This window comes from Pseudoalteromonas sp. APC 3250 (assembly GCF_030407915.1).
GTDB lineage: Bacteria > Pseudomonadota > Gammaproteobacteria > Enterobacterales > Alteromonadaceae > Pseudoalteromonas > Pseudoalteromonas tetraodonis.
In genome coordinates this window covers 1-102,693 of sequence record NZ_JASDCM010000014.1, presented here as the reverse complement: position 1 = coordinate 102,693, position 102,693 = coordinate 1, and the positions used below count along the sequence as shown (strand labels likewise).

Below are 102,693 nucleotides of genomic sequence, written 5' to 3'. Positions count from 1 at the left end.
GGTGTTGTAGCAACTATCGTAGAGTAATAATTAACGTTTAAGTTAATTGTTAGAAAAAGGTCACTTAGGTGGCCTTTTTTAATGGCTGCGATTTACATCATGTGAAGGTGGCGCAGTTACCTTAGGCGTAGGTGCTTTGTAGCAACGTTCAACGAGTAATAATTAGCCTAGCTAATTAATACTAAAAAAACCCGAGCTTAGCCTCGGGTTTTTTAATGTCTGCAATTTACTTCATGTGAAGGTGGCGCTCTTACCTTAGGGGTAGGTGCTTTGTAGCAACGTTCAACGAGTAATAATTAGCCTAGCTAATTAATACGAAAAAAAACGAGCTTAGCGTCGGGCTTTTTAATGTCTCAAGAAAAATACAGGTTTCAGGTATTAGGTGCGAGGCTTCAGGCAGAGCAAAGCGGTATTAATTTGATCATCGTAGTATGGGTTGAGTTTTATCGAACTCAGAGGATAAAGCATGAAGGTGGCGCACTTACTTAGGCATCGGTGCTTTGTAGCAACTATCGTAGAGTAATCATTAGTTGTAATGCATTAAGCATTAATAAAACCCGAGCTCAGTCTCGGTTTTTTTATGCCTGAGGTAAAATGTAATTATTAATGTTATCGCTGTAACAAAGTAGGAGTATGGACTTAATTAGTTAGTAACCAGCACTCTTACGTAATTCATCAAGCATATCTTGGTTACCCATCATTTCGTCAAGCGTTGCCCTGACTGCATTGTCAGAGGTATTGTCATAAACTGAAAGTAGATGTTGCGCCATTTGCTTCGTATAACCACCTTGTTTATTTTGAGCTTGGTAGTATTGCGCCATCAACCCTTGTGCAGCTAAGCGACGGATATAATCATTCGAGTCTTGCTCTAACAAGTTTGTAAACTGCTCTGCAAGGCGGTAATCAAGTACCGGTGTTTGAGTTGATAACTCAACAGCTTGAATTTTAAATTTTTCGTCACTACTGTTGTTCGCTAAATTTAAAATGTTACCCACTACTTCATAGTCATACTCAGGCATAGTAGATTTATTTAGAATATACATATTCATTTGCAGTTGGCTCAGTGCAGCTAACCTATTTAAATCAGAGATGCTTGGATCTAAAGTTTGCTCTCTTAATTGAGAGTTTATTTGTTTAGCATAATCAGGTTCTGATTTGATCCTTAAATCATAGTCTTCTGGTAAATCTGCATAAAAGCTATAAAGAGGATTTTGCTCACGTCGTTTTTCATCTTCTTGCTGCTGTTTTTCCTCTAGTACGTCAAGAACAAGCTCCTTAAATTCGTCGGTATCTTGTTCTTGATAAGAGTCATTAGCGTGCAGTTTTAAGTTTGCTATTTTGCGTTGTAGCGAACTTACTTTCTTGCTTAGTTCGTCAATTAGGGCTTCATTTGATTGCTGGTATTCTGCAGGAGTACTAATAGAAACTGTGGAGCTTAGCTGTTGCTGGTTGGGTTTATTAAGCGAACTGGCCTGATCTTTAAAAAATGTTCCGTAGCATGAAATTACCAAGGCAAGTGTTGCTATAGCAATAGTTCCTTTGTTTATAGTCATAAAATAATCAGCCTCTAAAATGGGTAATTTATCTGTTTTCGAAATATAAGTCTGTTAAAAAGTGTGTTAAATGAGGGTTAAATATACGGGTTAATTAAGAATGCGGGGCGTGAGTGGCGAAATACGGTGTTTAAAGTGGCTATAAGCGCTAGACCTAAGCCTAGCGCGTAAAGCTTAATGAGATTTTGCGTATTGCTCAGCTTGCTTCCACACTCTTAGCGTATTGCCGCTTAAAATCTTTTTAATATCGCTATCGCTGTAGCCTCTATCCATTAAGCCTTGTACAAGGTTTGGGTAGCTAGACACATCTTTTAAACCGATAGGCAGTGAGTCACCTACGCCGTCGTAATCAGAGCCAATACCAACATGCTCTATACCAATTAACTTCACAACGTGATCAATATGATCAAGCACTTGCTCTAAGCTTGCAAATGGGTAAGGGTTTTTAGCGCGGTACATCGCATCAAAATCTTTACTTAACTTAGTACCATCTTTTTTTACCGCTTCTTTTTTACTTTTTAACTGTTTGCCCCACGTACCTGCTTTAGCAGTAACAAAGCTTGAACCAAAGTTAATTTGAATAACACCACCGTTCTTTTTAAGAGCTAATAACATGTCGTCATTCATATTACGCTCAAAACCTGGTGTGTATTTACGTAGTGATGAGTGTGATGCAATCACAGGGGTGTTAGACAGTTCCATCACTTGATAAAACGCATCGTCCGAGATATGAGACACATCAATCAGCATGCCGATATTATTCATCTCTTTTACTAGTTCTTTACCAAATGGGCTTAGGCCTTTCCACTTGCGACGAATATCGTATGATGAGTCAGAAATATGGTTGCTTTGCGAGTGAGCAAGGGTGATATAGCGCACACCACGGTCAAAAAAATGCTGTAGGTTGTTTAAATCGCCTTCAATGGGTGAGCCGTTTTCCATGCCCATAGCAATCGACATTTTACCTTGCTTAAATTGTGCTTCGATATCGCTTGTTGAGCTGGCAATGGCAAACTTGTCAGGTGCACGTTGTGCAATTGCTTCCATACCATCAATCAATTGATTCGCTAATTGAAAGCTTTTGCCTTTGCCTTCAAACTCTAAATGAGCAGGAATATAAATCGACATAAATGGCGCGTTTAAACCGCCTTTTACTGCACGAGGGTAATCAAAATCGCCGCCATCAGTAGCTTTAGTTACATCAGCCCATTTTGCGTGAATACGGTAAGGTACATCAATGTGGGTATCGATTAAAATGGTATCGTGTGCAAGCTTAATTGCTTTATCCGAGGGATTAATTTCTGCGTGTACTGCACCTGTTAATGCAATCGACATTGCAATAACTATTGAGCTTAGTTTTATCATTTATAATGGCTCTTTAAGTTAAAAAAGCCATTGTCTATTTTTACGCCGTGTCTGACAAGTTTACTCGTCGAATTGCGCTTCACTTTGTAGTGCTTTGAATTCACTTTTAGAAATTATGGTGACCGACTCATGTAGCTCAGAGAAAAATACCATAGCTTCGCCGCTTTTTAATTGCTGATTTACTTGCGCTACTTTACTTTCAATACTGAACTCTTGTTCGCCATAGTCAGTGCCTTCGCGCAAAACGTAGCTTTCAATTAGGTTGTACAGTGTGTCTTTATCAAGTTGTTCAAAAGGAATAATCATAGCCACTCTTTATCGGTGTTATTAAATACACATTGCTTAAAATAATCAGGCACCACTTGCTCTAACCAAAACACGGGTTTAAATGGGTTGTTACCGCTAATAAAACCTACGTGGCCGCCCTTCTCTGAGATACGCAGCGTAACATGCTCACTCACATTCTGACTACTTGGAACTGCTTTAATCGACAGCATAGGGTCGTCTTTGGCATGAATAATTAGTGTGGGTGTCGCAATATCTTTTAAATACGGCATGGCACTGGCTTTTTTGTAGTAGTCGTGCGCATTTTCAAAGCCATGTAGCGGTGCTGTAAGCTGGTTATCGAACTCTAATAAATCGTCAATTTCCATTAACTGATCGGTGGTGATCGGTATTTGCTGTTTAATTTGTGGTAGTTTGCGTTGCATCGACTTTTTCATCCGATCGAGCAAATATTTTTGGTAAATTTTACCTAAGCTTTTACGAATAACATCACTAGATGATGACAAATCATAGGGCGCAGATATCACGGCGGCTGCACTAAGCGGGCAGTGAATGTGTTCTTCCCCTAAGTATTTAGCCAGCACATTACCACCCAATGAAAAGCCAACCGCCACAATCGGGCGCTTTGGAAATTGCTGTTTTAAATGGTTTATAAAAAAAGCTAAATCGGCAGTGTCGCCACTATGGTAGGCTCTTGGCAGGCGATTGACTTCGGTTGAGCAGTTTCTAAAGTGCATTAGCACCACTGCAAACCCTTGCTTTTTTAATGCTTTCATCATGCCTTTGGCATAAAAACTATTTATGTTGCCTTCAAGTCCATGAAGTACCACTGCGAGCGGCGCCGTTTCGTTATGCGGGAGTGACCAAGCAAGCTCAATAAAGTCACCATCGGGTGTATCAAGTTGCGCAAGTTCGTAGCGAGTATGGTGAAAAGGGCGAAAAAAACGCGGCATTATGGTTTGAACGTGTCGGTTGGTCATCCACCATGCGGGTTTGAACTTAGGGATCATGTCTGTACTACGCACTTTGCAATAAACGAAGCGCTAGTGTAGCAAATTTTTTATATTTAAAAATAAAAAGCGCCTAATCAGTAAACTAATAAGGCGCTTTGTGCGTCGTGCTTAATGCTGTTCTTTAATATCTGCATCGTGTACTTTTTTCATGAAAAAATACACAAAGAAGAGGCATAAACTAATAACGACGCCTAAAAATCCAAATGATAAAAATAGTACTGGGTCGCTAAAAAAATCTCTAAAGAATACGTCCATAATGGCCTCCTGATGTCTATGGGTTAATCATAGGCTGGCTTGGCAGGGCTTGATATGATCCAGATCAAGCTATTTAAAAGATTATAAAATGGGCAATGCAGATGTTGATTTTGATCAATAAAGTTAAGTCGATTTTGCACTTTTTAGTAAATTATCTGCGATTTTTTAATCACTTTTATAATAAAGATGGTCAGCAAAGTTCAGCTTTGAATAACCGTTGCTTTGTTTTAGGTTAAATAAAATAAACCTAGTGTTAAATATATTTGACATGGCTAAAGAGTGAACTTATAGTTTTAAAGTCAAAAATATTTTACTTGGGGTTAGCTTTATATGACTCGTTCAGAGCACTTTAAAGAATTTTTACAAAGCATAAGTTTTAGAGAACTGACGCTGAGTATCGATTTACTAGTAAGCGTGTACATATCTTACTTTTATGTAAACAGCCTAATGAATGCGAGTACGCAGCAGCTTAGTTCTGTTTCTTGGTTATCTGGTTTATTGCTACAGGTGTTAATTTATTCTGTGATACTTATAGTATTGAGCTATTTATTACTTTCATTTATCAGTGATAATGAATTAAATCAGCCACCTGATGTGAGAGAAAAGCAAATAAATTTAGTGGGTTATAAATATAAGGCCATAATATTACAGACGGGAATTTGTGTTGCTATTGTTCAGTATCAAATTGAAGCTAATAACTGGGGCCCAGCCATTGAATATAATATTCCATACTTACCAATGCACGTCATGGTAGGTGCTTTTTTGATTGCCGAAATAGTCAACTATATAGCGCAGCTTTATAAAGGTAGAACGGGTAATATTTATGAGTGAGTATGTAATAACTAACTCTATTCGAACATTACGCTTTTTACGCGATGAAATGACGCAAAAGCAATTAGCAGATGCTATTGGTGTAACTCGGCAAACGGTAATGGCAATTGAGGCAAATAAATATTCACCCTCTCTAGAAGTGGCTTTTAAAATTTCTATAGTTTTTAACTTGCCATTAGAAGAGGTGTTTCAATACAAAGCCAAAGATATGCAGCTTGGTTTATAAAACAAACCAAAGTAACCACGTATATTACGAGCTAATATTCATAATATAAGTGATATGATGAAAATAATGGTGAAAAATCATGCCAAATATTTATCGCTGTTATTGGGCGTTGAACAGGCTGTTAAATCCATACTATTAACTACATCAATCAATATTATTTGTTGCTGCTTTTCTAACTTCAACTCGGCGCCGAGAAGTGCTTTTCGAATTGCGGCGTAATCGGTAATCTCGTTTTGAATTGTTTTTAAATAGGCGCGGGTAGTACGTAGAGGCTTTAATACCTGCTGCTCAAATTCACTAATAGATTGTTCAAGCTTGCTCAGCTGTGTTTGGTTAATAGCTAGATTGAGAGAATCTAAGTAATACAGCAACAAGCATAGGTTGACGTTTTTACCTTGCAGGTTTTGGTAATCTAACAGGCGCGCTTGCATGCCATCTTCGCTATAAAGCTGACATGCAAACTGCCAAAAATCGTTGCTGTTAAGCAAGTTCATCGGCGAATGCCTGTTCTTTTTGTTCCATCTCTTCAAGGGCCATTAATAACTCTTCTTCAACATTATTAAGCTTAGGCGTAAGTGTGGCTTGCTTGGTAATTAGCTCTTTGAGCTTAGCTTTATTTTCATCGTTATAAAGTGTGTTATCGCCGAGCGCCTCTTCAACGTCAGCTAATTCTGCAGCAAATTTATCCAATTGTTTTTCAAGCTTTTCAATTTGCTTTTTAAGCGGTTGAATCGCTTTTCTAAACTCGGCCTCTAAGCGCTTTTGCTCTTTTCGGTTTACTTGTGAGTGGGCTTTTGGCTCGTCATCGGTGTCGCTTTTAGCGGCTTCTTTATTAGCATTAAGCAGCCACTGATAATACGCGTCTAGGTCGTAACCAAACTGAGTAACTTCGCCGTTATCAACTAAGTAAAATTCATCAGCGGTGTTTTTAAGCATGTGGCGATCATGCGATACCGTGACCATAGCGCCTTCAAAGCCTTGTAATGCCATAACCAATGCGTGGCGCATTTCTAAATCAAGGTGGTTGGTTGGCTCATCGAGTAACAGTAAGTTTGGCTTTTGATAGACTAACATAGCTAGCACTAAGCGCGCTTTTTCGCCGCCTGAAAAAGGGGCAACAGGGTCGAGTGCTTTATCGCCTACAAAGGCAAAGCCGCCTAAAAAGTCACGCAGTGATTGTTCGCTGGCTTTAGGGTTTAAACGTTGCAGATGAGTGACGGCACTGGCTTTTAAATCAAGTGATTCCAATTGATGCTGCGCAAAGTAGCCAATGTTTAACCCCTGATGCTGAAACACTTCACCTGCTTGAGGTTGTAAGTCACCAGAGAGCAGCTTAATAAGTGTTGATTTACCTGCGCCATTTCTACCAAGCAGCGCGATACGGCTACCTGGCACTAAGTTCAGCTTAATACTGTTTAAAATGGTCACATCACCATAACCGGCTTTAGCTTTGTCGAGTGTCATTAGCGGGTTAGGCAGAGCGGTTGGCTCGGCAAATTCAAAATCAAATGGCGAGTCAGCATGTGCAGGGGCAAGTTTTTCCATGCGTTCTAGCGCTTTAACGCGGCTTTGTGCCTGTTTGGCTTTACTGGCTTTAGCTTTAAAACGAGTAATAAATTGCTCTAAGTGGGCAATTTGATCTTGTTGTTTTTCAAACATGGCTTGTTGCTGTAATAAACGCTCAGCTTTTTGGCGTTCAAACTGCGAGTAATTGCCTTTATATACATTGATAAGTTGTTTATCTATATGCCAAATTTGATCAACCACCGCATCTAAAAACTCTCGGTCATGAGATATCAGTACCAATGTACCAGTGTAGGCACGTAAAAAACGCTCAAGCCAATACACAGCATCTAAATCAAGGTGGTTTGTAGGCTCATCCAGTAACAGCAAGTCGGCATCGCGAATAAGCGCTTGGGCTAAGTTTAAACGCATACGCCAACCACCCGAAAATGCACTTACTGGGTTTTCTATTTGGTTATTAGCAAACCCTAAGCCATGTAATAGCTCTCCTGCCTTGGCTTCTATGCTATAGCCTTTAATATTTTCAAGCTGAATATGCACTTTAGCTTGAGTGTCGCCATCATTGGTTTGCTCAGCTTCACGCAAAGCAATTCGTAGCGCATAATATTCAGGGTGGCCTTGCAGTACGTAATCTATAGCGCTTATTTCAAGGGCGGGGGTTTCTTGTTTTACTGAGGCCAGTGACCAATCTTTAGGAATACTGCAATTACCGCCATCCAACGAAAGCTCAGACTTTAATAAACTAAATAGCGTTGACTTACCACAGCCATTAGCACCAACAAGGCCTACTTTGTGCTCTGGAAATAATGTAGCCGATGCATTTTTTAATAAAGCTTTGCCACCGCGAAGCAGTTCTATTTCTGAGATTTGGATCATAAATACGTTACTTTACTGTGCCTTGATTGAATTGCAGCCATTATAACACGGATCTTATTAGCTATATCAATCGTATCAAGTAGGCAAATATTGCGATAAAATAACGTCAGTTAAAATGGTAGGAAAAACGAAGTGAAACATAAAAAACGATTTATTGCTGGAGCAACGTGTCCTGAGTGTAAAACCATGGATATGTTAATGCTCTACAAAGAGCATGACGTAGAAAAAGTTGAATGTATGCAGTGTGGTCATAAAATGGCTCAACCAGAGCAGGCTGTGCAGGCATCAACACGCCAATTTGAACAGATCATTGGCGTGTTTAATCCAGGCGACTAAACCTAAACAGTTTAGTAATGCGGTGGCGGAGGCTCCGGCATATTCGACATCATAGGTTGCGATGCTTGCGACTCTTTAAGCTTTTCAGCCAGCAACTCGGTTTGGCGCTTTATTTTTGCCAACTGTTGCTGGTGAACTTTTATTTCATCATTCAAAATTTCAATTGTTTCGTCTTGAAAAGCCACTTTAGCCTCAAGTTCCATTAGCCGATGTTCAATTGTGTTCATTTGGTTCTCGTATAATAAAGCGCTCAGCGATTCCGCTCGAGCTTTCAGTTAACAATGATTTACCGTTATCTGTAAATGCCACATCAAGTACCACTGCCGATTTGGGCTTACTGCCTTCTCGCGGAGTGACTTGCCATGTTTGAATTTTTTCACCGCTGGTTAGCTGCCATAAATCAACCCGTTTATTGGGTGAACCGGTTGCTAATAAAGTGCCTTGATCGTTAAAGCGCACTGCGGTAAAAATTTTCTGACGCGCAATATACTTTAGTTTACTAACAAGGTCACCTGTAGTCAGCTTCCATACATTTGCTTGTGCCATACTGTCGGCGGTAAAAGCATAGCGCCCTTGAGGATCTAAAGCGACCTGCGTTACTCGGGTTGGGTGATTAAAGCGATGAACTACTTGCCCACTTTGAGTATCCCATAAGTAGGCAACATAATCGTTAGAGCCGCTTAGTGCATAGCGCCCGTTGGGTGATAGGTCAACGGTATTTACTTTTTCTTGATGGCCTAAAAATTCAATGCGCCTACCTGTGTTAAGGTTTATAAATACCACAACGCCATCGCTGCGCCCGTAAACAACACTTTGGCCTTGGTTGCTAATGGCAATATCGCGAATGCTGGCTTTTTGTATTTTATAAAAGCCTTTATTTTTGCCGGTGGCAATATCCCAGACCGCAAAGGTGGTTTTTTCGGCGGTAACAGCCACGCTATTATCAAAAGCAATGGCTACGGCATAAACTAAGCTATCTTCAGCCTGCTGTTGAAACCATTGGTATTTAAGCGCTTGCTGTTGATTATCCCAAAGGGCGACCCCATGATGGATAGAAGACACTAAGCTGTATTGACCATCGTGCGATAACGCAGATGAAAAGGCGCCCTGTGCAGTGTGCTCAAAACTGGCCACTGCTTGTTGTTTTTCATCACTACATGCAATTGTTAATAAACAGCAAGTGGCGACTAAAAAAGTACGAAATAACGACATATTACAGGTATTTCCTCTTAACTCTTAGTGACTGAGAGGTTAGACTAGGTCTCGTTAAACGCCTAGGTTGTTTGTCTAATCACTGGATATGTTTTTAGTTTAGCTATTAAACAAGCAGCCTACCATGTAGGCCGTTAATCTTTAACTAGTAATATTACAATAAATGGCAACTGCAAAGTGTGTCGGAGATTTAAAATGAGAAAGACGATTAAATTGTCATTGATTGCAGCGTCAGTTTTAGCGCTTACAGCTTGTAATCAAGAAGCAAAAAAAGAGCAAGCAGACGTTAAGCTAGATACTGTAGCACAGCAACAAGCGTACGGTATTGGTGCATCAGTAGGTAACTTTTTAAATAAAGATCTAGCGGATAAAAAAGAAATTGGTATTGAATTAGACCAAGCTTTATTAATGCGAGGCTTTGAAGATGCACTTGCGGGTAATGCAAAAATTGACGAAGATAAAATTCGTGAAGTACTAACAGCATTAGACGAATCAGTGCGTACTAAACAAGAAGAAAAAGCAAAAGTAGAGTCTGAAAAAAGCAAAGCTGAAGGTGAAAAATACCTAGCTGATAACGCTAAAAAAGAAGGCGTGATGGTTACTGAGTCTGGTTTACAGTACGAAGTAATGAGCGAAGGCGAAGGCGCAAAACCAGTAGCAACTGATGTGGTTAAAGTACATTATAAAGGCACATTGTTAGACGGTACTGAGTTCGATAGCTCTTACTCACGTAACGAGCCGACAACGTTCCCACTAAACCGTGTAATTCCAGGTTGGACTGAAGGTTTACAACTTATGCCTGTAGGGTCTAAGTACAAATTTACTATTCCTTCAGACCTTGCTTACGGCGATCGTGATTTAGGTAAAATTCCTGCTAATTCAACACTTATTTTTGAAGTTGAATTATTAGAAATTCAAAATGATGCAGAAGCTGCCGCTGCAGAATAAGCGTTATAGATAATAAAAAAGGGACCTTAGGTCCCTTTTTTATTACGTTGAATAACTAATTAGTCAGTGTGATTAGAAAATAAGTTATCAATCAGCTCATCTTCAAGTGCAAAGCGCGCTTCGAGTGCTTCACCCATTACTGAAAGATCGTTATCAAAGCCTTCTAGTAAATCTTCAGCGTCTACCTCAGCGTACTTATCGTTGAAATCCAGAGCGATGTCAGTGGTATCTGAAATACGTGGGTATATCGTATTAGCGAGTTGCTGGCTTTCTAGGCCTTTCTTTTCGCAGGCTTTAGCAATATCGTCGTACACTTCAAAGTGGCCGGCAGATAAATAATCCATTAAAATTTGGCAAAATGCCTGAATTTGTGATGGTTCAGGCAAAGACTGATCTTTTTTCTCATAAGGTGAAAAGCCTGCAATTTTACAGTAAAGCACAATCAACTCTTGGCGTTCGTTTAACCAATTATCGATGACCGTATGGCTACCCCCCCACTTTTGTTGAGCTTTTTCTACACGCTTCAGCATAATTCTTCTCCTAAGCTGGGTTGGATTTTTTAAATTAAAAATAAAACTTATGTTATCCAAGATATATTTAATTGGCGTGTATATCAACAAGTAAAATAGATGTAATACCAGAGGGAATTTTGTTTAAGGGTATAAGTTGTAAGTAATTTATTCCAGGCAAGAAAAAACCACCTATTACGGTGGTTTAATTTCTTTATTAGACTTGTTTAAACAAGCATTCTTATTTTTATTAGAGATTTTTATTATTTTTATATTAACAATTTTTGTTATTGTTTTGTTAACGCGGGAGATACAATATCAAGCTTTTTTAGATGTTGCAAATAGTTTAATGAAAAGTTTTTATTATTAACGTTTGTTTGGTTGTTTTATGTACAAAGCAACATGAAAATTAAAAATTACTTGATCTAGCGCTACTCTGTAGCGATTTAATCGCTTAGCGATAGAGGGGGCGTGAATATGGTGGTACAATCTTGCACAATTTCTAAAAGCCCTAGGACTCTATACGCTATGAGCGAATTAAAAAACGACCGTTATTTACGTGCCCTTGCCAAGCAACCTGTTGATGTCACGCCGGTATGGATGATGCGTCAAGCAGGACGTTATTTACCTGAATACCGTGCTACACGTGCACAAGCGGGCGATTTTATGAGCCTGTGTAGAAATGCTGAGTTAGCCTGTGAAGTAACATTACAGCCTTTGCGCCGTTACCCATTAGATGCAGCTATTTTGTTTAGTGATATTTTAACTATTCCCGATGCAATGGGATTAGGCTTGTACTTCGAAACAGGCGAAGGCCCTAAGTTTGAACGCCCAATTTCGTCACTAGCTGATGTTAAAAAAATTCCTAAACTCGATCCTACCGATGAGCTTGGCTATGTAATGAACGCAGTGAGCACTATTCGTCGTGAACTTAAAGGCGAAGTGCCATTAATTGGTTTTTCTGGTTCGCCTTGGACACTTGCAACTTACATGGTTGAAGGTGGTAGCAGTAAAGTATTTGGTAAAATCAAAAAAATGGCGTTTGCTGAGCCGCAAACACTGCATTTATTACTCGATAAACTAGCTGATTCGGTGATAGATTACTTAAACGCGCAAGTTAAAGCGGGTGCGCAATCGCTAATGGTATTTGACTCATGGGGCGGTGTACTAAGCCCGCGTGATTACAACGAGTTTTCATTGCAATACATGCATAAAATTGTTGATGGCTTAATTCGTGAATACGATGGCCGTAAAGTACCGGTTACTTTATTTACCAAAAATGGTGGTCAGTGGATTGAAGCGATTGCCGCAACGGGCTGTGACGCAGTAGGTTTAGATTGGACTATTAACATTGGTGATGCTAAACGTCGTGTTGGCGATAAAGTAGCACTGCAAGGTAATATGGACCCATCAATGCTTCATGGTACGCCTGATCGTATTCGCCAAGAGGTTGGTACTATTTTAGAAGACTTTGGTACTGGCAATGGCCATGTATTTAATTTAGGCCACGGTATTACACCAGATGTTGACCCAGAAAATGCCGGTGTATTCATTAACGCCGTGCATGAATTAAGTGCGCAATATCATAAATAGTTTCTAAATAACGATGAGTTATTAAAAAAGCCCGCTTGATTCAAGCGGGCTTTTTGTTACCTAGTGCTTGATATTACTTAAACAAGCGATTTAAACCATTTAACGCCGCAACTCGGTAGGCTTCTGCCATCGTTGGGTAGTTAAACGTGGTATTTACAAAGTAGTCGATGGTGTTGCCACCATTTTTTTGTTCCATAATAGCTTGGCCAATATGCACAATTTCAGAGGCACGCTCACCAAAGCAGTGCACGCCGAGTACTTCTTTGGTTTCAGTGTGAAATAATATTTTTAAACTGCCCACATCGGTGCCTGCAATTTGCGCGCGGGCTAAATGTTTAAATTGCGCACGTCCCACTTCATACGGTACTTTTGCAGCAGTTAATTGTTGCTCTGTTTTACCGACAGAACTCATTTCAGGGATAGTATAAATACCGGCTGGAATATCAATAATCAGCTTTTCATCACAATTACCACACGCGATGGCATCTGCGGCAATTCGACCTTGATCAAAGGCAGCACTAGCAAGGCTTGGATAGCCAATAACATCACCTACCGCGTATACATTGTCTACTTCTGTTTGGTAGGTTTCGTTTACTTTTATCTGTCCGCGGCTATCTGCTTTTAAGCCAATGGCTTCTAAATTAAGGGTGTCAGTGTTACCGGTTCGGCCATTGGCAAATAAAATACAGTCAGCTTTAACACGTTTGCCCGATTTTAAATGCATAACAACGCAGTCATCACGGGTTTCAATGCGATCAAACTCTTCGTTATGACGAATTACAATACCGCTATTCCAAAAGTGATAGCTTAATGCATCAGATATTTCAGCATCCATGAACGCCAATAAGCGATCGCGAGTATTCACTAAGTCGACTTTGGCACCTAGCCCTTTAAAGATAGACGCATATTCACAACCAATTACACCCGCGCCGTATATAAGTACGCGATGAGGGTCGTGTTCAAGGCCTAAAATAGTGTCACTTTCGTAAATTCGTGAGTGGGTGAAATCAACCCCTGGTGGGCGATAAGGTCGTGAGCCGGTAGCAATAACAATCGTTTGTGCAGTAAGGCGCTCAGTAGAACCGTCATTACGTCTAATTTCAATAGTGTGCTTATCAACAAAGCTAGCGTCGCCTTGAAACATATGAATGCGGTTACGATCGTAAAAACTGCTGCGTAAGTTTGACTGCTTTGAAATTACCGAACTGGCATGGCGTAAAATATCAGGAAAGGTAAGTCTTACCGGACGCTCGCCTACGTTAAATAAAGGATTTGCTTTGTATTCAATGTAGCGACTAACAGAATGACGAAGTGCCTTTGAAGGAATGGTACCCCAATGTACACAGCCACCACCCACGGCTGTTTGGCGTTCAATAACCGCTACTTTTTTGTTACTTTTAGAGAGGTTCATAGCGGTCCCTTCACCGCCAGGACCCGTGCCAATAATGATTGCATCATATTGGTATGTCACGGGTACTTTTTTCTTTTCTGGTTGTTTGGCCACAGCCACTCCTATTTTAACTAAAAGAGGCTTTTAATAACCTCGCATTAAGTGCTAGCCATGCCTGTTTTTGTGTTTCCCAGGCGGCCTCAAGCTCGTGATATTGTGCCATTAATGCCGACTTTTCACACTGCTTTGCCATATTATTTTTTTTAGCTTCCAACACTTGTTTTTGTAATGAGCAATAATTTTGCAGTTTTTTAAGCAACAAATCGTACTCTTGTTGTAATAATGTAAGCTTATCTTGCGCTAAAGGCAATTTTGCGAGGCGACCTTGTGTTTTGCTCATCAAGGTTTCTGCTTTAGCTTTTTCTATGCGCTCAACCGGTGTGCGCTTTAATTTACTCGCTAAACCAAGTGCAGCTAACGAGCGGATCATCCATTTAGTTGGGTCGTAATGAAACCACTTAATGCCGTTGCGGTAATCGCTAGCAAAAATATGATGAAAGTTATGATAACCCTCCCCATAAGTAAATAAGGCTAAAAAGCCGTTATCGCGTGCGGTATTTTTTTCTGTGTAAGGGCGAGAACCCCAAATGTGCGCAACAGAGTTAATAAAAAAGGTAAAATGCTGGCTCAGTACTAAACGAAGTAGTCCCGCTAGTAATAACATGCCCCACACATCACCTAACATTAAACCTAATACCAGTGGTAAACCAACATTCATGGCAACTACCAGCTTTAAGTAATGTTTATGTTGCCACATCACTATTTTATTGCGTTGTAGGTCGCGGCAATTGCTGTAATCACCGTAGCTATCGCCTTGGTAGTCGCGCAGCATCCAGCCTATGTGACTATACCAAAAGCCGTTGGTAGCGGCATAAGGGTCTTTTACAGGGTCATCAACTTGACCGTGGTGAATACGATGATCGCTGCTCCAATGCAGCGCACTGTTTTGCAAAGCAAACGCGCCGCCTAAGGCAAAAATAAATTCAACGACCGGGTGTGCGTTGTAGGTTTTGTGCGCCCATAAACGATGGTAACCCGCAGTGATCGATAATCCTGCAAAAAACATGCAAGCTACAAAAGCAGCCCATTGTGTGCCTGTAAAGCCATAGTTAAACCCATACCAAGGTACAAGTGTAACAGCAGCCAAAAACGTCAGGCTAAAGAACAGGACGTTGGTCCATATAAGTGGTGGTTTTTTCATCTTTCTCATTTCTCAGCGTACAACTGTACGCTAAAATAATATTTCAATCTGCTGCCGTCAAGTATTAGACTGTACTATTAGCTATTTTTTTAATTAAAAATTTATTACAAATTCATTCAGGGAGCTGTTGATGTCGGGCGTTAGAGCACAACAGAAACAAAAAACACGACAAGCATTAATAGAAGCTGCTTTTAATCAGCTTAGTGCTGATCATAGCTTTTCAAATTTGAGCTTGCGTGAAGTAGCGCGCGAAGCGGGTATTGCGCCCACCTCTTTTTACCGTCACTTTAAAGATATGAACGAGCTAGGTTTAACCATGGTTGATGAAGCGGGTTTAACGCTGCGTCAGCTGATGCGTCAAGCTCGTAGGCGAATAGCCAGTGGCGGCAGTGTAATAAATACGTCAGTGGTTACTTTTATGGAGTTTATTGATAACTCTAGTAATCAATTTAGGTTATTGCTGCGTGAGCGCTCGGGTACCTCAAAAGCATTTAGAGCGGCTGTAGCACGTGAAGTGAAACACTTTATTTTAGAGCTTGCTCATTATTTAGAAAGTGAAACGCCCTGTGATGCGATTCATGCGTATATTCAGGCAGAGGCTATGGTTACGTTGGTATTTAATGCTGGCGCCGAAGCGCTAGATATTGAAGGTCAGCAACGCGATGAATTAATTGAGCGAGTTATTTGGCAGTTACGCTATATTACTCGTGGTGCGTCAAATTACGTACGCGCAGAAAAGAAAGAGTAAATATTAAAAAAAGTTAAAATAAGCACTGTACTTTACGGTGCTTGTTAATTTAAACGCCACGCCCTCTGAGGTTGGATTTTTTATCTCTTTTTTATCTATTTGTTGAATTTTAAATCCCTTAAAAGTCTTGTGCAATTATTTTTATGGCATTTTTATGCTTGCACCTATTGCGCTGCAATGATAAAAATAAGCCTCATTGGACACACACACAAGAAAACAAATGCAAACTAATCGTTTAATTACACTAAAACTAAACCTCTTACTGCTGTGGCAAGTGAGCGGGGATTAGTGTGTTTGCATTGAGCTAAACAACAAAACCCCGCAATTGCGGGGTTTTTTTTATCTCGCTGCAGGGATAAATCGAAATTTGGGTAACACAGGAATGAGGGGCAGTTATGCAAGAGCAAGATAAAGTATGGATTTTTGATACCACCTTACGCGATGGCGAACAGGCACTTAAAGCAAGCCTGACTGAAGATGATAAAATTCAACTAGCGCATACCATTAGCCGCTTAAATGTGGATGTCATGGAAGTGGGCTTTCCGGTTTCGAGCCCCGCTGACTTTCGCTCAGTGCAGCGAATTGCCACTGAAGTAAAAGGCCCTATTATTTGTGGCTTAGCACGCTCGGTTGCCAAAGATATTGAAGCCTGTGGCGAGGCACTTCGCAGTGCACAGCAAAGCCGTATTCACACTTTTATTGCAACCAGCCCTTTACACCTTGAGCATAAACTACGTATGAGCTTAGATGATGCAACCGCGATGGCGGTTAAATCAATCAAGCTTGCCCGTAATTACACTGATGATGTGGAATTTTCATGTGAAGACGCAGGACGTACACCACATTGGGATTTATGCAAAATTGTTGAGCAAGCTATTAATGCCGGTGCATCCACGATTAACTTGCCAGATACCGTCGGTTTTGTAACGCCAGATGAATACGCAGCAATGATCCGTCATTTAATGAACAACGTGCCAAATATTGATAAAGCCCGTTTAAGTGTGCATTGCCATAACGACTTAGGCTTAGCCGTTGCTAACTCTGTTGCTGCCGTTCAAGCCGGTGCGCGCCAAATCGAATGCACCATTAATGGTATAGGGGAGCGCGCGGGTAATTGTTCACTTGAAGAAGTGGCGATGATCATGAAAATGCGCAAAGACCATTTAAACGTATATACCGATATAAAAAGCGAAGAAATTTACCGCGCCTCTCGCCAAGTAGCCAAAATTTGTAATATGCCGGTACAGCCAAATAAAGCGATTGTTGGCGAAAATGCGTTTGCCCACAGTTCAGGTATTCACCAAGATGGTGTATTAAAAGCGCAAAATACCTATGAAATTATGTCACCTGAAAGTGTGGGTGTGCCAAGTAATCAATTAAATATGACCTCGCGTTCAGGGCGTCATGTTATAGAGCATCGCTTAGAAGAATTAGGTTATCAAAAATCTGATTACGACATGGATAGCTTATACCAAAGTTTCGTTGCGTTAGCTGACCAAAAAGGCACAGTATATGACTACGACCTAGAAGCAATGATTTACTTTAATCAAATCAGCGACAAAGATGAAAAATATCAATTAGAGTTTGTTCACTCTACGTCGAACTCTCAATCGGTAGCCAGCTCAACGATAGGTTTGTTGATTGATGGCGAAGCAAAACAAGAAGCGGCCACAGGTAACGGCCCGGTAGAAGCCTCATTTGCAGCCATTGAGCGCTTAACTGGTATGAGCGTTGAAATGATTGAATACAATTTAGAGGCCACCGGCCAAGGTGCTAGCTCATTAGGACAAGTGAATATTATTGCTAAATATGATGGCCGTCCTTATCACGGTGCCGGTATTGCGGCCGATGTGGTCGAAGCCTCAGTACGCGCTATGGTTCGGGTTTATAACTTAATTTATCGAGCACAAAAAGTGTCTGATTTAAAACAACAAAGGAAAGCAGGATGAGTAAAACACATTACAGCGTTGCCGTATTAGCGGGCGACGGTATTGGCCCAGAAGTTATGGCAGCTGCAGAGCAAGTGCTTGATGCAGTCAGTGATAAGTTTGGCTTTACTCTGAACCGTGAACACCATGCTATTGGTGGTGCTGCCATTGATGAATTTGGCAAAGCACTTCCTGATACGACCTTAAAAGCGTGTGAAAACGCCGATGCTATTTTATTTGGTTCCGTGGGTGGCCCTAAGTGGGAACATTTACCACCTAATGACCAACCGGAGCGCGCGTCACTGTTACCACTGCGCAAGCACTTTGGTTTGTTTTGTAACTTACGCCCTGCTCAGTTGTTACCCGCATTAAGCGCTGCATCACCACTACGTGCTGATATTAGCGAAAAAGGCTTTGATATTTTATGTGTGCGCGAGCTAACGGGTGGTATTTATTTTGGTGAGAAAGGTCGCAGTGGCGAAGGGGCAGAAGAAACTGCATTTGATACGCAAACTTATTCACGTAAAGAGATAGAGCGTATTGCACGTTTTGCTTTTGAGGCCGCTAAGTTGCGCAGCAATCATGTGACCTCGGTTGATAAAGCCAATGTTTTAGCATCAAGCGTTTTATGGCGCGAAGTGGTAACCGAAGTGAGTAAAGACTTTCCAGAAGTGAGCTTAGATTACATTTATGTAGATAACGCAGCGATGCAGCTGGTTAAACAACCTAGCCAGTTTGATGTATTACTTTGCGATAATTTATTTGGTGATATTTTATCGGACGAGTGCGCGATGATCACCGGTTCAATGGGTCTATTACCGTCGGCAAGTTTGAACCAATCAGGCTTTGGCTTGTATGAACCCGCGGGTGGTTCAGCGCCTGATATCGCCGGAAAAGGGGTGGCAAACCCAATCGCACAAATTTTAAGTGCCGCCTTAATGCTACGTTACTCATTAGGCCAAGACGAAGCGGCTCGTACGATTGAAAAAGCAGTCGCAGAGGCGGTTGAAGCTGGTGTGGGAACGCCGGATATTTATCCGCAGGGCGGCTATACCACCACCGATGTAGCAGCGGCCATCGTTTCACGCATTTAATTATTAAAGCCACAACACCGTCAGGCTGTGGCTCAATCAGATCAGGGAGTTAGCAAGTGGCCCAAACCTTATACAATAAAATTTGGCAAGCACATACCGTTGCCAGCATTAATGAGCAAACCGATTTACTTTATATTGACCGTCATTTAGTACACGAAGTGACGTCACCACAAGCATTTGCAGGCTTACGTGAAAAAAATCGTAAAGTGCGTTGTCCAGAAAAAACCATTGCCACCATGGATCATAATGTTTCAACTAAAAGTCGTTCACTGGATGCAGCCAGCGAAGTCTCTAAAAATCAATTAATGGCACTGGATGCAAACTGTAAAGAATTTGGCATTTTGCTGTACGACTTAAATTCAGTAAACCAAGGCATAGTGCATGTTATTGGCCCTGAGCAGGGGATTACTTTACCAGGTACCACTATAGTCTGCGGCGATAGTCATACTTCAACGCATGGTGCGTTTGGTGCCTTGGCACATGGTATTGGTACCTCAGAGGTTGAGCATGTATTAGCTACGCAAACACTACAGCAAAAAAAGGCGAAGTCGTTAAAAATTCAAATTAACGGTGTATTACGCCCTACAGTAACAGCTAAAGATTTAATTATGGCGGTTATTGGTAAGCTAGGCACTGCTGGTGGCACTGGCTATGTGGCTGAATTTTGTGGTGAAGGCATAGAAGCTCTATCAATGGAAGCCCGTATGACATTGTGTAACATGAGCATTGAAATGGGTGCCAAGGCAGGTTTAATTGCCCCAGATAAAATCACTTACGAGTACTTAAAAGGGCGCCCGTTTGCACCCAAAGGTGCTGATTTTGATGCCGCTGTTGCCTACTGGGAAACTTTAAAAACGGATGATGGTGCTCATTTTGATTTAGAAGTAGAGTTAGATGCAGGCAGTATTCAACCGCAAGTTACTTGGGGGACTAATCCAGAGCAAGTGATTGGCGTTGATGAATGTATTCCAGATCCAGATAAAGAAACCGATTTAATTAAAGCCGATGCAATTCGCAGTGCGCTTAAATACATGGGCTTAAAAGCGGGCGATAAACTATCAAGCGCCAAAGTAGACACGGTATTTATTGGCTCATGCACCAACAGCCGCATTGAAGATTTACGCGCTGCAGCAAAAATTGTTGAAGGTAAACAGGTTTTAGCTGGTATTGAAGCGCTGATTGTTCCAGGCTCAGGCTTAGTTAAGCAGCAAGCTGAAGATGAAGGCTTAGCCGATATTTTTAAAGCTGCAGGGTTTGAGTGGCGCGAGCCGGGTTGTTCGATGTGTTTAGCTATGAACGATGACCGTTTAGGAGCTGGTAAACGCTGTGCTTCCACCTCGAATCGTAATTTTGAAGGTCGCCAAGGGCGCGGCGGACGTACACACTTAGTGAGCCCTGCAATGGCGGCAGCAGCTGCAATACATGGTCACTTTGTTGATATTAGAGGAGAAGCTTAATGAGCATCTATTTTAGCGGCTTAATGGCCCCACTTGATAAAAACAACGTCGATACCGACCAAATTATTCCTAAGCAGTTTTTAACCTCAACAAGCCGTGATGGTTTTGATGCAGCACTGTTTTACGATTGGCGTTATTTAGATAATGGCGAGCCAAATCCTGAATTTATTTTAAATCGTCCTTGTTACCAAGGTGCGCAAATATTATTAACCCGCGATAATTTTGGCTGTGGCTCATCACGCGAGCACGCACCATGGGCATTAAAGCAATATGGGTTTGAAGTGATTTTAGCTGAAAGCTTTGCTGATATTTTCTTTAATAACTGTGGTAACAATCAAATGCTTGCCATTGCATTGCCAGCGCAAACGCTGGAAGAGTTATTTGTGTTAAGTGAGCAGCACGACGATATTCACATTGATGTGGATCTTGAAAACCAAGTGCTTACCAGCAATAAGTTTGCGCCAATTCGCTTTGATATTCGCAAAGACGTAAAAGAGCGTTTATTAAGTGGCTTAGATTTTATTGGTGTAACCGAAACCCTCAATCCGCAAATTGATGCGTTTGAAAAGCAGTTAGCCGCAGAAAGACCGTGGCAGTAACCTTTTACATATGAAACTGGAGCGCAACTTAGGTTGCGCTTTTTTAATCGCTTATATTAAAAAACCACGCAATAAGCTTGCTAATGTAATCATTGCCATTAGTAATAAATTGAGAGTTTTAAATTTCTGGTAGCGGACTACCTTTGGGTCGTTGATAGTCGAAAAAAAACCATCTTTAAATGACTCAGCAAGATTGGCATAGGGTGTCCCATCTAATGAATTTTGTGATAATTTTTTCCATTGTTCTGGGTGCTGCTCAGCAAGGTGTTGATATATGTGCAGAGTGTAGCGATTTTGAATAATTAATAGTAATACGATGATTATTAAGCCGATATATTTTTCCATTTAAATATGTGCTCCACGCTAAAACTGGCTTTACGTTTATACCAATCCGCAATAATACTCAATCATTTTGCGGGGCTAAACGTGTCGCTATCTGTGTTAAAAAATTCTCATTTAGAACAACTAAATAGCGAATTTCTTGCCTAGCTATCAACCCGTTTTTCCTGCCTCAAAATAGACCGCTTAATTAAGCGAGTTGGTATTAGTTATTTCTCCTTTATCAAACAACGATATTTAATTTCTCATTTTCTTTCAAGCGATATTTTTTTACCAATTAATTAAAGCAAAGCTCCATTGTTCTGTTAATTTTTATTGCTGTTCATCGTGATTATTTTCTTTGTGTTTGCTTAAACGCTAAGCTGATTTTTTACATGTTTAGGGACACATTATGAAATTATTAATAGCTGCAGCGTTTATGCTGGCATCAACCGCTGCATTAGCTCGCCCAGCACCTTTAGTATCAATTCCAAGTCATGATAGCTTTTTCAATAGTATTGCTGCACATTGCGGTAAAGCTTTTGAGGGTAAAGTAACGGTTGATAATGCCACAGGGCCGAGTTCATTTGCCGGTAAAAAATTAGTTATGCATGTGCGTAAGTGTAATGAACGTGAGCTACAAGTGCCGTTTCATGTCGGTGATGATGCTTCACGTACGTGGATTATTACTAAAACAGGTAGTGGTTTGAGCCTAAAGCACGATCATCGCCATAAAGATGGCAGCGATGATGTGTCTACTATGTATGGCGGTCATACTGTGGATGCGGGTTTTGCTAATATGCAGTCATTCCCTGCAGATCAGTATTCAAAAGAGTTATTTGTTAGCCAAGGCATACCGCAATCGGTAGGCAATAAATGGCAAATGTATATTTACCCTGAACAGTTCACTTATCGACTTATTCGCCAAGGTCGCGAATTCCGTGTTGATTTTGATTTAACTAAACCTATCACACCACCGGCTGCGCCGTGGGGATATGGCGTTAACTAACTTAGTTCAGGTTAACTACAGTAAAACCACAGGCTATTTTAATACTCAGTGGTTTTACTGAAAATAACGAGGTGTTATTTTTTTGAGGTTTTTTCTGCAGGCATTTCACACTGCACAAATACACTGAGCGGTGGCTGATAAGCACGCGGTTTAGTTGGAAAGCGTTGGTACTCCTGCACGCCCTCAGTCACTTTTAACATAAAAGGATTATCGTGACATAAACGATTTGCGTGGCGCAACAAAAACACACTTTGGTTTCTAAAATGTGGGTAGTCGTCAGACTGTATTTCTAAGTGGTAATTGTTAGTGTCTATTTGAGTTTGCTTATAATGCACCTTTTCATCAAAATCATAAAGTCGCTGCATTTCACTTTGCTCTGCCGACACACTCAAACACCCTGTTAATAAACACCAGCTAATAATTCCATGTATGTAATGATTGGCTTTTATACTCATAAACCTTTAACTCCATCTTGATTTTGGGTAGTGTGATCAGCATATCTATTAAACCCGTTATGATATAAGTCTAACACCCAAAAAGGGGAAATGTGATGTTCAAGCAAATTAAACAGCTTTTTTCGAGTATTGATCAGCAAGATTATGATATTGAACAACATGATTTAAAAACAGCGGTTGCCGCATTATTAATTGAGGTAATGCGAGCGGATAACGATTTACAGGCTGATGAGCAACATACGCTAAGTCTAACATTAAAAAAATATTTTGATTTAACGGATGAAGCAGTAGATGAGTTAACCGAGCAAGCAAGTGCAAGCTTAGATGACGCCATTGATTATTTTCAATTTTCTAAGCAAATTAACAATCAATGTAGTGCACAGCAACGCATTGATATAGTTGAATTACTTTGGCGTTTAGCGTACTCCGATGGAGAACTTGATCCACAAGAAGAATACGTTATTCGTCGTGTTGCTAATTTATTGTATGTTACCCATGAAGACTTTATTGCTGCAAAGCTTGCAGCAACAAAGTTATAGTGGCTGCTTATTTAAGCTTACTTGCTACGCTAACTAACTGCTGTGCAAGACCAGCCACTTTTTCAGCGGTAGCGGGGTCGCTAATTCGACCGTTGTCATCTAATAAAGTATGAATAGCCGGTACTGCCAGTTGGTTCGCTAATACTAAGCTGCCAATGCCTGATAATATATCACGCACATGATTTAAGCCCCGTAAACCGCCCAACCCACCTGGTGAGGCTGCATATAACGCGGTTACTTTATTTGCAAATGCAGGCTCTGCGCCTTGTTCGGTGCGCGATGCCCAATCAATAGCATTTTTTAACACGGCGGTAATAGAGCCATTATATTCTGGGCTGGCCAGCAAAATGCCATCGGCTGCGCGAAGTTTGTCTTTAAGTTGTTGTACACCGGCTGGTGTGCCTTGTGCCTCGAGATCTTCATCAAACATAGGAATGGCTAAGTCTGCGAGTTTAATCACTTCTACTTCAGCGCCACTTTCTAAAGCAAAGCGTGCCGCTTCGTTAATGAGTTTTTGATGAAAGCTATCTTTACGTAAGCTACCTGCTAGGGCAATAATTTTTGGTGTTGTCATGAGCTGCTCCTGATAATGAGTTTGTATAATGTGACTTTAACAAATAATCACTTGCAGAAAAGCCAAATAAACGCAAAACTTGTGTGCGTATATGCACAGATTAAAGAGTAGTTATCATGGCAATTCAATTTAATGATTGGCAAGACCTGAAGGTTGCTTACGAGGTAGCGCGCTTAGGTACTTTAACTGCCGCTGCCGAAGTGTTAGATGTTCACCATAGTACGGTGCTCAGGCGAATAAATAACTTAGAAAAAAGCTTAAATGCGCGACTATTTCATCGCCATGCTCGCGGCTACAAAGTCACAGAAATTGGCGCTAAGTTATTTACCACAGCACAAGCGATTAATGGTGAACTAGAGCGCCTACATAATGACATTATTGCTGCAGATAGCACCTTGCAAGGTAGCTTGTTACTCACCACAGTTAGTGGCTTTATTGATGTATTAAGTGAGGTGTGTGAGCAGTTTCAAACCTTGCATCCGCAAGTGCAATTACAAGTGATTATGGATCAAAAACGCTTACGTTTAGATCATGGCCAAGCACATATCGCAGTAAGAGCTGGACCCAGACCGGATGAGGGTGATTATATTGCTCAGCATTTAGCGGCGCTCTCGTCAGGATTTTATGCATCAAAGCATTACATTAGCCGTTATGGGTTGCCACAAACATTAGCGCAACTATCGCTGCATAGCTTTGTGTCAGGTGTAGCAGGGTATAATGCCAAAGTGCCTTACTTTGCATGGGTTGATGAAAATATTCCCCCGTCGCAAGTTAAGCTAAGAGTGTCAGAAACCTCAGAAGCGACCCGCGCCATAGTAAAAGGACTCGGTATTGGCGGATTACAGCATGATGTTGCAGCGCAATACTCTGATTTAGTCCCTGTACTGCCTAATGAACTGAGTTGGCCAACCGATTTGTGGCTGGTTACGCATCATTTAGTGCATCGAACGGCAAAAGTTCAAGCGTTTAGTCAGCTATTAAAAAATTATTTTAGGCAGCGAAAGTTAAGTTAAAAAGGCTACAACGATTTTTTTATTGAAACACCTAAGCGCTTGGCTAGCCGCGTTAAGTTAGCGCGGTCGACCTGTAAACTACGCGCTGTGCTTGCCCAGTTATAATTATGTTGTTTAAGTTGCTGTATTATAAGTTGCTGAGTATAGGTATCTGTGGCTTGCTTTAACGAAATGTTGTTTGCTAAAGGTGGGATTACAAGCTGGTTTGAGTGTTCAAGAGCTAAGGTGTTAACAGCGCTTAAATTTAGCTCACAATGCGCAGGTTCAATAGTAATAATTGGTTGCTGCCACTGATGTTGTTTAGCCTTTAATGCAGCCCGATTAATCACATGCTCAAGCTCCCTCACATTGCCTGGCCAGTCATATTTTTTAAGCAGCAGTTGCGTTTCAATACTGAGTTTTAGCTGTTTAATAGCGAGCTTGCGGGCTGTTTTTTCTGCAAAATAACCAGCTAATAAAATAACATCTTCATCACGGGCTTTCAATGGAGCGACTGTGAGTGGATAAACACTTAATCGATGGTACAAATCGGCGCGAAACCGTCCTTGTGTTACTTCGTGTTTTAGGTCGCGATTGGTTGCTGCAATCACTCTAACATCGACATATTTAAGTTCATCTTCGCCAACGGTTTGTACTTCGCCACTTTGCAGTACGCGTAATAATTTACTTTGCATAGCCAGAGGCAGCTCGCCGATTTCATCTAAAAATAAGGTGCCGCCATCGGCTAACTGAAATTTACCTTGGCGAGCATTTTGCGCACCCGTAAAAGCGCCTTTTGCATGGCCAAAAAATTCACTTTCTGCGAGGTTTTCAGGCAGTGATGCACAATTTAAATGAATTAATGGCTGATCTTTACGTGCGGAGTGTAAGTGAATATTACGTGCCACCAACTCTTTGCCGACCCCAGTATCACCTAAAATAAGGACACTAAAGTTTGATGCCGCAACCAGTTTTATCTCATTTTTAAGCGTTTGTATTGCAGAGCTTTGGCCAATAATTTCACCACCATCACGTTTGAGCGCCTCACGGTTTAACGCTTGTACTAATTCACTAGAGTGCTGCGCATGTTGTTTGTAATGGGCAAGCTCTAGGGCTGTTTTAAAGTGCGCACTGCACAAGGTTTGTAAGGTGTTGAGTGTATCAGTGGTGATACCGTCAAACGCATTGGCGTTAAGGCTATCAAAGGTCAGAATGCCAAGTAGTGCGTTTTTATCATAAAGGGGTAACCCTAAGCAGGCATGCACTGGAATATCACCGGTTTTAGCCAGTAGTAGCCCGTCGTATGGATCAGGTAGTGGACAGTCATGTGCAAATTGCAGAGCCAAACGACTACTGCAGATGGCTTTAAGGCGAGGATGCTCCGCAATATCAAAACGTCGTCCTAGGCTATCGGGCATAAGGCCTTTAATGGCTAAGGGTTTTAATTGCTCACCTTGGCGAATCAATAATGCACTGGCATCGCTGGGAATAACACGTTCAACCGTGGCTAAAAGTTGCTCAAAACTGTGAGCATGTAACGTACTTTGCGCAAGTTCTAATGCAACTTGCGTCAGGTTGAATTGTTGGTTCATGTCAAAATGACCTGTTAGTGTATTTTTACAGGTTTTATAGTAGGTCATAAAGACTCATCTTGTAAAGCGAGTTAATTTAACTTATTGAATATTATAGGTTTAATTAGTTGGCACGCTCTGTGTAATGCTAAATGCAAGCAGTTAGTTATTACATAGGAAATAAACATGTTATCCGATAAAACCATACAAATAGTTAAAAGCACGGTGCCATTGCTTGCAGAGGCAGGTACGGTCGTAACCGATCATTTTTACAAGCGCATGTTTAGTCATAATCCCGAACTTAAACATATTTTTAATATGACTAATCAAGAAACGGGTCGTCAGCAATTTGCATTATTTAATGCATTGGCTGCGTACGCGCAAAATCTTGATAATTTAGCCGTGTTAAAAGAGGCGCTAGCGCGAATTAATCATAAGCATACCAGCTTAAATATTTTACCTGAGCATTATCCTATTGTGGGCGCACATTTAATCGGTACGTTAAAAGAGCTTATTCCTGAGCAGTTTACTGCCGATGTTGAATATGCGTGGCGCGAAGCCTACGGTGTACTTGCTGATATTTGTATTACCGAAGAAGCGGCATTGTATGCGCACAGTAAAAACAACCATGGTGGCTGGGCAGGCACGCGCCAGTTTGAAATTACTGATAAACATATTGAATCTGAATTCGTAACTAGTTTTACGCTGACACCTGTGGATGGTAAAGCAGTTATTACCTACAAGCCAGGACAGTACATTGGCATTAAAGTTAAGCCTGAGGGCGCAGAATATGAAGAGATCCGCCAGTATTCTATTTCGCAAAAGAGCAATGCTAAAAACTATCGTATTAGCGTTAAAAAAGAGTGCCAACCAAAGCCTGGCGTGGTGTCTAATTATTTACACTCACTAGAGCAAGGCGCACGAGTAGAGTTATACCCGCCAGCGGGAGACTTCATTTTAAAAAATGAGGCAACTCCAGTGGTACTTATTTCAGCAGGCGTTGGCCAAACCCCGATGATGGCGATGCTTCAAACGCTACTTAGTGGTGATAAAAATCAAGCGATTAGTTATTTGCACGCATGTGAAAACAGCCGCGAATTTTCATTTAAAGGGTATTTAGCGCAGCAAACGGCAATGCATCCACAGCTAAAAACATTTACTTGGTTTAATCAAGGTGGCGAGGAGTGTGATTTCACTGGGTTAATGGATTTAACGGTGCTTGAGACATCATTACCTATTAGCGAAGGGGCATTTTATTTGTGTGGACCAGCATCATTTATGGCTTACGTAAAAGGCCAGCTACTTGATTTAGGTGTGCAAAGCTCAAACATTCACTACGAAATATTTGGACCACACCAAGCGTTATAGGTTAATTAAAAGCGTGTGTTACACGCTTTTAATTTAAACTTACAGCTTTTTACTATTTGTGTTAGCAGCATAAGCTTGTTGTTGCCAAGCATTAAATAGCTTTTGTTGTTTAGCTGAAATTTTTAAACCATACGTTTTTTGCATGTAAGCGTACGCATCGGCAATGCGTTTACGTGCATGAACAGGCGGTTCAACAACACGTTGTTTAAAATTAACTTTAACCTCACAGCGACCATATTGCGTCGCGTTTTGGGCTAACATGCCAAAGCGGTAGTTTGAGCGATCGGCGTTAATTTCACCAATTGCAGGGGCTAAATTGTTTATATCGGCTTCCATCATGCGAAACTTAGCGCTAACTTTGCGGCAGTTTTTACGCCCACCATCTTGCCAACATTGTAACTGGTGACCAAATTCCCATGCAGGGACAATATGTTCCCATTCAATTCGCAGGGCACGTTGATTTACTTTGCCTGAGCGGGTTAGTGTGTTGCGAGGCACGTAGCCACAATGGGTAGGGTCGGGTACCAACTTTTTGCCTTGTTTTTTTATATCGCAACCACAATAAATACTTTTAGCGTTTTCGGGAAGGGTATTAATTAAGTGCTTTTTGGCACTCGAAAACCGCGTAAATTGTTCGCCCATTGCTGAAAAACAAGCACAGCAAGCCAACAAAGCTAAAATAAACCGAATCATATCCATCACATACGTGAACTACAGGAGCGGCTAGTTTAAGGCCTAGAATAAAAAAGTAAACTGCCGCCGGCATGCTTTAATTTTAATTTGCGTATTTTGTAGAGGGCGTTTTTGAGGAGTAAATAGTGGGCAATATTCAGAGGCTAACGCTAAAAATGCGTTAATGAGGTGATTCCTGCGTTGTTGATTTGGTATAACGGTAAAACTGCGTTAAAGTTTGCAATGAAATTAATAGAGGGTAAAAACGAGATAATGTCGGAAATTCAATTTTTAAATGTAGATCTAGAGCTTGAGTCAAAGCAAGATATTAGCGTATTAGTTGCTGATTTAAAAAAGGTCGCAACTATTTTACATTATGATAAAGACGAATACCGTCAACTTGCTCGCATTGAGGTTGCAGGTGAAATAACCACGCCAGATAAAGCGATTAATCACTTGTGTGAGTTAATCGAGTCGTGTTCACGCAATGCATTAAAGCAATGGTTGAGTTGTTCACGCAGAACTTTCGATATTGGGTTTGAGTCTGGCACTTCGCCAAAATGCTTTAACCAAGCCTTACATGCAGATACCTTGTTACGTATATCTGCAATTGGTGCAGGCGTAGAAATTACTATTTACCCTCTCGAAAAGTAATTTAACTTCAACCTTGGTTAATTGACTTACTAGCCTTTTCGCTCAACTACGGCTGCGGTCATACGTGATACGCAGCAAAGCTCATTGCGGCTATTGGTTATTTTAATATCCCAAACCGAGCTGCGCTTGCCGATATGATAAGCTCTCGCTGTGGCCGTTAATGTGCCATTGCGTGATGCCTTTAAATGACTTGCACTGATTTCTTGGCCAACACAATAAAATCGATTGAAATCAACCACAAAATTAGCGGCATAACTTGCTACTGTTTCAGCAAGCACCACATTTGCACCCCCATGAACGATACCCATAGGGTTATGATGCTCTGGAATTGCCGGCATAGTTGCCACTAAGTAGTCATCACCAATTTCACTGATCTCTATTCCCATGGTTTTCATGAGTGTCCCTTGGCCTGTAATACCTTGATCTAATTGCTTACAAAACTCTAATGTAATCGGTTGATGCCAAATACTCATGCTAGCTCCTTGGATAAGTAATTGAGAATTAAAATTTATTAATATGATAATGCGTTGCTAATAATTACATTTATCACCCTGCTTTTAAAGTAGGTTATTGTTTGATGATAACGGCATATAAGGCATTAATTTATATTTGCGATTTTTAAATAACTGTATATACTCACAGTTAATTGTACTGTATGGAAAACCAGTTGTATGCGACCATTAACGAAACGCCAAGCGCAAATACTCGAACTCATTAAAGTGTTTATTAAAGACACTGGTATGCCTCCTACACGTGCCGAAATTGCACAAACACTGGGTTTTAAAAGTGCGAATGCTGCAGAAGAACACTTAAAAGCACTGGCCAAAAAAGGTGTTATTAAAATGAAGCCAGGCGCGAGTCGGGGCATTCAGCTTGTTGAAGAAGAGGAGCCAGAGCAGTTGGGCTTGCCTTTAATTGGCAGGGTTGCTGCCGGTGAGCCAATATTGGCGCAACAGCATGTAGAAAGCCACTGTAAAATTGACCCTTTAATGTTTAAACCTGCGGCCGATTTTTTATTGCGTGTTAACGGTATGAGTATGAAAGACATTGGTATTATGGATGGTGATTTACTTGCTGTGCATAAAACCCAAGTTGCCGAAAATGGACAAGTTATTGTTGCCCGTGTTGACGACGATGTAACCGTGAAGCGTTTAGAAAAAGCGGGCAGAAAAGTACTCTTACATGCTGAAAATGATGAGTTTTCAGCTATTGAGGTCGATTTAGAAAATGAGTCGTTCAATATTGAAGGCTTAGCGGTAGGTGTTATTCGTAACGCTGACTGGATGTAGTATTAAAGCATAATTTAGCGCTTAATAGTGATTAGGCGCTGGGTTTGTTAGCAGCACAATGTCTAACTTATCAAATGTATGACTATATGTTGTTAAGTGCTTCTCCTATCATAAATAAAATCACTAAATACTTTATAAATAAACAAATTTACTCTGCTTTTTTAAGTTAACAATTTTTTATATTTCTATCCTGTAATTTCAATACACCCCTTACTAAACCTGACTCTTAGATTAATTGCCTGACTAGTTGCTATTTTTTTAGCTGCGCATTTTAAAAAATACACCTTGTTTATTTTTCATACTCACCTTGCTTATTGTTTATTTTTTAACTAGTTATTAAAGAGCTGGAATAAAAATAACTCACAGCTTAGTCGTTTTGAGAACACACATTTACTAAATCCAGCACCCTTATAAAAAATAAAAATAACGAATAGGCGTTTAAGCCGTATGCCTCTTCGCTTTGCGTCAGCAATAGCATCAAAGGAGCCGTCACATGGGTAAGCTGAGTTCTTCCTTGTGGCTTATATTGTTTGTTTTTTCGCAGAATGTGCTTGCTAATAGCCAATATAATATGCGTAAAGGCGTAACCGATATAAGTAATAATGTATACCAACTGCACATGACTATTTTTTTAATATGTTGTGTGATTGGGGTGATCGTGTTTGCCATTATGTTTTGGGCACTCATTCATCATCGCAAATCTAAAGGGGCTGTCCCTGCCCAATTCCATGAAAGCACCAAAGTAGAAATACTGTGGACTGCGATCCCTTTTGTCATATTAATTGTTATGGCCATTCCTGCGACTAAAACCTTAATTGCCATGGAGGATGCCAGCAAAGCTGATCTCACCATTAAAATTACAGGCTCACAGTGGAAGTGGCATTACGAGTATATGGGGGAGGACGTTGAGTTTTATTCCATGCTAGCTACACCTCAAAATGAAATAACCAACCTTGCTGATAAAAACCCGAATTATTTGCTCGAGGTCGATAAACCGCTGGTACTACCAATTAATCAAAAAGTACGTTTTTTAATGACTTCAGATGATGTTATTCACTCATGGTGGGTGCCTGACTTTGCCGTTAAAAAAGATGCAAACCCTGGGTTTATTAACGAAACATGGACCAATATTAATGAGGTTGGTACTTACCGTGGGCAGTGTGCAGAGCTTTGCGGTAAAGATCATGGTTTTATGCCTGTTGTGGTAGAAGTTAAAACAGAAGAAGACTTCAAAACGTGGTTAGCAGAGGCTAAACAAGCCAAGCAAAAAGCAGCTGAAGCAGACGCTGCGTTATTAGACCAAGTTGTACCAAAAGAAGAGCTGATGGCGCTTGGTGAGCAGGTTTATATGGCGAGCTGCGCGGCGTGCCATCAGCCAACAGGATTAGGCTTGCCGGGTGTTTTTCCGGCTCTTAAAGGCAGCCCAATAGTCATAGGTGATATCAAAGGGCATATAGATATTTTGCTCCACGGTAAACCAGGTACGGCTATGCAGTCTTTCGCAAAGCAATTATCAATCAAGCAAATAGCAGCTGTTATTACCTATAAACGCAACGCGTGGGGTAATGACACTGGTGATGTAATTCAACCGAGCGAGATACAAGCGGCACTGGATGCTGATGGGGAGGCTAAATAATGAGTAGCATTGCAGAACAACCTAATACCAATGAGGCTCATCATGCCCATCAACCTGCCACAGGCTTTAAGCGCTGGTTATTTACAACCAACCATAAAGATATAGGTAGCTTATATTTAATTTTTTCACTCACCATGTTTTTAATTGGTGGGGCAATGGCGATGGTTATTCGAGCTGAGTTATTTCAGCCGGGCCTACAACTGGTTGATCCTCACTTTTTTAATCAAATGACCACAGTGCATGGTTTAATAATGGTGTTTGGTGCGGTTATGCCAGCCTTTACCGGCTTGGCAAACTGGATGATCCCGCTAATGATTGGTGCGCCAGATATGGCCTTACCGAGAATGAATAACTGGAGCTTTTGGATTTTACCGTTTGCGTTTTTAATCCTATTAGCTTCATTATTTATGCCCGGTGGTGGCCCTGCATTTGGTTGGACCTTTTACGCGCCGCTTTCCACCACTTATAGTAACGACAACACAGCAATGTTTGTATTTGCTGTGCATATTATGGGTATTAGTTCGATTATGGGGGCCATTAATGTGGTGGTCACCATAGTAAATATGCGTGCTCCGGGTATGACGTGGATGAAGCTGCCGTTATTTGTGTGGACATGGTTGATCACGGCGTTTTTACTTATTGCAGTTATGCCGGTACTTGCTGGTGCAGTTACTATGGTGCTCACCGATAAATACTTCGCGACCAGTTTCTTTGATGCCGCTGGTGGTGGCGATCCGGTGATGTTCCAACATATTTTTTGGTTTTTTGGTCACCCTGAAGTTTATATTATGATTTTGCCTGCCTTTGGCATTATTTCTACGATTGTTCCCACCTTTTCACGTAAAAAACTATTTGGTTATGCCTCTATGGTGTATGCCACCTCCTCCATTGCCTTGTTGAGCTTTATTGTGTGGGCGCATCATATGTTTACCACTGGTATGCCCGTGGCGGGTGAGTTGTTTTTTATGTACGCGACTATGCTGATATCGGTACCTACCGGCGTAAAAGTATTTAACTGGGTAGCGACTATGTGGCGCGGGTCTATTAGCTTTGAAGTGCCAATGCTGTTTAGTATCGCATTTATTGTGTTGTTTACTTTAGGTGGTTTTTCGGGGTTGATGCTAGCGATTACACCTGCCGATTTCCAATATCATGATACCTATTTTGTGGTTGCACACTTTCATTATGTACTCGTAACGGGCGCGGTGTTTTCTATTATGGCGGGGGCTTATTATTGGCTGCCAAAATGGACCGGAAACATGTTCAATATTACCTTAGCAAAATGGCATTTTTGGTTGTCGTTAATAAGTGTAAATGTGCTGTTTTTCCCAATGCATTTTGTTGGGTTAGCCGGTATGCCACGCCGTATTCCAGATTATGCGCTACAGTTTGCTGATTTTAACGCCATTATTAGTATAGGTGGGTTTGCCTTTGGTTTATCGCAATTATTATTCGTGGTGGTTGTGTATAAATGTGCAAAGGGGGGCGACAAAGTGCCTGCAAAAGTTTGGGATGGAGCTGAGGGGCTTGAATGGGAAGTTGATTCACCTGCGCCTTATCATACGTTCTCAACGCCGCCGGACATTAAATAATGACTCACTTGCCGTTATTAAAAAAGCTGGTGGTGATTTGCATTGCAATGTTTGCATTTGCATTTGCCATGGTCCCTTTGTATGACGTGTTTTGCGATATAACGGGGCTTAATGGTAAGCCCTCGTTAGAGCAGGCACAGCAAAGTACCTTGGTCACTGAAAATAGAGAAGTCAGCGTTAGTTTCACTACGCATGCGCAAAGTGGTGCGCCTTTTGAAGTTAAATCTAAAGAGTACAGTGTAGATGTAAAGCCTGGGGCCATGCGTGAAGTTAAGTTTAGCGCTAAAAATAACAGCAATGAAGATAAAGTAATGCAGGCTATACCGTCGGTAGCACCAGGAAAAGCGGCCAAGTATTTACACAAAATAGCGTGTTTTTGCTTTGATCAGCAACCGTTAAAGGCAGGTGAAGAGCTGGAGTTTACATTATTGTTTTATGTAGATACTGAATTACCCAGTGATGTAGAAGAGTTAACCCTGTCTTATACCGTATTTGATATTAGCGAGAGGCTAGTAGCCAGTAATAACTAGCTTATAAAACTAGTGAAAAACTAGGAGCAAATAAAATGAATCAAAAATATGAACATTATTATGTACCAGAGCAAAGTCCATGGCCAATAGTTGGGGCAGTTGCGTTATTTTTTATTGCGGTAGGCGCAGCCTTAACCGTAATGGATATGGGCAAAGAGGGTGGTAATGGCGTTTACTTGTTATACGTAGGTATAGCTGTACTACTTTACATGCTGTTTAGCTGGTTTAAAAATGTCATACACGAGTCTGATCAAGGGCTTTATTCTGCACAAATGGACCGTTCTTTTAGGCAAGGTATGAGCTGGTTTATTTTTTCAGAAGTGATGTTCTTCATGGCATTTTTTGGGGCGCTTTTTTATGCTCGCATGTTTTCTGTGCCTTGGCTTGGAGGTGCGGATAACAACGCCATGACAAATGAAGTATTGTGGCCGACGTTTGAAGCCATGTGGCCATTGCTAAATACCCCAGGAGGCACCACGACCCAAGCAATGGGCTGGCAAGGGTTGCCGCTTATCAACACCCTTATTTTGCTTGCCTCGTCGGTAACTTTACATTTTGCCCATGTGGCGATGGAAAATAATAAACGTACCCCACTCAAAGTATGCTTGGGAGCGACCATTTTACTCGGAGTGTGCTTTTTAGGGCTGCAGGTAGAAGAGTATATATATGCTTATAACGATCTTAACTTAACCCTTGATGCGGGCATTTATGGCAATACCTTCTTTTTGTTAACCGGCTTTCACGGCATGCACGTCACCTTAGGAACAATTATTTTATTGGTGGTGTTTTTGCGCATTATGAAAGGACATTTCACTAAAGATAAGCACTTTGCCTTTCAAGCTGCAGCTTGGTACTGGCATTTTGTTGATGTTGTTTGGCTGTGTTTGTTTGTATTTGTGTATGTGCTTTAGTGATTAAGGGGGACTGATTTGCCGTAATAAAACCAAGTTTTAGTGCGGCAATCACCATCACTAATACCACAACAGAAAATAACACCCGACGCCCTAAAAAGTGAGACATAGGGCGTCCATTGGTTTTCCCTGACACCATAATTAATAAAGCACGAAATAAATTAAATAATATAAATAATAACAGTAGAACAATAATAATTTTAATAATCACTGGATTTTACCCTTATGCAGTTAGTTGTATTTAACAAACAAAAGCTTAGCTCAATAATAACAATTTGCTTGGTTGTTATTGTGGTATTGGTTTGTGTGCGACTAGGGTTTTGGCAATTACAGCGAGCAGAGCAAAAGCAACAGCAGCTTAGTGCCATTGAAAATATACAACAACATGGCGTAATGAGCTGGGCAGAGTTACAACAGCTGCCAAAAGAGTGGAACAAAACCGGTGTATTGGTTTCGTTAAATGGTTATTTTGACACTAATAATTATTGGTTGCTTGATAACCAAATCTATAATGGTCAGGTTGGTTACGACTTACTGGCATTATTAAAACTGTCTGATGAATCACGCTTTTTGTTAGTGAACTTAGGCTGGGTAAAAGCAGAACGTTCAAGAGAAATCCTACCAAACGTAACAATACCTAGTGGTAAATTTACGTTAACGGCACAAATTAAAGAAGATAATTTAAGTGGCTTTACCTTAGCCAATAACAATACTCAGTCGGATTTAGCCAAACGAATTCAAATCATTGATTTACAAGCATTGAGTAGCCAATCTAATCGCCCTTTAGTGAATTTTATGGCTTACCGCCAAGGTCAAGCTGATGAAATTGCTGCCCCTCATTATGAAGCCGTTGTTATGAGTCCAGAAAAACATTATGCCTACTCAGTACAGTGGTTTTTAATTGCGGTTGCCTGTGTGGTGGTCGCTATTTTTGCAAGCAGGAAGAGGATAGATAATGAAAAATAAACCCCTGTTACTCTTTGCTGTGTGCTGCGCTATTCCCTTAGTGCTGGCTTACAGCGCGTTAAAACTTGATTGGCTACCTACAGCAATTACTAACCATGGTGAATTTTTAGAGCGTGAAATTAAGCTAGACAATTGGGCGCAGCATAACCCTAAGCAATGGACCATCGCTTTAAATTATTCAGCACAATGCAAAGCGTCTTGCACAGAGCAATTAGCCGCTTTAGACAATTTATATGTTGCCCTTGGCAAAAACCAACACAAAGTTGATATGGCTATTATGGGACAGCCTGAGCTAGTTACAACGCGTTGGCATGTTATTGATGAGCAACAGCAGTTAAAACCTGCCAGTTTGTATTTAATCGATCATATGGGGCTAATTGTACTGGAGTATCCATTTAGTTCTCAACCACAAGAAAACCGTTTGATCCAAAAAGGGTTATTAAAAGATCTAAAAAAATTACTCAATTACTCTCGTTCGAGCTAAGTAGAGGATGCTATGTATAAAAACTATAAAAATTTGGTATTAGCAACGAGTTTATTCGCATTAATTGTGGTGGCTCTGGGCGCATACACGCGTTTAAGTGACGCAGGGCTTGGTTGTCCCGATTGGCCTGGTTGTTATGGCTTTTTAACCGTGCCTAAACACGAAGCAGAGATTGCACAAGCGATTCAAAGTTATCCCGATATGATATTTGAAAAAGCAAAAGCATGGAAAGAAATGATCCATCGCTACTTTGCAGGCACGCTTGGGGTATTAATTTTAGTGTTGTTTATTTTAGCTTTTCTAAAGCGTCAGTACCCAACCACGCCTGTAAGGTTGCCTATAATATTGCTGCTGCTTGTTATTTTTCAGGCCGCATTAGGTATGTGGACGGTTACTATGAACCTACAGCCGCTTATAGTTATGGGGCATTTGCTCGGAGGATTTAGTATTTTAGCGTTATTAACGCTATTGTATTTGCGTCTGACCAGCCAACCTATTACGGGTGGTGATGCGGGCGCAAAACCTCACTTTAAATTAAGCCTCGTGGCATTAACGGTACTGATTTTACAAATCGCCCTTGGTGGTTGGTTAGCGGCTAATTATGCGGCTCCACATTGTAATGGCTTACCGCTGTGTAGTTACGCTCAGCCTTTTTCATTCAGTAGTGTCTTTCAGCTCCCCCTTGAGCACAGTAATTATGAATTTGGTGTGTTGTCGCAACAGGCGCGTATGTCTATTCATTTACTGCATCGAATATGGGCCTTAGTTACTTGCATTGTTTTAGCCTTGGTGATGTGGCGTATATACAGTCATGCCTATTCGCAAAAAATTAAAAGCTGTACGGTGAGTGTGTTAGTGGCGTTATTCTGCCAGATAGCTTTAGGGTTAGCCGTGGTGCATTTTCATTTTCCGTTAGGCGTGGCACTGGCGCATAACTTAATGGCTGCCATACTGTTATTAACTATGGTTAGGTTATGTTATTACCTAAAAGTACGTACTTAGAGGGGAATGATTATGGCACTTACAATTAATAAAAAAGCAATGCAGCCCGTTTACAGCGCATCGTTATTGACTAAAAGTTACCACTTAATCCAAGATTATTTGGCAATAAGTAAATTTAAAGTAGTGGCTATGCTAGTGTTAACAGCATGGGTTGGCTTAGCGCTAGCCCCTGATGTTGGCAGAGGTGTTGGGGTTCAGTTCATCAGTTTATTAGGAATTGGATTACTCTCTGCGGCCGCCGCAGTCATTAATCATGTGGTTGATAGTGAAATTGATAGCAAAATGGCACGCACCCGCCATCGCCCTGTTGCTAAAGGGCGTTTAAGTAAATTACATGCACTGAACTTTGCCACTGTGATTGGGGTTGCTGGGTTTATTATGCTGATGTTGTGGGCAAATACGCTCACAGCCATACTGACCTTATTTGCACTTGTTGGTTATGCGTTTATTTATACGTCATTTTTAAAACGTGCCACACCACAAAATATAGTTATAGGGGGATTAGCCGGTGCAATGCCTCCATTACTCGGTTGGGTGTCTGAAACAAATCAAATGGCGGCAGCCCCTTGGTTGCTGGTGATGATTATATTTACCTGGACCCCACCTCATTTTTGGGCGCTCGCCATCGCGCGTAAAAGTGATTATGAGCGGGCTAAAATCCCCATGTTACCGGTCACCCATGGTATCGATTTTTGTAAAACATGCGTGCTTGCATATTCGGTATTACTCGCCATTGTATGTGTGTTTCCTTATTTGATTGGCATGTCAGGGCTTATTTATCTAAGCGGGGCATGTCTTCTCAATATTGTATTTATATACAAAGCAATTAACTTAAAGTTTGCCGCCAAAGAAGACACTGCGATGGATTTATTTCGTTTTTCGATTATTCATTTGATGATACTATTTATCATCTTATTTATAGATAAATGGCTAGTTATATGAAGCAGTTATGGTGTGGTTTAGTTGTTTTTTCAGTACTCTTTTTATCGGCCTGTAGTGATAAAAAAAATTTACAAGATCTTGATGCGTTAGTTTATGAAACCGCAAAACCGTTATCTGACTTTTCGTTGAGTGATCAACAAGGGAAGTTAGTAACCAAACAGCAGTTTTTAGGCCAATGGAATTTAGTGTTTTTAGGTTACACAAGTTGCCCTGATATTTGCCCGATGACGCTAGCTAAGCTCAACAATGCCTATAAAAATTTGCAGGCTGAGTATCCACTACAAGTATGGTTTATATCTGTTGATCCTAAACGTGATATTGCTCAAAAACGTAAAGAGTACATAGATTACTTTAATCCAGATTTTTTAGCTGTATCAGGTGAACATAAAGACTTATTTCCATTTGTCCGCGAGCTTGGATTAATTTACGCAATTAGTGATAGTAATGAATCCGACTATGCGGTGGATCATAGTGCATCTGTTGCCCTTGTTGATGGCAGTGGCGCACTAAGAGCTATTTTTAAGCCTGAGTTTAAAAAAGGTGATGTGCCTTTAGTTAACACCACTAAGTTAACCGCAGAATTTATTGAAATAGCCGAATACTACAAAAACTAGCTTTTAAAGGTTTTACGATTTTAAAGGGGCTTTATGCCCCTTTTCGCGTTTTTTATTAACGGTTTTTAATTAATTAGTTATTTTTTAGTCGTTTTTATGGCGTTTTCATTATCTCGGTCTAAGCTTTTGTTATGGATTGAGTTGATAAGGAAAAGCTTAAAAAATGCTTAAACTACCAAACGAACTTTCAATTGTTCATGTTGAAGTTTTACATCAAGATTTATTAAGCGAACTTAATAATAGCCGAGATATTTGCTTAGATATTAGCGATGTAATGTCTGCTGATACGGCCTCGGTTCAACTTTTATGTGCCCTACAAAAACATCTCCTTACTATTAATCAAAAAATTGCCTGGGTTGGCAGTAGTGATGCATTAACCAATGCCATTGATCAACTCGGTTTAAGTGAATACTTAGCACCAGAAAGTACTAATTAGAGGTCTATATGAAAAGAATATTAGCTGTAGATGATTCTGCATCAATGCGTCAAATGGTGAGTTTTACGTTAAAAACAGCAGGGTTTGATGTTACCGAAGCCAAAGACGGTAGTGAGGCATTAGCGATTGCCAAGCAGCAAGGTTTTGATGCAGTTATTTCTGATGTAAATATGCCTGTTATGGATGGGATCACGCTTATCAGAGAGTTAAGAGGGCTTCCGAATTACAAGTTTACACCGCTACTTATGTTAACCACAGAATCGGGCATGGATAAAAAGGTAGAAGGGAAAGCTGCTGGGGCAACAGGGTGGATTGTAAAGCCCTTCAATCCAGATCAACTATTAGCCGTGCTAAAAAAAGTAATCCGCTAACCTAGGAGTGCACTGTGAGTATTGATTTAAGCCAGTTTTTTGAAGTGTTCTTTGAAGAGAGTTTTGAAGGCCTCGATGTTATGGAGACTGAATTACTCAACTTAGTGCCGGGCGAAGAAGACTTAGAAACCATTAATACTATTTTTAGGGCTGCCCATTCTATTAAAGGAGGCAGTGCTACCTTTGGGTTTAATTCAATCGCAAACTTCACTCATGTTCTAGAAACATTACTGGATCAAATACGTGAAGGTCAGCGAAATATAAGCAGTGAACATATTAACTTATTACTTAAATCAGTAGATTGTTTAAGAGCCTTGTTGCATTCGCTTAAAGTACAGGAAGAGCCTGATTTAAGCCAAGCTGACTCATTACGAGAGCAGTTTGAAAGATTACTTGGCATGCCTGAAAGTGAAACCGTAGTGGCAGAAGCCAGTGTTGAACAGGTCATTATTAATACTTATCAAATTGATTTTAAACCGCATTTTCATTTGTTTAAAACGGGTAACGAACCGCTGTTTATGATTAGTGAATTAGCTGAACTTGGTGAATTGGAAGTACAAGCGTTTACTGATGTCATACCTGATATTAAAGATTTAACGACCGATGAATGCTTTTTATATTGGCGATTTTTCTTAAACACTGACCGTGACGATCAAGCAATTAGAGAAATTTTTGAGTGGGTTGAGGACGATGCCGATATTAAAATTGAGCTTTGTGGTGGCTTATTTAATGATGGTAAAGCAGCAGAAGCTGCAGTGGTCAACGAACCTGTTATTGAAACACCAAAAACGGTTGTTGAACCCAAAACCAATAAACCAAAAGCACCAACCAGTGCAAAAGCAGCGCCTGAGTCAACTTCCATTCGTGTTGGCATTGATAAGGTCGACTCACTGATTAATATGGTTGGAGAGTTGGTCATTACCCAAGCGATGCTAAATCAGCTTAGCGAACAAGAAATGACGCCTACCACGGTGACCTCGCTTCAAGAGGGGCTTGCGCAATTAGCGCATAACACCCGCGACTTACAAGAAAACGTGATGCGTATTCGCATGCTGCCAATTAACTTTGTGTTCAGTCGTTTTCCACGTTTAGTACGTGATATTGCCCAAAAGCTTAATAAAGAGGTGGAGTTAAAGCTGATAGGAGAACAAACAGAATTAGATAAAACCGTTATGGAAAAAATATCCGATCCTATGGTGCATTTAGTAAGAAACTCATTGGATCATGGTATTGAAACGGTAGAAAAACGTATTGCAGCAGGAAAAGATCCTGTGGGTAAGGTTACATTAAATGCCTTTCATCAGGGCGGCAATATCGTCATTGAAATTATGGATGATGGCCAAGGTCTTAACACTCAAAAGATCAAAGAAAAAGCGATTACCAATGAAGTGATCGCCGCTGACAGTGAGCTAACAGATGATGAAATTAACGAACTCATTTTTATGCCAGGATTTTCTACCGCTGATGAGGTCAGTGACTTATCTGGCCGTGGTGTGGGTATGGATGTGGTTAAGCGTAATATTCAATCATTAAATGGCTCGGTAGAAGTGACATCTGCTGCTGGAATTGGTTCTACTTTTACTATTCGGCTACCGCTCACTTTAGCTATTTTAGATGGGCAATTAGTCAAAGTAGCCAAGCATACTTACATTATTCCACTGATCTCGATTGTAGAATCGTTGCAAATTGATATTGCAAAAGTAAGCCGTGTTGGTAAAGACCTAGATGTACTCAGATTACGTGATGAATACATTCCTATTTTACGTTTATACGACATTTTTAATCACCAAAATGCCATTGAATCGTTAGATAAAACCTTACTAGTTGTCGTGGAAAACGATAATCAAAAAGTTGGGTTACTTGTCGACGATTTACTTTCACAACAGCAGGTGGTTATAAAAAGCTTAGAGGCTAATTACCACAAAGTGGATGGTGTGTCGGGGGCAACGATTTTAGGTGATGGGCGTGTTTCGTTAATTTTAGATATTAGCGGCTTGATAAAGCTTTCAGGGTTAAAAAAGCCAGGTAGCCAAGCATTGAGTATTGAGCCATCGACCATCTTGGAGGATTCATGTTCTCTGAATCAATAGCATTAAATAGCAATATTGAACTACAGCGCAAAGAGGGCATTAAGCAGTTTCTCACCTTTATTATGGCTGAAGAAGAGTACGGAGTAGATATATTAACGGTGCAAGAAATTCGTAGCTGGGAAGATATAACCGCACTGCCAAATGCCCCTGAGTACGTAAAAGGCGTGATTAATTTACGCGGCACCATTGTGCCAATTATTGATTTACGATTGCGCTTTGGTTTACCCACCATTGAGTATGGACCGTTAACGGTAGTCATTATTGTAAAAGTTGAGTTTGAGCAAGAAAGTAAAGTGATGGGGATTACGGTAGACGCCGTAGCGGATGTTTACAGTATTGCTGAGCAAGACGCTAAAGCAGTGCCGAGTTTAACCCAAACAAATGAAAGTGAATATGTCGCAGGGCTAGTGAATGTGGGCGATAAAATGGTCGCGCTAATTAACCTACAGGCAACCATGAATATTTAGCGGTAATAGTAACTAAATAAAGCAAATAACTTAAAGGTGGTGATAAGCATGGGATGGTTTAGTAATTCAAAACAGTCTAAATCAAGCAATGATTTGATCATAAATGCATTGCATAAATCATTAGCAATAATTGAATTTGAGCCTAATGGAAGAATCATTACTGCCAATGTTAATTTTCTTCGTGTAATGGGCTACTCACTCGCTGAGATTCAAGGCCAGCACCATTCTTTATTTGTAAGCCCTAGCGAAACGCAAAGTGATGAATATCGTCAATTTTGGCAGCGTTTGAACGCGGGTGAATTTATTTCAGATGAATTTAAGCGTATTGGAAAAAATGGCAAAGAAGTCTGGATCCAAGCAACATACAATCCTGTTATAGACTCGCAAGGGCAAGTACTTAAAGTCGTTAAATTTGCAACAGACATTACTGAGCAAAAGTTAAAAGCGGTTGAAGCTGCAGGCCAAATTACCGCAATCAGTAAGTCACAAGCGGTTATTGAGTTTAATTTAGATGGAACCATTATTGGCGCTAATGATAATTTTTTAAAAACATTTGGTTATCAGGCAAATGAAATACAAGGGCAGCATCATAGATTGTTTGTTACTTCTGAATATGCAAATAGCCAAGAATATCAAGCGTTTTGGGATAAACTTGGGCGTGGCGAGTATGACAGTGGTGAGTATTTAAGAATAGGTAAACAAGGCGAGGAAATTTGGATATATGCCTCTTATAATCCTATTTATGATATGAATGGTAAGCCATTTAAAGTGATTAAGTACGCCACCGATATCACAGCGCAAAAAGAGCTAGAAAAAACCTCTAAAAAAGCGGCCGACTTGGCTAACGCATTAAAAGTATGCCAAGCAAGTGTGATGATTGCTGATAAAAATTTAAACATTATTTTTGTGAATGACTGCATCAAGCAAATGTTTAAAGCACGTGAAAAAGAGTTGCAAACTGTTTTACCTAGTTTTTCAGTCGCTGGGTTAATGGATATCCGTGTTGATGAGTTTCATCAGGAACTAGCTAATCAGCAAGAGCGACTAAAAAACTTAGATGCTCCTTATAAAACTTCGTTGAATTTAGCTGGTCTTATTTTTGACATCATTGCTTCTCCTTGGACAAATCAAGATGGCAAGTGCTTAGGTACTATTGTTGAATGGCAAGATATTACTGATGAGGTGTCTAAAGCGGATGCTGAACGTGCTAGAGCGCAAGAAAACTTACGTGTTCGCCAAGCATTAGATACCGTGGCAACCAATACCATGATTGCTGATGCCTCGAATGTCATTGTGTATATGAATAGCGCAGTGAGAAATATGATGAGTGTTGCGCAAAATGATATACGCACTGACTTACCTAACTTTGATAGCAAAAACTTACTTAATCAAAGTATTGATATATTTCATAAAAATCCAGCCCATCAGCAAAATATGTTGGCTAAGTTAACGGATACTTACAGTACAGAAATTAAAGTGGGCGGCAGAACCTTTGGTTTAGTGGCAAACCCTATAATCACCACAGACAATGAGCGTATTGGGACGGTAGTTGAGTGGGAAGACAGAACCGCAGAAGTCGCTATTGAAAAAGAAATTGCTCAATTAGTCGGCGCAGCAAGCAAAGGTGATTTAAATGCACGAGTAGCTGAGCAAGGTAAAGATGGCTTTTTCTTACGTTTAGCTCAGGGTCTTAATAGTTTAGTTAAAGTGGTTGACGATGCGGTAACTGATACTGGCAATATGCTCGATGCCATGGCCACTGGTGATTTATCTAAACGGATTGAAAAAGAATACCAAGGCTCGTTTGAAAAACTGAAAACAGATGCAAATGCGACAGCAGATAAACTAACTGAGGTTATTAACCGAATTAATACATCAGCCACTTTGGTGGCCAGTGGGGCTGAAGAAATTTCACAAGGCAATGCTGATTTAAGCCAGCGCACAGAAGAGCAAGCGTCATCGTTAGAGGAAACAGCCTCTAGCATGGAAGAAATGACCAGTACGGTTCGCCAAAACGCCGATAATGCTAAAGTGGCAAATGACTTAGCTGAAGAAACCTGTGATAAGGCGATTCAGGGTGGAGAAGTGGTTAATAAAGCGGTAACCAGCATGTCTGCGATTAATGAATCGAGTAAGAAAATTGCCGACATCATTGGAGTGATAGACGAAATAGCATTCCAAACCAATTTGCTTGCACTTAATGCTGCCGTAGAGGCTGCTAGAGCCGGTGAGCAAGGCCGAGGTTTTGCGGTTGTTGCAGGTGAAGTACGTAACTTAGCGCAGCGCTCGGCAGGTGCAGCGAAAGAAATTAAAGAGCTAATTAGAGACAGTGTTGGCAAAGTTGCTGACGGTAGCGCGCTTGTGAATGAGTCAGGTGTGACGTTACAAGAGATTGTGGTATCGGTGAAACGCGTAACGCAAATGATAGCCGATATTACCCAAGCCTCTGAAGAGCAAAGTGCAGGTATTGAGCAAGTAAATAAAGCTGTATCACAAATGGATGAAATGACCCAGCAAAATGCGGCATTAGTTGAACAAGCATCGGCTGCAGGTGAATCAATGGCGGAACAAGCCAATGAAATGCGCCGTTTACTGCACTTTTTCTCATTAGGCCAGCAAGATATGGCAGTGGTATCGCCTGTTATTCGCACACCTGAAATATCTCATCAGCAACAAAATAGCTTCGTTAGTAATAAAAGCAAAGGTGAAAATTTTGTAGACTCGGCTGAAGAGTGGGAGGAGTTTTAAACTCACTTTAGTTAGGTTCACCTGCAATGTATGCGTGAACCTCGCTTTATTTTTAAATGAGAGCAAATAATGAAAGAGTTTTTATTAACGGATAGTGATTTTAAGGAAGTGGCTCATTTAGTTTATAACGCCTGCGGTATTGTACTAGGAGAGCATAAGCGAGAGATGGTCTACTCACGCTTGGCAAGACGAATTCGTGAGCGAAAATTAACAAACTTTTCAAGCTACCTCGATTACTTAAAAAATCATAAAGATCAGGAGTTTGATGCATTTATCAATGCCATTACCACTAATCTAACCTCTTTTTTTCGTGAAATGCATCACTTTGAGTTTATAAAAGATCAGTTAATACCAACCCTGTTAAAGACAAATAAACAGACTAAGCGCGTTCGAATTTGGTCTGCAGGCTGCTCTACCGGTGAAGAGCCCTATAGTTTAGCAATGACGCTGCAAGGAGCTTTTCCAAGTGATTGGGATGTGAAGATATTAGCCACTGATCTTGACTCTAATGTACTGGCGAAGGCGCAAAGTGGTATTTATACCGCAGCGAACGTAAATGGTCTTGATGATGCTTTACTAAAACGCTGGTTTTTAACCAGTAAAGATGGGCAAAGTTATAAGGTTAAACCTAAGCTGCAGCAATGTATTTCATTTAAGCGTTTAAACTTATTACAAGACTGGCCAATGAAAGGCCCTTTCGACTTGATTTTGTGCCGAAATGTAGTGATTTACTTTGATAAAGAGACAAAGGATCAGCTTTTTAACCGTTATGCCGATATTCTTAATGACCAAGGTTATTTATTTTTAGGGCATTCAGAAACCATGGGTAAAGAGCATGTTTTATTTAAAAACTTAGGGAAAACCATGTATCAAAAAGTAGCCCATGCACACGCAATTTAAGCCAGTATTAGCGGGTTTTGAGCATATTAAACGCTATTGGGACGCCTCGCGAGATCGTGTGGTCGCTAAGGTATTACCAGGTGAGTTTTATGTTTCTAAAAATGATGAGCTAATCACCACCGTACTAGGATCGTGTATTGCTGCCTGCGTTTACGACGATAAGCTAGGCATAGGCGGGATTAACCACTTTATGCTACCAATTCAAAAAGGTGAGCGAATTGAGCAAGCGCATAGTTTAAGTTGTCGTTACGGTAATTGGGCTATGGAATATTTAATTAATGAAGTGCTTAAAAATGGCGCATCCCGGGCAAACTTAAAAGTAAAACTGTTTGGGGGAGGCAAAATAATTAGCGCCATGACAGATATTGGTATTGGCAATATCAGTTTTGCCAATGCATATATAGCAGAAGAAGCGCTAAATTTAGTGGCGCATGATATGGGCGGGCCTTGGCCACGAAAAATATTTTTTAATCCTCATAATGGAAAGGTACAAGTTAAAAAGCTACGTAACTTACACAATAATACGATTGAAAAACGTGAAGTGCGTTACTTACATAATCTTGAGCAACAAACAAAAGCCACTGATATAGAGCTGTTTTAAGGATGGCTATGATTAAAGTATTAATAATTGATGACTCGGCACTGATCAGACAATTGCTGACAGAGATACTGCAACAGGCAAAAGATATTGTGGTAGTAGGGGGTGCACAAGACCCATACGAAGCCCGAGAGATGATCAAAAAATATAATCCGGATGTACTAACGTTGGATGTTGAAATGCCAAAAATGGACGGCATTAGTTTTTTAAAAAACCTGATGCGCTTACGTCCTATGCCGGTTGTGATGATTTCTACACTCACACAAAAAGGTTCACCCATTACGCTTGAAGCGCTTGAGATTGGTGCAGTTGACTTTATTGCTAAGCCAACAGTTAACGTTAAGGAGCAAATGAGTCAATATGCTGATATTGTTCAGCAAAAAGTCAGAGTGGCAGCCAGTGCACGGGTTCGAGGCTATAAAAAAAATAGTGCTGTAGCAGAACCTATCCCCACTAATGCCGAATTTTTAGTAAATAAAGTGATTGCGATTGGTGCGTCAACCGGAGGCACGGAGGCGATAAAAGAAGTACTTATACGCATGCCAAAAAACTGCCCACCCATTGTAATAACGCAGCATATTCCTCCTGTATTTAGTACCTCATTTGCAGAGCGAATGCAGCGCACCTGTACCATTAACGTAAAAGAGGCACAACAAGGCGATAAGCTGGTAGCAGGATGCGCTTATATAGCTCCCGGCGGGCTACATTTACGCATTAGCAAACAAGGTAGTGCATTATATTGTCAGCTTGATGATGGTGAACCTGTAAATAGGCATAAGCCCGCAGTAGATGTACTGTTTAACTCATTACTTGAAATTGGTGCTAAGTATATTGTTGCCACACTATTAACCGGTATGGGAAGTGATGGCGCGAAAGGTTTACTGGCGTTAAAACAACAAGGGGCTTATACGCTGGCGCAAGATGAGTTTTCGTCTGTGGTATGGGGAATGCCCAAGGCCGCTATTGATATGGGGGCTGCAAATGAAGTAGCACCGCTGGAGAAAATGACCCAGCGGTTATTAAATCAAGTGATTAAAAAATAGAATTTAATTGATCACCCAAGGCTGTGAAAACCAATAATAACTGCCTGCTTTTTTTATTGAGGGAGCGGTGCAGTTAAAGCGAGAGCGGCCTTTATTAAGCTGCTTTGGCGAGGTCACCTCAACCGTATTATCGTTTAACCAATTTAAATCAGCTTGCCCAACGCTTGATACATAACAGGCAAATTGGCTTTTATGAAAATCATCAGTCTCTAGATTTATAGTTAACGACGGTGGATTTTGTGTGGTTACACTATCTTCATAGGTTAATTTATTAATAGTAAAAGCAGTTGAATTGAGCTTGGTAATTAACGTATCTAATTTGCTATAAAAACCAGATGCGGGAAAACGTGGTAAACGGCTAAAATTAGAATGTTGATTAACTGCACCAGAGTGCTGACCAATGCCAATAAAGCCTAGTTCAGTAACGAGAGCTTGTAGCTGATTGTTAAACTCTCCGTATGGATAGGCAAGGTATTTATAATCGTGGCCTATTTCTTCTTTAATACGCTGCTGTGAACTAAGAATGTCGTTTTTAGTGCGTTCACGCCATTGGCTTTGTGTTTCATTTTCGCGCTTTTTATGCAGATAGTTATGCTCGGCACTATGGTTGGCAATAAGGGCGCCTTTTTTTGCCAGCTCTCTGAGCTTATCCCATCCCATCACATAACCCGCTTGTTCATCAATGAGTTTTGGGTTTACAAAAATAGTGTACGGATAGCCAAATTTCTCAAGAATAGGCGCAGCTTGTTCGTAGTTATTGTTGTATCCATCATCAAAAGTAATCGCGAGCGTTTTATCGTCTAAAGCCTTACCTTGTTTTAATGCGCTAATCAGCTCGTTTAGTGGAATAACGTTAAAGTTATGCTCTTTTAAATAATTTAAGTGTTTAGTAAAAGTGTTGGCGCTTACACTGGTCACCGCGGGAAGGGTTTCACTGACGTGATGATACTGTAGAATAACAGCTGCTTGCGCACGTAAAGAACCACAAATCAGGAACAATAATACTAAATGAAACAATTTCTTATACATAATAAAGCACACCATAAAAGCTTGTTGTTGTTAGCCGGTCCAATGATATTATCAAATATTACTGTGCCGTTGTTAGGAATTGTTGATACGGCAGTGATTGGTCACCTGGGGAGTGCGCATTATTTAGCGGGAATTGCCTTAGGTTCTACCGTGATCTCCATTTTATTTTGGCTTGCTGGTTTTTTAAGAATGAGCACCACTGGGCTGGTGGCACAGGCTTACGGTAAAAATGATTTAACTCAGCTGGCAGCTTTACTCAAACGCAGTTTGTTATTGGCCAGCAGCGTAGCTTTAATTCTGATTTTATTATCCCCCCTTATAAAACACGCCATTGCTTATTTATCTGCTGCCAATAGTGATGTGCTCAATGAGGCCTATCGGTATTTTAGTATTCGTATTTTTAGTGCCCCTGCTGCGCTATGTAACTTAGTTTTATTAGGCTGGATGCTCGGCGTTCATTATGGGCGAGGGCCATTTTATTTATTGTTAGTCACTAATATTACCAATATTGTACTCGACATTTATTTTGTAGTTTATCTTGATTGGGCGGTTGCAGGGGCGGCTTGGGCATCATTAATAGCGGATTACACGGCTTTAATTTTTGCTTTGCTGTTAGTGGTTCAGCTAGCTAAAAAACAGGGCATAAGTTTAGCGGTTGCAAATTGGTTTAGCATAGAAAAAATGGCAGGATTATTAAGTTTAAATCGCGATATTTTTATTCGTTCTTTAGTATTGCAGTTATGTTTTAGCTTTATGACCTTTTATGCTGCACGTATAGGTGAAACTACATTGGCAGCCAATGCGGTACTACTCAACTTTTTAATGTTGGTCAGCTTTGCGCTTGATGGAATTGCTTATGCGAGCGAGGCCAAAGTAGGCCAAGCGAAAGGTCAACAAAGTGTTGAAAAGATAAGGCTATGGGTAAAAATAAGCGTATTTTGGGGCATGTTGTTTGGCATTTTGTATAGTGTATTTTTTATATTATTTGGCAGCTCTATTATAAAGCTGTTGACTAATGTACCTGAGGTTATTGAAGAAGCTACTCATTACTTACCGTGGGTAATTGTGCTGCCAATTTTAGCGATGAGTTGTTTTTTGTTTGATGGTATATTCGTTGGTTTAACACGTGCTAAAGCAATGCGAAATAGTATGCTGTTATCGGCGACAATAGGTTTTTTTGGGGTGTTTTGGCTATTTAAGGAATGGCAAAATAATGGCTTATGGTTGGCAATGAGTTGCTTTATGCTAATGCGGGGTGTAACACTTATAATTAAATATCAGCAGCTAAAAACTAATAATCAATTACTTGATTAAACCGTTATTTCCACAGATCGGGGTCGTTATTTTTGGCAGGGATGTTTTTCAATACTTGCGAAAAACGATTGGCAAAAATACCCGCGTAGCCCCAGAATGCAAAAAACAATGCCGGCGCTAAAATTACTATGCCAATGACTTGTAAACTATAATGACTGTAATAACCCAAAGTGATAAATATCACGGCCAGCACAAACAGTGCTAGGCCGAGAAAAAAGCGCTTTAGACTCAACTTAGGGTCGCTCCCTAAGCGGTAAATGAGTGGCTTTAGCATAGTGGGTTAATACTTAGTAATAAGAGTGCTCGCCAGCTTCGTGATCGGTTATGTCAGCCACACCGGTGATCTCATCAAACTTAGCAATCATTTCTTTTTCAATGCCTTCTTTTAGTGTGACATCAATCATAGAGCAACCATTACAACCACCACCAAATTGAAGCACAGCAATACCAGCAGCGGTGATCTCTACTAAGCTTACTTGGCCGCCATGATTTGCAAGTTGTGGGTTAACTTCTGTTTCTAACATGTGTTGAACGCGTTCATTTAGGCTTGCGTCTTCACCTAGCTTACGTGCTTTAGCATTAGGCGCTTTTAGAGTTAGCTGCGTGCCCATTTTGTCAGTAACAAAATCAATTTCAGCTTCGGCTAAAAAAGGCGCGCTTTCGGCATCAACAACAGCGTCAAAACCGTTAAAGTTTAGGCGAATATCGCTCTCTTCTACCGCGTCTTCTGGACAATAAGAAACACCACATTCAGCTTGTGATGTACCAGGATTAACAACAAACACACGAATATTCGTTTGTTGAGATTGATCTGCTAATAGCTTAGCAAAATGCGCTTGCGCTGTTTCGGAAATTGAAATCATAAAACCGTCTATACTTGACTAAATTACTCGGATACTGCATATCATACTCCGCTCATCGTGTTGCGGCTAGTGTTGAGCGTAAAAAGTTGGCATCTATTTTAAGCAATGGTAGCGTGCAATTAACAAACATTTTTAGAGTTATTTATATGCGGTTTATATTTACAGTAATGGTGATACTAGCCAGTTTTTCAAGTGCGGCAAAGCCCCTGTCGTATTATTTTGAGCAACAGGTTGAATTTGATCCCAGCATTCCAACACCTGAAAAAGTACTTGGTTATCAAGTGGGTGAATGGCATGTAAGGCATGATCAGCTTGTACGCTATATGGAAATTTTAGCTCAAAAAAGCGATCGAGTTAATTTTGAAGTAATAGGTCGTACCCACGAGCAGCGCCCACTAGTTATGCTCACTATTACCGCAGCTAACAAACTAAAAAATATAGAACAAACTCGCCAAGCACACTTAGCTCGTCTAAATAACTCAAACAATAAATTAGCAGAGCAGCCAAGCGTTGTGTGGATGGGTTACAGTGTTCATGGGAACGAATCGTCAGGGAGTAATGCTGCCTTGCTAGTGGCTTATTATTTAGCAGCCGCGCAAGGTGATGAAATAAATGAGCTACTTAACAACACGGTGATTTTACTCGACCCGGCACTTAACCCAGACGGCTTAGCACGTTTTGCTAATTGGGCTAATAGTAATCGTGGAATGAACTTATCGTCAGATCCGCAAACGCGTGAGCATGTAGAGAGCTGGCCAAGTAGCCGTACCAATCATTACTGGTTTGATTTAAATCGTGATTGGCTTTTACTGCAGCACCCTGAGTCGCGAGCGCGTATAGCCAAGTTTCATTATTGGAAACCTAATATTTTAACTGACTTTCATGAAATGGGACCAAACAGTAGCTACTTTTTTCAACCAGGGATCCCAAGTCGTAAACACCCCATTACCCCTGAAGAAAATGTGAGCTTAACCAAAGCAATTGCAAATTATCATGCAAAAACTTTAGATGAAAACAACGCACTGTATTTTACAGAAGAAAGCTTTGATGACTTTTATTATGGCAAAGGTTCAACTTACCCTGATGTAAATGGTGGTGTCGGTATTTTATTTGAACAAGCAAGTTCTCGCGGTCATATTCAAGAAACGATCAATGGCCCGCTAACTTTTGCGTTTACGATTAAAAACCAACTTTTAACGAGCTTATCAACGTTTAAAGCGGCGATTGATAACCGCCAAGCTTTACTTGAGTATCAGGCTAACTTTTATAACAAAGCGGTTGAGCTTGCCAAAGATGAAGACTATCAAGGCTATATTGTTCAAGGTGGGGAAGACAAAACACGTACTAACGACTTTTTAAGCATACTTAAACAGCACCAAATTAATGCTTATCCAGTTAAAGAGGGACTAAAAGCTGAAGGTAAAAACTTTACCGCTAATAGCTATTTTGTGCCGCTTGCGCAACCACAATACCGATTAGTTAAAGCTATTTTTAGTGAACAGCAAAACTTTGCCGATAACACTTTTTACGATGTATCAGGTTGGACATTAGCGCATGCGTTTAATTTACCATTTGCTAAAGTAAACAGCCGCTGGGGATTAGAGGTTGATACTACGGCTTGGCAAAAAGCAAAACAGCCTGTTTTAACGCCGCTAACTAAAAACTATGCCTACGGATTTGCTTGGGACGACATGCTTGCCCCAAAAATGCTCAATAGTTTATTACAGCAAGGCATTAAAGCGCGTGTTGCATTAAAGCCATTAACCGCAACATCAACAAGTAATGAGATAAATTTTGATGCTGGCAGTATTATTATCCCTGCAGGACTGCAAACAGAGACTGATTGGGTGGCAAAGCTAAACCAAGCACAAAGCCAATTTGATATTGAAATTAAGCCAATTACCACAGGCTTAACCAGTAAAGGTGCCGACTTAGGCTCGCGCTCTATGGCGGTTGTTTCTGCGCCTAAGGTGTTATTAGTTGGCGGTAAAGGGGTTAGCCAATATGAAGCAGGTGAAGTGTGGTATTACCTAGAACGCTTTGTAGGCGTAGCGCCTACCATTGTTGAAATGAACCGTTTAGCGTCTTTAGAGCTCAGTAATTACAGCCATATTGTTTTGGCGCATGGCGATTATTCGACGTTATCTGATACCGACAAAGTGGCAATTAAAAGCTGGGTGAGAAAAGGCGGCGTTATTTGGGGTCATAAAGGCGGGGCAAAGTTCTTAGCTGATCAGCAGTTATTAAAAGCAAACTACTTATCACGTAAAGATGTTGCCAGCGCATTTGATACTCAAGGTTTAAAATATGCAGACAAAGACCATCTAGCGGGTCGCCAGCGTATTGCAGGCGCTATATTTAATACTGATGTAGATACAACGCACCCACTGACGTTTTCATTTAAGCGTGACACTCTGCCAGTATTTAAAAACAGTACCTGGTTACTTGAAGCCTCGCAAGCGCCGTTTGTAAATATACTCACCTATACACAACAGCCGTTACTTGCTGGTTTTACTGATGCAGTTAATGTAGAGCAAGTGGCCGGCGGTGCTGCGCTAATGGCTCACTCTTATGGTCGAGGTAGTGTGATTGCGATGACAGACAACCCTGTATTTAGAGGTTACTGGTATGGCACCAGCCGATTATTAAGTAACGCTTTATTTTTCGGTCATACCTTTCGCGTCAGTGGTAACTAAATCTAAAGTGGCGTTAAACAGGTCGTAAATGCCCAGACTTGTTTAGCGCCCGCTTCTTTTAGCGACAAGGTGGCTGCATTGAGTGTTGCACCGGTGGTCATAATATCATCAATAATGACCACCGTTTTACCCTCTAAATTGGCAGTACATGAAAAAGCCTGCTGTAAATTTTTTATCCGCTTTGTTTTGCTCAGTTGTGACTGTGCCGAGGTGTTTTTATTGCGTATTAAAACATTATTCAAGACCTTAAAGGATGACAAACAAGGCTGCCATACTTGGGTAACCTGATTAAATCCTCGACTAAAAAAACGCGACTTGTGCAAAGGTAAAATAATAAATACAGCAGCAGCTAAATGCTGTTTATTAGTAAAAATAGTAAGTTGTTTTTTGATGACTTGCTGCAGTGCTTTTTTGTAATGAATTTGATTATTAAATTTGAGTTGTTTTAGCCATAAATCAAAAGGGGGTTGATAAAAAGCGCAGGCAAATAGTTTCTCAAAGCTGCAGTTAGGAAACATTTCTACAATATCTGGGCGGTAAAATAAATTGTCATACTCAGCCAAATCTAGCAAAGGCAGGTCATCTAAACAAAACTGACATAGTCCCAGTGAGCTGTGTATCTGATTCTGGCACAACACGCAATACGAGGGAAACAGCCAATCAGTTAGGCTAAGTTTCATTCGCTGATTCTCCTCATTACAAACTCCCCCTAAAACGCTATCATAGATTTAAGTTTGGTTAAGGTTAGGCAAATATGCAAAATGAATGTGTGTTGTTGCATGGTTGGGGAATGAACCAAGGCGTGTGGCAGTTAATAAAACCAGAATTAGAATTTTTATATTCTGGTAAGGTACGTAGTTTAGACTTACCTGGTTACGGTGCTCATGATGTCTCTTTGGAACCGTATACTTTACATGATGCAGCTCAGCTGGTGAGTCAGCAATTAAAACCACAATCTGTTTTGATGGGATGGTCTTTAGGCGGTTTGTTTGCCATTTATATTGCCAAACATTGGCCAGAAAAAGTGTCAAAAGTTATTTTAGTTGCCTCCACTCCTTTTTTTGTAGAGCAATTGCCCTGGGAAGGTATTAAACCTAAAGTGCTCACACAGTTTAAAGAACAGCTATTGCAAGAGCGTTCAAAAACGATAGAGCGCTTTTTGGCGATTCAAGCGATGGGCAGTGAGTCGGCGCGAGATGATGTAAAACAGCTAAAACAACTATTGAGTCAGTCACCGCCGCCGAGTAACCAAGCATTGAGTGCGGGGTTAGATATACTGCAAAGTGAAGACTTACGTGAATTATTTTCTCACTGTCCCGTCGCGATTAGTGGAATTTTTGGGCGTTTAGACTCTCTCGTTCCTTATCGAGCAATTGAAAAAATGGTCGCACTTAATTCTGGCTTTGAGTACGAAGTGATAGACAAAGCATCCCATGCGCCATTTATTTCTCATAAAAAAGAATTTTTATCTGCCGTTAAATCAATGCTTTGAAGCAAAGCCATGAATACAGCGGTTTAAAGCTTTATTTTGCGTGATTTTTGAGCGATAATTAAACAATATTTATTTGGTGGAGGTTTATTATTATGCCGATTGGATCTGTATTTAATAGCGGTGTTGAAGGGTTTAATAGAGCCAGCCAAGGTATTGAAAAGGCCAGCGCTGAGATTAACCGTGCCAGCATAGAGCAGCAAGATGATTCTCAATTAGCGCAGCAACGTCAATTAACGGCTGCTCGCCCTGAAGAAGCCGTAACCGCGCCGGTATCCCAACCTGCACGAATTGATGATGCATTAGTAAACTTAAAAGTTGAAGAGTTTAATGCCAAGGCTAACACGCAATCAATTCAAACTGCAGATGATGTACTAGGCACTTTAGTTGATATCAAAGTGTAATTCCTCATGAATATCGTCACGCCGTTTCCGTCTATCAATATAAACACTGCAAATGTTTATACGGAGACTGCTCGGCGTGACAATCAGTTACGTGAAGTCATTCCCCCAGCCGCTGCAAACACCGCTGGTAGTACTGAAAACAAAGCTCAAAGTGATGCAGAAAAAGCCAAACTACCTGGTAACAGCGATAGTTCAACTTATACTGCAAGCGGCAAAATTGCAGACAACAAAATTATTGAACAACGCGAAGGCAATGCTGATAGTGATCAAGATGATGCCGAGCAAGAAAAACAGCAAGCTGCCGAAGAAGTTAGTGAGCAAGAAGAGCTTCAACTTGAGCAAGAAGAGCTTCAACTTGAGCAAGAACAGCAACAAATTAAAGAGCTCAAAGCTCGCGATACCGAAGTGCGAACCCACGAGCAAGCGCATGCGGCTGTTGGTGGACAATATGCCGGTTCACCCAGTTACGAATACCAAAGAGGCCCCGATGGCACTAATTATGCCGTAGGTGGTGAAGTACCGATTGATGTTGGGATTATCAATGGCGATCCGCAAGCAACCATCGATAAAATGCAAACGGTACGTGCTGCTGCACTAGCACCAGCAGAACCCTCAGGTGCCGACAGAGCGATTGCGGCAGACGCCACACAGAAAATGGCTGCCGCACAAGCTGAGTTAGCTTCAGCTGATGACGAAGACAGCAGCGAAGATAAAAGCAGAGTCAGTGCGTCGTTTTCTAATAGTGAAAGTTCAGAAGTAAAAACCGCTAAAAGCGAAGAACAATCGCGTGATATTGAAGTTGAAGCGCGTGCAGGACGCATTGCTAGCTTTTATCAACTGGCCACATCCCCCGCGATTCAGAGCGAATTTTCAGCGCAAATTTAGCTGATTAAAAATAAAAAAAACCGCCTAGGCGGTTTTTTTATTTTTAAATATATCGTTTAAATTACTTTTTCACTTTTGCGTTAGCAAAGGCGTCAGCAAAGGCATTCCCCATCATCGCATTGCCTGTATCGCGTTTAGGCTTAGGCGCTCGTGCTTGGTTTGTATTATTGCTGCGAGGCTTTTGCGGTGCTGCAGCTGCTGCTTTATTGCTGGTGTCTATGTCGTCATCTAGGCGCATAGTAAAACTAATGCGTTTACGGGCAGCATCGACTTCAACCACTTTTACTTTAACAATGTCACCTGCTTTAACCACTTCGCGTGGGTCTGAAATAAACTTGTTAGTAATAGCTGAAATATGCACGAGTCCATCTTGATGAACACCCACATCAACAAATGCACCAAAATTAGCAACGTTAGAAACCACACCTTCTAAAATCATACCAGGCTTAAGGTCACTAATTTTTTCAACACCGGCTTTAAACTCCGCGGTTTTGAATTCAGGACGTGGATCGCGACCTGGTTTATCAAGCTCGCTAATAATGTCAGTCACGGTTGGTAAGCCAAATTTATCGTCAATATAGTCGTTTGCAGCGAGTTTACTTAAAAATTCACTGTTACCAATTAAGTTATTTACGTCTACCTGATTATGTTCACAAATACGCTTAACGATTGGGTATGCTTCAGGGTGAACTGATGAGTTATCTAGCGGATCGCTGCCATTATTAATGCGTAAAAACCCGGCCGCTTGTTCGAATGCTTTTGGCCCTAAGCGTTCTACTTTTTTCAACTGACTACGTTTTGTAAATGACCCATTCGTGTCACGGTAGTTTACAATGTTTTGAGCCAACGTTTTGTTTAAGCCAGAAACACGTGCAAGCAAAGGCACTGAGGCCATATTTAAATCAACCCCCACACTGTTTACACAGTCTTCTACTACAGAAATTAGGCTTTGCCCAAGTTGGCTTTGTGATACATCGTGTTGATATTGGCCTACACCGATAGACTTAGGCTCTATTTTAACTAGTTCAGCTAATGGATCTTGTAGGCGACGTGCAATAGATACTGCACCGCGTAAAGATACATCTAAATCTGGGAACTCATTAGCGGCAAATTCAGACGCAGAATACACCGAAGCGCCGGCTTCACTGACCATAATTTTATTCAGTTTAAGCTCGGCGTTGGCTTTGATAAGTTCGCCAACCAGTTTATCTGATTCGCGAGAAGCAGTGCCGTTACCAATCGCAATAAGCTCAACTTTATGTTGGCGACATAATTGCTCGAGCGTACGCAGTGATTTATCCCAATGATTTTGCGGTGCATGTGGGAAGATTGTTTGTGTAGCGAGCAGTTTTCCTGTGCTATCGACTACCGCAATTTTACAACCAGTACGCAAGCCAGGATCTAAACCAAGTGTCGTGCGAGGGCCTGCAGGCGCTGCCATTAATAAATCTTTTAAATTTTTAGCAAATACGTCAATGGCACCGGTTTCGGCTTTTTCACGCATTGCGGCTAAAAACTCGTTTTCTAAGTGTAGCCCAAGCTTAATTTTCCATGCCCACTGCACCACAGTTAATAACCATGCACTAGCAGGTTTGTTTTTAATATCTAGGCGGTAATGATCACTGATCATTTGGGCACATAACTGGGCTGGATTTTCAGCACTTGGCTCAGGGTTAATCGTTAACTGTAAAATGCCTTCATTACGTGCTCTTAGCATGGCTAATGCACGGTGCGAGGGCACTTTTTTTAACGGCTCTTGATGTTCAAAGTAGTCTCTGTATTTAGCACCTGCTTGTTCTTGCCCGTCAATTAACTTACTCTCAATCGCCCCATTTTGACTAATATGGCTTCTAAACTTAGCGAGTAATTTAGCGTCTTCAGCAAAACGCTCCATTAGAATAAATTTGGCACCATCAAGGGCTGATTTTGTATCAATAATGGCTTTATCGGCATTAATATAGTGAGCAGCTTCAGCTTCTGGGTCGAGCATTGGGTCGTTAAATAACGCATTAGCAAGAGGTTCTAAACCGGCCTCAATAGCGATTTGACCTTTAGTGCGACGCTTTGCCTTATAAGGCAAGTATAAATCTTCAAGCTCGGTTTTACTTTGCGCTGCTTTTATATCAGCTGCTAATTCCCCGGTAAGCTTATTTTGAGATTCTATCGTCGATAGAATAAAGCCACGACGCTCTTCAAGTTCACGTAAATAAGATAAACGTTGTTCTAGAAGGCGTAGTTGGGTGTCATCTAATCCACCGGTCACTTCTTTTCTGTAACGGGCAATAAAGGGGACGGTTGCGCCTTCATCAAGTAACTTTGTTGCTGCAACCACTTGTTGCTGCTGTGCATTTAGCTCAGTTGCTAAACGTGCAGAGATATCGCTCATGCAAAAACCTTTTAATACAAAAAATAAGACCAGCTAAGAAGTTAACTGATGCGTCAATGTCTTGAATAATATCACAGGGGAAGGTAATAAAAAGCTCTTAAAGCAAGCTATTTTACTTGCTTTAAGATGCCATTACTGGGGTTGGAACTATACTAATAAAAAGCTGATTTAGTGAGGGTGCTCTATACTTTCGAGTACTTCACTAAATGTGTGCGCTATTGGACTAATATGAACAGGAATTTGCAGCTTACGTGCTATATCGCGTGCTGAAATTAAACCACTTATTTCATTATTAGCCGCAGTGACTAATAAAAACATAGCGCCATGATGTTCCATAGTTTGCAGTGCATCACCAATGCATGAGTAGCTTAAGCTTTTCATACTTACACCCATTAAATTACTTAGCGGTGTCATTAAATAGCGCAAGCTAATTTCACTACGAGGCAAGCCTAAACGCTGTGCTAAAATCATGATTTTTGAGCTTTGTAAATCAGCACTCGCCACTATACCTACTAGCTTTTGCTGCTCATCAGTTACCAAAATAAAATCAGAGCGTTGAGTCGTTAACTGTTTTGACGCTTGTTCAATTGTTGTATCAAACGATGCACGCATCGGGCTTGTATCAGTAAAACTAGTCACCACTTGTGTAGCAGGTGAAGTTAAATCAATGACAGCTTCATTAGTAAATGTATTCGCAATAGTGCCATGCGAAATATCTTGGGTACGGAGTTCTTTAAAGTTAGACATAATATCCACCTAATTAGTTATAAAATTTAATAATGTTTAAAAGCAAGTTATTAAACTAAATAACGGGTGGCGCTCGCGGGTGTGCATGGCTGTAAGGTGTGACTAAAAGGCTGCTTTCATAATGAAAGTAAAACGCTAAAGGAAGTGGTTGAATTTCTCTAAGCGCAATAACACCGACATGAGAATCTATATCGGTGTCGAGGTTTGCTTGGTCAGGAGAGTCGCAAACAATAAATTCTGCAGGTGTAAAACCAGCATCAATTTGCGTATTTTTGGGTGTTGCATGCAATGTCAAACTTACACTCATAAAGAGTGTAAACAATAGGGCATTTTGTAATATGCGCGCTGTAATGTTTGACATAGTGACGACCTTAATTAACTACTCTCAAATTAATACATCATAACTTGAGTTACTTTAGTTATAGCTTACTCAGATAATATAAACAATAAAAAGTTAATATGATCTGAATCAAAACTAAGCCGTTTTATTTTTGGTAGGAAATATTATTTACATACCATTGCTTAGCACCTTGAGGGGTCATGACCTCAAAATCATCGTCTACTTGTTTTTTTAATAGTGCTCGCGCCATCGGTGAGTCAATAGAAATGTAATCGTTACGATCATAAATTTCATCGGGACCGACAATTCTAAACTTTTTACACTCCCCAGCCTCGTTTTCTATTTCAACCCAAGCACCAAAAAAAACTTTGCCGTCTTGTACGGGTGAGTAATCAACAATTTTTAAATCGGGGATGCGCTTACGTAGATAGCGCACTCGGCGGTCTATTTGGCGTAATAGACGCTTGTTATACTGATAGTCTGCATTTTCAGAGCGATCACCAAGGCTTGCAGCCCAACTCACAATTTTAGTGACTTCTGGGCGTTTTACATTCCAAAGATGGTCATGTTCTTGCTGAAGTTGTAAATAACCTTCGCGAGTAATTAAGTTTGTTTTCACGCCGTGTTCTTGTTTAATTTTCATGTGTGGCACGGTATTAAAATAAAGGCAGCTTGTCGAGATAAAATAGCCACCAATGGGTTTGAAATGTTCAGTAACAATCTAAGCACTTAATTAGTTTTTTATTATTAAGTTTTTCATTTATATTAACTATTAATAAATTATAAAAATAAGCAACAGATTATGGGACAAGAGACAGTAAAAGTATTAGTGGTTGATGACGATAAACGTTTGCGCAGTTTGCTTGAGCGCTATTTAGTAGAGCAAGGATTTATTGTTAGAACAGCCGCCGATTCACAGCAAATGGATAGGCTTATTGAGCGTGAAAACTTTCACTTAATGGTGCTTGATTTAATGCTGCCTGGAGAAGACGGGCTCTCTATTTGCAGACGGTTACGTCAAAAAGAAAACCAAATCCCAATTGTGATGTTGACCGCTAAAGGTGATGAAGTAGACCGCATTATTGGTTTGGAGCTCGGTGCTGACGATTATATTCCTAAACCGTTTAATCCACGTGAGTTACTTGCCCGCATAAAAGCAATATTACGCCGCCAATCAAAAGAAGTGCCAGGGGCACCTTCAGCAGAAGAGAATTTAATTGAGTTTGGTAAATTTACTTTAAATTTAGCCACACGAGAAATGAGCGAGGGGGATAATACCGTATCGCTCACAAGTGGTGAATTTGCCGTATTAAAAGCGTTGGTATCTCACCCTCGAGAGCCGTTAAGTCGTGATAAATTAATGAACTTGGCAAGAGGTCGTGATTACAGTGCGCTAGAGCGTAGTATTGATGTGCAAGTGTCACGCCTTCGCCGTATGATTGAAGTGGATGCGGCTAACCCGCGTTATATTCAAACTGTATGGGGATTAGGTTATGTGTTTGTTCCTGATGGTGAAAAGTAATAATTATGGGGATGTTTCCACGTAGTGCGTTTGGGCAAACTGTTTTTTTAGTAGCAGCTTTGTTGCTGATTAACCAAATTGTATCCTACGTCACAGTAAGTTTATATGTTGTTAAACCCACCATTGAGCAAGTTAATTTGATGCTTGCTAAGCAAATTAAAACTGTATTTATTGACTGGGAAGATGGTGTTGAAGTAACCGATGAAGTTTCAGAAAAGTTTTTTGCAATAACCGGTATTGAGGTGATGACTCAGCGTGAAGCGATGCGCAATGGCTTAGGGCAAAGTCGTGAGTATTCAGGGCTATCGCGAAGTATGTCAGAGCAGTTGAATGGGTTTTCTCGGGTACGCATTAGTCAAACCGATCCACTTATTTATTGGGTGGAAGCCCCGCAAGCACCGGGCTATTGGGTTAAAGTCCCCTTAACCGGATTTAAAGAAAGTAATCTTGAATTTTTAACTTTTTACTTATCCAGTATAGGCTTTTTAAGTGTATTAGGCGGGTGGTTATTTGCAAGGCATTTGAACCGACCATTAAAAGCACTGCAACAAGCGGCAATAAAAGTAGGCGTTGGTGATTTTAGTACTAAGTTACAAGAACAAGGCTCAAGCGAAGTTATTGAGGTAACGCGCGCTTTTAACCAAATGTCGCGAGGTATAGCAGCCCTTGAAAATGATCGTCGATTACTCATGGCCGGTGTCTCTCACGACTTACGCACACCGCTTACCCGTATTCGGTTAGCCACAGAAATGATGGTTGATGAAGATGATTATTTACGCGAAGGTATTATTTACGATATTGAAGATATGAATGGCATTATTGATCAGTTTATTGAATATTTACGCCATCATAAACGTGAAGAACAAAGCTATGAAGATATCAATGCGTTAGTAGCCGAAGTCGTACAAAGTGAATTAAAGCATCAACGTGTTATTACGTTTGAAAGCAATCCTAACCTAGGTAATATTCCCATAAGCTCAGTGGCTATTAAGCGAGTAGTGACGAATATGATTGAAAATGCACTGCGTTACTCGCAAGGGGATATTGAGGTGCAAAGTTATTTTAATAGCAATAAAAAGTACGTCATTATTGCGGTTAACGATAATGGCCCAGGTATTCCTGAGAGTGAATTAGAATCAGTGTTCGAACCATTTAAGCAAGGTGACGCTGCACGAGGCAGTGAAGGCAGTGGTTTAGGCTTAGCTATTATTAAACGCATTATAGACATGCATAATGGCAAGGTTGTGCTCTCTAATCGCCCTGAAGGTGGTTTAAGTGCGCAAATATATTTACCGGTTAAAGTGGTTAATCAAAACTAAATAAAGCTATCCGCCGTTATATGCGGATAGCTTTAACCATTTTATAGTGCTTTAAAACGAATGGCTGTACCACCACTGGTGGCCAATTTTAGTGTGAGTTTATCATTTGCGGTAACAGTGCGTTTTTCGATTTTTAAATCGTAAGGGTTGTTCTTCCACTCTGCCTTATCACCATCTTTGTAGATTTGCGCTTCAAACTGTTTATCTTTATCTAAGAAGTCGAGTTTAACCTCAATGGTGCGGGCGTTTTCATCAGTTACAGCGCCTAAGTACCAGTCATTACCAGTGTAATGATCGCGTTTACGTTCTTTTCGTGCAAATACAATAAAGTCGCCTACTTCTCCATCAAGCGCAATACTTTGTTGCCAATCGGTCGGTACGTCTTGAATAAATTGAAAAGCATCGGGCTTAGCTAAATAATTTTTAGGTAAATCAGCCGCCATTTGAATTGGGCTGTACATTACAACATAAAGTGCTAATTGCTTTGCAAGTGTTGTTTGCGGGCGATTTGTATCGCCACCTAAGCCATTAAAGCTCATATCAAAAATACCTGGCGTAAAGTCCATTGGGCCTGCCAGCATACGCGTAAAAGCAAGCATTGGAATGTGCTCTGGTGGATTGGGTGGCGTGCCCCATGCGTTAAATTCTTGGCCGCGAGCGCCTTCACGAGCAATCCAATTAGGGTAAGTACGGCGAAGGCCGGTGTCTTTTATTGGCTCATGAGTATTAATACTTATTTTATGTTTTGCAGCTAGCTTAACGTTGTATAAGTACTCATTAACCATAAATTGGCCGTCATGCCACTCAAAACGGGCAATGCCGTTTTCATCAATGCGTTTAATATTGCCACCATCGGCCACATAACCGGTTTTAATTTGGCTTACATTTGATTGCTCGTAAAGCGCAAAAGCGTCTTCCATTTGATTACGATAATTTGTTACGTTACCTGAAGTTTCATGGTGGCCAATTAACTGCACCCCTTTTTGCTTACCGTAGCGGGTAAGCTCCTCAATATCAAAGTCATCATATGCTTGGGTAAAGCTAAATACATCGCCATTAAAAAACCAGTCGCCATCCCAACCAGTGTTCCAACCTTCAACTAATACACCATCAAAGCCGTATTTTGCGGCAAAGTCCATGTAGTATTTAGTATTTTTTGTGGTAGCACCGTGTTTTTCGCCACTACCCCAAGTATTCTCATTGATGTGCATGCCCCACCAAATACCTACGTATTTGCCTGGTTTAACCCAGGACACATCACCGAGCTTATTTGGCTCATTTAGATTTAAAATAATATCTGAATTAACTAAGTCTACCGCATGTTCGCCAATTTGAATGGTGCGCCAAGGCGTATTAAATGCACCGTGCTTTTTGACTGCTATACCATCTGACCATGGCGTTAAATCGGCGCTAAAAGTGCCTGGGCGACGTTGGTTAAGCACCATGCCCGCATAATCGACTAGGGCTGCTTCATGAATACTGACATGCACGCCGTTGCCATTTTTAAAAGTAAAAGGGGTGTGAGCGAGTGCAGCATCTTGTAAGGCTGTGGTGTTGTAGACATATTCGTAACGATTCCAACCGCGAGCAGGTATCCACCATGCAGTGGCTTTATCGGCACCGGCGATGGCAAACTCGGTCAGCTCTTTAGTAATTTCTGTTTTTTCAAAACCGGCTTGTTTAGGGACTTCATAGCGAAATCCCACACCGCTATCAAAGGCTTTAAATCGCACTGTGTATGTGCCACCGTGGGGTGCGGGTTTATTAAAGGTAACGGCAATTTCATTGTGCTTGTCGACAACGGTTTGACGCTCTCCCCAAGGTTGCTGCCATTGACTATCTGTTTGTGAGCGAGTTACTTCACTAATAACAAAACCTTCATCAAATGGCGCTTGGCTTTTAAATCTAAAACCTAAATGTGACTGCGTAATAACAGGTTTACCGTTAAAGCTAATAGAATAGTAAGGAGATGAAGATTGATCAGATATGGTGATTTTAATTTTTTGATCAGGCGATTCCAGCATGGCTTCTTTTGCAAAAGCGCTGCTTGAAAGTAAAGCAACTAGCAGTAAAGGTAATCTCATTGTGTGTCCTTTATGTCAAATTGTAGACTATGAGCATAAAGTGAAGGTGGGGTTATTACGAGATGACTGCAAACGTATTCAGTGTAATTAAACACATAAAAAAGGGCTCTAGCGAGCCCTGTTTTATATTTATAACTTATTATTTTTTATCAAAAGCGCGTTTCATGTAATTAGGTGTTGCGAGTGCACCGTGATGAATGCCGCCATTGTAGTATTCACTATGCTGTGCAATTGTTGCTGCGCCGTCTTCTCTAAAGCCATTAAATGCCTCAGATTTGCGAGCTAGCGTCACTGACCATAACCCACTTGGGTAAATAGGTTGTGGGAATGGGAGTGTTTGTAAATCGTTAAAACCAACACTTAGCATAGCTTCGCGCATTTCAACCAACAGTGGCATATGCATTAATGGCGATTCACTTTGTTGTACCAGTATTCCACCAGGGCGAAGTGCGTTTAAACAGCTAGTATAAAACGCATGGTTAAATAAACCTTCACCTGGGCCTACCGGATCAGTACCATCAACAATCACTACATCAATAGACTCACCAGCTGCTTCGCGCATGTATTTAATGCCATCGTCAAACATCACAGTAGCACGTGGGTCATTATTTGATTCACATAACTCTGGGAAGTACTTTAACGACATTTGGGTAACCACTTCGTCAATATCTATTTGAGTTACAGTTTCTACGCTTGGGTGCTTGAGCACTTCACGTAACGTACCGCAATCGCCGCCACCAATAATAACTACGTTTTTTGGGTTTGGATGCGCCAGTAATGCTGGGTGGCTGATCATTTCGTGGTAAAAAAAGTTTTCACGGCTACTTACCATAGTACAACCATCAATGATCATTAAATTACCAAAGTCTGTGGTTTCAAACATTTCTACTTTTTGAAAAGGAGACTGTTTTTCATCTAACTTTTTGTTAATACGTAATGAAAATGCGCTGCCATCGCGGTCGCTAATTTCAGTAAACCACTTACTTTGATCTAAATTTGCCATAGTTGTTGTTACACTTTTGGTTGAGTATGAAAAAAAGGAGGCAATTCTGCCAGTGCTTGGCCTATTGCTCAATCAAATTTTACTCTCTTTAGCGAATAAAGTTAGCTATAAAGAGGGGAAAGTTCAATTTTTGTTAGCTTAGCAGATAGTGACGTATTAAAATGCCCCTTTACACCTAATTTAATAAAGAAGAGTTGCCATGACTTGGGGTTTAGAAACAGCACGTGCTACATACAATGTTGCTCATTGGAGCGATGGTTATTTTGATATTAACGCACAAGGTGAGTTGATAGCCTATCCTGATGGCGACCAAACAAAACCTGCCATTTCTTTAAGTCAGCTTACTGAGCAATTTAAGCAGCAAGGGTTAACATTGCCCGTACTGGTGCGCTTTACTGATATTTTAAAAAATCGTGTCGATACGCTCACCAATGCCTTTACTCAAGCGCGCACTAACCGTGAATATAACGGCAAATACACCTGTGTTTATCCTATCAAAGTAAACCAACAGCGCTCTGTTGTGAGTAAGTTATTAGCTCACCCAAGTGGCCTAGTGGGACTTGAAGCTGGTTCTAAACCTGAACTAATGGCCATTTTAGGGGTGGCGAAAGAGCCTATTACTATTGTATGTAACGGCTACAAAGACAGCGAGTTTTTACGTTTAGCCTGTATTGGTCAAGCAATGGGACACAGCGTTAAAATTGTGGTTGAAAAACTCTCAGAGCTAACCACATTGCTTGAAGAAATTGATAATTTAGGCATTGAACCGGCTATTGGAATTCGTATTCGCTTAAATTCGGTTGGCAAAGGTAAATGGCAAAATACCGGTGGTGAAAAAGGTAAGTTTGGTTTAACCGCAGGACAAGTACTCAGTGCAGTGGAAGTACTTAAGCAACATAGCAAGTTGCATTTAATGCAAATGGTGCATTTTCATATTGGTTCTCAAATCGCCAATATTCGTGATATCCATCGTGCCTTGCGCGAATGTGCTCGCCATTTTGCTGAATTAACTCAATACGGTGTACCGCTAAATACGGTTGATGTGGGTGGCGGGCTTGGCGTTGACTACGAAGGCTCAGGCTCACGCAGTGCCTGCTCAATGAACTACACAGTCGAAGAGTACGCGCGTAATGTAGTGAATGCATTTGCCGATGTGTGCGATCAGCATAACTTAACGCACCCTGCTATTATTACAGAATCTGGCCGTGCATTAACGGCTCATCATGCAGTGTTGATCACCGATGTCATTGATGTAGAAAAAGCACCGAATCATTTAAACCCAGAACCGCCATTGGAAAACAGCGCATTAGTGCTAGATGAAATGTGGCAATGCTTACAACGTTTGAACCCACGTATGGCACTTGAAATATATCATGATGCTATGCACTTATTTAGCGAAGCACACGATCAATACGTGCATGGTTTAGTGAGCATGCTAGAGTGGGCGAAAATAGAGCAGCTTTACTTTACGATTTTACACCGAGTTCGTGCATCGTTAAGCGTTAACGCACGCGCTCATCGCGAAGTGCTGGATGATTTAAACGAAAAGCTAGCCGATAAACTGTTTGTGAATTTTTCATTGTTTCAGTCATTACCTGATGTATGGGGTATTCAGCAGTTATTTCCGGTCATGCCCATCGAAAATCTAACGCAGCCGCTTACTCAGCGCGCGATTATCCAAGACATTACTTGTGATTCTGACGGGCAAATACGTGAGTACGTTGAAGGTGCAGGTATTGAAACTAGTTTACCTATCCCTGAATATACACAAGGTCAGCAGTATCATATTGCCATGTTTATGGTGGGGGCATACCAAGAGATTTTAGGTGACTTACATAACCTATTTGGTGATACCGACTCAGTCCATGTTGAGCTTAATGAGCAGGGATATGTATTAACCAATGCCATTAAAGGAGACAGCGTTAAGGATGTATTAAAATTTGTTGATTATGATAGCGAGTTATTAGCTGATAACTTTGCCACTCAAATTAATAAACTTGATGTATCAGAACACTGTAAAGAAGGGTACCTAGCCGAGCTCAATGCAGGGCTTGAGGGCTACACCTATTTTGAAGATTAATTTAGTTGCATAGTTAAGCGCGGTCTTAGTGGCTGCGCGATGTTTAAAGGAATAGAAGTAATGTCAGTTATTCGCAGTGTATTTAGTATTTTCTTTTATACAATAAACACTCTTTTTTGGTTTGTGCCTATTTTTATTTGTGGCATCGTTAAGTTAATCCCAATCAAACCACTACAAAAATTAATGAGCTGGACGGCCAAGCAATGTGCCTCTATTTGGGTGACCTTCAACACGTTAAATCAAACGTTATTAACGCCAACTAAACTTAATGTTATTGGCCTTGAAGAGCTTAAATTAAAAGATTGGTACCTAGTTATTGCGAACCATCAAAGCTGGGTGGATATTTTAGTGTTACAGCGGGTGTTTAACCGAAAAATACCTTTTTTGAACTTCTTTTTGAAAAAAGAGCTTATTTACGTACCTGTTTTAGGTTTGTGTTGGTGGGCACTCGACTTTCCTTTTATGACCCGTACCAATAAAAGCCAATTAAAAAAGAATCCTAAATTGCGTGGTAAAGATTTAGAAACCACCCGTAAAGCCTGTGAAAAATTTAAAGAAATGCCAGTCAGTGTGGTTAACTTTGTTGAAGGGACGCGGTTTACAGCGCAAAAGCATGCGCGTCAAAATAGCCCGTTTCCTCACTTACTTAAACCGAAAGCGGGTGGTGTGGCGTTTGTAATGCAAGCCATGGGTGAGCAAATTTCTAAAGTGGTAAATGTCACTATTCATTACCCTGAGGGCATTCCTACCTTTATGGATTTTGCAGCCGGTAAAGTAAAACACATTGATGTACATGTTGAAGTAAAAGGCGTTAGTGACGACTTAATTGGTGATTACACTAATGATCCTGACTTTAGAGTACGCTTTCAAAGTGAATTAAACCGCGTGTGGGAAGAAAAAAACCAGACGTTGGTTAATCTCAAACAAAAATAACAAAATGAGCTGACAGTTATGCTAAAAAAATGGTTACCTAATTGGTTAAATGGCTTAATTGTTGGCTGTGTTTTATTTGCTAATTTAATAATATTTGGCGCATTAGTGCTTACCCTAGGGTTAGTTAAATTAGTGCTGCCCATACCTGTAGTGAGTAAATTATTACACAGTGCGTATAAAGGGTGGTGCAAAGGTAACCGCTTAGGGCTGTGGTTAGGCTGTAATAATATTAAAGTTAATATTAGTGGGGAGGTAAACGCCAACAGTTGGTATTTGCTAATCAGTAATCATATTAGCTGGCTTGATATTGCGGTATTGAGCTCGTTGGATGCATTGCCAGCCCCTAAGTTTTTTTTAAAAGATGAGCTTAAATACGTGCCATTTATTGGCACTGGTGCGTGGGCGATGGGTATGCCCTTTATGAAACGAGTGACCAAAGCGCAATTGGCTAAAAATCCGAATTTAAAAGGCTTAGATGTCGAGCGTACTAAGCGCAGTTGCCGTAACTTTCGTCATCATCCTACAACCATAGTTAACTTTGTAGAAGGTACGCGTTTTACTGCGCAAAAGCACCAGCATCAACAAAGTCCTTTTCAGCATTTATTAAAACCTAAGGCTGGTGGAACTGCTTTTGCCTTAGAGGTTTTAAACGAGCAGTTTGACGCTATGCTTAACACCAGTTTAGTGTATAGCGGTCAGTCAGATCATGTGTGTCGTAATATTTTAAAAGGCGAGTTGGAGTCTATTCATATTACTATTGAGGTTATGCCAATAAATACACAGATGATTGGCAGTTACCAAACCGATAAGGCATTCAGGGCCCAGTTTCAGCAATACTTAAATAACTTATGGACAGTAAAAGATAAGCAATTAAGCGCTATTCATATTCAACAAGCTAGTACTGAATTAACACCCAGTAAGGAAATTGAAATACCATGAGCAAAACACACCTACAGGAGCTAATTACTCCTTGGTTTGAAAAAGTCCCCGATGCTTTTTTTCTCAGCGCAATCACCGCCTCATCAATTGGCATTCTTTCATTATTATTTGTTTACTTATTTACTCGTCGCTTGATGTTACCGGGTATTCAAAAGGTGGTGACTAAACTCTCTCCTGAGCGTATTGGTTCATTGTCACCTATGTTAACTAAGCTGAATAAACGAATTGCTTGCTTGTTATGTTGTGTACTTTTTTTAGCCACATTTGATAGTGTTTATCCGGTTAATGCAATTGCTCAAGAGATCCTTAAAACCATTGGCCAAGCATTATTAATTATTTATATAGGTTTTATTATTAGCAGCATAGTGAGCATTGCTGGCGCTATTTATAACCAATTAGATTTTGCTCGCGAAGTACCTATTCAAGGCTTAATTCAAGTGGTTAAGCTGATCACCTTTATTGTGTGTTCAATATTAATTGTTAGTATTGTGCTTGAAAAATCGCCGACTTATATTCTCTCTGGTTTTGGTGCTATTGCCGCTGTTACTTTATTAGTATTTAAAGACACCATATTAGGTTTTGTCGCCAGCATTCAAATTGCCGCTAATCGTTTGGTGACCTATGGAGATTGGATCCAAGTAGATAACTACGGCGCCGATGGCGAAGTAATTGATTTAGGACTTAATACTGTAAAAGTGCGTAACTGGGATAACACCATAACGACCATCCCTACTTATATGCTGGTGGCCGGTTCATTTAAAAATTGGCGCGGTATGCAAGAATCTGGTGGGCGACGCATCAAGCGTTCTTTAAACATTGATATGAACAGCATCTTTTTAGTTGATGACGATTTTAAAGCGCAAATAGAAGCGGCTATACCACTGCAAGAATATATTCGACTAGGCACACTTCCCGATCCGGTGTCGAACTTAGGGCTATTTCGTCGCTATGCAGAGGGTTACTTAAAACAACACAGTAAAATCAATACCTCGCTCACACTTATGGTGCGTGAACTACAACCGCTTAATCATGGCTTACCGATTGAGTTTTACTGCTTCAGTGAAGACAAACGTTGGATATCGTACGAGCACTTACAAGCTGAAATTATGGACCATTTACTGGCCGTATTACCTGTGTTTGGGCTGCGCGCTTATCAAAGTGTCAGTGGGCAATTAAGCCCAGCTGACGGAGCCAATATGGCAGGTAAACCCAGCATTAAAGTGCCCAATAATGCTGTCCAAGGCCAACACCAATAAACAATAACAATAGCCACCAAATAGGTGGCTTTTTAATACGTAACCATGCAAACGCAGCAATCACTAATGCAATTTGCCAAATATTGCTTACGGCAGAAGTCCAAATGGGCGAATATAATGCAGCTGCCAAAAAGCCAACTACAGCAGCATTAAGCGCTGCAATTGAGCTGGTAAAGCGAGGATTACTGGCCAAGTTTATCCAGCTTTTTTGAAACGCCAGCATCAGTAAAAAACCGGGTGAAAATATCAATAATGTTGCGATTAGCGCACCCACTAATGGTTGTGCAGAGTTCAATTGTGCCCCCAAGTAGGTGGCTATAGTAAACATTGGGCCAGGAACGGCTTGGGCACTGGCGTACGCTGTTAAGAATTGATCATTACTCAGCGTTGGAACTCCCGCTTGCAAAACAGGTAATACAACGTGCCCACCACCAAATACCATGGCACCTGCTTGGTAAAAAGGCGCGAATAACGCAGCGTTTTCGCCAAGTGGGATAAAGCTGATGGCAAGTAGTAGTGCAAATAAGCCAAGAGCAATCCAATTGATGTTGGTTTTTTCTCTGCTAACATTTTCTGTAGATTTAGCTAAGTTAAGTAAAGGCCATAAAGCACCGATAATGGCAGCGGTTACTAAAATGGCGATTTGAGTGCCCAACATAGGAAATAAAATCAGTGCTAAAGTACTCATTATTGCCAGAAGTTTAAGTACCGCACTGGTGCAAAAGCTCTTCGCCATACTAAGGGTCGCATCAGCAACAATAACCACGGCAAATAGTTTCAAACCTGCAATAATAGCAAAATAAACAGCATCAAACTGATGTGCACTTATTGCAATTAGCACCATGATCAAAAACGAAGGCAGGGTAAAGCCTATAAACGCAGCGATACCACCGAGTACACCCGCACGTTCTACGCCAATAGCAAAGCTAACCTGACTTGAACCAGGGCCTGGCAGAGCTTGACTTAAGCTAATTAGCTGCGCGTAACGCGCTGTACTTAACCAGCGAAGCGAATCAACAAAGTGGTGCTTAAAGTAACCTAAATGCGCGGCAGGGCCGCCAAAGCTCATGCAGCCAAGCAAAAAAAACTGCCTAAAAATCGCAATTAACATAGTGTCCATCGCCTTTTGATAAATCATAAAATTGTCACAAACAAGTATGACATTATTATGAAACGCTATCACTACTTCCTTATTTGATAGGCAATATCAACGCTTATACGTTATTCTTCATTGTTGGTTCATACATATATTTGCATAATCGCAATAATAAATTCTAAATGAATAGGAAATTACCATGATGTTAACTAAATCACTTTTAAGTGTCACTGTCGTTGCTGTATTACTTTCTGGCTGTGAAATGAATAACACAGGTAAAGGTGCCGCTATTGGTGCAGCCGCGGGTGGTATTTTAGGTAAAGCTACAGGTAATCATAAAGATAAGCGTATTTTTATTGGTGCAGCTATTGGTGCGCTAGCGGGTGCTGCTGTAGGTGATTACATGGATAAACAAGAAGCTGCTTTTCGTGATGAGTTAGCGGGTTCGGGAGTTGAAGTGGTTCGTGAAGGCGATAACTTACGCTTAGTGATGCCCTCTAATATTACGTTTGCGACTGATCAATCTTATATTTCATCGGGCTTTCATGACACTCTAAATGCGATAGCAAGTGTAATGAATAAATACGAAAAAACCTACTTAAGTGTTGAAGGTCACACCGACAGCACGGGCAAAGACAGTTACAACATGACTCTTTCAGAGCAGCGTGCACAAAGTGTAAAAAACTACTTAGTGAACCAGCAAATTATGGCGGCACGAGTAAGCACGAGTGGCTATGGTGAATCACGCCCAATTGCCACTAACGATACCGCGAATGGTCGCGCGCAAAACCGCCGCGTCGAAATTCAAATAGTGCCTAATACACAAGGTTAATAGCTAAAACCGCGCAAATGCGTGATTTTGTATATTTTAATGGCACTTTTGCCTGCGTTAGCTGTCACAAATAGTTCTTCGATAAGGACATATTTATGGCAGCGTGGCGCACGGCAATTATTTTATCAATATGTTTACACGGATTAGTTTTGCTTTTTGCTGCTACATTAAAAGCACCTGACATAAAACCACCGCAATCAATCCCCATTAAAGCTTATATGGTAAGTGTGCCAGCTAAAATTAAAGCAACACAACAAGTCCCTCAACAACGCGCTCATACAAATAAAAATACAGAAATTAAATCTATTGAGCCTATTAATGCAACCCAATCAAAACCACTAAATATTAATTATAAAAAAACAGAGAAAACGACTAAGCCGCTAAATACCATCACGAAAAATACTCAGCCTGTAATTTTAAAGCCTTACAAAAAGATCGATTTAAACAAAGGACTCAACAGTATTTTAAAGCAACAAACTGGCTATTCTGATACTGCAAAGAATGACCCTCAGAAAAAGCGCATTACCGTCCCAAAAGAGCATGCAGGGAAGGTGAAGCCGCTATTAAAAATAGAGCAGCAAAATATGCAATTTACCACTTACCGACGAGGTGATAGCTGTTTTAAAAAGGTATCTATTGGTGCTGGGGTTATGCCCAAAAAGGACTTGCCAGAGAGTTATATCGTTGGTGTAAAGTGCGATAAAACCAAGCTAACAAAGGCTTACGATACCGCAATGAATAAATGGCTTCATAAAAAGTAACTACTAAATTGCAATCAATCTAGATTAAACTGTAATTCACATAGCTTTTGATACAAAGGGTTACTTGCCATTAATTGCTGATGAGTGCCTGTGGCTTTTATTTCGCCATTTTCCATTACCACAATCATATCGGCGTGTTTTACCGTGGCTAGTCTATGGGCAATAATCAGCGTTGTTCTATTTTGCATTAAGTGCTCAAGTGCGGCCTGAACATGATGCTCACTTTGCGCATCAAGTGCGCTGGTAGCTTCATCGAGTAGCAGTATTTCGGGATCTTTTAAAATGGCGCGGGCAAGTACAATACGCTGCTTTTGCCCACCCGAAAGCCTAACACCTTGCTCACCTAAAAAGCTGTTATAGCCTTGTGGTAACTGTTTTATAAATTCATCAGCATGTGCATGTTTGGCGGCCGCATAAACTTGCTCGTCACTGGCGCTTGGGTTGCCATAGCGAATGTTATGCATGACATCAGAGCTAAATAAAATTGGGTTTTGTGCCACCATGCCCATTTTGTTGCGTAAGGTGTTTAACGACAACTCTTTAATATCTATATTATGAAACTTAATCGCTCCGCTGGCTGGATCGTAAAAGCGCTGCAATAGTTCAAATAAGGTAGTTTTACCCGCACCGGAAGGGCCAACAATAGCCACAGTTTTACCTGTTTCAATATTTAAGCTGATATTATTTAATGCGCTTACATCTGGGCGAGAAGGGTAATTAAAACTAATACCTTCAAGTGAAATTGCACTGTTGCTGGTTGTTGCATGTAACTCATCATCTTGTGGAATTTCGGGGTTTTGTATTTTACTTTCAACCGCAAGTAGCTCGAGTAACCTTGCTGCTGCTCCTGCTGCGCGTTGTAGTTCACCGTAAACTTCTGCAACGGTCGCTACCGACATGGCCACCATAATGGCATAAAACACAAAAGCACCGAGTTCACCGCCCGTCATAGTGCCTGCTAACACATCACTACCGCCTACCCAGAGCATGGCACTAATAGCACTAAAGGTAAGAAAAATAACAGCTGCAATTAAAAACGAACGTTGTTTAATTCGGCTTTTAGCCACATTAAAGGCCTTTTCGGTTTCAAGCGCAAAAGCAGATTGTTCTTGTTGTTCGTGGCTATAACTTTGTACCACTTTTATGTTTTGAATGATCTCACCCGCGTAGGTGCTTATATCGGCAATAGCATCTTGGCTAGAACTGGCGAGTTTGCGCACCTTTTTACCAAACACTATCATAGGCACCAGTACTAAAGGGACGCAGGCCACAACGACCAAGGTAAGCTTTAAATTAGTAACAAGCAGCATAATTAAACCACCGACTAACATTAGCGAGCTTCGCAGTGCCATAGAAAATGACGAGCCAATAATAGATTGTAATAATGTGGTGTCGGTGGTTAAACGCGACATCAGCTCGCCGCTACGATTTTCTTCAAAGTAACTCGGGTGCAAGGTAACAATACGATTAAACACGGCTTTTCGAATGTCGTTACTGACTCGTTCGCCAATCCACGACATTAAATAAAATCGGCTGAATGTACCCACTGCCAATAAACTGATCAAACCAATTAATACCAACACAGCTTGTTGTAATTGCGCTTGCGAGCCGGCAATAAAGCCATGATCAATCACAAATTTAACGCCTTGCCCTAGCGATAAGTTAACTCCTGCGGTGGCAAGTAACGCCACTAAAGCCCCTAAAACTACCCATTTATAAGGCTTAATAAAATTGAATATAGGGAATAAAGCGCTAAAGGCGGCTTTATCTGAAGCAGGCTTGTCTGTAGGCATAGTAGATTCTTATTGATGATTAAGGTATAGATATGGCATCAATAGATTAAAAATCAATAGTATTAAAAATCATCAATAAGGAAAAATTATGACAACTAAACAGGTAACAGGCGAGTTTACCGTTTCATTAGCGCCTATAGAGGGGTATGCACACGGGCAGCAAGGCGTTAATTTAGGTCGTATGTCGATTGATAAACAATTTACTGGTGGCCTAACCGCAACTAGCCAAGGTGAAATGCTCAGCGCCATGACCCCCACCCAAGGCAGTGCCGGTTATGTGGCTATTGAACAAGTAATAGGCGAACTTGATGGTTTGCAAGGTGGTTTTGTACTGCAGCATTTTGGCACCATGGATAAAGGCCAAGATAGCTTGATTTTAAAAGTGGTACCCGACTCAGGCACTGATGAGCTCGCAGGATTAACAGGCAGTATGAAAATACGGATTGAGCAAGGGATTCACCATTACGATTTTGAATACATGTTATAAGTTCAACAAGGATTAAAATGCAAAAAGTAATCGAATTCAGAAAGGCCCGTTTTTTGGGTGGGGTAGATATAGTCGCACTAAATGATCGCATACAGGAATTAAACCAAGACGGCTGGAAAGTAATAAACGCAGTGCCATTGACAGGCTTTTATGGGCAAGTGCATGGTTATGCATTACTTATTGAAAATGAAGAAATATAAGGGTTACTAATGGCATTATCATTATGGTTTAGCTTAGCACTGGTATGCATGATGGGCGCAATGTCGCCAGGGCCTAGTTTAGCTGTGGTATTAAAGCATAGCTTAAATGGCGGGATGAAAAATGGCATGCTGGCAGCGTTAAGCCATGGTTTTGGGGTTGGTTTATATGCAGCGGCCTCATTATTGGGATTAGACGCATTAATGTTGCAGTTTCCTACTGTGTATCAATTTTTAGTGTACTTAGGGGCAGCCTATTTAGTGTATTTAGGTTTGAAAATACTATTTTCAAAACCTAACGACAGCGAGCTGCAAGTTCAAAAAAGTGCAGTGAGCAGTTCTAAGGCGTTACAAGATGGTTTTGCGATTGCATTTTTAAACCCTAAGTTGGCAATTTTCTTTTTGGCGCTATTTTCGCAGTTTATCGATCCAGAAAACCTTACATTAAACATCGGTATTATTATGTGCTTAACCGTTTTTGTAATAGATACTGGGTGGTATTTATTGGTGGCTTTACTCACTGATGTGTCTAAAAAGCGCTTTGGCTTTACCAAGCAAAATGTGTGGTTAGATAGACTATTAGGTATGGTATTTATTGCGCTTGCGATCAAAGTGGTAATTGGATTTTAACTATCAAAGTGATTGAATTGCGTACAGTTGGTAATTAATGTAACTTAAAAAAACTATAATTTAAAAGTGATAAAACGATGTCTAATATAATTTTAAAAAGTGCCACTTTTGATCACAAAGTCAAACAGTACTGGATGTGTTTAGCTGCAATATTTAGCCTTTTTCCAGTTGTAACTATTGTGCTTTTACCCGTTGTATTGCTTTTGGTGTGGCTAGTCGCAGGGCGAGTATTAGCAGCTATGTCGGCCGATTTACTAGAGCGCAAGCTAGTGGTTAAACGTGGTATTTTGTTTAAAGAAGAAAAATCGATTCCGCTTGAAAAAATCACTGATGTGGGATTAAGTCAGGGGCCATTAATGCGACTATTTGGTTTATACCGCTTAAGCTTTGAAACTGCAGGGCAGTCTGGTCACGGTGCATTAGTATCGTTACTTGGGGTAGTTAATGCCAGTGAATTTCGTGAAGCCATTTTAACTCAAAAAGATAACCTCACTGCAGATCAGCAAGCCCAATCTAATAACGATGAACCACAAAGCCAAGTAGAGCTCATCCGCTCGCTTACCTACAGCGTAAAAAATATCGAGCAAATGTTAGTCAACTTGTTGGATGAGAGGAAGTAAGGCGCAGGTATACATTAATTTTCGGCGATCGGTTGATCGCCGAGTGATTTAATTTTTGGCCTTTAAAATGCCTGACAAACAGCTTCTGCTTTACAGGTAATAACTGTGACGTTTTCATAACCTACGCGTGTCAGTGCTTCAGCGCTTAATGTTGCACGCGCACCACTAGCGCAATGTAAGTAAATAGGGCGTGCTGCGTCTTTTTCTATTTCCATTAACTTCATTTCAAGTAAGCCGCGCGGAATATTAATTGCGCCGGTAGCGGCTTTGGTTGCATGTTCAGCCGGTTCACGCACATCAATGAGTAATCCTTTGTTTTCACTGATCTCTTGTTTAGCTTGTTCGGCGTCGATACGACGTTGATTAGGCGTAATAATTTTTAGTAAATCGGGGATAGATGTAAGCATGGTGATTATTCCTTAAAGCCAAGTTTGCGTAATAGAGTGATTATTGGGCACCAGCTAGTAAAAGCTGATTGGATTAAGTTTACAGCGATAAAAGCGGTAAAGTATATCCACTTCGGATCGTGATACGTTTGCAAAAGGATTGATACAACAATCATGATGCCAGCGATAAGACGAAGTGCGTTATTGAGTTTCATAATAGTAGGTCACTTATTTGATTGAGTACAGAGCTACTATATTAGATATTGTTAAATTAGTAAATTCTAATATTAGACATTTCTTATCTAGCAATTTATACTAAGTGCATATTTTAGAATAAGAGCATAGTATGAAAATTGACTTTACAGCGATGGCGACTAATGTGGATCAAGCTGAGCAGCTATTAAAAATATTAGCGAATAAAAATCGACTAATGATTTTATGCTCATTACAAGATACCGAAATGAGTGTTTCGCAGCTTAACGAAGCCGTACCGCTAGCGCAGTCTGCGTTATCACAGCACCTAGCGGCACTGCGCAAAGCCAATGTAGTGGCTACTCGCCGCGAAAGCCAAACTATTTATTACCGCGTGATTGATCAAAATGCCGTGCATTTGTTAGGCACATTATATGGACTGTTTTGCAAGGGCTAAAAGTTATGAGCATGATTGATAACGCAGTAAAAAGCAGCTTAAGTGGCCGTATTCCGGTTATTATTTTTGTGTTGTCGATTTTGTTTGGCTTATTTGCTTTACAACAAACAGCGCGAGAAGAAGAACCACAAATAGTGGTGCCTATGCTCGATATATACGTATCGGCGCCCAACGTAGAAGCTCCAGAGGTAGCCAGATTGGTTACCCAGCCACTTGAAAAGCTACTTGCCCAACTTGGCGGTGTGGAACATATTTATTCCACTACACAAACGAATGCCGCAGTGGTTACACTTCGCTTTGAGGTTGGCCATGACCGCGAACAAGCTATTTTAGATACCTATGCAAAACTTAACAGTTATCAACATACTATGGCTTCTGTTATCAAAAGTTGGCAAATACGGCCCGTTGAAGTGGATGATGTACCTATTGTTATGCTGGGGCTATACAGTAAAGACCCACAACTTTATGGTGATTACGAGTTAACCCGCTTTGCTAACGAAATAGCCAACAGTTTACAGCGTATTGAACACACCAGTGAAGTAAAAGTCATTGCTGGTCGTAAACGAACCCTCACCATTAATTTAAATGCCAGCGCATTGGCTGCCCACCAAACAACCGTAAATGACGTTTTTTATGCATTAAGCGTGTCTAATCAACTAACGCAAGTAGGCAGTGTGGTTGATGGTCAGCAGCAAATTGAATTGCAAGCAGGTGATGTTCTACGAAGTCAATCTGCTGTAGAGCAGCTGGTAGTGAATGTTGTTAATGGCAAAAGTGTTTACTTGCTTGATGTTGCAAACGTTATTGATGGCCCAAGTGAAGCTAAGCATTACCAATGGCTTGCTCAATCGGCAAACCAGCAGCATTTACCAATGGTAACACTAAGCGTTGCAAAACAAACCGGCACGAACGCTGTTGCCGTCGCCAACGATGTTCATCAAATGATGGCGCAGCTAACACGCACGCTATTACCCCCTGAAGTGAGCTATGCGGTATTAAGAGATTATGGCCAAACTGCCGATGAAAAAGTAAATAACCTCACTTCAAGTTTAGTCTTTGCGGTCTTTACTGTGGTGATATTTGTGGGGGTGTTTTTAGGTTGGCGTCCGGCGGTTGTGGTTGGGCTGGCGGTTCCTATTTGTTATGGCATTACACTCTCATTAGATTTTGCATTTGGTTACACCATTAACCGGGTGACCTTATTTGCGCTTATTTTATCTTTGGGTTTACTGGTAGATGACCCAATCACAGGTATTGATAATATTAGCCGCTTTTTGAATAAAAAAGGCGATAAAAAACAGCAGATTGTTGGCGCAATGAGCGAAATTCGAAGTGCCTTACTTATGTCTACGCTCACTATTATGGTGGCGTTTATTCCACTGGCGTTTATCACCGGAATGATGGGGCCGTACATGGCACCTATGGCATTTAATGTGCCGGTTAGCGTGATGGTTTCTACCATTGTTGCATTTTTTGTAACCCCTTGGCTTGCGATGAAGTTACTCAAGCCTGATAACGAACAACCCTCCGAGCTTGCTCCTAAAGTTGGTGCATATCAAAGAATATTAAGCCCATTATTGGTTTCTAAGGGGCGAGCAAAACTTGTTTTGTGGCTAACCCTAGCATTATTTATTATTAGCGCCATGTTACCCGTGATGCGTTTGGTGCCTTTAAAGCTTCTCCCTTTTGATAATAAAAATGAGCTGCAAGTACTGATAGATATGCCAGAGGGGACTAATCTGGAGCGCACAGCTGCATTTACTAAACAAATCCAAACACTCACATGGCAATTAAACGAAGTAAGTGAAATAGCGGCCTATGTTGGCCAACCTTCAAGTATGGACTTTAACGGTATGGTGCGCGGTTATTATCGCCGTGAGGCAGCGAATCTCGCCGAGCTGAGGGTATTGTTAGTGGATAAGTCTGAGCGCGATCATCAATCCCATGGGGTGGTTATGCGCCTTCGCGAACAGCTCGCGATGCTAGCAACCGATGGCATTGTAATAAAAGTGGTTGAAGTACCACCAGGGCCGCCGGTACTGAGTACCTTAGTTGCTGAGGTTTACCGAGATGCTTTTGTTGATGAGCAAACACATTCTCAAGCTGCCTTGCGGTTAGCTGCGCGTTTACAACAAGAGCCTCATGTAGTTGAAGTCGATACCTCAATGGTGGCACCCTCGCCATTACAACGTTTTGTTACCAATAAAACCAAGGCCGCACTCAGTGCGGTTTCAACTCAAAATATTGCACAAACACTCAGTATTGCCTCTCAAGGTGAAAACGTGGGTGTACTTTATGTGAGCAATGAAACAGAGCCCGTTGATATTAAATTACAGCTACCTTATAGCGAGCGAAATCAGCTTTCGCAATTACTTGCACTTCAGGTTAGGGGCGACAGAGATTTAGCTAAAACCAGTAACGAGTTTGGTTTAAGCAGTGCGCCAAGGCCGTTAGTATCGCTTTCAGAACTCGGTGAATTTACACAACATCATGTTGCTAAAACGATTGTTCGTAAAGATCAGCGTGACGTGATTTATGTTATGGCTGAGCTTAATGGGCGCACACCAGCGGAAGTGATTGCTGATGTGAATGCTGATTTAAATGTATCAAACGATGAGTTTGTTAAAACATCGTGGGTAGGTCGTCACTTTTTTAATAATGGCGGAACTGCTCCATGGCAATTACCACAAGGAACCCATGTCAGCTTTAGCGGCGAGGGGGAATGGCGCATAACCATTGATGTATTTAGAGATATGGGCATTGCCTTTGCGTTTGCGCTCAGTGCTATATTTATAATTTTACGGGTACAAACACAGTCGGCGAGTTTATCGCTGATTATCATGTCGGCTATTCCGTTAACAGTGATAGGCATAATGCCAGGTTTTTGGCTGTTAAATCAGTTTGGTGAGCGCTCTATAGCTGGAGCCCCAGAGCCGGTATTATTTACTGCCACAGCGATGATAGGCATGATTGCCCTTGCAGGTATCGTGGTGCGTAACTCACTTATTTTGGTTGAGTTTATTAATCAAGCTCGCGGCCAAGGCATGGCAATTAAAGAGGCGCTTGTTGCAGCGGGTACGGTGCGAATGCGCCCTGTGCTCCTAACCGCAGGTACCACTTTGTTGGGTAACTTAGTGATCACACTCGATCCGGTATTTAGCGGGCTCGCGATTGCGATTATTTTTGGCATTGTGGCGTCTACATTATTTTCATTATTTGTAGTACCGCTTGTTTATTATTTAGTGTTTGCAAGCACAGAGGATGAAGCGCATGCAGGGTAAATCAAAACTTATAGGCACATTTGCCGCGTTATTTGTCATTATTATGGCTGTGTTTTATATGGCAGGCAGCTTTTCTGACAAGCAAGCTGCTGGCTTAAAAGAATCACAAATAACGAGCTATCAAGGTGAGCGAGTAACGGTAACGCTGCAAAGTATTGCAGGCACTGAGCAGGTACCAGGTAGTGTAATAGCAAAACAAAATACGCAAATTTCATCGCATGTTATGGCGCAGGTTGAGCAGTTAAAAGTACGTGCTGGCGATAAAGTCGCTAAGGGCGATTTACTTATTATGCTCAAGCAAGATGATTTTAAAGCAGCATTAGCGCAAAGCAGTGCAAATATTAATGCGGTGCAAGCGTCGTTAACGCAAGCTAAAAAGCAACTAGCCAGAATGATTGATTTAAATGCGCAAGGATTAGTATCTGTTAGTGAATTAGATGACGCCAAAGCAAAGTTTGAAAACTTAACCGCTAATTTAGCGGTTGCTAAGCAACAGCAAACGCAAGCTCAGGTATCGCTTAATTATACGCGTATTACTGCCCCTATTTCGGGCGTGGTCGTTGAGCGCCTAACTGAACCTGGCGATACTGCAACACCCGGTAAACCGCTGATTACTTTGTATAACCCATTACAGTTACAGCTTGAATTTAATGTACGTGAACAACAAGCAGTAAAATTAAGAGTAGGGGACAGTTTAAATGTGGTATTACCTTCTCTAGATATAACAACACCCGCAACGGTGAGCGAAATTGTACCAGTGGCAGATAACGCGGCGCGCAGCTTGCTTATTCGTTTAGAAGCCGATGCGCAACTTGGTTTAATGCCAGGCCTTTATGCTCAACTACAGTTACCAATAAAAAGTACCCAAGGTGTATTAATTGATCCACGTTGGGTGCATGAGTTTGGTCAGCTCAATATGGTGTATGTACTTGAAAACGAAACGCTGGTTAAACGTTTCGTGCGTTTAGGCAGTATTATAAATAACCAGCAACACGTAATAGCAGGCCTAAAAGAGGGTGATGTACTTGCTGTTGATTACATGCCAAGTCAAAGCGATTAAATAAAACTTGCAATTTCATCAATCGACTTTTTATCTAGGGCGTGCAGCGGCACTGTTGCATGCTCATCTGGGTAACCAGTAATAAGTAACATATAAGGGCGTTCGTTGTCTTTATCACGCCCACAAATATCGGTTAGAAAACTCATCGGTTTTGGTGTGTGGGTAAGTGTTGCAAGGCCTGCGCGGTGCAAGGCTTGAATTAAAAAGCCAGTGGCAAGGCCTACCGATTCATGCACATAGTAATTCGTGTTTTTATCGTCCATATTTACACCCCCCTTTTTTTGACTAAACACCGCGATTAACCATGGCGCGTGCTCTAAATAGGGTTTGTTAGCATCGGTGCCTAAGGGTTTTAGTGCATCTAACCATTCTTCACCTGCGCGACCTTCATAAAATGAGCGCTCTAGCTTTTCAGCGGCCTCTCGTATTTGTTTTTTAACATCTGCACTATTAATGGCTACAAAATGCCAAGGCTGGTGGTTTGCGCCACTAGGCGCTGTACCTGCCGCTTTTATACAGGTTTCGATGATTTCTTTTGGCACTGGGCGGTTACTAAAGCTACGAATACTATGACGGCGTTGACTCGTTTGTAAAAACTCATTCGCACGCGTCAGCATTTCCTCTTGAGGGTATTCTATAAAATCGGCTAATAGTTGGCTTTTATGATTTTGCATGGCTGTTCGCTTCTTATTTTTAGAGTGTGTGGTTTAAAATAGCAGCAAAGGCTTTATCTGCTAAGGTTTATAAAACCCGCGCTACGCATAAAATATTTATATCATATTACAAGGCTTAGCCAATAGATAAGAGCCTATTAGGTATCCTAAAACAGTAAAAGTCAGCTATTTTAGGATACTATTTTAAGCAAACAGGTCGCTATTTTGAGTGTTTATTCATAACGTAAGGCATCAATGGGATTAAGCCTAGCTGCTTTTATTGCGGGAGCTAAACCAAATACAATACCGATTAAAGAGGTAAAACCAAACGACAGCATAATAGCCCAGCCTGGTATATAAGCGTCGGGCATGCTTGGTACAGAGAGCGAAATGAGCTCGGCAGCACCATAGCCAATGACTAAGCCAATTAAGCCTCCAAATAATGACAGCACCACAGCTTCAACTAAAAACTGCAACATAATAAACCCTGGTGTTGCACCGAGTGCTTTTAGTGTGCCGATAACACGGGTACGCTCAGTTACTGATACCAACATAATATTCATTACGCCAATACCGCCAACAACAAGACTGATACCAACAATCCCTGCGGTAATTGCTGTAGCGCTACCTGTAAATTTATCAACGTTAGCGCGTGCTTTTTCAGCTGTTTCAAATTCAAAGTCGTTTTCTTGATTGTCTTTTAGTTTATGTAATTGGCGTAAAATGCGAGTGATTTTAGCAAGTACCAATTCTTCATCACTGTCTTCTTTGAGTCTAAACATAATTTGTACATTGCTGCTGCTACTTGGACCCTCTAATGCGCTCATGGTACTGATGGGAATATTAATATAATCGTCTTGATCGAACCCCAATAAACTACCTTGTTTTTCAGCCACGCCAATAATTCTAAACCACTCGCCGCCAAGTTTAATATATTCGCCTACAGGGTTTTTTGGCAGGTTTAGCTTTTCAATAATGGATGGACCAATAAAAGCGACTCGACGGCGCTTTTCATCATCCTCTGCGCGAATAAAGCGCCCAAGTTCTGGAAAGGTTCTATACGCTTTTTGGTAATCTTGCTCTGTACCCATTACTCGTGATGAGTGGCTTTTATTTCCATATTCAGCGCCACCAGAAAAACGCCAGGTAAACATCAGTGCAGTGAGTGTTTCAGCCTCTTTTACTCGGGCTTTTAAGACTAAAAAATCGTTGTAAGTGAGTTTAGCATTTTTGCCCACCATTTCTTGTTCAATGCTGGTAAAGGGTTTAATTGTGGTTACATCAGGTGCCATATCTGCGAGTTGATCGTTAATTTGCTTAGTAAAGCCTTGCATAACGGCTACCACTGTAATAACCGCGGCAACCCCAATTATAATCCCTAAACAAGTGAGTGCGCTTCGCATGGCATTGGCTTTAATGGCCATTAGTGCTGCTTTTGTTCCTTCCATAATTGCAATAGCAGATTTAAACATGCTGTTTGTCTCCTTCACCTTTACGCACATCGCTCACTACCTTGCCATCAACTAAGCGAATAACTCGCTGGCAATGATCTGCAATTTCTTGTTCATGGGTAACTAAAATAATAGTGTGGCCTTCATTATGTAGCTCATCAAATAGCGCCATAATTTCGGTGGTGGTTTTACTGTCTAAGTTGCCAGTTGGTTCATCGCCAAGCAAAATGTGAGGCTTGGTTACAAGAGCACGGGCAATCGCAACACGTTGGCGTTGCCCACCTGACAATTGGCTAGATAAATGATCTACTTTATCGCCAAGGCCAACTCGTTTTAATGCATCAAGGGCTTTTTGTTTGCGCTGTTTAGCTGGTATAAAACGATAAACCAAAGGCTGCATCACATTTTCAAGTGCCGACGCACGCGGAAGTAAGTTAAAGCTCTGAAAAATAAAGCCAACACTTTCGTTACGCTGATGAGCGAGCTCGGTTTCTGTCATACTTTTTACAAGTTTATCTTTTAAAAAGTAATCCCCAGTAGTTGGAGTATCTAAGCAACCCAATAAGTTCATTAAAGTTGACTTACCTGAACCTGAAGGACCGATTATAGCGACATACTCGTTTTCATTAATGACCACGTTTACATCATCTAGGGCCTTAAATATTTGCTCACCCATTTTGTATTGCTTGTTAATATGCTCAAGCTTGATTACCGCCGACATTATTGCGCATCCTTGGCAGTTGTTTGCTTAACTTTTACCGTATCATTTTCTTTTAGTTTACTGATAGGACGTGCAGGGCCAATAACAATTCGCTCCCCTTTATTTAAACCTTGGGTAATTGCTTGCTCTATATCTGAAGAAATACCCACTTCTACATAGGCTTTGCTTACAGTGTTATCGTCGTTTAAACGCCATACAAACGTTTTGTCATCTTCTTTTTGTACGGCTTCGATAGGGAGCTTTAAGCCATTCACAGCAAGGCTTGTTGCGATTTCTGCACGGCAGCTCATACCTGCATATAGTTGCCTATCGGTATTATCAAGTAACACTTTCACTCGAAATGATAAACCTTGTGAACCTGCTTGGTTTTTTGCTGAGGTTCCAATGTTAATGACCTTGCCAGTGAAGGGTTGATTGGGGTACGCAGCAGCATAAATATCTGCATGCTGGTCCAATTTAATGCCAGCAATATCAGTTTCATCAACTCTGAGCTCAGCTAAAATAGCGCTTGGGTCGGCAACCAGCATTAAATCTGAGCCAATAATATTAGTGGTGCCGGCAATAACGGTTTCGCCTTCTTTAATATTTACTGAGGCGAGCAAACCACTCATTGGAGCACGAAATACACTTTTGCTAAGTCTATCTTCAGCGATTGAAAGAGAGGCTTTGGCTTGATTATAAGACTCTACTCTGGCTTCAATATCTATTTTGGCAAGGTCGCGTGCATTTTGTAAGTTCTCGTATACTTCTTGCCCTGCTAGGCCTACGTCATAAAGCTCTTTTTGACGTTTAAGCTGACGTTCAATATTCAAAAGGCGTGTTTTACTATGTTTTATTTCTATTTCGCTAGCTCGCAATACCGCTTTATTACGTGTTACTTCTGACTCAAAAGCAGTGGTATCTAAGCGCATTAAAATGTCGCCTTGTTTTACACTTTGCCCTTCTTCAACAAACACCTTGTCGACTCGTCCGGTTACCTCTGAACGTAACTGCACTTGAGTATTAAAGACTAAATTGCCAGAGGCCATAATGGAGTCTGCAATACTACCTTGCTCAACCTGTGCAACATTTACCTCTGGTGCTTTTTCATCACCAGTAATTTGCTTTGATACAACAAGAGCAATAAAAGCTGCAATTGCAAGGGTAATGATAATCGCTTTTTTCATTTTTATTTCCGTATTTATGAGTAGGCAGAAAAGTTTGCCTACATTCCTTTAAGCAACAATAATAATTGTCCAGATGCTGTAAATGATAATGGTCGGTAGCGCAGCAAAAAGAAGTGCTTTATTAAAGCTGAAATTAGTCCAACACTTTAACCCAATAGCAACCAAAGCTATGCTCCAAAGACTAAAAATACTTAAACTCTCCATCATATTATAGAAGCTATCTCCAAGCTCTAATCCCAGAAATAACTGATTTATAGACGCGTAATTGAATAAACTAATAGGTAATTCATTGTTACTGGCTGTAAGAACTAGCGCAACAACACCTAAACTTGAAATAACCATGGGCATCATGCTCCAAACACCAAAACCATACCACGCACCATAGCTATAATTAGCATCAGGGTCTTGCTTAGATATCAACATGTAATACCCAGATAGGAGTGCATTTATAAAAAGAAGGCCGAAAATACCCCCGCCAATTGCAAACCACACTTGGTTATCGAGGCTTTGCTCCATACTTTGACGGATCATTTTTTTCTCGCCGATTGTGGCATCCACACTCGCTGCAGCAACCTGCTGGTCTAAAATAAATTGTGAGTCTGCAGTGGTATAAAATGTATAAGCAGAGGCTGCAAGGGTTAGAGCGAGAAGTGCAAAAGCAAGCCAAGACCAGCCTTTAGCTTCTTTTAGCCCATTAAAAGCCTTGCTTGGGCTGATAAAAATGTCGATACAAGCAGATAGCGCGTTAGATGACTTCATGATTATTCCTTTATGATTTTCTCAATAGTGAACTATATAGTTATCAGTCATATACTAAGGTAAAAGCGAGGTAAGTTGATTTATTAATTGTAACGGTTTGTTAACAAGGTGTGGCGTGATTAGATCTAGTTAAGTTATTTAAAACGATAAAAGGGCCTTACGGCCCCTTAGTGTTGCAGCAAGTAACACATTCTTTTTATAAGCTAAAGTCGACAGCGTAGGCTACATAAGCCTTAACATCTGAGCCGTCCATGTCGTTATCAGATAGGCCAAAGGTAAAACCATCTTTAGACACTGATACACCATAATCAATAATATTGTCATCACCGATGAAATCGCCTGAGTAATGCCCTATGTGTAGCGCCATTTCAGTGCCATTGCTACCAACAGCGAAGCTGTAATCGGCGTTTAAATACAGTGAATCACCAAAATCAGTACCATCACCACTGGCAGCAGATGTTGCAAGTACGGCTGCACCAAATGTAAAACCTTGCACACTAATGCTACCGTAAACTTCTGAAAAATCAGCATCTGCACCTGATGCCGCATCTGGGTAAGCGTAATAAATATAACCTACGTCATAACTTACGTTTTCATTAATAGCGCCGCCAAAACCTGCGTATAAATCTAGTTCGTAGGTCATTTCATCGGCCCAAGACGCATTTGACGCCCAGGTACCCGCATAAAAGCCAGATTCATTAGCGTAATCAATACCACCAGATACAGCTGCATCGCCCCCAGTTTGCTCTTGTCCGCGCCATAAGTAGTTAGAAGTAGCTGCTGCATTGGCTGTTACTTCGGCAAAGGCCGTTGTTGATGCCATTCCTGTTAATGCCAATGCACTGATGAGTATTGTTTTTTGTAGTTTTAGCATGTTTCATTTCCCATTGTATGATTTTGCACGCCAAGGTTTTTATTATAAACGACTACAACCTTTTGAATGGCGGCGTATTATTAGGTTACTGCAGGGGGAATTGCACTGTATGTGCCAGCTTCCATTTATTTAATAAAAAATAAATTTTATATTATAAAACAAAGTGTTGAAATTATGCGCAAAGACGCTTTGTGAAAAGTATGTAAGGAAAGAACACACTGCTGGTGCAAAAAAAAGCCTGGCTGCACCATTAGAGCGCTACCAGGCTACCTATATTAGGGTCTGTTAAAGCTAATTGCGTTTGATATACGTCTTATCCAAAAATGGCACGCATTAGGGTAATTGTTTCGTTAACACCGCGGCCTTTTTGTACTTCGCTAATAATAGAGTCACGTTTAGCACGAATATGCTCTGGAACATCATCAGCAGCAAGAGCGCGATCCACTAAAATCTCAGCAGATTCTTTGCCTCGGCGTGGCGCTTTACTGCTGCTAGAAGTGCTACGTGTAGGTTTATTAAGTAGCTTAATGTAGTTAGAGTTATCTGCAGTATTAGTATCTGCATAGTAAAAAAAGCAAGGTATAAGCGCTTTAATGTCCACCAACTGTGTTTCTAGTTCATTACCAGCATTGGCCATTTTAAACCATGACATAGCGTGAATACTTTGTACTACATCTTGCCAGTAACGCTCAAAGTCACGGTTATTTAATTTGGTGATACCAAGTGCGGAGCAAAGTGCATCTAAGCGACTGTTACTAATTGGAGTAAACACATCAGGGCGGCGCATTGCTAATAAACGGGTGGCAGGCGCCAGAGTTGGTTTTTCATCACTACCATTAAAAGCACTCAAATAAGCAATTACAAATTGTTGGTAATTACCTAGCGCTACATCACCCTCAAGTGGAATGTTGCTGAGTGCATCGTCGAATGCGCCTGGCAAATCAGCCAGCATCTGGTGAAAACCTTTGGCGCTTTTAGTAGAGGCAAACCATTCTACATCAAAGTTATAAGTACTCGGATCGAGTGATGCCATATGCTTACCGCTAAAAGCGAGTAATTCTTCAGGGATCATATCTTTTAACGGCTTTTCACGCAGGCCTGCAATATAAGTAGTTAAACGTAGCTGCTCATCCAGTGCCACCAGTTCTTTATGTTGCTCTACAAACATACTCACTACTGGCCAAGGCGCTACCCGTAATGTTTTTAACTGTAAAAAGCTAATGGCTGAAATAAGTTGGTCATGCAGCTTTTTCAATAATGGTAATTGTGGGCTTTCGAGTAAGTCATAATTAATGCGGTCGCGGCTTGCGCTTAATAGCTCGTAACACCAACCTAAAAAGTCTTCTGGATGGTTTTCCACTTTCACAGCCATCAGGTTTAGGCTTAGCTCTGAAGATTGCTTCAGAATGTTTTGATAAATTTGACTTTCTTGCTCGCCTAATGCCATTTTTGACGGTGAAATTAGCAGTTTCTTCATGCCTTGTAGACTCTCCGGTTAGATATACTTTTTAGTCGCTTCATTTTAGCTTAAATAAGCCAGCAGCAACAGGGGCGTGCATCATACCGGAGAATACAGGGGATGCAATCTTGGTAAGTTAATTAACACAAGATTGCATTTAAAGGCTTTAATCTACTTCTTCCAGTGTAAATAATAGCTCCACAGTAGTATTAAACTGCCGAGCTATTTTCAAAGCAATGGTCACTGAAGGAGTAAAGCGTGACGTTTCTACCGTGCTAATGGTTTTGCGTGATACATTAATAGCATCAGCAAGCTCTTGCTGTGAAAGCCCTGCCTTTTTACGAAATTCAGCTATATGATTTTGCACATTAACTCCTAATCACGGCTTTGCCAAAAAATAGAAATTCCGTATGCCAAACACATAATAGCAAGGTAAAAAGTAGCCATCATGCTATGAGATATGTGTAAAGTTAGGCCTTCAGAGAATAAATAAACCGTGCCCATACTAAATAACAATGCTAATACAACATGTTTATAAGCAATAGTATCTATAGTATTTAAGTATTCATCTTTATAAGTAAGGTGATATTTCATTCTCCATGTAAAGCCACCTCTAATTACAAACATAAGGAAAGAACCAAGAAATGCGGCGCTTCCTAAAATCAGCAACGGCGCTGACGTGTTTCCGATAATTGGGTAGCCACTGATTATTAGTAAAGTGATACCCATAAACACCGAAAACCATGCGTTCTGACTCATAAGTTTTTCTTCAGTTTTAATATCTTGTTGTTTCATAAAGTCCATCCTGTGGAAGTGTTAATTTATATTTTGTAACCTGTAGGTATCAATGTAACCTGTAGGTATCATTTGGTCAATATTCTTTTGTAACCTAAAGGTATCAAAATATTTCAGTTACAATTCATATACCCACGTTAGAATGTAGGAAAGTAGATTTTTAGTTATTGGGCAATGCTTTTGGCGCTAACTCCCGCTATGATAAGAACATTATTTGCACGTTTGAAAGGATGATCATGAAGACCTTATTTAAAGTTATTGGTGTCATATTATTGCTATGCATAGCGTTAATTGTTGCTGCACCATTTTTAATTCCTACCGATACCATTTTTAATAAAGTGTCTGAGCAGGTAGAAAAAACAACTGGGCGCACATTAACGATAAAGGGAGATAAAACCCTCAGTGTATTTCCTGCATTAAAGCTGGAGCTTAATGATGTGCATTTTGCCAATATGCCCAGTGGCTCTCGCGCTGATATGGCAAGTATGCAGCAACTTGCTGTTCATATTCCTTGGCTTTCATTACTCGGTGGCGAACTAAAGCTAGAAAAGTTTGTAATTAATGAGCCTGATATTTTGCTAGAAACCGATAAAAGCGGCAAAGCAAACTGGCAGTTATTTGATGCAGTGGCCAAGCAACCAGAGCAACAAACTCAAGCGGGAGAGGCAGTCAAACTACCTGAAAACTTTGATATTCAATTAGGTGAAGTCGCTATTTATGGCGGGTCATTTACTTATTTAGATGGTCAAACGGGTGCTAAACAACAAATTAGCGATTTAGAACTGGCTATATTACTGCCTTCACTGCGTAAACAGCTTGAAGTAACCGGTGCTATTACTTATATGCAAGAGCGATTTGAGCTTGATGTAAAACTTAATACACCAGCAAAAGCGATTGAAGGCGCCACATTTAATGTAAAGCAAACGCTTAACTCACGTTTAGTAGATCTAATGTTTGATGGCAGCATAGCCAAACAAGGCCAAGACATTAAAGGACTTTTAACACTTAACGGTGATTCGGTTAAAAATATTGCTAACTGGCAAGGAGTTGACTTAAACGCTAAAAACAATGCGTTTAACGCCTTTAGCATCAATGCCGAAATGCACTTACTCGGTGAAGAGTTTAACTTAACTGAATTAGTAGCAACGCTCGATGCACTCGAGATTAAAGGTAAAAGTAAGTTAAATTTAGGCAGTCGCTTAGCTGTTAATGCTGATATTGACTTAGGCATGCTTGATTTAAATCCTTACTTACCTGAAACCGTAGCTAAAAAAGAAGTCCCAGCAAAAGACGACTCTAAGCCTGCAGAGCCAATAGTGTGGGATGATACTAAAATTGATTTAAGTGGCTTGAATGCATTAGATGCAAATGTGATTGTCCGTTCAAGTGGCTTAAAAGCGAACGATATTAAACTCGGCGCAAACCAGTTTACTGTGGCACTAAAAAATAGCGTTGCTAAATTAAGTTTAGACAGCTTTGCGGCTTATGAAGGAACAGGTAAAGGGGTGGTGACTATCAATGCTCAAAATACCCCTTATAAAATAGCAACCAACTTCGATTTAGATAAAATAGACGCACAGCCATTACTTAGCGATGCTGCAGGCTTTGATAAGCTAATGGGCAAGGGCTCTTTAAACTGGAATCTAACCACAGCAGGGCAAAGCCAAAAAACGTTTATTAACGCGCTTAATGGTAAACTAGGATTCAAGTTCGCTGATGGTGCAGTTAAGGGAGCAAACGTAGCAGAAATGGTGCGTAAGGGTAAAGAGCTAGTTAAAGGCAATTTTAATGCCGTGTCTGAGGGATTAGATACAGGATTTGAAGAATCTGAGAAAACCGATTTCTCTGCACTTTCTGGTAGTTTTAACTTTACCAATGGCGTAGGCAAAAATACTGATTTATCGTTGATCAGCCCTTTAATACGCATTTCAGGTGAAGGAGACGTTGATTTACCGCAAACTCAGGTTAATTACCGCCTAGTAACAGGTTTAGTTGATTCTATTGAAGGTCAAGGTACTACCGATGATAGCACTGGCTTTAAAATTCCCCTGAGGATAAAAGGCCCATTTCATGATGTTGGCATAAAATTAGATATAGGCAGTGCGGTTAAAGACGAAGCAAAAGAAAAAGCTAAAGACAAAATTAAAGACAAATTAAAAGGTCTGTTTGGCTAATTTTAATTACTGATATAAAACAAGGCACCGTAAAGGTGCCTTGTTTGTTTTATAACCACCTGTAATTTAGATAGATAGCATAAAAAACCAGTTTCTAATTTATCGTCCGCATTAAATTAATTAAAAAATAACCTACCACTCCCCCCTCAATGCTGATACAATTGCCCGCCCTTAAGAGGCATCTAGTATGTTTTTTGAGTGGAATTCAATCGAAATGTCTTGATTTTAAACAAATTTAAGACAAGTTGTAATTACTACACCGGAGGTCATTAACATGATCCAAATGCAAACTCAGCTGGAAGTTGCTGATAACAGCGGCGCTCGCAAAGTGCAGTGTATAAAAGTCCTTGGTGGTTCACACCGTCGCTATGCAGCGATTGGCGATATCATTAAAGTTTCTGTAAAAGAAGCGATTCCTCGCGGTAAAGTGAAGAAAGGTGATGTTAAAAACGCGGTAGTTGTGCGTACCAAAAAAGGCGTTCGTCGTCCAGACGGTTCATTGATCCGTTTCGACAGCAATGCGGCTGTTATCTTAAATGATAACTTGCAGCCTATTGGTACTCGTATTTTCGGCCCTGTGACTCGCGAACTTCGTAATGAAAAGTTCATGAAAATCGTTTCACTAGCCCCAGAAGTACTGTAAGGAGTCTATCATGGCAGCAAAAATCCGTCGTGATGACGAAGTAATCGTACTAGCAGGTAAAGACAAAGGTAAGCGCGGCAAAGTGCTTTCAGTTGTAACCGAGTCTGGTCGAGTATTTGTCGAAGGCATTAACTTAATCAAGAAACACCAAAAGCCGGTTCCACAGTTGAACCAAGCTGGCGGTATTGTTGAGAAAGAAGCGTCTATCGACGTATCAAACGTTGCGATCTACAACTCGGAAACGAGCAAAGCAGATCGTGTAGGTTTCAAGATTGAAGATGGTAAGAAATTACGTATCTTTAAATCTACTGGTAAAACTATCTAATAGTTGGAGTAGAATGATGGCGAAACTGCATGAAGTATATAAAGACAAAGTAGTTGCTGAACTTCAAGAGAAGTTTGGTTTCAGCTCTGTCATGCAAGTCCCTCAGATCGAGAAGATCACATTAAATATGGGTGTGGGCGAAGCCTTAGCTGACAAGAAGATTTTAGATAACGCTGTTGCGGATCTAGAAGCTATCTCTGGTCAGAAACCTTTAATCACTAAAGCACGCAAATCTGTTGCTGGCTTCAAAGTGCGTGAAGGTTACCCGATTGGTTGTAAAGTAACCCTACGCGGCGAGCGTATGTGGGACTTTTTTGAGCGTTTGGTTTCAATCGCTATCCCACGTATCCGTGACTTCCGTGGTGTAAGTGCTAAGTCTTTTGATGGACGTGGTAACTACAGCATGGGCGTACGTGAACAAATCATCTTCCCAGAAATTGATTATGATAAAGTAGACCGTGTACGCGGTATGGATATCACAATCACTACATCTGCGAAATCAGATGAGGAAGGCCGTGCGTTGTTAGAAGCGTTTAACTTCCCATTCAAGAAATAAGGGTAGGGTTATGGCAAAGAATTCTATGAAAGCGCGCGAAGCAAAGCGCACTAAACTAGTTGCTCAGTACGCTGAAAAGCGTGCAGCACTAAAAGCTATCATCAGTGATGTTAATACATCTGAAGATGATCGTTGGGACGCGGTACTTAAGCTACAAGCTTTACCTCGTGATTCTAGCCCTGCACGTCAACGTAATCGTTGTAACATTACGGGCCGCCCACATGGTTTCCTTCGCAAATTCGGCATGAGCCGTATTAAAGTTCGCGAAGCAGCTATGCGCGGTGAAATTCCTGGCCTTAAAAAGGCTAGCTGGTAATAGAATCATGGGAGTAAGACTATGAGCTTGCAAGATCCTATCGCGGATTTATTTACACGAATCCGTAACGGTCAGTCAGCGAAGAAAGTATCTGTAACGATGCCTAATTCGAAACTGAAAGTAGCAGTAGCTAATGTATTAAAAAATGAAGGTTACATCGCAGACTTCGCAGTAAGTGGTGATGTTAAACCTGAGCTTTCTATCGAGTTAAAGTACTTCGAAGGCAAAGCTGTTATTGAAAATATCCAGCGTGTAAGTCGCCCTGGTCTACGTATCTATAAGAGACGTGACGAATTACCGAAGGTAATGGGTGGTTTAGGTATCGCTATCGTATCAACTTCTAAAGGCCTAATGACAGACCGCGCAGCACGTAGTGCAGGCGTTGGTGGTGAAATCATTGGTTTTGTAGCTTAATCGGAGGGGAACTATGTCTCGCATAGCAAAGGCACCAATAAACGTTCCTGCCGGTGTAGAAGTTACATTAAAAGGCCAGGAAATCACAGTTAAAGGCAAAAACGGTGAACTTACTCGTACAATCAACGATGCAGTTGAAGTACAAGTTAACGACAACGTTATTACAACTTTACCTCGTGAAGGCGTAGCCAATGCATGGGCACAAGCAGGTACTGCTCGCGCTCTAATCAACAACATGGTTGTTGGTACGCATGAAGGTTACGAGAAGAAACTTCAGTTAGTAGGTGTTGGTTACCGTGCTGCAGCTAAGGGCAAAGTTTTAGACTTAACTCTTGGTTTCTCGCACCCAGTTAATTTCGCAGTTCCTGAAGGAATTACGATTGAAACTCCAAGCCAAACAGAAGTTCTAGTTAAGGGCGTAGACAAGCAGTTAGTTGGTCAAACAGCTGCTAACATTCGTGCATACCGTAAACCTGAGCCTTATAAAGGTAAAGGTGTTCGTTATTCAGATGAGAATGTACGCCGTAAAGAGGCTAAGAAGAAGTAAGGTAAGACGATGGATAAAAAAACAGCTCGTCTACGTCGTGCTAAACGCACTCGTAGAAATTATATTGAACAAGGCACAACGCGTCTTGTTATCCACCGCACGCCACGTCACATTTACGCTCAAGTTGTAAACGCTGAGGGTAATGTACTGGCTGCTGCTTCTACTGTTGAGAAAGCTATTAGCGAAACAGTTAAAGGCACAGGCAACGTTGCAGCTGCACAAGCAGTTGGTAAAGCGGTTGCTGAACGTGCGGCTGACAAAGGCATCGAAAAGATTGCTTTTGATCGCAGTGGCTTTAAATATCACGGCCGTGTGAAGGCGCTAGCTGATGCTGCGCGTGAAGCCGGTTTGCAATTCTAGGAGTAGACAATGGCTAACGTAGAAGCAAAGCAACAACAGCCTGATTTAGCTGAAAAGCTAATCGCGGTGAACCGTGTGTCTAAAGTAGTTAAAGGTGGTCGTATCTTTAGCTTTACTGCACTAACTGTAGTTGGTGATGGCGCAGGTAAAGTAGGTTTCGGTTATGGTAAAGCACGTGAAGTTCCAGCTGCTATTCAAAAAGCAATGGAAAAAGCACGTCGTAACATGATCAACGTAGACCTAAATGGCAACACATTACAGCATCCTGTTAAAGGACGTCATGCTGGCTCACAAGTGTTTATGAAACCAGCATCTGAAGGTACTGGTATCATTGCAGGTGGTGCTATGCGTGCAGTACTTGAAGTGACTGGTGTGCAGAACGTACTTTCTAAATGTTACGGTTCTACTAACCCGATCAACGTTGTACGTGCAACGATCTCAGCTCTTGAGAACATGAATTCTCCTCAGTCGATCGCTGCAAAACGTGGTCTTCGAGTAGATGAGATTTTGGGGTAAACCATGGCTAATAAAACTGTAAAAGTAACACAAGTAAAAAGCTCTATCGGTCGTTTACCGAAGCATAAAGCTACATTACGCGGTCTTGGTTTACGTCGTATCAATCACACTGTTGAGTTAGAAGACACAGCATGTGTACGTGGTATGATTAACCAGGTTTATTACATGGTTAAGGTAGAGGGGTAATTCGATGCATTTGAATACACTTTCACCTGCTGCAGGTTCAAAAACTGCTCCAAAACGTGTTGGTCGTGGTATCGGTTCTGGTCTTGGTAAGACTGGTGGCCGTGGTCACAAAGGTCAAAAATCACGTTCTGGCGGTAAAGTACGCGTTGGTTTCGAAGGCGGTCAAATGCCTATGCAACGTCGTCTACCTAAGTTCGGTTTCACTTCTCGCAAATCATTAGTATCTGCAGAAATTAACCTATACGAAATCGCTAAAGTTGAAGGCGATGTGGTAGACCTAAGCGCGTTACAAGCAGCTGGTCTAGTTAAAAAGAACGTTCAGTTCGTTAAAGTTGTTAAATCTGGCGAAGTTTCACGCGCTGTTACCGTTAAAGGCCTTAAGGCTACTAAAGGTGCACGCGAAGCTATCGAAGCTGCCGGAGGCAAGGTAGAAGACTAAGGAAGTACTAATGGCTAAACCAGGTCAAGATACACAAAGTGCACAAGGTGGACTTTCGGAATTGAAGCGCCGATTACTCTTCGTATTGGGTGCTATCATAATTTACCGTCTAGGTTCATTTGTGCCGATCCCTGGGATTGACGCCGCTGTACTTGCCGATTTCTTCGAGCAACAAAAGGGCACCATTGTTGAGATGTTCAACATGTTTAGCGGTGGTGCGCTTGAGCGAGCTTCAGTGTTAGCACTGGGTATCATGCCGTATATCTCGGCTTCGATTATTACGCAACTATTAACGCATATGTATCCGCCGTTTATAGAGCTTAAGAAAGAAGGTGAGCAAGGGCGTAAAAAGATAAGCCAGTACACACGCTACGGCACGCTTGTGCTTGCTACTATCCAATCAATCGGTATTGCCACAAGCTTACCGGGCATGATGAACGGGTTAGTTGTTAACCCAGGTATGGGATTCTATTTCACCGCAGTGGTGAGTTTAGTAACCGGTACTATGTTCCTTATGTGGTTGGGCGAACAGATAACAGAACGTGGTATCGGTAACGGTATCTCAGTTCTAATATTTGTTGGTATTGTAGCTAACCTGCCGTCTGCTATTGGTTCGACAGCCGAAATGGCGCGCCAAGGTGATTTGAATGTTTTTGTACTGTTGATGGTTGCGGTTATAGTATTCGCTGTTACTTATCTTGTTGTATTCTTTGAACGTGGACAACGACGTATCGTTGTTAACTACGCCAAACGTCAACAAGGTCGTCAAGTATTTGCTGCTCAAAGCACGCATTTACCTCTGAAAGTAAATATGGCGGGTGTTATTCCACCAATCTTCGCTAGCAGTATAATTCTGTTCCCTGGTACAATTGCAAGCTGGTTCGGCCAGGGTGAAGGTCCGGTTGCTGATGTGCTACAAGCAATTGCTACAACGTTGACTCCAGGTCAGCCTTTGTATGCAATGGTTTTAGCTGCGGCTATCATCTTCTTCTGCTTTTTCTACACAGCGTTGGTTTTTAACCCGCGTGAAACGGCAGACAACCTGAAAAAATCTGGCGCATTTATCCCAGGTATTCGTCCAGGTGAGCAGACATCTAAATACATTGATAAAGTGATGACACGCCTGACATTGGCAGGTGCTTTGTATATAACCTTTATCTGTCTGGTGCCCGAATTCATGACTATGGCATGGCAAACGCCATTCTATTTCGGCGGTACATCAATTTTGATTATCGTTGTAGTAATCATGGACTTTATGGCACAAGTACAGACGCATCTGATGTCACATCAGTATGATTCTGTGCTGAAAAAAGCGAACCTTAAAGGCTACGGTCGATAAGGTCAGTTTACGGAGTTGAGCAATGAAAGTACGTGCTTCCGTTAAGAAAATATGCCGTAACTGTAAAGTTATTAAACGTGCTGGTGTAGTACGCGTAATTTGCAGTGAGCCTAAGCATAAGCAAAGGCAAGGCTAAGTAAACAGTCGTGCAGGCTGAGGTTTCTCGGCCTGTGTTTTTAGTTGTGATTTGGTCTTCGTTTGAGTATCCTTACGGGCTTTTCAAACAGATGATTACCAAATTCAAATATAGGAGATGTGTTAGTGGCCCGTATCGCTGGCATTAACGTCCCTGATCATAAACATGCAGTTATTGGTTTAACAGCTATTTATGGCATAGGTAAGACTCGCTCTAAGGCTATCTTAGAAGCGACTGGTATCGCCGAGACCACAAAAATCGGTGAACTTTCAGACGAAACACTTGACGTATTGCGTGAAGCAGTTGGCAAGTACACTGTAGAAGGTGACCTTCGTCGTGAAGTTACTTTGAATATCAAGCGCCTTATGGACCTTGGTTGTTTCCGTGGCCTACGTCACCGTCGCTCTTTACCACTTCGTGGTCAAAGAACAAAGACTAACGCGCGTACCCGTAAGGGTCCTCGTAAGCCTATTAAGCGATAAGGGGATAGTAAAATGGCTAAGACACCAATTCGTCGTAAAAAGGTTAAAAAGCAAGTTGCTGATGGTATGGCTCATGTTCATGCGTCTTTCAACAACACTATTGTAACAATTACCGACCGTCAAGGTAATGCACTATCATGGGCTACTGCCGGTGGTTCAGGTTTCCGTGGTTCACGTAAATCTACTCCATTTGCTGCTCAGGTTGCTGCAGAGCGTGCAGGTACTGCTGCTCAAGAATACGGTTTAAAAAATCTAGAAGTTTTCATCAAAGGTCCAGGTCCAGGTCGTGAATCTGCTGTACGTGCTTTGAATGCTGCTGGTTACCGTATCACCAACATTACTGACGTGACGCCAATACCACACAATGGTTGTCGTCCACCGAAGAAACGTCGCGTTTAACAATAGGTTAGGAGAAATAACATGGCAAGATATTTGGGCCCTAAGCTCAAGCTGAGTCGTCGTGAAGGTACTGACCTGTTCCTTAAGAGCGGCGTAAGAGCTATCGACTCTAAGTGTAAACTTGAGACTGCACCTGGTCAGCACGGCGCTCGTAAAGGACGCTTATCTGATTACGGTTTACAATTACGTGAAAAGCAAAAAGTACGTCGTATCTACGGTGTATTAGAAAAGCAATTCCGTAACTACTACAAAGAAGCTGCTCGCCTTAAAGGTAATACAGGTGAAAACTTGTTACAGCTTTTAGAGCAACGTTTAGACAATGTTGTATATCGCATGGGTTTTGCTAGCACACGCGCTGAAGCACGTCAGTTAGTAAGCCACAAAGCGATTCTAGTTAATGGTCGTGTTGTGAACATTCCTTCATACGTAATTACTCCAGAAGATACTGTTGTAATCCGTGAGAAGTCTAAGACACAAGCACGTATCATCGCTGCTCTAGAGTTGGCTGAGCAACGTGAAAAGCCGACTTGGGTTGAAGTTGACGGTAAGAAATTGGAAGGTAGCTTCAAGCGCCTACCTGAGCGTTCAGATCTGTCTGCGGACATTAATGAACAACTAATCGTCGAACTTTACTCTAAGTAAAGTTAAGAGTTAAGAGAGGATAAAATGCAGGGTTCTGTTACAGAATTTCTAAAACCAAGGTTAGTCGATATCGACGCTATAAACCCAACGCGTTCTAAAGTAGTTTTAGAACCACTCGAGCGTGGCTTTGGTCACACTTTGGGTAATGCCTTACGCCGTATACTGTTATCATCTATGCCTGGATGTGCAGTAACTGAAGTTGAAATCGACGGTGTATTGCATGAGTACAGCGCGAAAGAAGGCGTACAAGAAGACATCATTGAAATACTACTAAACCTTAAAGGTCTAGCGGTAACGTTAGAAGGCAAAGATGAAGTTTTTCTGACCCTGACTAAATCTGGTGTAGGCCCTGTGACTGCGGCAGATATTCAGCACGATGGCGATGTAACAATTGCTAACCCAGATCATGTTATTTGTAATTTAACTACAAATAACAGCGAGATCAGCATGCGTATTCGTGTTGAGCGTGGTCGTGGTTATGTGCCGGCATCTAGTCGTTTATCCTCTGATGACGATGAGCGTCCAATTGGTCGATTGCTGCTTGATGCATCATTCAGCCCAGTTGAACGTATTGCGTACTCGGTTGAATCAGCCCGTGTTGAGCAACGTACAGACTTAGACAAGTTAATCATTGATATGGAAACAAACGGCACTTTAGATCCTGAAGAAGCGATCCGCCGTGCGTCTACTATCTTAGCTGAGCAACTAGATGCATTCGTAGATTTACGCGATGTAACTGAGCCAGAAGAGAAAGAAGAGAAGCCAGAATTCGATCCTATTCTACTTCGTCCAGTTGATGATCTTGAACTAACAGTACGTTCAGCAAACTGTTTGAAAGCCGAGCAAATTCAATATATCGGTGATTTAGTTCAGCGCACTGAAGTTGAGCTTCTTAAAACGCCTAATTTAGGTAAGAAGTCTCTAACTGAAATAAAAGACGTGCTAGCTTCACGTGGTCTTTCTCTAGGTATGCGCCTAGAAAATTGGCCGCCTGCAAGCCTAGCTGAATAATCTAAATCACTATATTAGTTTAGTTAGAAGGATAGGGTCATGCGCCATCGTAAGAGTGGTCGTCAATTAAACCGTAACAGTAGCCATCGTAAAGCGATGTTCAGCAATATGGCAGGTTCTTTGGTGAAACATGAAATCATCAAAACTACTTTGCCTAAAGCGAAAGAGTTACGCCGTGTAATTGAACCTTTAATCACACTGGCTAAGACTGACAGCGTAGCAAATCGCCGTTTAGCATTTGCCCGCACGCGTGATAATGAAGTAGTTGGTAAATTGTTCAGCGAAATCGGTCCTCGTAATACAGACCGTCCAGGTGGTTACACTCGTATTCTTAAGTGTGGCTTCCGTGCTGGTGATAATGCACCAATGGCTTATATTGAACTAGTTGGTCGCCCAGCGGCGAGCGAAGAAGTTCAAGAAGACGCACAGTCTGCAGAGTAAGTCTTTAAAGAGACACCAAAAAGCCGAGCTTATGCTCGGCTTTTTAATACCTAAAATTTATCACACGGTAATAGGGTCGCGACAAGTCCTCCCCAATTTTTTTATCAATAATAAACAACAGCCCCATATCAATAAAGGCAGTCTATTTGCTACTAACAGAAAAATAGTTCGCTTATTTAAATACTTTCTTCATGTTACCCCTGACCTATATATGCTATTTAGCTATGATTGGTAAAAATAAGCTAATTATATAACTTAAGGTTGTGATTAACGTCATAGGTTGAAACAGTAAATACATAAGTAAAGAAAGCCTTATCTATATGCTATGTTTTTTGCCAAATGCCCTTAGTGTTCTACTAGCTAAAATAGTTATAGCAAGAAATCGGATGCTATTTGCAAGCGATTTCAACATCAACATCAACACGTTATCATTAAAAAATAACTTATAACCTCATTTGAAGCTAAATATGCTTGAGTTTAGTTGTCTTTTTAAGCGTTTAGTTGTAATTTTGTTCGAACAGTCATTTATTTCAAGTTTTCTTCAAAAAAGGGTTGATCTGTTTTCGGATCTCCCTATAATGCGACCCCACTGAGACGGCAGAGCGCAACGCATAGCGAGGCACGAGCTACTCAGAGAGTTAAGTAAAACTTGAGTTTAAATCATCGCAAGAAAGTTTAAAATTAAGTGTTGACAAAAAAATAGGAAAGCGTAATATGCGCAGCCCTAGCGAGATAAAGTTAAGCGCTTTAATCGCAACGTTCTTTAACAATATAAAGCAATCATCTGTGTGGGCACTCGTACAGATTGAGTTCTAACAGCCAAGCTACTTAGGTAGTGAGGCAAGCAAATTTAGAGTCTCAATTGAAACTGAGTGACCAACAGCAATAACTACTTAGGTAGTAATTGCAGCACAGTCAATTCAATATCGAAAGATATTAAATAAATTCAGAATTCATTGAGCTGTCGAAAGACATAAAACTTTTTAATTGAAGAGTTTGATCATGGCTCAGATTGAACGCTGGCGGCAGGCCTA

General features: G+C 41.0%; 113 protein-coding genes. 72 read left to right on the top strand and 41 right to left on the bottom strand.

The window, feature by feature from the left end:
* The first annotated feature begins 348 nt into the window (after positions 1-348).
* A complete protein-coding gene (locus tag QL986_RS14270) occupies positions 349-489 on the top strand; it encodes a hypothetical protein (protein WP_013466179.1) in 141 nt (46 codons plus the stop codon).
* Between the two features lie 158 nt (positions 490-647).
* Here QL986_RS14270 and QL986_RS14265 read toward each other — a convergent pair whose 3' ends face one another.
* The 4 genes from QL986_RS14265 to QL986_RS14250 form a co-directional block, all read right to left on the bottom strand.
* Entirely contained in the window at positions 648-1,553 is a 906-nt protein-coding gene (locus QL986_RS14265; RefSeq protein WP_024602167.1) for a hypothetical protein, read from the bottom strand.
* 174 nt (positions 1,554-1,727) lie between these two features.
* Complete coding sequence (locus QL986_RS14260; protein WP_024602168.1) at positions 1,728-2,918, bottom strand: dipeptidase; 1,191 nt, start codon at positions 2,916-2,918, stop codon at positions 1,728-1,730.
* 60 nt (positions 2,919-2,978) lie between these two features.
* Entirely contained in the window at positions 2,979-3,224 is a 246-nt protein-coding gene (locus tag QL986_RS14255; protein ID WP_008114225.1) for a YheU family protein, read from the bottom strand.
* Complete coding sequence (locus tag QL986_RS14250; RefSeq protein ID WP_013466176.1) at positions 3,221-4,213, bottom strand: hydrolase; 993 nt, start codon at positions 4,211-4,213, stop codon at positions 3,221-3,223. Before QL986_RS14250 ends, QL986_RS14255 begins: the two co-directional genes overlap by 4 nt.
* A 588-nt stretch (positions 4,214-4,801) precedes the next feature.
* Here QL986_RS14250 and QL986_RS14245 point away from each other — a divergent pair.
* Both QL986_RS14245 and QL986_RS14240 read left to right on the top strand, forming a co-directional pair.
* Positions 4,802-5,302, top strand: coding sequence for a hypothetical protein (locus QL986_RS14245; protein ID WP_013466172.1), 501 nt, complete (start codon positions 4,802-4,804; stop codon positions 5,300-5,302).
* Complete coding sequence (locus QL986_RS14240) at positions 5,295-5,528, top strand: helix-turn-helix transcriptional regulator (protein WP_013466171.1); 234 nt, start codon at positions 5,295-5,297, stop codon at positions 5,526-5,528. Before QL986_RS14245 ends, QL986_RS14240 begins: the two co-directional genes overlap by 8 nt.
* A 77-nt stretch (positions 5,529-5,605) precedes the next feature.
* Here QL986_RS14240 and QL986_RS14235 read toward each other — a convergent pair whose 3' ends face one another.
* Positions 5,606-6,022 carry a TIGR02444 family protein gene (locus tag QL986_RS14235; protein WP_290191657.1) on the bottom strand — a complete coding sequence of 139 codons (417 nt, stop codon included), beginning with the start codon at positions 6,020-6,022 and terminating at the stop codon, positions 5,606-5,608.
* Positions 6,009-7,928, bottom strand: coding sequence for an ATP-binding cassette domain-containing protein (locus tag QL986_RS14230; protein WP_013466169.1), 1,920 nt, complete (start codon positions 7,926-7,928; stop codon positions 6,009-6,011). The genes QL986_RS14235 and QL986_RS14230 overlap by 14 nt, the downstream gene beginning before the upstream one ends.
* Positions 7,929-8,060: 132 nt before the next feature.
* Here QL986_RS14230 and QL986_RS14225 point away from each other — a divergent pair, with 132 nt between their 5' ends.
* Positions 8,061-8,264 carry a YheV family putative zinc ribbon protein gene (locus QL986_RS14225; protein ID WP_008114218.1) on the top strand — a complete coding sequence of 68 codons (204 nt, stop codon included), beginning with the start codon at positions 8,061-8,063 and terminating at the stop codon, positions 8,262-8,264.
* Positions 8,265-8,275: 11 nt separating this feature from the next.
* On the opposite strand, the gene QL986_RS14220 is transcribed toward QL986_RS14225, so the two are convergent.
* Together QL986_RS14220 and QL986_RS14215 are read right to left on the bottom strand one after the other, a co-directional pair.
* Positions 8,276-8,491 (bottom strand): SlyX family protein, encoded by a 216-nt coding sequence (locus QL986_RS14220; RefSeq protein WP_013466167.1) that lies wholly within the window; start codon positions 8,489-8,491, stop codon positions 8,276-8,278.
* Positions 8,478-9,476 (bottom strand): hypothetical protein, encoded by a 999-nt coding sequence (locus QL986_RS14215; RefSeq protein ID WP_013466166.1) that lies wholly within the window; start codon positions 9,474-9,476, stop codon positions 8,478-8,480. The genes QL986_RS14220 and QL986_RS14215 overlap by 14 nt, the downstream gene beginning before the upstream one ends.
* 195 nt (positions 9,477-9,671) lie before the next feature.
* On the opposite strand from QL986_RS14215, the gene fkpA reads away from it, so the two are divergent.
* Entirely contained in the window at positions 9,672-10,424 is a 753-nt protein-coding gene (fkpA, locus tag QL986_RS14210; RefSeq protein WP_024602169.1) for an FKBP-type peptidyl-prolyl cis-trans isomerase, read from the top strand.
* Between the two features lie 59 nt (positions 10,425-10,483).
* Here fkpA and QL986_RS14205 read toward each other — a convergent pair whose 3' ends face one another.
* Positions 10,484-10,954, bottom strand: a complete 471-nt coding sequence (locus QL986_RS14205; RefSeq protein WP_013466164.1) for an Rsd/AlgQ family anti-sigma factor — start codon at positions 10,952-10,954, stop codon at positions 10,484-10,486.
* 507 nt (positions 10,955-11,461) lie between these two features.
* Between QL986_RS14205 and hemE the strand changes: the two genes are divergently transcribed.
* Positions 11,462-12,526 (top strand): uroporphyrinogen decarboxylase, encoded by a 1,065-nt coding sequence (gene hemE, locus QL986_RS14200; protein ID WP_013466162.1) that lies wholly within the window; start codon positions 11,462-11,464, stop codon positions 12,524-12,526.
* A 73-nt stretch (positions 12,527-12,599) separates the two neighbouring features.
* On the opposite strand, the gene sthA is transcribed toward hemE, so the two are convergent.
* Positions 12,600-14,030, bottom strand: a complete 1,431-nt coding sequence (gene sthA / locus QL986_RS14195) for a Si-specific NAD(P)(+) transhydrogenase (RefSeq protein WP_016900074.1) — start codon at positions 14,028-14,030, stop codon at positions 12,600-12,602.
* A 13-nt stretch (positions 14,031-14,043) separates the two neighbouring features.
* Positions 14,044-15,177 (bottom strand): fatty acid desaturase, encoded by a 1,134-nt coding sequence (locus QL986_RS14190; RefSeq protein WP_024602170.1) that lies wholly within the window; start codon positions 15,175-15,177, stop codon positions 14,044-14,046.
* 130 nt (positions 15,178-15,307) lie between these two features.
* Between QL986_RS14190 and fabR the strand changes: the two genes are divergently transcribed.
* The 5 genes from fabR to leuD all read left to right on the top strand — a co-directional run bounded on the left by fabR (position 15,308) and on the right by leuD (position 21,003).
* Positions 15,308-15,925, top strand: a complete 618-nt coding sequence (gene fabR, locus QL986_RS14185) for an HTH-type transcriptional repressor FabR (protein WP_013466159.1) — start codon at positions 15,308-15,310, stop codon at positions 15,923-15,925.
* Between the two features lie 395 nt (positions 15,926-16,320).
* Positions 16,321-17,874: a 2-isopropylmalate synthase gene (leuA, locus tag QL986_RS14180; protein ID WP_013466157.1), complete on the top strand. Its 1,554-nt coding sequence runs from the start codon at positions 16,321-16,323 to the stop codon at positions 17,872-17,874.
* Positions 17,871-18,947 (top strand): 3-isopropylmalate dehydrogenase, encoded by a 1,077-nt coding sequence (gene leuB, locus QL986_RS14175; protein ID WP_013466156.1) that lies wholly within the window; start codon positions 17,871-17,873, stop codon positions 18,945-18,947. Before leuA ends, leuB begins: the two co-directional genes overlap by 4 nt.
* 56 nt (positions 18,948-19,003) lie before the next feature.
* The gene (gene leuC / locus QL986_RS14170; protein WP_008465616.1) at positions 19,004-20,404 is read left to right on the top strand and encodes a 3-isopropylmalate dehydratase large subunit; all 1,401 of its coding nucleotides are present in this window, start codon (positions 19,004-19,006) and stop codon (positions 20,402-20,404) included.
* A complete protein-coding gene (gene leuD / locus QL986_RS14165; protein WP_013466155.1) occupies positions 20,404-21,003 on the top strand; it encodes a 3-isopropylmalate dehydratase small subunit in 600 nt (199 codons plus the stop codon). Before leuC ends, leuD begins: the two co-directional genes overlap by 1 nt.
* A gap of 51 nt (positions 21,004-21,054) precedes the next feature.
* Here the strand turns inward: leuD and QL986_RS14160 are convergent, their stop codons facing one another.
* Positions 21,055-21,348, bottom strand: coding sequence for a hypothetical protein (locus QL986_RS14160; protein WP_013466154.1), 294 nt, complete (start codon positions 21,346-21,348; stop codon positions 21,055-21,057).
* 385 nt (positions 21,349-21,733) lie between these two features.
* On the opposite strand from QL986_RS14160, the gene QL986_RS14155 reads away from it, so the two are divergent.
* Positions 21,734-22,330, top strand: coding sequence for a hypothetical protein (locus QL986_RS14155; protein WP_024602171.1), 597 nt, complete (start codon positions 21,734-21,736; stop codon positions 22,328-22,330).
* A 74-nt stretch (positions 22,331-22,404) separates the two neighbouring features.
* Here the strand turns inward: QL986_RS14155 and QL986_RS14150 are convergent, their stop codons facing one another.
* Positions 22,405-22,785, bottom strand: a complete 381-nt coding sequence (locus QL986_RS14150; protein ID WP_013466152.1) for a hypothetical protein — start codon at positions 22,783-22,785, stop codon at positions 22,405-22,407.
* Positions 22,786-22,880: 95 nt separating this feature from the next.
* On the opposite strand from QL986_RS14150, the gene QL986_RS14145 reads away from it, so the two are divergent.
* The gene (locus QL986_RS14145) at positions 22,881-23,324 is read left to right on the top strand and encodes a TerB family tellurite resistance protein (RefSeq protein ID WP_013466151.1); all 444 of its coding nucleotides are present in this window, start codon (positions 22,881-22,883) and stop codon (positions 23,322-23,324) included.
* Between the two features lie 7 nt (positions 23,325-23,331).
* Here QL986_RS14145 and QL986_RS14140 read toward each other — a convergent pair whose 3' ends face one another.
* Positions 23,332-23,898, bottom strand: a complete 567-nt coding sequence (locus QL986_RS14140; protein WP_013466150.1) for an NAD(P)H-dependent oxidoreductase — start codon at positions 23,896-23,898, stop codon at positions 23,332-23,334.
* Positions 23,899-24,014: 116 nt separating this feature from the next.
* Here QL986_RS14140 and QL986_RS14135 point away from each other — a divergent pair, with 116 nt between their 5' ends.
* Positions 24,015-24,911 (top strand): LysR family transcriptional regulator, encoded by an 897-nt coding sequence (locus QL986_RS14135; protein ID WP_013466149.1) that lies wholly within the window; start codon positions 24,015-24,017, stop codon positions 24,909-24,911.
* A gap of 5 nt (positions 24,912-24,916) precedes the next feature.
* Here QL986_RS14135 and norR read toward each other — a convergent pair whose 3' ends face one another.
* Positions 24,917-26,482: a nitric oxide reductase transcriptional regulator NorR gene (gene norR, locus QL986_RS14130; RefSeq protein WP_024602172.1), complete on the bottom strand. Its 1,566-nt coding sequence runs from the start codon at positions 26,480-26,482 to the stop codon at positions 24,917-24,919.
* Between the two features lie 165 nt (positions 26,483-26,647).
* On the opposite strand from norR, the gene hmpA reads away from it, so the two are divergent.
* Positions 26,648-27,829, top strand: a complete 1,182-nt coding sequence (gene hmpA, locus QL986_RS14125; protein ID WP_024602173.1) for an NO-inducible flavohemoprotein — start codon at positions 26,648-26,650, stop codon at positions 27,827-27,829.
* A 39-nt stretch (positions 27,830-27,868) separates the two neighbouring features.
* Here the strand turns inward: hmpA and QL986_RS14120 are convergent, their stop codons facing one another.
* On the bottom strand, positions 27,869-28,522 hold the full coding sequence (locus QL986_RS14120; protein WP_013466146.1) for an endonuclease: 654 nt from the start codon (positions 28,520-28,522) through the stop codon (positions 27,869-27,871).
* Positions 28,523-28,774: 252 nt separating this feature from the next.
* Between QL986_RS14120 and QL986_RS14115 the strand changes: the two genes are divergently transcribed.
* Complete coding sequence (locus QL986_RS14115) at positions 28,775-29,155, top strand: hypothetical protein (protein WP_024602174.1); 381 nt, start codon at positions 28,775-28,777, stop codon at positions 29,153-29,155.
* Between the two features lie 29 nt (positions 29,156-29,184).
* Here the strand turns inward: QL986_RS14115 and QL986_RS14110 are convergent, their stop codons facing one another.
* Positions 29,185-29,628, bottom strand: coding sequence for a PaaI family thioesterase (locus QL986_RS14110; protein ID WP_013466144.1), 444 nt, complete (start codon positions 29,626-29,628; stop codon positions 29,185-29,187).
* A gap of 198 nt (positions 29,629-29,826) precedes the next feature.
* Here QL986_RS14110 and lexA point away from each other — a divergent pair, with 198 nt between their 5' ends.
* The 5 genes from lexA to QL986_RS14085 all read left to right on the top strand — a co-directional run bounded on the left by lexA (position 29,827) and on the right by QL986_RS14085 (position 35,113).
* On the top strand, positions 29,827-30,444 hold the full coding sequence (gene lexA / locus QL986_RS14105) for a transcriptional repressor LexA (RefSeq protein ID WP_008114166.1): 618 nt from the start codon (positions 29,827-29,829) through the stop codon (positions 30,442-30,444).
* Positions 30,445-30,937: 493 nt separating this feature from the next.
* Positions 30,938-32,080, top strand: a complete 1,143-nt coding sequence (coxB, locus tag QL986_RS14100) for a cytochrome c oxidase subunit II (protein ID WP_036957070.1) — start codon at positions 30,938-30,940, stop codon at positions 32,078-32,080.
* The gene (gene ctaD, locus QL986_RS14095) at positions 32,080-33,672 is read left to right on the top strand and encodes a cytochrome c oxidase subunit I (RefSeq protein ID WP_028834828.1); all 1,593 of its coding nucleotides are present in this window, start codon (positions 32,080-32,082) and stop codon (positions 33,670-33,672) included. Before coxB ends, ctaD begins: the two co-directional genes overlap by 1 nt.
* Positions 33,672-34,202, top strand: coding sequence for a cytochrome c oxidase assembly protein (locus QL986_RS14090; protein WP_013466139.1), 531 nt, complete (start codon positions 33,672-33,674; stop codon positions 34,200-34,202). The genes ctaD and QL986_RS14090 overlap by 1 nt, the downstream gene beginning before the upstream one ends.
* Before the next feature lie 35 nt (positions 34,203-34,237).
* A complete protein-coding gene (locus tag QL986_RS14085) occupies positions 34,238-35,113 on the top strand; it encodes a cytochrome c oxidase subunit 3 (RefSeq protein WP_013466138.1) in 876 nt (291 codons plus the stop codon).
* Here QL986_RS14085 and QL986_RS18880 read toward each other — a convergent pair.
* The gene (locus tag QL986_RS18880; RefSeq protein ID WP_081485455.1) at positions 35,016-35,324 is read right to left on the bottom strand and encodes a DUF2909 family protein; all 309 of its coding nucleotides are present in this window, start codon (positions 35,322-35,324) and stop codon (positions 35,016-35,018) included. The genes QL986_RS14085 and QL986_RS18880 overlap by 98 nt on opposite strands.
* A gap of 14 nt (positions 35,325-35,338) precedes the next feature.
* On the opposite strand from QL986_RS18880, the gene QL986_RS14075 reads away from it, so the two are divergent.
* The 13 genes from QL986_RS14075 to QL986_RS14015 all read left to right on the top strand — a co-directional run bounded on the left by QL986_RS14075 (position 35,339) and on the right by QL986_RS14015 (position 47,774).
* A complete protein-coding gene (locus QL986_RS14075; protein ID WP_013466137.1) occupies positions 35,339-36,079 on the top strand; it encodes an SURF1 family protein in 741 nt (246 codons plus the stop codon).
* Positions 36,069-36,563: a hypothetical protein gene (locus tag QL986_RS14070; RefSeq protein WP_013466136.1), complete on the top strand. Its 495-nt coding sequence runs from the start codon at positions 36,069-36,071 to the stop codon at positions 36,561-36,563. Before QL986_RS14075 ends, QL986_RS14070 begins: the two co-directional genes overlap by 11 nt.
* Positions 36,564-36,575: 12 nt before the next feature.
* Positions 36,576-37,565 (top strand): COX15/CtaA family protein, encoded by a 990-nt coding sequence (locus QL986_RS14065; protein WP_138686991.1) that lies wholly within the window; start codon positions 36,576-36,578, stop codon positions 37,563-37,565.
* A 12-nt stretch (positions 37,566-37,577) separates the two neighbouring features.
* Positions 37,578-38,507 carry a heme o synthase gene (cyoE, locus tag QL986_RS14060; RefSeq protein WP_138686992.1) on the top strand — a complete coding sequence of 310 codons (930 nt, stop codon included), beginning with the start codon at positions 37,578-37,580 and terminating at the stop codon, positions 38,505-38,507.
* The gene (locus tag QL986_RS14055; protein WP_138686993.1) at positions 38,504-39,121 is read left to right on the top strand and encodes an SCO family protein; all 618 of its coding nucleotides are present in this window, start codon (positions 38,504-38,506) and stop codon (positions 39,119-39,121) included. The genes cyoE and QL986_RS14055 overlap by 4 nt, the downstream gene beginning before the upstream one ends.
* Positions 39,122-39,284: 163 nt before the next feature.
* Positions 39,285-39,557: an STAS domain-containing protein gene (locus QL986_RS14050; RefSeq protein ID WP_024602184.1), complete on the top strand. Its 273-nt coding sequence runs from the start codon at positions 39,285-39,287 to the stop codon at positions 39,555-39,557.
* An 8-nt stretch (positions 39,558-39,565) separates the two neighbouring features.
* Positions 39,566-39,928, top strand: a complete 363-nt coding sequence (locus QL986_RS14045) for a response regulator (protein ID WP_013466131.1) — start codon at positions 39,566-39,568, stop codon at positions 39,926-39,928.
* A 14-nt stretch (positions 39,929-39,942) separates the two neighbouring features.
* Positions 39,943-42,018 carry a chemotaxis protein CheA gene (locus QL986_RS14040; protein WP_138686994.1) on the top strand — a complete coding sequence of 692 codons (2,076 nt, stop codon included), beginning with the start codon at positions 39,943-39,945 and terminating at the stop codon, positions 42,016-42,018.
* A complete protein-coding gene (locus QL986_RS14035; RefSeq protein WP_013466129.1) occupies positions 42,000-42,485 on the top strand; it encodes a chemotaxis protein CheW in 486 nt (161 codons plus the stop codon). Before QL986_RS14040 ends, QL986_RS14035 begins: the two co-directional genes overlap by 19 nt.
* A 48-nt stretch (positions 42,486-42,533) precedes the next feature.
* Positions 42,534-45,233 carry a methyl-accepting chemotaxis protein gene (locus QL986_RS14030; RefSeq protein ID WP_024602186.1) on the top strand — a complete coding sequence of 900 codons (2,700 nt, stop codon included), beginning with the start codon at positions 42,534-42,536 and terminating at the stop codon, positions 45,231-45,233.
* Positions 45,234-45,302: 69 nt separating this feature from the next.
* On the top strand, positions 45,303-46,133 hold the full coding sequence (locus QL986_RS14025) for a protein-glutamate O-methyltransferase CheR (RefSeq protein ID WP_024602187.1): 831 nt from the start codon (positions 45,303-45,305) through the stop codon (positions 46,131-46,133).
* Positions 46,117-46,734: a chemoreceptor glutamine deamidase CheD gene (gene cheD, locus QL986_RS14020; protein WP_024602188.1), complete on the top strand. Its 618-nt coding sequence runs from the start codon at positions 46,117-46,119 to the stop codon at positions 46,732-46,734. The genes QL986_RS14025 and cheD overlap by 17 nt, the downstream gene beginning before the upstream one ends.
* 8 nt (positions 46,735-46,742) lie before the next feature.
* Positions 46,743-47,774: a chemotaxis response regulator protein-glutamate methylesterase gene (locus QL986_RS14015; RefSeq protein WP_024602189.1), complete on the top strand. Its 1,032-nt coding sequence runs from the start codon at positions 46,743-46,745 to the stop codon at positions 47,772-47,774.
* A 3-nt stretch (positions 47,775-47,777) separates the two neighbouring features.
* Here the strand turns inward: QL986_RS14015 and QL986_RS14010 are convergent, their stop codons facing one another.
* Positions 47,778-48,803: a polysaccharide deacetylase family protein gene (locus QL986_RS14010; RefSeq protein WP_024602190.1), complete on the bottom strand. Its 1,026-nt coding sequence runs from the start codon at positions 48,801-48,803 to the stop codon at positions 47,778-47,780.
* Between QL986_RS14010 and dinF the strand changes: the two genes are divergently transcribed.
* Positions 48,783-50,117: an MATE family efflux transporter DinF gene (gene dinF, locus QL986_RS14005; RefSeq protein WP_076916068.1), complete on the top strand. Its 1,335-nt coding sequence runs from the start codon at positions 48,783-48,785 to the stop codon at positions 50,115-50,117. The two genes, QL986_RS14010 and dinF, sit on opposite strands and share 21 nt — an antisense overlap.
* 4 nt (positions 50,118-50,121) lie before the next feature.
* On the opposite strand, the gene QL986_RS14000 is transcribed toward dinF, so the two are convergent.
* A complete protein-coding gene (locus tag QL986_RS14000; RefSeq protein WP_024602191.1) occupies positions 50,122-50,391 on the bottom strand; it encodes a hypothetical protein in 270 nt (89 codons plus the stop codon).
* Positions 50,392-50,404: 13 nt separating this feature from the next.
* Positions 50,405-50,980 carry a Fe-S biogenesis protein NfuA gene (nfuA, locus tag QL986_RS13995; protein ID WP_013466120.1) on the bottom strand — a complete coding sequence of 192 codons (576 nt, stop codon included), beginning with the start codon at positions 50,978-50,980 and terminating at the stop codon, positions 50,405-50,407.
* A gap of 146 nt (positions 50,981-51,126) precedes the next feature.
* On the opposite strand from nfuA, the gene QL986_RS13990 reads away from it, so the two are divergent.
* On the top strand, positions 51,127-53,676 hold the full coding sequence (locus QL986_RS13990) for a M14 metallopeptidase family protein (RefSeq protein WP_290191656.1): 2,550 nt from the start codon (positions 51,127-51,129) through the stop codon (positions 53,674-53,676).
* Between the two features lie 2 nt (positions 53,677-53,678).
* Here the strand turns inward: QL986_RS13990 and QL986_RS13985 are convergent, their stop codons facing one another.
* Positions 53,679-54,356, bottom strand: a complete 678-nt coding sequence (locus tag QL986_RS13985; protein ID WP_016900084.1) for a phosphoribosyltransferase family protein — start codon at positions 54,354-54,356, stop codon at positions 53,679-53,681.
* A gap of 74 nt (positions 54,357-54,430) precedes the next feature.
* Between QL986_RS13985 and bioH the strand changes: the two genes are divergently transcribed.
* From bioH to QL986_RS13970, 3 genes are all read left to right on the top strand, one after another.
* Positions 54,431-55,168, top strand: a complete 738-nt coding sequence (bioH, locus tag QL986_RS13980) for a pimeloyl-ACP methyl ester esterase BioH (protein ID WP_013466117.1) — start codon at positions 54,431-54,433, stop codon at positions 55,166-55,168.
* Positions 55,169-55,260: 92 nt separating this feature from the next.
* A complete protein-coding gene (locus tag QL986_RS13975) occupies positions 55,261-55,569 on the top strand; it encodes a hypothetical protein (protein WP_008112879.1) in 309 nt (102 codons plus the stop codon).
* A gap of 6 nt (positions 55,570-55,575) precedes the next feature.
* On the top strand, positions 55,576-56,454 hold the full coding sequence (locus QL986_RS13970) for a putative metalloprotease CJM1_0395 family protein (protein WP_024602193.1): 879 nt from the start codon (positions 55,576-55,578) through the stop codon (positions 56,452-56,454).
* 61 nt (positions 56,455-56,515) lie between these two features.
* On the opposite strand, the gene QL986_RS13965 is transcribed toward QL986_RS13970, so the two are convergent.
* From QL986_RS13965 to greB, 4 genes are all read right to left on the bottom strand, one after another.
* On the bottom strand, positions 56,516-58,840 hold the full coding sequence (locus tag QL986_RS13965) for a Tex family protein (RefSeq protein ID WP_024602194.1): 2,325 nt from the start codon (positions 58,838-58,840) through the stop codon (positions 56,516-56,518).
* A gap of 168 nt (positions 58,841-59,008) precedes the next feature.
* Positions 59,009-59,587, bottom strand: coding sequence for a CBS domain-containing protein (locus tag QL986_RS13960; RefSeq protein ID WP_013466114.1), 579 nt, complete (start codon positions 59,585-59,587; stop codon positions 59,009-59,011).
* Between the two features lie 55 nt (positions 59,588-59,642).
* Positions 59,643-59,948 (bottom strand): hypothetical protein, encoded by a 306-nt coding sequence (locus tag QL986_RS13955; RefSeq protein ID WP_024602195.1) that lies wholly within the window; start codon positions 59,946-59,948, stop codon positions 59,643-59,645.
* A gap of 124 nt (positions 59,949-60,072) precedes the next feature.
* Positions 60,073-60,546 (bottom strand): transcription elongation factor GreB, encoded by a 474-nt coding sequence (greB, locus tag QL986_RS13950; protein WP_024602196.1) that lies wholly within the window; start codon positions 60,544-60,546, stop codon positions 60,073-60,075.
* A gap of 183 nt (positions 60,547-60,729) precedes the next feature.
* Here greB and ompR point away from each other — a divergent pair, with 183 nt between their 5' ends.
* A complete protein-coding gene (gene ompR, locus QL986_RS13945; protein WP_016899332.1) occupies positions 60,730-61,449 on the top strand; it encodes a two-component system response regulator OmpR in 720 nt (239 codons plus the stop codon).
* A 5-nt stretch (positions 61,450-61,454) separates the two neighbouring features.
* Positions 61,455-62,768 carry a two-component system sensor histidine kinase EnvZ gene (gene envZ, locus QL986_RS13940; RefSeq protein ID WP_016899331.1) on the top strand — a complete coding sequence of 438 codons (1,314 nt, stop codon included), beginning with the start codon at positions 61,455-61,457 and terminating at the stop codon, positions 62,766-62,768.
* A gap of 41 nt (positions 62,769-62,809) precedes the next feature.
* Here the strand turns inward: envZ and QL986_RS13935 are convergent, their stop codons facing one another.
* A complete protein-coding gene (locus QL986_RS13935) occupies positions 62,810-64,852 on the bottom strand; it encodes a glycoside hydrolase family 97 protein (protein ID WP_016899330.1) in 2,043 nt (680 codons plus the stop codon).
* Positions 64,853-64,991: 139 nt separating this feature from the next.
* On the bottom strand, positions 64,992-65,855 hold the full coding sequence (gene speE / locus QL986_RS13930) for a polyamine aminopropyltransferase (protein ID WP_013466096.1): 864 nt from the start codon (positions 65,853-65,855) through the stop codon (positions 64,992-64,994).
* A 199-nt stretch (positions 65,856-66,054) separates the two neighbouring features.
* Between speE and speA the strand changes: the two genes are divergently transcribed.
* From speA to QL986_RS13910, 4 genes are read left to right on the top strand one after another with little or no spacing between them, the layout of a single operon-like run.
* The gene (gene speA, locus QL986_RS13925) at positions 66,055-67,935 is read left to right on the top strand and encodes a biosynthetic arginine decarboxylase (protein WP_013466095.1); all 1,881 of its coding nucleotides are present in this window, start codon (positions 66,055-66,057) and stop codon (positions 67,933-67,935) included.
* Positions 67,936-67,995: 60 nt separating this feature from the next.
* Complete coding sequence (locus QL986_RS13920; RefSeq protein WP_290191655.1) at positions 67,996-68,868, top strand: acyltransferase; 873 nt, start codon at positions 67,996-67,998, stop codon at positions 68,866-68,868.
* An 18-nt stretch (positions 68,869-68,886) separates the two neighbouring features.
* Entirely contained in the window at positions 68,887-69,807 is a 921-nt protein-coding gene (locus QL986_RS13915) for an acetyltransferase (protein WP_013466094.1), read from the top strand.
* Positions 69,804-71,063, top strand: a complete 1,260-nt coding sequence (locus QL986_RS13910; RefSeq protein ID WP_016899329.1) for a mechanosensitive ion channel family protein — start codon at positions 69,804-69,806, stop codon at positions 71,061-71,063. Before QL986_RS13915 ends, QL986_RS13910 begins: the two co-directional genes overlap by 4 nt.
* Here QL986_RS13910 and chrA read toward each other — a convergent pair.
* Positions 71,023-72,174, bottom strand: a complete 1,152-nt coding sequence (gene chrA / locus QL986_RS13905; protein WP_290191654.1) for a chromate efflux transporter — start codon at positions 72,172-72,174, stop codon at positions 71,023-71,025. The genes QL986_RS13910 and chrA overlap by 41 nt on opposite strands.
* A gap of 184 nt (positions 72,175-72,358) precedes the next feature.
* Here chrA and QL986_RS13900 point away from each other — a divergent pair, with 184 nt between their 5' ends.
* A complete protein-coding gene (locus QL986_RS13900) occupies positions 72,359-72,991 on the top strand; it encodes an OmpA family protein (RefSeq protein ID WP_016899327.1) in 633 nt (210 codons plus the stop codon).
* 95 nt (positions 72,992-73,086) lie between these two features.
* Entirely contained in the window at positions 73,087-73,752 is a 666-nt protein-coding gene (locus QL986_RS13895) for a hypothetical protein (protein ID WP_024602199.1), read from the top strand.
* A gap of 14 nt (positions 73,753-73,766) precedes the next feature.
* Here the strand turns inward: QL986_RS13895 and QL986_RS13890 are convergent, their stop codons facing one another.
* Positions 73,767-75,545: an ABC transporter transmembrane domain-containing protein gene (locus tag QL986_RS13890; RefSeq protein ID WP_024602200.1), complete on the bottom strand. Its 1,779-nt coding sequence runs from the start codon at positions 75,543-75,545 to the stop codon at positions 73,767-73,769.
* Positions 75,546-75,633: 88 nt separating this feature from the next.
* On the opposite strand from QL986_RS13890, the gene QL986_RS13885 reads away from it, so the two are divergent.
* The 4 genes from QL986_RS13885 (at position 75,634) to QL986_RS13870 (ending at position 77,479) form a co-directional block, all read left to right on the top strand.
* Entirely contained in the window at positions 75,634-76,032 is a 399-nt protein-coding gene (locus QL986_RS13885) for a DUF3224 domain-containing protein (RefSeq protein WP_013466088.1), read from the top strand.
* 17 nt (positions 76,033-76,049) lie between these two features.
* A complete protein-coding gene (locus QL986_RS13880; RefSeq protein WP_008109493.1) occupies positions 76,050-76,232 on the top strand; it encodes a hypothetical protein in 183 nt (60 codons plus the stop codon).
* Positions 76,233-76,241: 9 nt separating this feature from the next.
* Positions 76,242-76,859, top strand: a complete 618-nt coding sequence (locus QL986_RS13875) for a LysE family translocator (RefSeq protein WP_024602201.1) — start codon at positions 76,242-76,244, stop codon at positions 76,857-76,859.
* A 77-nt stretch (positions 76,860-76,936) separates the two neighbouring features.
* Positions 76,937-77,479, top strand: coding sequence for a PH domain-containing protein (locus QL986_RS13870; protein WP_290191653.1), 543 nt, complete (start codon positions 76,937-76,939; stop codon positions 77,477-77,479).
* Between the two features lie 62 nt (positions 77,480-77,541).
* Here the strand turns inward: QL986_RS13870 and QL986_RS13865 are convergent, their stop codons facing one another.
* Both QL986_RS13865 and QL986_RS13860 read right to left on the bottom strand, forming a co-directional pair.
* Positions 77,542-77,886, bottom strand: a complete 345-nt coding sequence (locus QL986_RS13865) for a rhodanese-like domain-containing protein (protein WP_008467278.1) — start codon at positions 77,884-77,886, stop codon at positions 77,542-77,544.
* 5 nt (positions 77,887-77,891) lie between these two features.
* The gene (locus QL986_RS13860) at positions 77,892-78,080 is read right to left on the bottom strand and encodes a DUF2892 domain-containing protein (protein ID WP_290191652.1); all 189 of its coding nucleotides are present in this window, start codon (positions 78,078-78,080) and stop codon (positions 77,892-77,894) included.
* A 131-nt stretch (positions 78,081-78,211) separates the two neighbouring features.
* Here QL986_RS13860 and QL986_RS13855 point away from each other — a divergent pair, with 131 nt between their 5' ends.
* Genes QL986_RS13855 through QL986_RS13845 form a run of 3 tightly spaced genes read left to right on the top strand, consistent with a single transcriptional unit; the run spans position 78,212 to position 82,855 of the window.
* The gene (locus QL986_RS13855; protein ID WP_008467273.1) at positions 78,212-78,514 is read left to right on the top strand and encodes a metalloregulator ArsR/SmtB family transcription factor; all 303 of its coding nucleotides are present in this window, start codon (positions 78,212-78,214) and stop codon (positions 78,512-78,514) included.
* A 5-nt stretch (positions 78,515-78,519) separates the two neighbouring features.
* The gene (locus QL986_RS13850) at positions 78,520-81,795 is read left to right on the top strand and encodes an efflux RND transporter permease subunit (protein WP_290191651.1); all 3,276 of its coding nucleotides are present in this window, start codon (positions 78,520-78,522) and stop codon (positions 81,793-81,795) included.
* Complete coding sequence (locus tag QL986_RS13845) at positions 81,785-82,855, top strand: efflux RND transporter periplasmic adaptor subunit (protein WP_033102759.1); 1,071 nt, start codon at positions 81,785-81,787, stop codon at positions 82,853-82,855. Before QL986_RS13850 ends, QL986_RS13845 begins: the two co-directional genes overlap by 11 nt.
* On the opposite strand, the gene QL986_RS13840 is transcribed toward QL986_RS13845, so the two are convergent.
* The 9 genes from QL986_RS13840 to QL986_RS13800 form a co-directional block, all read right to left on the bottom strand.
* Complete coding sequence (locus QL986_RS13840) at positions 82,852-83,529, bottom strand: nitroreductase family protein (RefSeq protein WP_290191650.1); 678 nt, start codon at positions 83,527-83,529, stop codon at positions 82,852-82,854. The two genes, QL986_RS13845 and QL986_RS13840, sit on opposite strands and share 4 nt — an antisense overlap.
* A gap of 212 nt (positions 83,530-83,741) precedes the next feature.
* Entirely contained in the window at positions 83,742-84,980 is a 1,239-nt protein-coding gene (locus tag QL986_RS13835) for an ABC transporter permease (RefSeq protein ID WP_013466081.1), read from the bottom strand.
* Positions 84,973-85,680, bottom strand: a complete 708-nt coding sequence (locus QL986_RS13830; protein WP_008467268.1) for an ABC transporter ATP-binding protein — start codon at positions 85,678-85,680, stop codon at positions 84,973-84,975. Before QL986_RS13830 ends, QL986_RS13835 begins: the two co-directional genes overlap by 8 nt.
* A complete protein-coding gene (locus tag QL986_RS13825; protein WP_024602207.1) occupies positions 85,680-86,846 on the bottom strand; it encodes an efflux RND transporter periplasmic adaptor subunit in 1,167 nt (388 codons plus the stop codon). The genes QL986_RS13830 and QL986_RS13825 overlap by 1 nt, the downstream gene beginning before the upstream one ends.
* A 48-nt stretch (positions 86,847-86,894) precedes the next feature.
* Positions 86,895-87,605, bottom strand: a complete 711-nt coding sequence (locus QL986_RS13820; RefSeq protein WP_013466079.1) for a YIP1 family protein — start codon at positions 87,603-87,605, stop codon at positions 86,895-86,897.
* Positions 87,606-87,801: 196 nt separating this feature from the next.
* Entirely contained in the window at positions 87,802-88,479 is a 678-nt protein-coding gene (locus QL986_RS13815) for a TorF family putative porin (RefSeq protein ID WP_024602208.1), read from the bottom strand.
* Between the two features lie 313 nt (positions 88,480-88,792).
* Positions 88,793-89,956 (bottom strand): hypothetical protein, encoded by a 1,164-nt coding sequence (locus tag QL986_RS13810; protein ID WP_290191649.1) that lies wholly within the window; start codon positions 89,954-89,956, stop codon positions 88,793-88,795.
* A 148-nt stretch (positions 89,957-90,104) separates the two neighbouring features.
* Positions 90,105-90,305 (bottom strand): helix-turn-helix transcriptional regulator, encoded by a 201-nt coding sequence (locus tag QL986_RS13805; RefSeq protein WP_008115400.1) that lies wholly within the window; start codon positions 90,303-90,305, stop codon positions 90,105-90,107.
* An 8-nt stretch (positions 90,306-90,313) separates the two neighbouring features.
* Positions 90,314-90,733, bottom strand: coding sequence for a hypothetical protein (locus QL986_RS13800; protein ID WP_008115399.1), 420 nt, complete (start codon positions 90,731-90,733; stop codon positions 90,314-90,316).
* Positions 90,734-90,969: 236 nt separating this feature from the next.
* On the opposite strand from QL986_RS13800, the gene QL986_RS13795 reads away from it, so the two are divergent.
* The 18 genes from QL986_RS13795 (at position 90,970) to rplQ (ending at position 101,659) form a co-directional block, all read left to right on the top strand.
* Positions 90,970-92,907: an AsmA family protein gene (locus QL986_RS13795; protein WP_013466074.1), complete on the top strand. Its 1,938-nt coding sequence runs from the start codon at positions 90,970-90,972 to the stop codon at positions 92,905-92,907.
* Positions 92,908-93,181: 274 nt separating this feature from the next.
* Positions 93,182-93,550 carry a 50S ribosomal protein L14 gene (rplN, locus tag QL986_RS13790; protein ID WP_008115397.1) on the top strand — a complete coding sequence of 123 codons (369 nt, stop codon included), beginning with the start codon at positions 93,182-93,184 and terminating at the stop codon, positions 93,548-93,550.
* A 10-nt stretch (positions 93,551-93,560) separates the two neighbouring features.
* Positions 93,561-93,875: a 50S ribosomal protein L24 gene (gene rplX / locus QL986_RS13785; protein ID WP_004589210.1), complete on the top strand. Its 315-nt coding sequence runs from the start codon at positions 93,561-93,563 to the stop codon at positions 93,873-93,875.
* A gap of 16 nt (positions 93,876-93,891) precedes the next feature.
* Positions 93,892-94,431, top strand: coding sequence for a 50S ribosomal protein L5 (rplE, locus tag QL986_RS13780; RefSeq protein WP_010392500.1), 540 nt, complete (start codon positions 93,892-93,894; stop codon positions 94,429-94,431).
* 10 nt (positions 94,432-94,441) lie between these two features.
* Complete coding sequence (rpsN, locus tag QL986_RS13775) at positions 94,442-94,747, top strand: 30S ribosomal protein S14 (RefSeq protein WP_006794245.1); 306 nt, start codon at positions 94,442-94,444, stop codon at positions 94,745-94,747.
* A gap of 21 nt (positions 94,748-94,768) precedes the next feature.
* On the top strand, positions 94,769-95,161 hold the full coding sequence (rpsH, locus tag QL986_RS13770; RefSeq protein WP_008115392.1) for a 30S ribosomal protein S8: 393 nt from the start codon (positions 94,769-94,771) through the stop codon (positions 95,159-95,161).
* A gap of 13 nt (positions 95,162-95,174) precedes the next feature.
* A complete protein-coding gene (gene rplF, locus QL986_RS13765; protein WP_006794247.1) occupies positions 95,175-95,708 on the top strand; it encodes a 50S ribosomal protein L6 in 534 nt (177 codons plus the stop codon).
* 9 nt (positions 95,709-95,717) lie between these two features.
* Positions 95,718-96,068, top strand: a complete 351-nt coding sequence (gene rplR / locus QL986_RS13760) for a 50S ribosomal protein L18 (protein ID WP_008115388.1) — start codon at positions 95,718-95,720, stop codon at positions 96,066-96,068.
* Positions 96,069-96,077: 9 nt separating this feature from the next.
* Positions 96,078-96,584 carry a 30S ribosomal protein S5 gene (gene rpsE, locus QL986_RS13755; protein WP_008115387.1) on the top strand — a complete coding sequence of 169 codons (507 nt, stop codon included), beginning with the start codon at positions 96,078-96,080 and terminating at the stop codon, positions 96,582-96,584.
* A gap of 3 nt (positions 96,585-96,587) precedes the next feature.
* The gene (gene rpmD / locus QL986_RS13750; RefSeq protein WP_008115384.1) at positions 96,588-96,770 is read left to right on the top strand and encodes a 50S ribosomal protein L30; all 183 of its coding nucleotides are present in this window, start codon (positions 96,588-96,590) and stop codon (positions 96,768-96,770) included.
* A 4-nt stretch (positions 96,771-96,774) separates the two neighbouring features.
* Entirely contained in the window at positions 96,775-97,209 is a 435-nt protein-coding gene (gene rplO, locus QL986_RS13745) for a 50S ribosomal protein L15 (RefSeq protein ID WP_013466073.1), read from the top strand.
* Between the two features lie 10 nt (positions 97,210-97,219).
* Complete coding sequence (gene secY, locus QL986_RS13740; RefSeq protein WP_008115380.1) at positions 97,220-98,548, top strand: preprotein translocase subunit SecY; 1,329 nt, start codon at positions 97,220-97,222, stop codon at positions 98,546-98,548.
* Positions 98,549-98,570: 22 nt separating this feature from the next.
* Positions 98,571-98,684 carry a 50S ribosomal protein L36 gene (rpmJ, locus tag QL986_RS13735; RefSeq protein ID WP_002959476.1) on the top strand — a complete coding sequence of 38 codons (114 nt, stop codon included), beginning with the start codon at positions 98,571-98,573 and terminating at the stop codon, positions 98,682-98,684.
* A gap of 125 nt (positions 98,685-98,809) precedes the next feature.
* Complete coding sequence (gene rpsM, locus QL986_RS13730; protein WP_008115377.1) at positions 98,810-99,166, top strand: 30S ribosomal protein S13; 357 nt, start codon at positions 98,810-98,812, stop codon at positions 99,164-99,166.
* Positions 99,167-99,178: 12 nt separating this feature from the next.
* Complete coding sequence (gene rpsK / locus QL986_RS13725) at positions 99,179-99,565, top strand: 30S ribosomal protein S11 (RefSeq protein WP_002959471.1); 387 nt, start codon at positions 99,179-99,181, stop codon at positions 99,563-99,565.
* 21 nt (positions 99,566-99,586) lie between these two features.
* A complete protein-coding gene (gene rpsD / locus QL986_RS13720) occupies positions 99,587-100,207 on the top strand; it encodes a 30S ribosomal protein S4 (protein WP_002959461.1) in 621 nt (206 codons plus the stop codon).
* A 24-nt stretch (positions 100,208-100,231) separates the two neighbouring features.
* On the top strand, positions 100,232-101,218 hold the full coding sequence (gene rpoA / locus QL986_RS13715; RefSeq protein ID WP_008115371.1) for a DNA-directed RNA polymerase subunit alpha: 987 nt from the start codon (positions 100,232-100,234) through the stop codon (positions 101,216-101,218).
* A gap of 39 nt (positions 101,219-101,257) precedes the next feature.
* Positions 101,258-101,659, top strand: coding sequence for a 50S ribosomal protein L17 (rplQ, locus tag QL986_RS13710; RefSeq protein ID WP_013466072.1), 402 nt, complete (start codon positions 101,258-101,260; stop codon positions 101,657-101,659).
* Positions 101,660-102,693 lie beyond the last annotated feature (1,034 nt).

Coding starts and splice junctions, on each gene's coding strand:
- QL986_RS14270 (WP_013466179.1), top strand. CDS start 349: ATGTCTCAAGAAAAATACAGGTTTCAGGTATTAGGTGCGAGGCTTCAG.
- QL986_RS14265 (WP_024602167.1), bottom strand. CDS start 1,553: ATGACTATAAACAAAGGAACTATTGCTATAGCAACACTTGCCTTGGTA.
- QL986_RS14260 (WP_024602168.1), bottom strand. CDS start 2,918: ATGATAAAACTAAGCTCAATAGTTATTGCAATGTCGATTGCATTAACA.
- QL986_RS14255 (WP_008114225.1), bottom strand. CDS start 3,224: ATGATTATTCCTTTTGAACAACTTGATAAAGACACACTGTACAACCTA.
- QL986_RS14250 (WP_013466176.1), bottom strand. CDS start 4,213: ATGATCCCTAAGTTCAAACCCGCATGGTGGATGACCAACCGACACGTT.
- QL986_RS14245 (WP_013466172.1), top strand. CDS start 4,802: ATGACTCGTTCAGAGCACTTTAAAGAATTTTTACAAAGCATAAGTTTT.
- QL986_RS14240 (WP_013466171.1), top strand. CDS start 5,295: ATGAGTGAGTATGTAATAACTAACTCTATTCGAACATTACGCTTTTTA.
- QL986_RS14235 (WP_290191657.1), bottom strand. CDS start 6,022: ATGAACTTGCTTAACAGCAACGATTTTTGGCAGTTTGCATGTCAGCTT.
- QL986_RS14230 (WP_013466169.1), bottom strand. CDS start 7,928: ATGATCCAAATCTCAGAAATAGAACTGCTTCGCGGTGGCAAAGCTTTA.
- QL986_RS14220 (WP_013466167.1), bottom strand. CDS start 8,491: ATGAACACAATTGAACATCGGCTAATGGAACTTGAGGCTAAAGTGGCT.
- QL986_RS14215 (WP_013466166.1), bottom strand. CDS start 9,476: ATGTCGTTATTTCGTACTTTTTTAGTCGCCACTTGCTGTTTATTAACA.
- fkpA (WP_024602169.1), top strand. CDS start 9,672: ATGAGAAAGACGATTAAATTGTCATTGATTGCAGCGTCAGTTTTAGCG.
- QL986_RS14205 (WP_013466164.1), bottom strand. CDS start 10,954: ATGCTGAAGCGTGTAGAAAAAGCTCAACAAAAGTGGGGGGGTAGCCAT.
- hemE (WP_013466162.1), top strand. CDS start 11,462: ATGAGCGAATTAAAAAACGACCGTTATTTACGTGCCCTTGCCAAGCAA.
- QL986_RS14190 (WP_024602170.1), bottom strand. CDS start 15,177: ATGAAAAAACCACCACTTATATGGACCAACGTCCTGTTCTTTAGCCTG.
- fabR (WP_013466159.1), top strand. CDS start 15,308: ATGTCGGGCGTTAGAGCACAACAGAAACAAAAAACACGACAAGCATTA.
- leuA (WP_013466157.1), top strand. CDS start 16,321: ATGCAAGAGCAAGATAAAGTATGGATTTTTGATACCACCTTACGCGAT.
- leuB (WP_013466156.1), top strand. CDS start 17,871: ATGAGTAAAACACATTACAGCGTTGCCGTATTAGCGGGCGACGGTATT.
- leuD (WP_013466155.1), top strand. CDS start 20,404: ATGAGCATCTATTTTAGCGGCTTAATGGCCCCACTTGATAAAAACAAC.
- QL986_RS14160 (WP_013466154.1), bottom strand. CDS start 21,348: ATGGAAAAATATATCGGCTTAATAATCATCGTATTACTATTAATTATT.
- QL986_RS14155 (WP_024602171.1), top strand. CDS start 21,734: ATGAAATTATTAATAGCTGCAGCGTTTATGCTGGCATCAACCGCTGCA.
- QL986_RS14150 (WP_013466152.1), bottom strand. CDS start 22,785: ATGAGTATAAAAGCCAATCATTACATACATGGAATTATTAGCTGGTGT.
- QL986_RS14145 (WP_013466151.1), top strand. CDS start 22,881: ATGTTCAAGCAAATTAAACAGCTTTTTTCGAGTATTGATCAGCAAGAT.
- QL986_RS14140 (WP_013466150.1), bottom strand. CDS start 23,898: ATGACAACACCAAAAATTATTGCCCTAGCAGGTAGCTTACGTAAAGAT.
- QL986_RS14135 (WP_013466149.1), top strand. CDS start 24,015: ATGGCAATTCAATTTAATGATTGGCAAGACCTGAAGGTTGCTTACGAG.
- norR (WP_024602172.1), bottom strand. CDS start 26,482: ATGAACCAACAATTCAACCTGACGCAAGTTGCATTAGAACTTGCGCAA.
- hmpA (WP_024602173.1), top strand. CDS start 26,648: ATGTTATCCGATAAAACCATACAAATAGTTAAAAGCACGGTGCCATTG.
- QL986_RS14120 (WP_013466146.1), bottom strand. CDS start 28,522: ATGATTCGGTTTATTTTAGCTTTGTTGGCTTGCTGTGCTTGTTTTTCA.
- QL986_RS14115 (WP_024602174.1), top strand. CDS start 28,775: ATGTCGGAAATTCAATTTTTAAATGTAGATCTAGAGCTTGAGTCAAAG.
- QL986_RS14110 (WP_013466144.1), bottom strand. CDS start 29,628: ATGAGTATTTGGCATCAACCGATTACATTAGAGTTTTGTAAGCAATTA.
- lexA (WP_008114166.1), top strand. CDS start 29,827: ATGCGACCATTAACGAAACGCCAAGCGCAAATACTCGAACTCATTAAA.
- coxB (WP_036957070.1), top strand. CDS start 30,938: ATGGGTAAGCTGAGTTCTTCCTTGTGGCTTATATTGTTTGTTTTTTCG.
- ctaD (WP_028834828.1), top strand. CDS start 32,080: ATGAGTAGCATTGCAGAACAACCTAATACCAATGAGGCTCATCATGCC.
- QL986_RS14090 (WP_013466139.1), top strand. CDS start 33,672: ATGACTCACTTGCCGTTATTAAAAAAGCTGGTGGTGATTTGCATTGCA.
- QL986_RS14085 (WP_013466138.1), top strand. CDS start 34,238: ATGAATCAAAAATATGAACATTATTATGTACCAGAGCAAAGTCCATGG.
- QL986_RS14075 (WP_013466137.1), top strand. CDS start 35,339: ATGCAGTTAGTTGTATTTAACAAACAAAAGCTTAGCTCAATAATAACA.
- QL986_RS14070 (WP_013466136.1), top strand. CDS start 36,069: ATGAAAAATAAACCCCTGTTACTCTTTGCTGTGTGCTGCGCTATTCCC.
- QL986_RS14065 (WP_138686991.1), top strand. CDS start 36,576: ATGTATAAAAACTATAAAAATTTGGTATTAGCAACGAGTTTATTCGCA.
- cyoE (WP_138686992.1), top strand. CDS start 37,578: ATGGCACTTACAATTAATAAAAAAGCAATGCAGCCCGTTTACAGCGCA.
- QL986_RS14055 (WP_138686993.1), top strand. CDS start 38,504: ATGAAGCAGTTATGGTGTGGTTTAGTTGTTTTTTCAGTACTCTTTTTA.
- QL986_RS14050 (WP_024602184.1), top strand. CDS start 39,285: ATGCTTAAACTACCAAACGAACTTTCAATTGTTCATGTTGAAGTTTTA.
- QL986_RS14045 (WP_013466131.1), top strand. CDS start 39,566: ATGAAAAGAATATTAGCTGTAGATGATTCTGCATCAATGCGTCAAATG.
- QL986_RS14035 (WP_013466129.1), top strand. CDS start 42,000: ATGTTCTCTGAATCAATAGCATTAAATAGCAATATTGAACTACAGCGC.
- QL986_RS14030 (WP_024602186.1), top strand. CDS start 42,534: ATGGGATGGTTTAGTAATTCAAAACAGTCTAAATCAAGCAATGATTTG.
- QL986_RS14025 (WP_024602187.1), top strand. CDS start 45,303: ATGAAAGAGTTTTTATTAACGGATAGTGATTTTAAGGAAGTGGCTCAT.
- cheD (WP_024602188.1), top strand. CDS start 46,117: ATGCACACGCAATTTAAGCCAGTATTAGCGGGTTTTGAGCATATTAAA.
- QL986_RS14015 (WP_024602189.1), top strand. CDS start 46,743: ATGATTAAAGTATTAATAATTGATGACTCGGCACTGATCAGACAATTG.
- dinF (WP_076916068.1), top strand. CDS start 48,783: ATGAAACAATTTCTTATACATAATAAAGCACACCATAAAAGCTTGTTG.
- QL986_RS14010 (WP_024602190.1), bottom strand. CDS start 48,803: ATGTATAAGAAATTGTTTCATTTAGTATTATTGTTCCTGATTTGTGGT.
- QL986_RS14000 (WP_024602191.1), bottom strand. CDS start 50,391: ATGCTAAAGCCACTCATTTACCGCTTAGGGAGCGACCCTAAGTTGAGT.
- nfuA (WP_013466120.1), bottom strand. CDS start 50,980: ATGATTTCAATTTCCGAAACAGCGCAAGCGCATTTTGCTAAGCTATTA.
- QL986_RS13990 (WP_290191656.1), top strand. CDS start 51,127: ATGCGGTTTATATTTACAGTAATGGTGATACTAGCCAGTTTTTCAAGT.
- QL986_RS13985 (WP_016900084.1), bottom strand. CDS start 54,356: ATGAAACTTAGCCTAACTGATTGGCTGTTTCCCTCGTATTGCGTGTTG.
- bioH (WP_013466117.1), top strand. CDS start 54,431: ATGCAAAATGAATGTGTGTTGTTGCATGGTTGGGGAATGAACCAAGGC.
- QL986_RS13975 (WP_008112879.1), top strand. CDS start 55,261: ATGCCGATTGGATCTGTATTTAATAGCGGTGTTGAAGGGTTTAATAGA.
- QL986_RS13970 (WP_024602193.1), top strand. CDS start 55,576: ATGAATATCGTCACGCCGTTTCCGTCTATCAATATAAACACTGCAAAT.
- QL986_RS13965 (WP_024602194.1), bottom strand. CDS start 58,840: ATGAGCGATATCTCTGCACGTTTAGCAACTGAGCTAAATGCACAGCAG.
- QL986_RS13960 (WP_013466114.1), bottom strand. CDS start 59,587: ATGTCTAACTTTAAAGAACTCCGTACCCAAGATATTTCGCATGGCACT.
- QL986_RS13955 (WP_024602195.1), bottom strand. CDS start 59,948: ATGTCAAACATTACAGCGCGCATATTACAAAATGCCCTATTGTTTACA.
- ompR (WP_016899332.1), top strand. CDS start 60,730: ATGGGACAAGAGACAGTAAAAGTATTAGTGGTTGATGACGATAAACGT.
- envZ (WP_016899331.1), top strand. CDS start 61,455: ATGGGGATGTTTCCACGTAGTGCGTTTGGGCAAACTGTTTTTTTAGTA.
- QL986_RS13935 (WP_016899330.1), bottom strand. CDS start 64,852: ATGAGATTACCTTTACTGCTAGTTGCTTTACTTTCAAGCAGCGCTTTT.
- speE (WP_013466096.1), bottom strand. CDS start 65,855: ATGGCAAATTTAGATCAAAGTAAGTGGTTTACTGAAATTAGCGACCGC.
- speA (WP_013466095.1), top strand. CDS start 66,055: ATGACTTGGGGTTTAGAAACAGCACGTGCTACATACAATGTTGCTCAT.
- QL986_RS13920 (WP_290191655.1), top strand. CDS start 67,996: ATGTCAGTTATTCGCAGTGTATTTAGTATTTTCTTTTATACAATAAAC.
- QL986_RS13915 (WP_013466094.1), top strand. CDS start 68,887: ATGCTAAAAAAATGGTTACCTAATTGGTTAAATGGCTTAATTGTTGGC.
- QL986_RS13910 (WP_016899329.1), top strand. CDS start 69,804: ATGAGCAAAACACACCTACAGGAGCTAATTACTCCTTGGTTTGAAAAA.
- chrA (WP_290191654.1), bottom strand. CDS start 72,174: ATGTTAATTGCGATTTTTAGGCAGTTTTTTTTGCTTGGCTGCATGAGC.
- QL986_RS13900 (WP_016899327.1), top strand. CDS start 72,359: ATGATGTTAACTAAATCACTTTTAAGTGTCACTGTCGTTGCTGTATTA.
- QL986_RS13895 (WP_024602199.1), top strand. CDS start 73,087: ATGGCAGCGTGGCGCACGGCAATTATTTTATCAATATGTTTACACGGA.
- QL986_RS13890 (WP_024602200.1), bottom strand. CDS start 75,545: ATGCCTACAGACAAGCCTGCTTCAGATAAAGCCGCCTTTAGCGCTTTA.
- QL986_RS13885 (WP_013466088.1), top strand. CDS start 75,634: ATGACAACTAAACAGGTAACAGGCGAGTTTACCGTTTCATTAGCGCCT.
- QL986_RS13880 (WP_008109493.1), top strand. CDS start 76,050: ATGCAAAAAGTAATCGAATTCAGAAAGGCCCGTTTTTTGGGTGGGGTA.
- QL986_RS13875 (WP_024602201.1), top strand. CDS start 76,242: ATGGCATTATCATTATGGTTTAGCTTAGCACTGGTATGCATGATGGGC.
- QL986_RS13870 (WP_290191653.1), top strand. CDS start 76,937: ATGTCTAATATAATTTTAAAAAGTGCCACTTTTGATCACAAAGTCAAA.
- QL986_RS13865 (WP_008467278.1), bottom strand. CDS start 77,886: ATGCTTACATCTATCCCCGATTTACTAAAAATTATTACGCCTAATCAA.
- QL986_RS13860 (WP_290191652.1), bottom strand. CDS start 78,080: ATGAAACTCAATAACGCACTTCGTCTTATCGCTGGCATCATGATTGTT.
- QL986_RS13855 (WP_008467273.1), top strand. CDS start 78,212: ATGAAAATTGACTTTACAGCGATGGCGACTAATGTGGATCAAGCTGAG.
- QL986_RS13850 (WP_290191651.1), top strand. CDS start 78,520: ATGAGCATGATTGATAACGCAGTAAAAAGCAGCTTAAGTGGCCGTATT.
- QL986_RS13845 (WP_033102759.1), top strand. CDS start 81,785: ATGCAGGGTAAATCAAAACTTATAGGCACATTTGCCGCGTTATTTGTC.
- QL986_RS13840 (WP_290191650.1), bottom strand. CDS start 83,529: ATGCAAAATCATAAAAGCCAACTATTAGCCGATTTTATAGAATACCCT.
- QL986_RS13835 (WP_013466081.1), bottom strand. CDS start 84,980: ATGTTTAAATCTGCTATTGCAATTATGGAAGGAACAAAAGCAGCACTA.
- QL986_RS13830 (WP_008467268.1), bottom strand. CDS start 85,680: ATGTCGGCGGTAATCAAGCTTGAGCATATTAACAAGCAATACAAAATG.
- QL986_RS13825 (WP_024602207.1), bottom strand. CDS start 86,846: ATGAAAAAAGCGATTATCATTACCCTTGCAATTGCAGCTTTTATTGCT.
- QL986_RS13820 (WP_013466079.1), bottom strand. CDS start 87,605: ATGAAGTCATCTAACGCGCTATCTGCTTGTATCGACATTTTTATCAGC.
- QL986_RS13815 (WP_024602208.1), bottom strand. CDS start 88,479: ATGCTAAAACTACAAAAAACAATACTCATCAGTGCATTGGCATTAACA.
- QL986_RS13810 (WP_290191649.1), bottom strand. CDS start 89,956: ATGAAGAAACTGCTAATTTCACCGTCAAAAATGGCATTAGGCGAGCAA.
- QL986_RS13800 (WP_008115399.1), bottom strand. CDS start 90,733: ATGAAACAACAAGATATTAAAACTGAAGAAAAACTTATGAGTCAGAAC.
- QL986_RS13795 (WP_013466074.1), top strand. CDS start 90,970: ATGAAGACCTTATTTAAAGTTATTGGTGTCATATTATTGCTATGCATA.
- rplN (WP_008115397.1), top strand. CDS start 93,182: ATGATCCAAATGCAAACTCAGCTGGAAGTTGCTGATAACAGCGGCGCT.
- rplX (WP_004589210.1), top strand. CDS start 93,561: ATGGCAGCAAAAATCCGTCGTGATGACGAAGTAATCGTACTAGCAGGT.
- rplE (WP_010392500.1), top strand. CDS start 93,892: ATGGCGAAACTGCATGAAGTATATAAAGACAAAGTAGTTGCTGAACTT.
- rpsN (WP_006794245.1), top strand. CDS start 94,442: ATGGCAAAGAATTCTATGAAAGCGCGCGAAGCAAAGCGCACTAAACTA.
- rpsH (WP_008115392.1), top strand. CDS start 94,769: ATGAGCTTGCAAGATCCTATCGCGGATTTATTTACACGAATCCGTAAC.
- rplF (WP_006794247.1), top strand. CDS start 95,175: ATGTCTCGCATAGCAAAGGCACCAATAAACGTTCCTGCCGGTGTAGAA.
- rplR (WP_008115388.1), top strand. CDS start 95,718: ATGGATAAAAAAACAGCTCGTCTACGTCGTGCTAAACGCACTCGTAGA.
- rpsE (WP_008115387.1), top strand. CDS start 96,078: ATGGCTAACGTAGAAGCAAAGCAACAACAGCCTGATTTAGCTGAAAAG.
- rpmD (WP_008115384.1), top strand. CDS start 96,588: ATGGCTAATAAAACTGTAAAAGTAACACAAGTAAAAAGCTCTATCGGT.
- rplO (WP_013466073.1), top strand. CDS start 96,775: ATGCATTTGAATACACTTTCACCTGCTGCAGGTTCAAAAACTGCTCCA.
- secY (WP_008115380.1), top strand. CDS start 97,220: ATGGCTAAACCAGGTCAAGATACACAAAGTGCACAAGGTGGACTTTCG.
- rpmJ (WP_002959476.1), top strand. CDS start 98,571: ATGAAAGTACGTGCTTCCGTTAAGAAAATATGCCGTAACTGTAAAGTT.
- rpsK (WP_002959471.1), top strand. CDS start 99,179: ATGGCTAAGACACCAATTCGTCGTAAAAAGGTTAAAAAGCAAGTTGCT.
- rpsD (WP_002959461.1), top strand. CDS start 99,587: ATGGCAAGATATTTGGGCCCTAAGCTCAAGCTGAGTCGTCGTGAAGGT.
- rpoA (WP_008115371.1), top strand. CDS start 100,232: ATGCAGGGTTCTGTTACAGAATTTCTAAAACCAAGGTTAGTCGATATC.
- rplQ (WP_013466072.1), top strand. CDS start 101,258: ATGCGCCATCGTAAGAGTGGTCGTCAATTAAACCGTAACAGTAGCCAT.